91 protein-coding genes and 1 pseudogene are annotated in these 93,506 nt (G+C 72.3%); 48 read left to right on the forward strand and 44 right to left on the reverse strand.

Annotated elements, in window-relative coordinates; translation table 11 throughout:
• Nucleotides 1-2,288: SDR family NAD(P)-dependent oxidoreductase (locus tag ABD811_RS41610; protein WP_344958897.1), on the forward strand; the 2,288-nt coding region annotated here is incomplete at its 5' end.
• 44 nt (nt 2,289-2,332) lie between these two features.
• Nucleotides 2,333-3,667, forward strand: a complete 1,335-nt coding sequence (ccrA, locus tag ABD811_RS41615; protein WP_344958899.1) for a crotonyl-CoA carboxylase/reductase — start codon at nt 2,333-2,335, stop codon at nt 3,665-3,667.
• Nucleotides 3,668-3,671: 4 nt separating this feature from the next.
• Here ccrA and ABD811_RS41620 read toward each other — a convergent pair whose 3' ends face one another.
• The 3 genes from ABD811_RS41620 to ABD811_RS41630 form a co-directional block, all read right to left on the reverse strand.
• Complete coding sequence (locus ABD811_RS41620; protein WP_344958901.1) at nt 3,672-4,424, reverse strand: hypothetical protein; 753 nt, start codon at nt 4,422-4,424, stop codon at nt 3,672-3,674.
• Between the two features lie 114 nt (nt 4,425-4,538).
• Complete coding sequence (locus ABD811_RS41625) at nt 4,539-5,087, reverse strand: alpha-ketoglutarate-dependent dioxygenase AlkB (RefSeq protein WP_344958902.1); 549 nt, start codon at nt 5,085-5,087, stop codon at nt 4,539-4,541.
• Between the two features lie 145 nt (nt 5,088-5,232).
• Nucleotides 5,233-6,129 carry an RNA polymerase sigma-70 factor gene (locus ABD811_RS41630; RefSeq protein WP_344958903.1) on the reverse strand — a complete coding sequence of 299 codons (897 nt, stop codon included), beginning with the start codon at nt 6,127-6,129 and terminating at the stop codon, nt 5,233-5,235.
• Nucleotides 6,130-6,270: 141 nt separating this feature from the next.
• On the opposite strand from ABD811_RS41630, the gene ABD811_RS41635 reads away from it, so the two are divergent.
• The 5 genes from ABD811_RS41635 (at nt 6,271) to ABD811_RS41655 (ending at nt 10,601) form a co-directional block, all read left to right on the forward strand.
• Nucleotides 6,271-6,768 carry a hypothetical protein gene (locus tag ABD811_RS41635; protein WP_344958904.1) on the forward strand — a complete coding sequence of 166 codons (498 nt, stop codon included), beginning with the start codon at nt 6,271-6,273 and terminating at the stop codon, nt 6,766-6,768.
• The gene (locus tag ABD811_RS41640; RefSeq protein ID WP_344958905.1) at nt 6,740-7,609 is read left to right on the forward strand and encodes an alpha/beta fold hydrolase; all 870 of its coding nucleotides are present in this window, start codon (nt 6,740-6,742) and stop codon (nt 7,607-7,609) included. The genes ABD811_RS41635 and ABD811_RS41640 overlap by 29 nt, the downstream gene beginning before the upstream one ends.
• 172 nt (nt 7,610-7,781) lie before the next feature.
• Nucleotides 7,782-8,525 carry an SDR family NAD(P)-dependent oxidoreductase gene (locus tag ABD811_RS41645; RefSeq protein ID WP_344958906.1) on the forward strand — a complete coding sequence of 248 codons (744 nt, stop codon included), beginning with the start codon at nt 7,782-7,784 and terminating at the stop codon, nt 8,523-8,525.
• A 257-nt stretch (nt 8,526-8,782) separates the two neighbouring features.
• A complete protein-coding gene (locus ABD811_RS41650) occupies nt 8,783-9,403 on the forward strand; it encodes a TetR/AcrR family transcriptional regulator (protein ID WP_344958908.1) in 621 nt (206 codons plus the stop codon).
• A gap of 4 nt (nt 9,404-9,407) precedes the next feature.
• Complete coding sequence (locus ABD811_RS41655; RefSeq protein WP_344958910.1) at nt 9,408-10,601, forward strand: GDSL-type esterase/lipase family protein; 1,194 nt, start codon at nt 9,408-9,410, stop codon at nt 10,599-10,601.
• A gap of 55 nt (nt 10,602-10,656) precedes the next feature.
• On the opposite strand, the gene ABD811_RS41660 is transcribed toward ABD811_RS41655, so the two are convergent.
• Nucleotides 10,657-11,019, reverse strand: a complete 363-nt coding sequence (locus ABD811_RS41660; protein ID WP_344958912.1) for a DoxX family protein — start codon at nt 11,017-11,019, stop codon at nt 10,657-10,659.
• A gap of 92 nt (nt 11,020-11,111) precedes the next feature.
• Nucleotides 11,112-11,261: a hypothetical protein gene (locus tag ABD811_RS41665; protein ID WP_344958914.1), complete on the reverse strand. Its 150-nt coding sequence runs from the start codon at nt 11,259-11,261 to the stop codon at nt 11,112-11,114.
• Nucleotides 11,262-11,341: 80 nt separating this feature from the next.
• Between ABD811_RS41665 and ABD811_RS41670 the strand changes: the two genes are divergently transcribed.
• The 5 genes from ABD811_RS41670 to ABD811_RS41690 all read left to right on the forward strand — a co-directional run bounded on the left by ABD811_RS41670 (nt 11,342) and on the right by ABD811_RS41690 (nt 16,119).
• Nucleotides 11,342-12,193 (forward strand): LysR family transcriptional regulator, encoded by an 852-nt coding sequence (locus ABD811_RS41670; RefSeq protein ID WP_344958916.1) that lies wholly within the window; start codon nt 11,342-11,344, stop codon nt 12,191-12,193.
• Nucleotides 12,194-12,424: 231 nt separating this feature from the next.
• Complete coding sequence (locus tag ABD811_RS41675) at nt 12,425-13,312, forward strand: LLM class flavin-dependent oxidoreductase (protein WP_344958918.1); 888 nt, start codon at nt 12,425-12,427, stop codon at nt 13,310-13,312.
• Nucleotides 13,313-13,478: 166 nt separating this feature from the next.
• The gene (locus ABD811_RS41680) at nt 13,479-14,678 is read left to right on the forward strand and encodes a sensor histidine kinase (protein ID WP_344958920.1); all 1,200 of its coding nucleotides are present in this window, start codon (nt 13,479-13,481) and stop codon (nt 14,676-14,678) included.
• A complete protein-coding gene (locus tag ABD811_RS41685; protein WP_344958922.1) occupies nt 14,675-15,328 on the forward strand; it encodes a response regulator in 654 nt (217 codons plus the stop codon). Before ABD811_RS41680 ends, ABD811_RS41685 begins: the two co-directional genes overlap by 4 nt.
• Before the next feature lie 167 nt (nt 15,329-15,495).
• Nucleotides 15,496-16,119 carry a hypothetical protein gene (locus ABD811_RS41690; RefSeq protein WP_344958924.1) on the forward strand — a complete coding sequence of 208 codons (624 nt, stop codon included), beginning with the start codon at nt 15,496-15,498 and terminating at the stop codon, nt 16,117-16,119.
• A 147-nt stretch (nt 16,120-16,266) separates the two neighbouring features.
• On the opposite strand, the gene ABD811_RS41695 is transcribed toward ABD811_RS41690, so the two are convergent.
• Nucleotides 16,267-17,634 (reverse strand): WD40 repeat domain-containing protein, encoded by a 1,368-nt coding sequence (locus ABD811_RS41695; RefSeq protein WP_344958926.1) that lies wholly within the window; start codon nt 17,632-17,634, stop codon nt 16,267-16,269.
• Nucleotides 17,635-17,859: 225 nt separating this feature from the next.
• Between ABD811_RS41695 and ABD811_RS41700 the strand changes: the two genes are divergently transcribed.
• From ABD811_RS41700 to ABD811_RS41720, 5 genes are all read left to right on the forward strand, one after another.
• Nucleotides 17,860-19,110, forward strand: a complete 1,251-nt coding sequence (locus ABD811_RS41700; RefSeq protein ID WP_344958928.1) for a helix-turn-helix domain-containing protein — start codon at nt 17,860-17,862, stop codon at nt 19,108-19,110.
• Nucleotides 19,111-19,172: 62 nt separating this feature from the next.
• Nucleotides 19,173-19,424, forward strand: a complete 252-nt coding sequence (locus ABD811_RS41705) for a hypothetical protein (RefSeq protein ID WP_344958930.1) — start codon at nt 19,173-19,175, stop codon at nt 19,422-19,424.
• Nucleotides 19,421-19,846 (forward strand): hypothetical protein, encoded by a 426-nt coding sequence (locus tag ABD811_RS41710; protein ID WP_344958932.1) that lies wholly within the window; start codon nt 19,421-19,423, stop codon nt 19,844-19,846. The genes ABD811_RS41705 and ABD811_RS41710 overlap by 4 nt, the downstream gene beginning before the upstream one ends.
• A complete protein-coding gene (locus tag ABD811_RS41715; protein ID WP_344958934.1) occupies nt 19,825-20,454 on the forward strand; it encodes a hypothetical protein in 630 nt (209 codons plus the stop codon). Before ABD811_RS41710 ends, ABD811_RS41715 begins: the two co-directional genes overlap by 22 nt.
• Before the next feature lie 169 nt (nt 20,455-20,623).
• Nucleotides 20,624-21,793: a methyltransferase domain-containing protein gene (locus tag ABD811_RS41720; RefSeq protein ID WP_344959097.1), complete on the forward strand. Its 1,170-nt coding sequence runs from the start codon at nt 20,624-20,626 to the stop codon at nt 21,791-21,793.
• On the opposite strand, the gene ABD811_RS41725 is transcribed toward ABD811_RS41720, so the two are convergent.
• The 3 genes from ABD811_RS41725 to ABD811_RS41735 all read right to left on the reverse strand — a co-directional run bounded on the left by ABD811_RS41725 (nt 21,787) and on the right by ABD811_RS41735 (nt 25,028).
• On the reverse strand, nt 21,787-22,884 hold the full coding sequence (locus ABD811_RS41725) for a winged helix DNA-binding domain-containing protein (RefSeq protein ID WP_344958936.1): 1,098 nt from the start codon (nt 22,882-22,884) through the stop codon (nt 21,787-21,789). The genes ABD811_RS41720 and ABD811_RS41725 overlap by 7 nt on opposite strands.
• Nucleotides 22,885-23,090: 206 nt before the next feature.
• Entirely contained in the window at nt 23,091-24,089 is a 999-nt protein-coding gene (locus ABD811_RS41730) for a TIGR04222 domain-containing membrane protein (protein WP_344958938.1), read from the reverse strand.
• Nucleotides 24,090-24,179: 90 nt separating this feature from the next.
• A complete protein-coding gene (locus ABD811_RS41735) occupies nt 24,180-25,028 on the reverse strand; it encodes a helix-turn-helix transcriptional regulator (RefSeq protein WP_344958940.1) in 849 nt (282 codons plus the stop codon).
• A gap of 167 nt (nt 25,029-25,195) precedes the next feature.
• Between ABD811_RS41735 and ABD811_RS41740 the strand changes: the two genes are divergently transcribed.
• Nucleotides 25,196-26,209, forward strand: coding sequence for an aldo/keto reductase (locus ABD811_RS41740; protein ID WP_344959099.1), 1,014 nt, complete (start codon nt 25,196-25,198; stop codon nt 26,207-26,209).
• A 70-nt stretch (nt 26,210-26,279) separates the two neighbouring features.
• Nucleotides 26,280-26,888, forward strand: a complete 609-nt coding sequence (locus tag ABD811_RS41745) for a hypothetical protein (RefSeq protein ID WP_344958941.1) — start codon at nt 26,280-26,282, stop codon at nt 26,886-26,888.
• 16 nt (nt 26,889-26,904) lie between these two features.
• On the opposite strand, the gene qcrB is transcribed toward ABD811_RS41745, so the two are convergent.
• Entirely contained in the window at nt 26,905-28,551 is a 1,647-nt protein-coding gene (qcrB, locus tag ABD811_RS41750) for a cytochrome bc1 complex cytochrome b subunit (protein WP_344958943.1), read from the reverse strand.
• A 339-nt stretch (nt 28,552-28,890) separates the two neighbouring features.
• On the opposite strand from qcrB, the gene ABD811_RS41755 reads away from it, so the two are divergent.
• A complete protein-coding gene (locus tag ABD811_RS41755; protein ID WP_344958945.1) occupies nt 28,891-30,165 on the forward strand; it encodes a PucR family transcriptional regulator in 1,275 nt (424 codons plus the stop codon).
• 54 nt (nt 30,166-30,219) lie between these two features.
• On the opposite strand, the gene ABD811_RS41760 is transcribed toward ABD811_RS41755, so the two are convergent.
• The 3 genes from ABD811_RS41760 to ABD811_RS41770 form a co-directional block, all read right to left on the reverse strand.
• Nucleotides 30,220-31,290, reverse strand: coding sequence for a sensor histidine kinase (locus ABD811_RS41760; RefSeq protein ID WP_344958947.1), 1,071 nt, complete (start codon nt 31,288-31,290; stop codon nt 30,220-30,222).
• Entirely contained in the window at nt 31,287-31,982 is a 696-nt protein-coding gene (locus ABD811_RS41765; RefSeq protein ID WP_344958949.1) for a response regulator transcription factor, read from the reverse strand. Before ABD811_RS41765 ends, ABD811_RS41760 begins: the two co-directional genes overlap by 4 nt.
• 70 nt (nt 31,983-32,052) lie before the next feature.
• Complete coding sequence (locus ABD811_RS41770; RefSeq protein ID WP_344958951.1) at nt 32,053-33,534, reverse strand: glutamate-cysteine ligase family protein; 1,482 nt, start codon at nt 33,532-33,534, stop codon at nt 32,053-32,055.
• Nucleotides 33,535-33,868: 334 nt separating this feature from the next.
• Between ABD811_RS41770 and ABD811_RS41775 the strand changes: the two genes are divergently transcribed.
• Complete coding sequence (locus ABD811_RS41775) at nt 33,869-35,227, forward strand: sensor histidine kinase (RefSeq protein ID WP_344958953.1); 1,359 nt, start codon at nt 33,869-33,871, stop codon at nt 35,225-35,227.
• A gap of 59 nt (nt 35,228-35,286) precedes the next feature.
• Here ABD811_RS41775 and ABD811_RS41780 read toward each other — a convergent pair whose 3' ends face one another.
• Complete coding sequence (locus tag ABD811_RS41780; protein WP_344958955.1) at nt 35,287-35,838, reverse strand: YceI family protein; 552 nt, start codon at nt 35,836-35,838, stop codon at nt 35,287-35,289.
• A gap of 255 nt (nt 35,839-36,093) precedes the next feature.
• Complete coding sequence (sigE, locus tag ABD811_RS41785; protein ID WP_344959101.1) at nt 36,094-36,639, reverse strand: RNA polymerase sigma factor SigE; 546 nt, start codon at nt 36,637-36,639, stop codon at nt 36,094-36,096.
• A gap of 309 nt (nt 36,640-36,948) precedes the next feature.
• Between sigE and ABD811_RS41790 the strand changes: the two genes are divergently transcribed.
• On the forward strand, nt 36,949-38,532 hold the full coding sequence (locus tag ABD811_RS41790) for an acyl-CoA synthetase (protein ID WP_344958957.1): 1,584 nt from the start codon (nt 36,949-36,951) through the stop codon (nt 38,530-38,532).
• Between the two features lie 164 nt (nt 38,533-38,696).
• A complete protein-coding gene (locus ABD811_RS41795; protein WP_344958959.1) occupies nt 38,697-40,205 on the forward strand; it encodes a serine/threonine-protein kinase in 1,509 nt (502 codons plus the stop codon).
• Nucleotides 40,206-40,215: 10 nt separating this feature from the next.
• Here ABD811_RS41795 and rho read toward each other — a convergent pair.
• The 3 genes and pseudogenes from rho to ABD811_RS41810 form a co-directional block, all read right to left on the reverse strand.
• Nucleotides 40,216-41,394, reverse strand: a pseudogene (rho, locus tag ABD811_RS41800) (transcription termination factor Rho); the annotation flags it as partial.
• A 367-nt stretch (nt 41,395-41,761) separates the two neighbouring features.
• Nucleotides 41,762-42,064, reverse strand: coding sequence for a hypothetical protein (locus ABD811_RS41805; protein ID WP_344958963.1), 303 nt, complete (start codon nt 42,062-42,064; stop codon nt 41,762-41,764).
• A 94-nt stretch (nt 42,065-42,158) separates the two neighbouring features.
• On the reverse strand, nt 42,159-42,899 hold the full coding sequence (locus tag ABD811_RS41810) for a hypothetical protein (protein WP_344958965.1): 741 nt from the start codon (nt 42,897-42,899) through the stop codon (nt 42,159-42,161).
• Nucleotides 42,900-43,085: 186 nt separating this feature from the next.
• Between ABD811_RS41810 and ABD811_RS41815 the strand changes: the two genes are divergently transcribed.
• Complete coding sequence (locus tag ABD811_RS41815; protein ID WP_344958967.1) at nt 43,086-43,847, forward strand: enoyl-CoA hydratase/isomerase family protein; 762 nt, start codon at nt 43,086-43,088, stop codon at nt 43,845-43,847.
• Between the two features lie 158 nt (nt 43,848-44,005).
• Here ABD811_RS41815 and ABD811_RS41820 read toward each other — a convergent pair whose 3' ends face one another.
• The 5 genes from ABD811_RS41820 to ABD811_RS41840 all read right to left on the reverse strand — a co-directional run bounded on the left by ABD811_RS41820 (nt 44,006) and on the right by ABD811_RS41840 (nt 48,001).
• Nucleotides 44,006-44,968: a hypothetical protein gene (locus ABD811_RS41820; protein WP_344958969.1), complete on the reverse strand. Its 963-nt coding sequence runs from the start codon at nt 44,966-44,968 to the stop codon at nt 44,006-44,008.
• A gap of 115 nt (nt 44,969-45,083) precedes the next feature.
• Nucleotides 45,084-45,392 carry a winged helix-turn-helix domain-containing protein gene (locus tag ABD811_RS41825; protein WP_344958971.1) on the reverse strand — a complete coding sequence of 103 codons (309 nt, stop codon included), beginning with the start codon at nt 45,390-45,392 and terminating at the stop codon, nt 45,084-45,086.
• The gene (locus tag ABD811_RS41830) at nt 45,389-45,826 is read right to left on the reverse strand and encodes a hypothetical protein (protein WP_344958973.1); all 438 of its coding nucleotides are present in this window, start codon (nt 45,824-45,826) and stop codon (nt 45,389-45,391) included. The genes ABD811_RS41825 and ABD811_RS41830 overlap by 4 nt, the downstream gene beginning before the upstream one ends.
• A gap of 221 nt (nt 45,827-46,047) precedes the next feature.
• Nucleotides 46,048-46,695, reverse strand: a complete 648-nt coding sequence (locus ABD811_RS41835; protein WP_344958975.1) for a LuxR C-terminal-related transcriptional regulator — start codon at nt 46,693-46,695, stop codon at nt 46,048-46,050.
• Nucleotides 46,696-46,708: 13 nt separating this feature from the next.
• Nucleotides 46,709-48,001, reverse strand: a complete 1,293-nt coding sequence (locus ABD811_RS41840; RefSeq protein WP_344958977.1) for a sensor histidine kinase — start codon at nt 47,999-48,001, stop codon at nt 46,709-46,711.
• Nucleotides 48,002-48,206: 205 nt separating this feature from the next.
• Here ABD811_RS41840 and ABD811_RS41845 point away from each other — a divergent pair, with 205 nt between their 5' ends.
• A complete protein-coding gene (locus ABD811_RS41845) occupies nt 48,207-49,034 on the forward strand; it encodes an alpha/beta fold hydrolase (protein WP_344958979.1) in 828 nt (275 codons plus the stop codon).
• On the opposite strand, the gene ABD811_RS41850 is transcribed toward ABD811_RS41845, so the two are convergent.
• The gene (locus ABD811_RS41850) at nt 49,004-50,290 is read right to left on the reverse strand and encodes an MFS transporter (protein ID WP_344958981.1); all 1,287 of its coding nucleotides are present in this window, start codon (nt 50,288-50,290) and stop codon (nt 49,004-49,006) included. The two genes, ABD811_RS41845 and ABD811_RS41850, sit on opposite strands and share 31 nt — an antisense overlap.
• An 89-nt stretch (nt 50,291-50,379) precedes the next feature.
• On the opposite strand from ABD811_RS41850, the gene ABD811_RS41855 reads away from it, so the two are divergent.
• The 3 genes from ABD811_RS41855 to ABD811_RS41865 all read left to right on the forward strand — a co-directional run bounded on the left by ABD811_RS41855 (nt 50,380) and on the right by ABD811_RS41865 (nt 52,066).
• Nucleotides 50,380-50,757 (forward strand): ArsR/SmtB family transcription factor, encoded by a 378-nt coding sequence (locus ABD811_RS41855; protein ID WP_344958983.1) that lies wholly within the window; start codon nt 50,380-50,382, stop codon nt 50,755-50,757.
• Between the two features lie 283 nt (nt 50,758-51,040).
• Nucleotides 51,041-51,607, forward strand: a complete 567-nt coding sequence (locus ABD811_RS41860; RefSeq protein WP_344958985.1) for a hypothetical protein — start codon at nt 51,041-51,043, stop codon at nt 51,605-51,607.
• 3 nt (nt 51,608-51,610) lie between these two features.
• The gene (locus tag ABD811_RS41865; RefSeq protein WP_344958987.1) at nt 51,611-52,066 is read left to right on the forward strand and encodes a hypothetical protein; all 456 of its coding nucleotides are present in this window, start codon (nt 51,611-51,613) and stop codon (nt 52,064-52,066) included.
• A 29-nt stretch (nt 52,067-52,095) separates the two neighbouring features.
• Here ABD811_RS41865 and ABD811_RS41870 read toward each other — a convergent pair whose 3' ends face one another.
• Entirely contained in the window at nt 52,096-52,914 is an 819-nt protein-coding gene (locus tag ABD811_RS41870; RefSeq protein ID WP_344958989.1) for a polysaccharide deacetylase family protein, read from the reverse strand.
• A gap of 139 nt (nt 52,915-53,053) precedes the next feature.
• Here ABD811_RS41870 and ABD811_RS41875 point away from each other — a divergent pair, with 139 nt between their 5' ends.
• Nucleotides 53,054-53,833 (forward strand): ABC transporter permease, encoded by a 780-nt coding sequence (locus ABD811_RS41875; protein WP_344958991.1) that lies wholly within the window; start codon nt 53,054-53,056, stop codon nt 53,831-53,833.
• Here the strand turns inward: ABD811_RS41875 and ABD811_RS41880 are convergent.
• Both ABD811_RS41880 and ABD811_RS41885 read right to left on the reverse strand, forming a co-directional pair.
• Entirely contained in the window at nt 53,830-54,234 is a 405-nt protein-coding gene (locus ABD811_RS41880) for a RidA family protein (protein ID WP_344958993.1), read from the reverse strand. The genes ABD811_RS41875 and ABD811_RS41880 overlap by 4 nt on opposite strands.
• Nucleotides 54,231-54,992, reverse strand: a complete 762-nt coding sequence (locus ABD811_RS41885) for an IclR family transcriptional regulator (protein ID WP_344958995.1) — start codon at nt 54,990-54,992, stop codon at nt 54,231-54,233. Before ABD811_RS41885 ends, ABD811_RS41880 begins: the two co-directional genes overlap by 4 nt.
• Nucleotides 54,993-55,087: 95 nt before the next feature.
• Here ABD811_RS41885 and ABD811_RS41890 point away from each other — a divergent pair, with 95 nt between their 5' ends.
• The 5 genes from ABD811_RS41890 (at nt 55,088) to ABD811_RS41910 (ending at nt 61,309) form a co-directional block, all read left to right on the forward strand.
• Nucleotides 55,088-56,347 (forward strand): alanine racemase, encoded by a 1,260-nt coding sequence (locus ABD811_RS41890; protein ID WP_344958997.1) that lies wholly within the window; start codon nt 55,088-55,090, stop codon nt 56,345-56,347.
• Nucleotides 56,347-57,963: an N-acyl-D-amino-acid deacylase family protein gene (locus ABD811_RS41895; RefSeq protein ID WP_344959103.1), complete on the forward strand. Its 1,617-nt coding sequence runs from the start codon at nt 56,347-56,349 to the stop codon at nt 57,961-57,963. Before ABD811_RS41890 ends, ABD811_RS41895 begins: the two co-directional genes overlap by 1 nt.
• A 54-nt stretch (nt 57,964-58,017) precedes the next feature.
• A complete protein-coding gene (locus tag ABD811_RS41900; protein WP_344958999.1) occupies nt 58,018-59,436 on the forward strand; it encodes a GntP family permease in 1,419 nt (472 codons plus the stop codon).
• Nucleotides 59,437-59,538: 102 nt separating this feature from the next.
• A complete protein-coding gene (locus ABD811_RS41905; RefSeq protein WP_344959001.1) occupies nt 59,539-60,114 on the forward strand; it encodes an RNA polymerase sigma factor in 576 nt (191 codons plus the stop codon).
• Nucleotides 60,107-61,309, forward strand: a complete 1,203-nt coding sequence (locus ABD811_RS41910) for a CU044_5270 family protein (protein ID WP_344959003.1) — start codon at nt 60,107-60,109, stop codon at nt 61,307-61,309. Before ABD811_RS41905 ends, ABD811_RS41910 begins: the two co-directional genes overlap by 8 nt.
• A 282-nt stretch (nt 61,310-61,591) precedes the next feature.
• Here ABD811_RS41910 and ABD811_RS41915 read toward each other — a convergent pair whose 3' ends face one another.
• The 4 genes from ABD811_RS41915 to ABD811_RS41930 form a co-directional block, all read right to left on the reverse strand.
• The gene (locus ABD811_RS41915; protein WP_344959005.1) at nt 61,592-62,440 is read right to left on the reverse strand and encodes a helix-turn-helix transcriptional regulator; all 849 of its coding nucleotides are present in this window, start codon (nt 62,438-62,440) and stop codon (nt 61,592-61,594) included.
• A 41-nt stretch (nt 62,441-62,481) separates the two neighbouring features.
• Complete coding sequence (locus ABD811_RS41920) at nt 62,482-64,173, reverse strand: AMP-binding protein (RefSeq protein WP_344959007.1); 1,692 nt, start codon at nt 64,171-64,173, stop codon at nt 62,482-62,484.
• Entirely contained in the window at nt 64,170-65,855 is a 1,686-nt protein-coding gene (locus ABD811_RS41925) for an AMP-binding protein (protein WP_344959009.1), read from the reverse strand. Before ABD811_RS41925 ends, ABD811_RS41920 begins: the two co-directional genes overlap by 4 nt.
• A gap of 135 nt (nt 65,856-65,990) precedes the next feature.
• On the reverse strand, nt 65,991-66,602 hold the full coding sequence (locus ABD811_RS41930) for a TetR/AcrR family transcriptional regulator (RefSeq protein ID WP_344959011.1): 612 nt from the start codon (nt 66,600-66,602) through the stop codon (nt 65,991-65,993).
• A gap of 94 nt (nt 66,603-66,696) precedes the next feature.
• Between ABD811_RS41930 and ABD811_RS41935 the strand changes: the two genes are divergently transcribed.
• Complete coding sequence (locus ABD811_RS41935) at nt 66,697-68,091, forward strand: MFS transporter (RefSeq protein ID WP_344959013.1); 1,395 nt, start codon at nt 66,697-66,699, stop codon at nt 68,089-68,091.
• On the opposite strand, the gene ABD811_RS41940 is transcribed toward ABD811_RS41935, so the two are convergent.
• The 4 genes from ABD811_RS41940 to ABD811_RS41955 form a co-directional block, all read right to left on the reverse strand.
• The gene (locus ABD811_RS41940; protein WP_344959015.1) at nt 68,088-68,537 is read right to left on the reverse strand and encodes a hypothetical protein; all 450 of its coding nucleotides are present in this window, start codon (nt 68,535-68,537) and stop codon (nt 68,088-68,090) included. The genes ABD811_RS41935 and ABD811_RS41940 overlap by 4 nt on opposite strands.
• 342 nt (nt 68,538-68,879) lie before the next feature.
• Nucleotides 68,880-69,191 (reverse strand): hypothetical protein, encoded by a 312-nt coding sequence (locus tag ABD811_RS41945; RefSeq protein ID WP_344959017.1) that lies wholly within the window; start codon nt 69,189-69,191, stop codon nt 68,880-68,882.
• A 222-nt stretch (nt 69,192-69,413) separates the two neighbouring features.
• Complete coding sequence (locus ABD811_RS41950; RefSeq protein WP_344959020.1) at nt 69,414-70,430, reverse strand: winged helix-turn-helix domain-containing protein; 1,017 nt, start codon at nt 70,428-70,430, stop codon at nt 69,414-69,416.
• Between the two features lie 156 nt (nt 70,431-70,586).
• A complete protein-coding gene (locus ABD811_RS41955) occupies nt 70,587-71,474 on the reverse strand; it encodes a LysR family transcriptional regulator (protein WP_344959022.1) in 888 nt (295 codons plus the stop codon).
• 91 nt (nt 71,475-71,565) lie between these two features.
• On the opposite strand from ABD811_RS41955, the gene ABD811_RS41960 reads away from it, so the two are divergent.
• Both ABD811_RS41960 and ABD811_RS41965 read left to right on the forward strand, forming a co-directional pair.
• A complete protein-coding gene (locus ABD811_RS41960) occupies nt 71,566-72,759 on the forward strand; it encodes an MFS transporter (protein WP_344959024.1) in 1,194 nt (397 codons plus the stop codon).
• Nucleotides 72,760-72,819: 60 nt separating this feature from the next.
• Nucleotides 72,820-73,440 (forward strand): response regulator transcription factor, encoded by a 621-nt coding sequence (locus ABD811_RS41965; RefSeq protein ID WP_344959026.1) that lies wholly within the window; start codon nt 72,820-72,822, stop codon nt 73,438-73,440.
• On the opposite strand, the gene ABD811_RS41970 is transcribed toward ABD811_RS41965, so the two are convergent.
• A complete protein-coding gene (locus ABD811_RS41970; RefSeq protein ID WP_344959027.1) occupies nt 73,381-75,132 on the reverse strand; it encodes a sensor histidine kinase in 1,752 nt (583 codons plus the stop codon). The genes ABD811_RS41965 and ABD811_RS41970 overlap by 60 nt on opposite strands.
• 103 nt (nt 75,133-75,235) lie before the next feature.
• Between ABD811_RS41970 and ABD811_RS41975 the strand changes: the two genes are divergently transcribed.
• The gene (locus ABD811_RS41975) at nt 75,236-77,173 is read left to right on the forward strand and encodes a serine hydrolase domain-containing protein (protein ID WP_344959029.1); all 1,938 of its coding nucleotides are present in this window, start codon (nt 75,236-75,238) and stop codon (nt 77,171-77,173) included.
• Nucleotides 77,174-77,248: 75 nt separating this feature from the next.
• Here the strand turns inward: ABD811_RS41975 and ABD811_RS41980 are convergent, their stop codons facing one another.
• The 3 genes from ABD811_RS41980 to ABD811_RS41990 all read right to left on the reverse strand — a co-directional run bounded on the left by ABD811_RS41980 (nt 77,249) and on the right by ABD811_RS41990 (nt 79,232).
• Nucleotides 77,249-77,818, reverse strand: a complete 570-nt coding sequence (locus ABD811_RS41980; RefSeq protein WP_344959031.1) for a copper resistance CopC family protein — start codon at nt 77,816-77,818, stop codon at nt 77,249-77,251.
• The gene (locus ABD811_RS41985) at nt 77,815-78,528 is read right to left on the reverse strand and encodes a YcnI family copper-binding membrane protein (protein ID WP_344959033.1); all 714 of its coding nucleotides are present in this window, start codon (nt 78,526-78,528) and stop codon (nt 77,815-77,817) included. Before ABD811_RS41985 ends, ABD811_RS41980 begins: the two co-directional genes overlap by 4 nt.
• A 104-nt stretch (nt 78,529-78,632) precedes the next feature.
• On the reverse strand, nt 78,633-79,232 hold the full coding sequence (locus tag ABD811_RS41990; RefSeq protein WP_344959035.1) for a hypothetical protein: 600 nt from the start codon (nt 79,230-79,232) through the stop codon (nt 78,633-78,635).
• A 320-nt stretch (nt 79,233-79,552) separates the two neighbouring features.
• On the opposite strand from ABD811_RS41990, the gene ABD811_RS41995 reads away from it, so the two are divergent.
• The 3 genes from ABD811_RS41995 (at nt 79,553) to ABD811_RS42005 (ending at nt 80,510) form a co-directional block, all read left to right on the forward strand.
• The gene (locus ABD811_RS41995; RefSeq protein WP_344959037.1) at nt 79,553-79,699 is read left to right on the forward strand and encodes a hypothetical protein; all 147 of its coding nucleotides are present in this window, start codon (nt 79,553-79,555) and stop codon (nt 79,697-79,699) included.
• A gap of 112 nt (nt 79,700-79,811) precedes the next feature.
• Nucleotides 79,812-79,970 carry a hypothetical protein gene (locus tag ABD811_RS42000; RefSeq protein WP_344959039.1) on the forward strand — a complete coding sequence of 53 codons (159 nt, stop codon included), beginning with the start codon at nt 79,812-79,814 and terminating at the stop codon, nt 79,968-79,970.
• Nucleotides 79,971-80,093: 123 nt separating this feature from the next.
• The gene (locus tag ABD811_RS42005; RefSeq protein WP_344959041.1) at nt 80,094-80,510 is read left to right on the forward strand and encodes an acyl-CoA thioesterase; all 417 of its coding nucleotides are present in this window, start codon (nt 80,094-80,096) and stop codon (nt 80,508-80,510) included.
• A gap of 19 nt (nt 80,511-80,529) precedes the next feature.
• Here the strand turns inward: ABD811_RS42005 and ABD811_RS42010 are convergent, their stop codons facing one another.
• Both ABD811_RS42010 and ABD811_RS42015 read right to left on the reverse strand, forming a co-directional pair.
• Entirely contained in the window at nt 80,530-81,987 is a 1,458-nt protein-coding gene (locus tag ABD811_RS42010) for an amino acid permease (RefSeq protein WP_344959043.1), read from the reverse strand.
• An 87-nt stretch (nt 81,988-82,074) separates the two neighbouring features.
• A complete protein-coding gene (locus ABD811_RS42015) occupies nt 82,075-82,830 on the reverse strand; it encodes a PaaX family transcriptional regulator C-terminal domain-containing protein (protein ID WP_344959045.1) in 756 nt (251 codons plus the stop codon).
• 123 nt (nt 82,831-82,953) lie between these two features.
• Between ABD811_RS42015 and ABD811_RS42020 the strand changes: the two genes are divergently transcribed.
• From ABD811_RS42020 to ABD811_RS42030, 3 genes are all read left to right on the forward strand, one after another.
• Entirely contained in the window at nt 82,954-83,721 is a 768-nt protein-coding gene (locus tag ABD811_RS42020; protein ID WP_344959047.1) for a crotonase/enoyl-CoA hydratase family protein, read from the forward strand.
• Between the two features lie 73 nt (nt 83,722-83,794).
• Nucleotides 83,795-85,048 (forward strand): cytochrome P450, encoded by a 1,254-nt coding sequence (locus ABD811_RS42025; RefSeq protein ID WP_344959048.1) that lies wholly within the window; start codon nt 83,795-83,797, stop codon nt 85,046-85,048.
• 53 nt (nt 85,049-85,101) lie between these two features.
• Nucleotides 85,102-86,121: a nitronate monooxygenase gene (locus ABD811_RS42030; protein WP_344959050.1), complete on the forward strand. Its 1,020-nt coding sequence runs from the start codon at nt 85,102-85,104 to the stop codon at nt 86,119-86,121.
• An 11-nt stretch (nt 86,122-86,132) separates the two neighbouring features.
• Here the strand turns inward: ABD811_RS42030 and ABD811_RS42035 are convergent, their stop codons facing one another.
• Nucleotides 86,133-87,227: a YihY/virulence factor BrkB family protein gene (locus ABD811_RS42035; protein ID WP_344959051.1), complete on the reverse strand. Its 1,095-nt coding sequence runs from the start codon at nt 87,225-87,227 to the stop codon at nt 86,133-86,135.
• Between the two features lie 186 nt (nt 87,228-87,413).
• Between ABD811_RS42035 and ABD811_RS42040 the strand changes: the two genes are divergently transcribed.
• Nucleotides 87,414-89,543 carry a catalase gene (locus ABD811_RS42040; RefSeq protein WP_344959052.1) on the forward strand — a complete coding sequence of 710 codons (2,130 nt, stop codon included), beginning with the start codon at nt 87,414-87,416 and terminating at the stop codon, nt 89,541-89,543.
• Nucleotides 89,544-89,604: 61 nt separating this feature from the next.
• Here ABD811_RS42040 and ABD811_RS42045 read toward each other — a convergent pair whose 3' ends face one another.
• Nucleotides 89,605-91,068 carry an aminotransferase class I/II-fold pyridoxal phosphate-dependent enzyme gene (locus ABD811_RS42045; RefSeq protein ID WP_344959054.1) on the reverse strand — a complete coding sequence of 488 codons (1,464 nt, stop codon included), beginning with the start codon at nt 91,066-91,068 and terminating at the stop codon, nt 89,605-89,607.
• A 182-nt stretch (nt 91,069-91,250) separates the two neighbouring features.
• Here ABD811_RS42045 and ABD811_RS42050 point away from each other — a divergent pair, with 182 nt between their 5' ends.
• The gene (locus ABD811_RS42050) at nt 91,251-91,610 is read left to right on the forward strand and encodes a DUF3140 domain-containing protein (RefSeq protein WP_344959055.1); all 360 of its coding nucleotides are present in this window, start codon (nt 91,251-91,253) and stop codon (nt 91,608-91,610) included.
• Between the two features lie 23 nt (nt 91,611-91,633).
• The gene (locus tag ABD811_RS42055) at nt 91,634-91,825 is read left to right on the forward strand and encodes a hypothetical protein (protein ID WP_344959057.1); all 192 of its coding nucleotides are present in this window, start codon (nt 91,634-91,636) and stop codon (nt 91,823-91,825) included.
• A 67-nt stretch (nt 91,826-91,892) separates the two neighbouring features.
• On the opposite strand, the gene ABD811_RS42060 is transcribed toward ABD811_RS42055, so the two are convergent.
• A complete protein-coding gene (locus ABD811_RS42060; protein WP_344959059.1) occupies nt 91,893-92,081 on the reverse strand; it encodes a hypothetical protein in 189 nt (62 codons plus the stop codon).
• A gap of 252 nt (nt 92,082-92,333) precedes the next feature.
• Here ABD811_RS42060 and ABD811_RS42065 point away from each other — a divergent pair.
• Nucleotides 92,334-93,506 (forward strand): AAA family ATPase (locus tag ABD811_RS42065; protein WP_344959060.1); only part of this gene is annotated, 1,173 nt, incomplete at its 3' end.

A 93,506-nucleotide genomic window follows, 5' to 3' on the forward strand; every position in this document is an offset into this window, starting at 1 on the left:
CGCTGCCCGCGCCCGAGGGCCGCCCCCGCCGCGTCGTGCGGCGCGGCGGCGCGTATGTCATCACCGGCGGATACGGCGGAATCGGCCTGGTCACCGCCCGGCTGCTGGCCGAGCGCGGCGCCGGACGGCTGGTGCTGTCGGGCCGCTCGGGGCCGGACGCAGACGCCGAGAAGGCCATCACCCGCCTGCGGGAGAGCGGCGTGGACGTGGACGTCGTGCTCGGCGACATCGCCGCGCCCGGCACCGCCGACCGGCTCGTCGCCGCCGCGCGCGACGGGGGCAGGCGCCTGTGCGGCGTCGTGCACGGCGCGGGCGTCCTCGCCGACGGCCTCATCGCCGACCTGCGTCCCGACGACCTGCACCGGGTGTGGGCGGCCAAGGTCGAGGGTGCGCGTGCGCTCAGCTCCGCCACCTGGGACCTGGACCTCGACTGGTTCGTCACGCACTCCTCGGCCGCCGCGCTGCTCGGCTCCCCGGGCCAGGCCGCCTACGCCGCCGCCAACGCCGCGCTCGACGCCCTCGCCGCCTACCGCCGCGCGCACGGCCGTCCCGCCACGACCGTCAACTGGGGCACCTGGTCGCAGGTCGGCGGCGCCGCGCAGCTGTCGGTGTCGGTGCTGGACCCGATCAGCCCGGACGAGGGCGCCGAGGCGCTGGAGGCGCTGCTCGCGGCCGACCGTCCCGCGACCGGCGTGCTGCGCTTCGACCCGGCCGCGGCCGTCGAGCTGTTCCCCGAGATCACGAACATGCCGTACTTCGCGGCGCTCACCGAGGCGGCGGCCGCCGCGACGCGGGGGAGCGGCGCGGACGACTGGCCCGGCATCGACGAGATCCGCCGTCTCGACGCGGCCGGGGCCCGTGCCGCCATCGCCGCGCGCGTCCGCTACCGGATCGCCTCGGTGCTGGGCTTCGACCCCGAACGGCTCGATCCGTCCGTCCCCCTCACTGACCTCGGCCTCGACTCCCTCGTGGCCGTGCGCATCAAGAGCGGCGTCGAACACGACCTCGGCCTGACCGTCCCGCCGTCGGTGCTGCTCAAGGGCGCCAGCGTCAACGTGTTCGAGGAGTGGGCCGCCGGGGAACTCGGCCTGGACGCGCCCGCCGCACCGTCCGCCCCTGCGTCCGCCCCTGCGTCCGCCACGGCGAACGCCGTCAACGGGTACGTCATGCCGCGCGACGCCGCCGAACGCCTCGCCGTGCGGATCTTCGAGGACGTGCTCGGCCTGGACCGCGTCAGCGTCACCGCCGACCTGTTCACCGACCTCGGCGGGAGCGACGACCACGCCGACCGGATCGTCGCGCGCGTCGCCGCAGAGTTCGCCCAGGAGGTCGGTCGGGGCCGGTTGGTCGGGCAAGACAGCGAGGTGACGCGGGGCGAGGTGCTGGCCGTGCCGACCGCCGAGCACGTCGCCGGGTTCCTGCGCGCCGCCGACGAACAGGCCGCGCGGCAGACGATCCGTCCGCTGCGCGCCGCCGGCACCCGCCGTCCGCTGTTCGTCGCGCACCCGGCGGGCGGCACCACCGCCTGTTACCGGCAGCTCGCCGCCCTGCTCGGCGACGACCAGCCCGTCCACGGCCTCGAACGGTTCGAGGACGCCCCGTCGGTGACCGAGCGCGCCGCCCGCTACGCCGAACGCCTGACGGAGGCGCAGCCCGAGGGCGCGTTCCGGCTCGGCGGCTGGTCGTTCGGCGGCGTCCTGGCCTACGAGACCGCGCGGCTGCTCACCGCCGCCGGACGCGACGTCGAACTGGTCGCGCTGTTCGACGCGGGGCTGCCGCTGCCGGTCGACGACGAGTCCGACACCCTGGCCCGCCGCTTCTCCGCGTTCGCCGACTACATCAACCAGACCTACGACCTCGACGTCGTGCTGACCTACGAGGAGCTGTCCGGGCTGTCGGAGGACGAGCAGTTCGCGCTGGTCATGGAGCGCGCCGCCCCCCTGGTCGACCACATCCCCCCGGCCGCCCTCACCCACCAGCTCACCTCCCACCAGGACACCCGCTCCCTGGAGGCGTACCAGCCGCAGCCCTACGACGGCCGCGTCGTCCTCTACCGCGCGCCGGAGAAGACGCCCTGGGCCGTCCAGGACGCCCGCTACGTCCTCGACGGCACCAACGGGTTCGGCCCCCTGTGCCCGAACCTGGAGATCGTGCCCGTCCCCGGGGCGCACCACCTCAACCTGCTCGACCCCCCGGCCGTGCACGTCCTCGCGGCCGACCTGGGTGAACGGCTCGCCGTGGGAGCGACGGACAAGGACGGCCTGCCGGCACCCGCACCGGCCCCCTAGGCTCCCGGGCCATCCCCTACCCCCGCCCATCACGGAGGAGATCCATGGTTCAGCCCGCCTCGTCCGATGCCTTGCTCGACGCCGTCCGCGCCGGAGCCGACGGCCGGCAGCTGCAGGACTGCCCGCTGCCCACCCGGTTCCGCGCCGCCCACCTCCGCAAGGACGAGGTGGGCATCTTCGAGGGCCAGACCGACAAGGACGTGCGCCGCTCCATCCACGTCGGCGAGGTCGAGATGCCCGAGCTGGCGCCCGACGAGTGCGTGGTCGCCGTCATGGCCGCCGCGATCAACTTCAACACCGTCTGGTCGGCCATCTTCGAGCCGGTGCCGACGTTCGCGTTCCTGGAGAAGTTCGGCCGCCAGGGCTGGTACGGCGCCCGCCACGACCTGCCGTACCACATCCTCGGCTCGGACGCCTCCGGCGTCGTCGTGCGCACCGGCGCGGGCGTCAAGAAGTGGAAGCCGGGCGACCGCGTGGTGGTCTCCCCGGCCTACGTCGACGAGGAGGACCACGGCTCCTACGACGACGGCATGATGAGCGAGACCCAGCTCGCCTGGGGCTTCGAGACCAACTTCGGCGCCCTGGCCGAGTACTGCGTCGTCAAGGCCAACCAGCTCATCCGCAAGCCCGGCCACCTCACCTGGGAGGAGGCCGCGTCCAACACCCTGTGCGCGGCCACCGCGTACCGCATGCTCGTCGGCTCCCACGGCGCGCGCATGAAGCAGGGCGACATCGTCCTCGTCTGGGGGGCGACGGGCGGGCTCGGCTCGTACGCGACCCAGCTGGTGAAGAACGGCGGCGGCATCCCGGTGGCCGTGGTGTCGTCCGAGGAGAAGGCCGAACTGGTGCGCGCCCAGGGCTGCGAGCACGTCATCAACCGCACCGAACTCGACCTGGGCGAGCAGGGCATGCGCCACCCGAAGGCGGGCCGCATCCTCGGCGAGGCCATCCGCCGCCGCGTCGGCGAGGACCCGGGCATCGTCTTCGAGTACCTCGGCCGCGAGACGTTCGGCGCGTCCGTCTACGTCGCCAAGCGCGGCGGCAAGGTCGTCACCTGCGGGTCGTCCACCGGCTACCGGCACGAGTACGACAACCGCTTCCTGTGGATGCGCCTCAAGAGCATCATCGGCTCCCACGGCTTCAACTACGCCGAGGCCGTCGAGACCAACCGCCTGATCGCCCTCGGCATGATCCACCCCACGCTCTCGACCGTCTTCCCCCTGGACCAGACGGGCGAGGCCACCCGCGCCGTCCAGACCAACCAGCACGTCGGCAAGGTGGCCGTGCTGTGCGCCGCCGACAAGGAAGGACAGGGCGTGGACGACCCCGCCCTGCGCGAGCGCATCGGCGAGGAGAGGCTCAACCTCTACCGCCGGTGACCCGTCAGGCGTCCCGGCGGACCGTCACACGTACCGCGCCGTAGGCGTACCGGCCGTCGTACCGCACGGCGACGATCAGCGCCGGCCCGGGACGCAGCGGCCCGGCGTGCGAGAACGGCGCGTCGCGGCCGTCGGCCTCCCGGGTCGACCCGACGGCCCCGCGGACGATGTTCTCCGACTGCACGACGGTGTAGCTGGGCGGGACCCCGGTGGCGGATCGCATCCGCGGCCGGGGGCCCACCACGGCGCGAGACGCCGGTTCCTGGATCCGCACGGTGGCGGGCACGTCCGGGTCGATCCGCCCGTCAGGTGTGCCGTCCGCCCGGGAGTGGACGATCACCGCGCGCACCGGCCGCAGCGACTCGTCCTCCACGAGCAGGTAGAAGAACCGGCTGGGCGTGCCGCGCCCCTGCGTGTAGGAGTTGGTCAGCCACCAGGTCGCCGCCGCGCGGGACGACGGCCTGAGATCGTCCAGCGCCGCTTCCAGGCCGTGCTGCGAGCCGTACCGCCGCTGCGCCTCGGGGGTGAGCATTCCCCACGCCGCCGGGACGTCGCCGTCCGCGACCGCCGCCTGCCACCGTTCCGGCACGTCCTCGATCGCGCTGGTGTCCGGCGGCAACGCGCAGCAGACGTGATCCGAGTGCGCCGACCACGGCTTCGTCACGACGACCCCGAGCACGACCGCCGCGCCCAGCACGAGCCCGCCCCACACCAGCGCCCACCGCTTCGCACCCCGGACCGCCACAGGCACCCCCACGTCTCGTCTCCGATATGGATGCCCGCCACCCGCCCACGGTTCCGCCTACTGCTCGTCCAGCCCATAAGTGCACATTCCGCCACGGACGCGACACTCGGGGGACATGCCGGGAGCTCATACCGAGGTCGCCGCGGATCCTTGCGTCTCGAAGCGGCGGAAGGTGAGGCTGATGCGGCGACCTGCGGAGGCGGTGCGGGGGACGCCGTGGGTCCAGGAGCGCTGGGTCGCGTGCGTCATCAGCAACAGCGACCCGTGCTCAAGGGCGAGTTCGGTGCGATGCGTCCGGTCGATGGTGCGGAACACCAGGGTGCGGGTCGCGCCGAGCGACACGATGGCGATCGCGCTGCCCGGGACGAGGCCCTCGTAGGAGTCCTGGTGGAAGCCCATGGTGTTGTCGCCGGTGTCGTACCGGTTCGCCAGGCAGTTGTTGAAGGGGTGGCCGGCGTGCTTGGCGGCGCGGGCCGCGATCGCGGCGATCCGCGGCGGCATCTCCACGGGGTCGTAGCGCTGGTCGGAGTAGTTGTACGGCACGCCGAAACTCGCGGTCCGGCGTGCGCGCATGCGGTCGTCCCAGGCCACTTCGGTGAGGAGGAAGGCGAGGGCGTCGTCGGCGTCAGGCAGCGCGTCCGGGACGTAGCGGACGTCGAGGGGCGGCGCGGTCATCGTTCTCCTTCGCGAAACTGGGGCCCACCCGGCGGAACGGCGTGGACCCCCGTTGTCGCTCGCGACGATGAGACGGCATGGGCGCGACCCTACGCAGAAGCACACCCAGAGACCACCGAATAAGACGCCGTCCGGCTGTCGGCGTTCAGCGGAGGGTGAGCGGGGTTTCGGATTCCACGTGGGTCAGCTTCTCGGGATTGCGGACGTAGTAGAGGCCGGTGATGCGGCTGTCCTCGACACGGGTCGTGATGATGCCTTCGAGTTCGCCGTCCAGGTGCAGGACCAGTGCCGGGTTGCCGTTGACCACCGTGTGGTCGAGGGTGAGCGTGCCTTCGGCCTTGCCGGTGCCGCCGATGATGTAGCGGCCGACCTTGTCGGCGCCGACGATCGGCCGCCGCGCGGCCTGCTTGACGCCGCCGCCGTCGGTCATCAGGACGACCTCGGGGGCGAGCAGGTCGAGGAGGCCCTGCAGGTCCCCGGTGTGGACCGCGTGCTGGAACGACTCCAGAACCGCGCGGGTCTCGCCGGCGGAGACCGCCTCGCGGGGGCGGCGGGCGTCGACGTGCCGGCGGGCGCGGGACGCGATCTGACGGACGGCCGCCGGGCTCTTGTCGACCGCGGCCGCGATCTCCTCGTAGCCGAAATCGAAGACCTCGCGCAGCACGAAGACGGCGCGCTCGGTCGGCGACAGCGTCTCCAGGACGAGCATCAGCGCCATCGACATGCTCTCGGCGAGATCGACGTCCTCGGCCACGTCCGGCGCGGTGAGCAGCGGCTCGGGCAGCCAGGGCCCGACATACGCCTCCTTGCGGCGACTCATCGTGCGCAACCGGTTCAGCGACTGCCGGGTGGTGATCCGCACCAGGTAGGCGCGCTGGTCGCGCACCTGCCCCTGGTCGACCTTCACCCACCGCAGCCAGGTCTCCTGCAGGACGTCCTCGGCGTCGGCCGCCGACCCGAGCATCTCGTAGGCGACGGTGAACAGCAGATTGCGGTGGGCGACGAAGGCTTCGGTCGCCTGGTCAGTGGCCTGATCGCTCATGTCCTGCTCCCTTTTCTCCAGCCGTATTGCATCAGGCGGGCGCAGCACGGCCCGCACTGGTCCACCGGCAGAGGCGCGGACCCCGCGTACGGAACGCCGCTACTTGACGGCAAGGAGCAAGTACTTGCTAGAGTCTGTCAAGTGACGACCACGGACGACCATGTCGAGCTGGTGGCCGAGCTGGTCCGGGTGCTGGAGACGCGTCTCCTCGACCCGCTGGAGATCCTGCTGGCCTCCGACGAGCCGCTCGTCCCGATCAGGGAGCGGCTGCGTGTGGAGGCCGAGGTCTGGGCCGCCCAGCTCCTCGGCGCCGACCGGGAGCGGGCCACCCTGACCGCGGCCCGGCTCATCGGGGCGCTGTTCCCCGGCGACGCGCCCTTCGACCCGCCCACCTCGTGGTGGCGGACCGCGCTGGGGCGGGCCGTGGCCCGCGCGACCGGCCACCCCGCGGCGGCGGCCGTGTCGTACGCCACGGCGGGGGCGATGCTCGGCATCACCCGGCAGGGCGTCCACGACCTGGTCAAACGCGGCAAGCTCGACCGGCATCCCGACGGCGGCGTCACCACCTCCTCCATCCGCGACCGGCTCAACCGCCCCCAGGAGAGCACCCGTGCCACCACAAGACCTGATCATCAATGACCGACCGGTCCACCTGGCCGTCCGCGACCACGGGGGCACCGGAGCTCCCGTGCTGCTGCTCCACGGTCTGGGCGGCACCCTCCTGCACTGGGACACGGTCGCGCCGCTGCTGACGAGCGCACACCGTGTCGTCGCGATGGACCTGCGCGGCCACGGGCTGTCCGGCGACGGGCCGTGGGAGTGGGAGGGGGTGCTCGACGACGTGCAGGCGGTCATCGACCACCTCGGCCTTGACACCCCCCTGCTGGTGGGCCACTCCCTCGGCGGCATGGTCGCGGTGCGGTGGGCGCTGCGCCACCCCGACGGCCCCGGGATCGTCAACCTCGACGGCCTGCGCTCGGCCGAGACCGCCCCGCAGCACTACGCAGGCATCGGGCAGGACGAACGGAACGCGCTCCTGGCCGAGTTGAAGGCCGTCTTCGACGCCCAGGCCGAGGCGATGGCCCGGCCACTGCCGGAGGAGCACGCCGCGATGTATCCCCAGCGGACGCTGCGCACCACCGACGAGGGCGTCTTCGTACGGCCGGACGCCGCACTGGCCAGGCAGATCAGATACGACCCGTACTTCCAGGACAGCGTCGCGGCCGTGGCCGACATCCGCTGCCCCGCGTTGTTCGTCCTGGCGACCAGGGACCTCCCCGGCCTGCCGGGCCGCGTCGGCGAGCTCATGCCGGCGCTGCGCGCGGGAATCCGCCGCGACCTGCTGCCCCTCACCGCCGACCGGCCGCACCTGCGCGTGCTCGAACTGGACGCCAGCCACAACATGGTCGCCGAACAGCCCGAGCGGATCGCCCAAGCCGTGCTGGACCACCGGACGGAGACCACAGGACAAGGCGCCTGACAGCGCCGGGACGTTCCTGGTCGGTGCGCGCCGCGGTTCGGGCGGTGGCCGCCAGCCTGTGGTGCACGTCATACGACCGGGCTGTCACAGAGACCGCGGCACCGGTGCCTTGTGTTCGTCAGGACGCCGCGCGAACGATCCGTGCGGCACGCGACTCCACTGGTGAGGACCAATGACGAACGCGGCACAGACCTCGGTGCTGATCACCGGAGGCAACAAGGGCCTCGGTTTCGAGACGGCCCGGCGGCTCGGCGAACGGGGTTGGACGATCTTCCTCGGCTCGCGTGACGAAGGCCGGGGGCGGGCGGCCGCCGACAGGCTGACCGACGGTGGCGCCAGCGTGGTCATGGTCCCGCTGGACGTGACCTCGGACGAGTCGGTGACCGACGCCGTACGGCTCGTCCGGAAGCACACCGACAAGCTGGACGTCCTGGTCAACAACGCCGGCGCGCCGGGGAACGTCGTCGCGCCCGCGGACGCGACGGCCGAGGAGATCCACGCCGTGTACGACACCAACGTGTACGGACCGGTCAGGGTGACGCACGCGTTCCTCCCCCTGCTGCAGGCGGCGGAGAATCCGCGTGTGGTGATGGTGTCCAGCGCCGCCGGTTCCTTCGCGGTCGTGACCGACCCCGACCAGCCCGTCTCCAAGATGCACGAGCTCGCCTACACCTCCTCCAAGGCGGCGCTCAACATGATCACCGTCCGGTACGCCCAGGCGCTGCCGCACATCAAGTTCAACGCCCTCACGCCCGGAGAGGTCGCCAATCACACGTTCACCGCCACCGACATGAACAATCACACCGGCCAGCTGACGGTCACCGAGGGCACCGACCCGATCATCGAACTCGCGACGCTGGACGCCGACGGGCCGACCGGGACCTTCATCGACCGCCTCGGCCCCGTCGCATGGTGACCGCCGCGCAACCGACGCGCGGTCGCCACCGCGCCCCCGGCGAAAGCCCGAAGTGAAAGCGGCCAGGATGCCTGAAGAATCTTCGGCTGACCGTCAGGCCCTGTCCCTGCCCTGCGCCCCGTGCCGGCGAACGCGGTGCGGATCTGTGCTCGGTCAGCGGTTTCATAGCGGTAGGCTGATTTGCCTAAAGCTATTAGGTAAACGCCTAATGCTTGTCGGCTTCTGGGGTGCGGATCTCGGCGGCTGGGAGGGGGATCATGGGGCGAGTGGGGCTGACCCCGGAACGCCTGACCCGGGCAGGGGCGGAACTGGCCGACGAGGTCGGCTTCGACCAGGTGACCGTTTCGGCGCTCGCGCGGCGCTTCGACGTCAAGGTCGCGAGTCTGTACTCGCACGTGAAGAGCTCCCAGGACCTCAAGACCAGGATCGCCCTGTTCGCCTTGGAGGAACTCGCCGACCGGGTCGCCGACGCCGTGGCCGGGCGCGCCGGCAAGGACGCCCTGGCCGCCTTCGCGGACGCCTACCGCGACTACGCCCGGGAGCATCCCGGCCGCTACGACGCCGCGCGGTTCAGGCTCGACCCGGAGACGGCGGCCGCCAGTGCCGGCGTCCGGCACGCACAGATGACGCGGGCGATCCTGCGCGCCTACGACATGGCCGAGCCGGACCAGACGCACGCGGTCCGGATGCTGGGCAGCGTCTTCCACGGCTACGTCAGCCTGGAACTGGCCGGAGGCTTCGCCCACACCGCCGTCGACCCGCAGGAATCCTGGTCCTGGATCGTGGATTCCCTCGACGCCCTGCTGCGCAACCGGACCACCCACCGGCCGTCGGATGGGGCGCGCCCCGCCCCCGACCGATCCGGATCAACAGGCTGAGGCGATGAACACCGACCACGACCTGATCACCACACCCGTCACCACCGACATGCTGCGCGGCGCTCTCGACGTGGAGCGCACGGCGCGCGGGCTGCTGCCGCACCGGTTGCCCGCGTGGGCCCGCCTTCAGATCCCGGACGATCGACTGGCCGTGGCCGAGGCCCAGCCGTCCGGCGTGCGGCTGGCCTTCCGCACCCGGGCCACCACCATCGAGCTGCAAACGCTCCCCACCAAGCGGGTCTACCGGGGTCTCCCGGCCCCGGCGGACGGCGTGTACGACCTGCTGGTCGACGGCCGTCTCACCGCCCAGGCCACGGTGACCGGCGGCAATCTCCACACGATCACCGACATGGTGACCCAGACCGCCGAACTGCGCGAAGGGCCTCCCGGCACCGCCCGGTTCACCGATCTGCCCGCGCGTGACAAGGACATCGAGATCTGGCTTCCGCACACGGAGATCACCGAGGTGATCGCCCTGCGCACCGACGCCCCGGTCGAGCCGGCGCCGGACAACGGGCGCAGGGTGTGGCTGCACCACGGCAGTTCCATCAGCCACGGCTCGAACGCGGCCCACCCGACCGGCATCTGGCCGGCCCTGGCCGCCGCTCAGGGTGGGGTGGAACTGGTCAACCTGGGCTTCGGCGGCAGCGCGCTGCTCGACCCGTTCACCGCCCGCGCGATGCGGGACACCCCCGCGGACCTGATCAGCATCAAGATCGGCATCAACATCGTCAACGCCGACGCGATGCGCCTGCGCGCCTTCACCCCCGCGGTGCACGGCTTCCTCGACACCATCCGCGAGGGGCATCCGGCCACGCCCCTGCTGGTCGTGTCCCCCATCCTGTGCCCGGTCCAGGAGGACACCCCCGGCCCCCTCATGCCCGACTTCAACGGCGGGACCCTGCGGTTCAAGGCCACGGGCGACCCGGCCGAACGCGCCGCCGGGCGCCTGACGCTCAACGTCATCCGCGACGAACTCGCCCGGATCGTCCAACAGCGGGCGGTCGGCGACCCGAACCTGCACTATCTGGACGGCCGCGACCTTTACGGCGAGAAGGACTACGCCGAACTGCCGCTCCCCGACGAGGTCCACCCCGACCCGGCAGGACACCGACGCATCGCCGAGAACTTCGCGCGGCTCGTGTTCGGCGGCGAGGGGCTGTTCGGGCCTCGTCTGCGGATGCCGCCGGCGCCCTGACCGGCACGGACGGTTGCGTCGGCACGGGAAGGTGACCGTCCCGCTCTGCCGGGAGTCACAGCCAGGTCGTCGCCAGCCAGACGGTCACGGCCGCAGTGAGGACGAGCGTGAGGTTGAGGGCGATCTGGCGGTCTCCGCGGCTCAGATGAACCCTGATCGCACCGAACTGCAGGACGACGAACCCGACGGCCGCGGCCAGGGCCAGCCCTGGCGCGATGCCGGTCAGCGGCGGGAGGATCAGCCCGATCGCGCCGAGCACTTCGATCACCCCGATGGCCCGGACGGCCCGCATCGGCATGCCGTCCACCCAGGCCATCATCGGCCGGAGCTGCTCACGGCTCTGGACCACCTTCTTCCCGCCCGCGTAGAGGTAGAACAGAGCGAGCAGGCCGGCGACGATCCAATAGGCGACGTTCACGATTCCCTTCCACGGGTGTAGAAACCCCATTGGCACCTGGGGCACAAGAAAGGCACAGGCGGGTGCGCCAGTGCGTGAAGCGGTTCTGGTATTCACAGGGCGAGAGCGCCTGTGGCTTGTTCGGTGTCTTCGAGGACGCGCATTCGCGTGGTGCCCAGGAAAATTGTCTCGCCGTCGTCCGGGCCGACCACCGACACGGCGGGCTCGGCGCGCGGCTCACTGGCGTTGGGTTCGCGGGTCATGCCCCGATTTCACTGCCAGGGCCTTGCGACTGTCCAAGTCCCTTTCTGTGACGCCGATACCGTACGGGTATCGTTGCGGCATGGAGCTACGCACGCTGCGCTATTTCGTGGCGGTCGCCGAGGAGCTCCATTTCGGCCGGGCCGCCGCCCGGCTGCACATGAGCCAGCCGCCGCTGAGCCGGGCCATCAAGCAGCTGGAGACCGAGGTCGGCGCCTCGCTGCTCGACCGGTCCTCGGCCGGGGTCGCCCTCACTCCGGTGGGCGCGGTGCTGCTCGACGAGGCGCGCGCCCTGCTCGCCCAGGCCGACCGGATGCGCGTACGTGTGGCCGCGGCGGCCGGCGCCGCGGCCATCACCGTCGGCATCCTGGGGGACAGCACCGACCCGGGCGCGGCGCGGCTGGCCGACGCCTACCACCGGCGGCACCCGCGCGTCGAGGTGCGCGTCCGCGAGACCGACCTGACCGATCCCACCTGCGGGCTGCGCGCCGGATCGGTCGACGTCGCCCTGACCCGCGGGCCGTTCGACCAGACCGGCCTGGTCGTGCGCGAGCTTCGCGCCGACCCGGTGGGCGCGCTGCTGCGCGCCGACGATCCGCTGGCCCGCCGCGACAGCCTGAAGCTGGCGGACCTGGCCGACCGTCGCTGGTTCCTGTTCCCGGAGGGCACCGACCCTCTCTGGCAGGCGTACTGGAACGGCGGGGAGCGTCGTGAGGGTCCGGTGGTCCGCGCCGTCCAGGAATGCCGCCAAGCCGTCCTCTGGAACGGCACGGTCGGCATGACCCTGCTGGATCACGAACCGGCGGAGGGGCTCACCGTGGTGCCGCTGGTCGACATGCCGCCGAGCCGCGCGGTGGTGGCATGGAAGCAGGGCGACACCAATCCACTGATCCGCTCGTTCGTCCACATCGCGATCGCCGCCTACCGCAACTGACCGCGTCAACGCCCCCGGCATGGGCGCCCGCCATGCCGGGTGGTTGGCGGCGGACCTCGACGCCGAGGCACGCCCGCGTCCGGGATCATCGCGGCCGGGTCGCAGGCGCGCTCCCTGCCTCGCCCTCGACCAGGTGATGGCCGAGGTCCGGAAAAACTCTGGCGAGCGACGGCAATATCCCGCAGGTCGCTCCGACTCATCTCCGGACACTGACTCTGGAGGTCATTCACCATGAGGACACCGCGCATCGGCGTCGCCCTGCCGATCATCGCCCCGTACGCCGGTCCCGAGGCCGTTGTGACCATCGCCCAGGCCACCGAGCGGCTGGGATTCCACGCCGTGTCGGCCGCCGACCGGCTCCTCATCCCGGTCGGACCGCACTGGAACAACGACGCGGGCCTGCCCGAGACGCACGTCTGGGAGTCGCTGGAGATGCTCACCTGGGCGGCGGCCTGCACCCGGCGCATCCGGGTGACCACGGGCATCGTCAACTCGATCTTCCAGCCGCCGATCGTGCTCGCCCGCCGCCTGGCCACGCTCGACCAGTTGTCGAAGGGCCGGCTGGACGTCGGCGTCGGGCAGGGCGGCGGCACTCGGTTGCCGCCGTTCTACATCCCCGAGGAGTTCACCGCTTCGGGTGTCCCGCCCGCGCGCCGGGGCGCCGGATTCGTCGAGCACGTCGCGGCGATGCGGGCCTGCTGGGCCCCCGACCCCGTGAAATTCGAGGGCGAGTACTACCGGATCCCCCCGTCCAAGGTTGGGCCGAAGCCCTGGGGGACGACGATCCCGCTGCTCTTCGGCGCGATCACCCGTCGCACCATCGAACGGGCGGCCCGCATCGGGGACGGCTTCATCACCACCGCGGTGAACTGGGACGACACCCGCACCCAGGTCGGCTGGTACCGGGACGCGGGCGGGACCGGCACCGTGGTGGTGAACACGATCCCGATCCCGCCCGGAGCCGAGATCTCGGAGGCGGCCTTCGTCGACGCCGCGCTCGCCGACCTTGAACGGGCCCGGGAGCTGGAGGCCGACGAGGTGCACATCGTGCTCAACCTCCTGCCCCTCACCGCCGACGAGCAGGTCGAACTGCTGGAGGCCCTCGCCGCCCGCCTCTAACGGGGCCAGGACGGCCGCCAATGCGGCTCGGGGCGGCGGCGCGCCGACTGCCGCCGCCCCGAGCCGCCGCTGCCGAACGCCCGAAACGACGTCCAACGCTCCGCCCACCCCCAGACCCCTCGTACGACCGAGGTGAAACCATGGCACTCCCCTCGATACTGGGCAGATGCCAGATCGGTTTCAGTTCCAGTTCCGCGGACTCGCCGCGCACCTCGGTCTTCGTCGTGGCGACGGCCGTCTGGTGGACGTGCTGGTCGCCGCGGCGGTCGCGGTCCCGGTGTTCGTCCCGTTCGCCACCGCGCCCGAGGTGACGCCGCTCGGCGTGGTGGTGAACCTCGGCACGGTCGTGCCGCTGATCTGGCGCCGCCGTGCGCCGTTCGCGGTCGCGGTGATCATTGCGATCTTCGCCATGGGCGTCTCCCTGCACCACCGGCCCGGGCAGATGCTCCAGTACGGCGCGCTGGTCGCGATCTACACGCTGGCCGACCTGGGCCGCCACCGCTGGCAACGCTGGGGGTACATCGGCGCGCTCACGGCCTCGATCCCGCCCGGCGCCCTGTTGATCAAGGGGAACGACGCGGGCGAGTTCATGTTCACCCTGCTCCTGCCCATGACGGCGTTCCTGCTGGGCACGCTGGCCCGCACGGGCCGCGAGCGGTCGGACGCGCTGATGGAACGCTCCGTCCGGCTGGAACGCGAGGCCGCGGCCGAGGCGGCACGGGCGGCCGCCGAGGAACGGGCACGGATCGCCCGCGACATGCACGACGTGCTGGCGCACGCGGTCAGCATCATGGTCGTCCAGGCCGAGGCCGGTCCCGTGGTGGTCCGCGCCGATCCCGACCAGGCCGAACGTGCCTTCGACGCGATCGCGGACGCCGGCCGGGACGCGATGGCGCAACTGCGCCGCATGCTGGGCGTCCTCAAGGAGGACCAGGACGTCGGAGTACGCGCGCCGCAGCCGACCGTCGACACGCTCCCTCAGTTGATCGAGCACGTCGACCGGACGCAGGTGCACGTGCGCCTGACCGTCGAGGGGACCCGCCGCGACCTGCCCGCCGACGCCGACCTGGCCGCGTACCGCATCGTCCAGGAGGCCCTCACCAACACCGTCAAGCATGCCGACGCACAGGCGGCCGAGGTACGGCTGCGCTGGACCGACGACGAACTGGAGATCACCGTGACCGACGACGGCAGGGGAACCGACGGCGACGCCACGGGCTGGCGGCGCGGCGGCGACGGCCTGATCGGTATCCGCGAACGTGCCGTCGCCTGCGGCGGAACGGCCGAGGCCGGTCCCCTGCCCGAGGGCGGGTTCCGCGTGCGGGCCCGTCTCCCGCACGCCTCGGCCACGGCGGTGGCGTCGTGATCCGGGTGGTGCTGGCCGACGACCAGGAACTGGTGCGCAGCGGCTTCGCGATGATCCTCGACGCCCAGCCCGACATCGAGGTGGTGGGCGAGGCCGGGGACGGCGCGGCCGCCATCGCCGCCGTCCGCGAGCACGCCCCCGACGTCGTGCTCCTCGACATCCGCATGCCCGGCCTGGACGGCATCGAGGCCGCGAAGGTCGTGTGCGCCGAGACCTCGGCCCGCGCGATCATGCTGACCACGTTCGACCAGGACGACTACGTCTACGACGCGCTCTACGCCGGGGCCAGCGGCTTCCTGCTCAAGGACGTACGACGCGACGACCTCGTGCACGCGGTCCGGGTGGTCGCGGCGGGGGAGTCGCTGCTCGCTCCCGCCATCACCCGGCGCCTCATCTCCGACATCACCCGCAACCGCCCGCGCGCCGGCGCGACCGCCTCCGACCGCCTCGCGGTGCTGACCGAGCGCGAACGCGAGACCCTGCGCCTGCTGGGCCGCGGCCTGTCCAACGCGGAGATCGCCGCGGCCATGGTCGTCAGCGAACACACGGTCAAGACCCACGTGAGCAACGTGCTGTCCAAGCTCGGCATCCGCGACCGCGTCCAAGCCGTCATCGCCGCGTACGAGACCCGCCTGATCGAGCCGTCCTGACCTCCGTCGCGCGGGGGAGCGCGGACCTCGTTCTCCCCCGCGCCACCGATGCCCGAAGACCGCCCGCGACGGCGATCCCCTCAGGCCGCCCGTCTCCCGAGAATCGAGGCAATGAGAACGCAGGGTCCGAGCCTGCCGCCTCTCTCGAAGCTCTGGAGACACATTTCATGACCAGGATCGCCTTCCATCTGGCCCCCGCCCTGATGCTCGCGTACGGCGTGGTCCGGCTCATCGACGGCCGCGACGGCCAGCACGGACCCGGCCCTGCCTGGACGATCGGCCACCTGCTCTTCCTGGGGTCACTCGTCCTGTACGGCCTGGTGATCGTGGGACTGCGGCGCCGCATGCCGGTCGCGCAGGGCCGTCGCGGACGCCGGATCGCCGCTGACGTCACAGCCGCCGTGGCCGGTGTCGGGCTGGTCACGTTCGTCCGCGTCGCCGTCATCGACATCGTCGTCGGCCTGAAGGCGGCGGACGCCGCGGAGAAGAGCGCGCTCGCCGACCGGTACGCCGACGTCCCCGCCGTACTCCCTCAGGCGTTCTACGAGATCGGCCCGGTGTTCTTCATGCTGGGGCTGCTCGTGCTGCTCGTCCAGTTCGCGGTTCTCACCACTGACCGCAAGCCGGTTGCCGCCGCCGGCCCGGTCCTCGTCGCACTCGGCTTCGTGGCCATCACCGTCAACCTGGACCTCCTCCCGGTCGGCGCCGCCCTGATCTGGCTGGCCCTCGCCCCGTTCACGCGCACGAAGACCGTGGCTCCGAAGCACAAGCCCGCTCAAGTCCCCGCCTGACCAGGCCGCCTCGGGGGCGACACCCCCCGACGCACACGGCCCGTTCACCACCGCACAGCGATGGTGAACGGGCCGCTCTACGTTTCGCCCCCGCCCTAGGCCGAACATGCCGTCAACGAGGAGAGGACCGAGGCGCCGGCCCGGAGGTCAGGGGTCGCGGCGCGGGTCCATGCGGTAGATCGCGAGCTGGGACTGACCTTTGACGGAACTGTCGGCATCCACGGGGTCCAGGATGGCCGCGAGCCACCGGCCGTCGGGCGACCAGGCGAGCGCGTCGACGTAGGTCGTCAGCTGCCCGCCCATGATGATCTTCATGTCGCTCGTCCGCCACACGCACAGCTCGTGGGGTCGTTGGTCGCCGCCCAGGAGCAGGTACGGCAGCTTCCGGCTGAAGCTGCCCACCGCCAGGTAGGAGCCGTCCGGGTTCGAGGCGAGCGCGAAAAGCCGCTGGGAGGCGTTCACGACCTTGTCGACGACCTCACCCGTCGCCGGGTCGACGACATAGAGGTTTTCCTGCGAGCCGAGGAACAGCCGGGAGCCGTCTGCGGCGAACGACTCGCACTGGATCGGGTCCCACTCACCGCCGGCGACCGACGTCGGCCGAGGCGGACGGCCCGGGGCGTGGATGTCGTACCCGCCGTCCTCGTTGTTGTAGTTGCCGGTCCAGTAGCCGCCGGTGCGGGAACGGATACGGCCCGGTTGGAAGGGCGCATCGACCTCGGTGCGGGCGTCCACGTCGAACGCCCACTGGGCACCGTCGTCCTCGTCGGGCTTCGAGCGGTAGCTCTTGACGGTGACGACGTGCTCTCCCGGCACCCACATCAGCAGGGGCACGAGCCAGCCGTCACCGAGGGAGACATGGGCGACCTCGGACCAGTCCGCCGTGTCGTACACCCAGATCCGGGCATTGCTGACCAGGGCCAGATAGCGCCCGTCGTCGGAGAACTCCAGCCCGCTGAGGTGGTCGTACGCGGTGTCCCCGGACGCCGAGTCGAACGGGTTGATCGTGACCACCGGTCCGGCCAGGTCCGGGATGTGCGGGGCGTCGTCATCCGTCCACGTGTCGGCGTTGCACGGGAAGAACGTGGTGCCCCACGCCTCGCCCGCCTCGATCCCCTCGATCCAGCGGCGCTCCGTGACGTACACGTCGTAGTCCCACTGGACCAGCAGATCCTCGTCTTTCCAGCCGCCGTGGCGCTCGTAGTAGAAGTCGTACAGGCGTTCCCACTGTTCCGGCGTCGGCGGATGGTTGCGGCCGGCGATCCGTTCGACCCGTGACACGTAGCGGCGGGTGTTGGCGTCGACCCATTGACCGTCGAGCGCCGTGTCGACGTCGATCAGCTCCCGCAGCCGCCCTTTCGTCCAGAGCATGTAGAAGAAGAAGCTGGGGTCGTCGGGTACGGGGGCGTGCGTCTGGCCGGCGGTGTCGTAGTAGACGACGAAGACCCGGAAGCTGATCCGCAGTTTGTCGGGGTCGACGTCGAGAACGCGCACGCCGTAGATATCGGTCGACATCGTTGTCTTTCTCGGCAGCGGGACGATGGACGCCCCACACGCTGACACATGCCTCCGACACTCCGCGGCGAAATCGACGGCGTTACCTCGTTCTCCCGAAACGCGACGTCCAGACGCGTCGTTTCGTCCGGCACCCAAAAGCACACATTCCGTCCGGTCCCATGACGTGCGGGAATCCGCGTTTTAGCCTGAGGGTGTCGCGATGCTCGGGAGGTGCCGGGTCGGATGCATGAGGAGACCACCATCGGGGCCCGGCTGCGGGCCCTGCGCCGTTGGCGGGGGATGACCCAATCTCAGCTCGCGGACCAGGCGGGCTTGTCGACCTCGTTCATATCGATGGTCGAGCACGGTCACCGAATGCTCGACCGGCGGTCGCACATCTCCGCGGTCGCCGCCGCGCTGCGGGTGTCGGAGGCCGACCTGACCGGCCAGCCCTACATGACCGCCGACGATGGAGAGAACGGACCGCACGCCAAGATCGCCGCCATGAGGAGGGCGCTCGCGACGAACGAGGTCGGTGACGCCGTCGTCGACCGGGCGCGGCCTCTGGCGCAACTGGAAGACATTTTTTACGGGCGCGCCACGGTCGATCTCGGCGACGGCCGTGCCACCACGGTGCCCCAACTGCGCCAGGGGTCCAGCCTCGCAGCCCTGGGCGGCGTCCTCCCCGACATGATCGATGAGATCCATTACCGCGTCGCGACGGCCCCTGACGAGCGGCGGCGCGCGGACGCGCTCAAGCTTCTCATCGACGTGGCGCACCCGGCGGCCTTCGTATGCGCCATACTCGGCTACCCCGATCTGGCGCGGCTCGCGGCGGGTCAGGCGGCGGAGGCGGCCCGCTATCTGGACGATCCGACCTACCAGGGCGTCGCCGACTTCATGCGGGCGATGACCGCACCGCGGGCCGGATCATGGGACCGCATCCTGAAGATCAGCGAAGACGCGGTGGACAGGCTCGAACCCCACATCACCGACGAAGCCGGCATCCAGGTGTACGGCATGCTCCACCTGACGGCAGCCTTCGCCGCGTCCGCCAACTCCTACCGCATGAGCTCTGCGAACGCCCATCTGGAAGAGGCCGCGGACCTGGCCGGGCGCCTCTCCCAGGGCAGGAATGCGTTCGGGCTGTCCTTCAACTCCGCCAATGTCGGCGTGTGGCAGGTCATGGTCGCCGCCGAATACGGGGATTACCCGACGGCTGTCGGACTGGCGCGCGACGTCGACCCGTCGCCGCTGCCCGCGAACCGGCAATGCCAGTTCCACCTTGAGGTCGGGCGTTCCCTGGCGCATCAGCGCGGCAAGGAACGCCAGGCGGTCATGTCGTTGAAGCAGGCCGAGAACACCGCCCCTCAGCGGATGCACAACAGTACGGCCGCCCGCGAGACCGTGACCTATCTGCTGGGCAGAGTCAGGGCCACGGGACTGGCGCGCGAGCTTCGGGGCATGGCGTCGCGGATGGGCATCCCGCACTGAGGCTTCGAGTGACTTCACAGCTGTGAAGTTTCGCTGTATTCGATTGCCTACTGTCCGTAGTCATGGACGCAACGGCCCACCTTGAGGGACTACGCCACGAACTGATCAGTCGTGGCTGGAAGGCAGACATCCGCCGGACCGACCGCCGTGTCGCGCTGCGCGTGAGGAACCCGACGCAACCCAGGCTTACCGACGACATCGTTTGCGACGGTGAGGTGTTTCGGTGGCCTTGGGGGCAGGGCATCGGGCCGGTCGGTGAGGTGACGGGTGTCGCGGAGCGCGTCATGTACGTGCTGCGTGAGGTCGGCGAGTGAACGGCGTGGACACCGACGTGGCCTCGCTGCGCCGGGACTTCCCCGGGTGGCTGATCGCGCGTGGTGACGACGGATGGTCCGCTGCCAGGGCTGACGATGACCTGCGGCTTTCCGTGCTGGCGGTCACGGATGTGCGGGCCGGGACCGTCGAGGCGCTGCGGGCGGCTCTGGAGGTCATCGCCGGCACCGACGCCGAGATCCTGCTGCGGCGCCTCGCGCGGGCGTTGGGCAAGCGCGGACGCCGGGCTCGGTGGTGCGGCGGATCTCTCGCGGTCCGTGGGCCGGACGGGGACGAGAAGGTCGTCACCTGTAGCGGCGGCCGGTTCCGCTGGGACGGCGGCTGGCCGGTCGGCTCGGTCACCGATGTGGAGGAGACGGCCGCTCTCATCGATCGGGCGATGTGGAAGGCGCGCTCGCGGTGAATCGCGACGCGGTGTCGGGCAGGCTGCCCGCCCCGGTGTGCCGTGCGCTGGCGGAGGACATCCAGAGGAGGTTCGCGGGCACCGGTGTGCTCACCTGGTACGGGAATGCCACCGGCAGATATTGGGCCTATTTGCCGCCGCCGCTGTATCGGCTGCTGGAGGCCGACGATCCGGAAGAACTCGCCGCCTGGATCGCTCATATCCAGAGAATGGCCGGACTGTCAAAGGGTTCTCCGCCGGTGCGACGGGGAGGTGCGGGAATGAGACGGCGGATCACCTCGGGTGAATGCGGTGGAATCCACGTCCATCCCATGCGCGTGCGTGCCCTGAAACTGCATTGGAGCCGGGTGTGGGCGCCGGAGCGGGCACGGGTGGTGGAGTCCACCTGCTCGCTCTGCGGCCCGGTGTCGTACGAGCTGGTCACGGTCGGTGGCGCGTATGCGATCAGGCGCGTCGAGGTCAGGTCCGGCGAGGTCGGGGTGTGGACGACGCCGCGCGGTGTGCGGCGCAGGACCGTCCTGAAATGGTGGCGGGCACTGGTGGACGGCGCCTCAGGCTTCGGCGCGGAAAAACACGAGGGGCGGCGTTCGGTCGCCGGTGGCAGGTAAAAGCCACCAGGTACCGGTGGCGAGGACGGGCGGCAGCGAGGAGGATGACGGCAGCGATGGGAAAACACGAGGACGAGAACCAGAAGGAGATCGAGGGCGACGGTCAGCAGAAGGGCCGTCCGATTCCACCGGAGGACACCGGTAAAGGCGGCGGGAAACGAGGTAAATGATGGACGTGGCCGCACGAATCGACGCGTTGGTGGATCAGCTCGTCGCCCGGGGCGACCTGGCCGACGACTCATGGCGTGCCGTGCTTCGCGCGGTTCCCCGCCACCTGTTCGCTCCACCGGTGGCGTGGGCCGCGCCCTCCGGCGGCCACCGCCACAAGATCGACTCTCGTGGGGACCCCGCTCGCTGGTGGCAGGCGGTGTACGAGCCCGGCACGGCCGTCCTCACCCAGTTCGGCGACGGCGCGAGCGAGGACGAGCCGCGCGACCCCACGTCGTCGCTGTCGGCGCCGGACGTCGTGCTGCCCTTCCTGGAACTGCTGCACCCGCTCGGCGGCCAACGGACGTTGGACGTCGGAACGGGCACGGGATGGACCGCCGCCCTGTTGAGCGAACGCGTCGGCGAACGCCACGTGGTGTCGGTGGAGATCGACGAGCACGTCGCCCGGCAGGCGGCGGCGAACCTGGAGTCTCTCGGCGTCCGCCCGACGCTGATGACCGGAGATGCCGTCACCTGCGTCCCCGAGGGCGAAGCGTTCGATCTGGTGCATGTGACGTGCGGCGTCACCACACTTCCCTATTCGTGGGTGCGGCGGACCCGCCCGGGCGGCGCCATCGTGTTCCCGTGGATGCCGGACTTCTCCTACGGGTATCGGGTCCGGCTGGACGTGCTTCCCGACGGGGTGGCGACCGGGCGTCTCGCCGGGGCGGCCGGGTACATGATGCTGCGGTCGCAACGGGGCCACCGCACCACTCCCGTAGGCGAGTGGGTCGACGCCGTGGAGGACTTCGCGGCCTCGACCACGCGGCTGGACCCGCGGTTGCTCTGGCACACTCCCGGCGGCGGGTTGGAGGCCGCCATGACCGGCCTCGTCCCGGGCGTGCGCGCCGACTTGATCCACGACCCCGAACCCACGGGCGAGGCCACCCTGTGGCTGCTGGAGGCCGGCGGCCCCGGCGGTTCCTGGGCCTCGGTGGACTACGTCCCCGGCAAGGACGAGTTCGCCGTGGAGCAGGCCGGTGACCGGCGTCTCTGGGACGAAGCCGAGGCCGCCTACTTCCAATGGATCCGCTGGGGCCGCCCCGCCCTCGAACGCTTCGGCCTCACGGTGACTCCGGACGGGCAGCGGGTGTGGCTCGACGAGCCCGGCAACCCCATCGGCGCTCACTGAGACGCGGCGATCTCCACGCGGTCGCTGTCGTCGTCGGAGAGGAAGGCCGCCAGTTCGCTTCCGTGCTCGGCGACGGCGGTGCGCTCGGCTCGGGTGAGGCGGCGCAGCGGCGTGACGGTCACGGTGCCGGCCTTGACGGTCCAGGTGGCGGCGACCCGGCCGTCGACCAGGACGACGCGGGCTCCGGTGACCGACAGGCCGCGGTGGGCGTCCTCGATGATCCGGCCGCGGTCGTGGTAGCCGAGGATCGCGTTGTCGAACGCCGGCAGGAACCGCACCGGGGCGGGTGTGCCGGGGTCGGGACGCGGCGCGTCGGGCAGGTCCAGCAGTTCCCGGCCGCGCTCGTCGCGGAAGGCGACCAGCTCGTGCCGTATCGCGGCCACCGCGCCCGGTAGTCCGGCCAGGCCGCACCAGGCGCGCAGGTCGGCCGTGGCGGCGGGGCCGTACGCGGCCAGGTAGCGCCGTACCAGCGCCTGGCCGACCGGGTCGGCGCCGTCCGGGGCCGGCGGGTCGATCTCCCGCCCCAGCCAGGAGGAGAGCAGCACGTTGCGCACTCCCGCCTTCGTGCGCCACAGCCCGCGCGGCGGCATCTGCGCCGTCGGGAGGAGGGCGGCGATCAGCATTTCGCCCAGTGCCCGCGGTGGCGGCGTGGGCCAGCGGTCGGCGAGCGTCCGCGTGAGCTCGGCCATCGTGCGGGGCTCGCCGTCGGCCATCACCGCCCGTCCCGCCGCCGCGAGTTCGTCGAGATCGATCCCGTCGAGTTCGCGGCGGTAGGTCGCGAGCACCCGCTGGCGCAGCATGGGGTCGTGCCGCGCCCGCCAGGCCAGCACGTCGTCGGCGGTGACCAGATGGACGGTGCGGCGCATGAGGTGGGTCCGCACCACGCGCCGCCCGGTCAGCAGGTCCGAGAGCGCCGCCGGGTCGAACGCGCGCAGCCGCGACCAGAGCCCGACGAACGGTTCCTGCGGTTCCTGCGCCTGGAGGCCGCACAGGTGCGCGACGGCGTCCAGCACCGGCATGTCGGCGCGGTCGAGCAGCAGTTGCCGGGCCAGCGTCGCGCGGTTGAGCGCCCGGGTGTCCAGGACGGTCATCACCACGCGTTGTCTTCGCTGACGCCCAGCGGTCGAAGGGCGGACATGGCGGCTCCTTGGTTTCTCGGTTCACCTCGGCCGGGCGGTCGTGCGGATCCCGCGCGGATCGGCTGCCCCCGGCCCATCGGTGACCACCGTCGCAGGAGAAGCGGTCAGGAAGTGACCGCCTCTCGGCGCGAGATGAGGTTTTCGGTCTGGCCGGGGCGTCAGCCGCCCCCGCAGCCGCCGCAGGAGGAGCCACCGCCGCCGCCGCAGGAGGAGCCTCCGCCGCCGTCCCCGCCGGAGCCGCCGCTGCAGCCGCTGGACGAGCAGACCGACGCGGTGGACGAGCAGGACGAGCCCGAGTAGCCGATGCCGCCCGACGACGACGCCGAGCCCGCCATCTGCAGGAGCCGTCCCAGGCCCGCGGCCTGCGAGAACGTCGGATCGATGCTCATCAGGGCCGCCGTGCCGAACAGGGCCACGCCCATGGCGGACGCGGGGATTCCGTACGTGGGCCAGGCGGGGAACACGCGCGGGTCCAGGTGGCCGTGTCGCTGCCGGGTGTCCTTCAGGGCGGCCTTGACGGCGCGGGTCTTCTCGGCGTGGCCGGACGTCATGGCGTACAGGAACAGCAGCGCCACGACCATCGGGATGATCAGGATCCCGGTGAACGGGACGTCCGGGCCGTCGAAGAGCTTGCTGTCGGCCAGGTACCAGGCCAGGCGGACCCCGCTGACGACGATCACCAGCCACAGCGGCCAGGCGGCGCGCCTGGCCAGACGGCGGCGGCGCTCGTCCAGCACCATGCCCTGGGCGGCCAGGCCGTCGCGCAGGGACTTGATCGCCTCCTGGACGGTCTCGTGCGCGGTCACCGCCGCCACCGTCCGGGCCTGGCGGCTGCGGACGGCCTCGTGTACGACCTCGTCCAGCGGCGTGTCCGCGGACCGCCGCTCGCCGGAGACGTGCAGGTCGCCGCCGGGCTGGTCGGCGCGGATGGCGCCGTCCAGGCGCAGGGACAGCAGGACCGCCGCGATGGTGTGGCGCCCGCCGCCGGTGAGGTAGGCGACCTCGTACGGGTGCAGTTCCCGCGTCGGTGGATGGCCGCGCCGCAGCCGGAAGCTCACGACGGCCGCGATCACCACGGACAGCACGCCCAGGATCGCGGCGCCCTTCAGGAAGGCGACGTCGGGGACACCCCACAGGTCCCCTTGCGGCAGCGGCATGGCACCCTCCCGTCAGGCGTACGCATCTGGGTAGACGCGTCGGCGCCGCGGCGGGTTCAGGCCGCTCCCGGCCACGCCGCCGGTCGGGCCCTAGCCCCGTACCGCGCGCAGGGCGCCGGGGCGGCGGTGGTCGAGATGGTCCAGGGCGGCGGAGGTGGCGTCGTCGGCGGGGAGGTGGACGACCAGGCGCTGGCCCTCGGAGTCGAGCGTCTCGTAGGCCAGCCGAAGTTCCCCCGCCTCGGGGTGGACGAGGCGTTCGACCCCGGTGCGGCGCGGCGCGGCCGGCGGCGCCTGCAACCGCCGGGTGAACGGCGCGCCGGCCAGGACGGTCAGTTCGTCGACGAGGTGAGCGAGGTGCGGGTCGTTCGGGGAGGACTCGGCCCGCAGGGCGGCGACCCGCTCGTCGGCGACGCGGTCCCAGTCGGGGTAGGCGGCGCGGGCCCGTTCGTCGGTGAACACGAACCGGGCCTGGTTCGGCGGCCCGCCGTCCAGCAGGCCGATGGGCCCGGCGAGGCGTTCGTAGGAGGACGTGTGGGCCAGGATGTCGCCGAGCCGGTTGAGCAGCACCGCCGGGGTGGAGTCCAGCCGGTCCAGCAGCGCCCGCATCGTGGGACGCACCTGCCGTTCGGGCGGTGCGGACCCAGGGCACAGGACGTCGGCGCCCGAAGCCGCCTTGGCCAGGTTGCGGAGGTGGACGCGCTCGTCCGGGGACAACCGCAGCGCGTCGGCGAGCGCGGCCAGGATCTGCGGCGAGGGGTGCCGGTCGCGCCCTTGTTCCAGCCGCGTCAGGTACTCGACGCTCATCCCGGAGATGGTGGCCAGCTCGGCGCGCCGGAGTCCGGGCGTGCGGCGGCGCGGCCCGGCAGGCAGCCCCACCTCGCCCGGGGTGACGGCCTCCCGGCGGCTGCGCAGGAACGCCCCCAGCTCGCTGTCGCTCACGAGCCGAGTGTACGGACCGCGCCGCCGCCGGATCATGGCCCCGTCAGGGCCAGCCTCGTCCCGGCCTCCCCGGCGCCGGCCCGGCCGCACACAGTGGACGCATGACCTTCACCGTCAACGAGATCGACACGGGCTCCGCCGAGCCGTCCGCGGGGGGACGCGGCGTGATGCGCGACCGGCTGTTCGGGCCGACCGGGCTGCGCGTCTCGGAGCTGTTCCTGGGCGCCATGACCTTCGCCGGGCCGGACGAGGCGGACGAGATGATCGGGCTGTACGCGGACGCGGGCGGCAACGTCATCGACACCGCCTCGGCGTACGGCGACAGCGAGGAGGTCCTCGGGCGCCTCCTCCGGCACCGCCGCGACCGGTTCGTCCTGGCCACCAAGTTCACGCTGACCCGCGACGCCCGGGACCCCAACGCGGGCGGGAGCCACCGCAAGAACCTCACCCTGTCCCTCGAAGCGAGCCTGCGGCGGCTGCGCACCGACTACATCGACCTGTTCTGGGTGCACACCCGGGACGAGCACACGCCGATCGAGGAGAGCATGCGGGCGCTGGACGACGCCGTCCGCGCCGGGAAGGTGCTGTACGTCGGCGCGTCCAACCTTCCCGCGTGGCTCGTCTCGCGTGCGAACACCCTCGCCGAATGGCGCGACTGGAACCCGTTCGCGGGCATCCAGGTTCCCTACAGCCTGCTGAAACGCGACATCGAACGGGAACTGCTGCCGATGGCCGAGGCGTACGGCATGAACGTCGCCACCTATGGCGCGCTGGCCGGCGGTGTGCTGTCGGGCAAGTACACCGGACCCGGCGGCGCCCCGTCCGGCACCAGGTTCGATCCCGCGTCCCTCACCGCGCGGGACCATCGGGCCGCGCGCGCCGTCCGGCAGGTGGCCGAGGAGCTGGGCGTGACCGCGTCCCAGGTCGCGATCGCCTGGACCCGCACCCGCTCTCCCGCCGTGCACCCGATCATCGGCTCCCGCGACGTCGCGCAGCTCCGCGACAACCTGGGCGCCCTCGACGTCGCCCTGCCGGCGGACGCCGTGGACCGCCTGGATTCGGCGGTGGAGTTCGACCCGGGCTACCCGACCGACTTCACCACCGGCCCCCGCCCGTGGCTCTTCGGGGACCGCGAACCCCTCCTGGACGGCCGGGCCCACCAGACGCGGCGGCGACGTTGAGGAGCGCTGTCCCCCGGGGTGAGAGGATGCCGTCGCACACGATCTTCGACGACGGCAGAGGTCCTTCCCGATGGACGAGGAGCGCGGCAGAAGGCTGACCGCGATCAGGTCGAAGCTGGAACTGCTGAAGCGGGTGGAGGCCGAGCACGGCTTCGGCGCCATCATCGAGGAGCCGGGGGAGGCGGAACCCGTCCCCGGGCTGCCCGCGGGGGTGACCGAGGTGTTCGGCCTCTTCCGCCGGCTGGGCGGAGACTACTTCCGCTTCGCGCAGCCCCCTGAGACGGCGAGCCGCCGGGCCTGGGCCGACCGCCATGTCGATCCGCACTGCCCCCTGGGCAACCCGCTGTCCATCGGCTGTGAACGCTACGGCGCTCCCGGGGACATCGAGTGCGGCAGCGGCATCTACCTGGACCTCCGGGACGGTGACGTCTACTTCTGCGACGGGGACGACTACGTCTTCGCCTACAAGCACGTGGACGTGGAGGTCGTCGAGACAACGGAGCTGGCACCCGACATCGTCACGTTCTTCGACGTCCACGTCCTCGGCGAGGGTTATCCGCAGCTCATCGAGTCCGTCATCGGAAGGCACGCCGTCAACCGCCGCGACCGCAAGGGCCGGCACCGGGACAGCTGGATGCGGCTGCTGGAGAAGAGCGGCCTGGCGTCGGCGGACGCGTAAGGACGGTCGGGCGAGGCTACTCCTCCTTGTGTTCCTTGAGGGCCCTGCGCAGGCTGGGGGCGCCTTCCTCGGGTTCGCGGGTCGGGACGGCGGCGAGGTCGTGCATGAAGCGGCGGTTGAGGGCGATGCGGACCCGGTCCAGGCGGCCGCGGGCCTCGGGGGGCACGACGCCGTCGCCTTCCGGGCGGGCGATGGCGCGGGCGGCGGCCGGGCGCGGGTCGGTGATGGCGGGGATGTCCTCGTCGCCGAGCCTCTGCTCGACCTCGGTGTACTCGCCGGTCGTCGAACGGCAGATGATGCCGGTCTCCAGGCCGTGCTCGGCGAGGGCGCGGTCGCGGCGCTGCAGCCCCAGGCAGATCCGGTAGGTGATCAGGAACCCCAGGATCGGGCCGAGGATGAAGGCGAACCGGAAGAACCAGGTCGTCCAGAACAGCGGGATGTTGAAGGTCTTGGCGATGATGTCGTTGGCGCCGGCCGCCCACAGGGAGCCGTAGGCCACGACGCCGGCCACGCCGATGCCGGTGCGCGCCGGGACGTCGCGGGGGCGGTCCAGCAGGTGGTGGATCTGGTGGTCGCCGGTGACCCAGCGTTCCAGCCACGGGTAGACCGCCAGGCCCACGAACAGCAGGCCGGGCACGGCGAGCGCGGGGATCAGGACGTTCATCGGCAGCGTGTGGCCCCACGCGTTGATCTCCCACGAGGGCATGATCCGCAGCGAGCCCTCCAGGAAGCCCATGTACCAGTCGGGCTGCGAGCCGGCGCTGATCGCGCCCGGATCGTACGGGCCGAACAGCCAGATCGGGTTGATCTGGAAGAACGTGGCCATCAGCGCCGTGATCGCGAACACCCACAGGAAGAACGCGGTGGTCTTGGCGATGAACACCGGGTAGAACGGGCCGCCCTGCACGGTGGTGTTGGTGCTGCCCTTGCCCGGGAACTGGGTGTGGGTCTGCCGCCAGGTCAGGATGACGGCGTGCAGCGGGATGAGCGCCAGCAGGATGCCCGGAATGAGCAGGATGTGCGTCACGTACAGCCGGGGGATGATCTCCGTGCCGGGGAACTCGCCGCCGAACACGAACATCAGCAGGTAGGAGCCGACGATCGGGATCGACTCGATCACGCCCTCCAGGATGCGGATGCCGGTGCCCGACAGCAGGTCGTCGGGCAGCGAGTAGCCGAACAGCCCGTTCAGCAGGACGAGCATGAACAGGATCACGCCGATGACCCAGTTCAGCTCGCGGGGCTTGCGGAACGAGCCGGTGAAGAAGTTGCGCAGCAGGTGGATGACGATCGCGCCGAGGAAGATGATCGTCGACCAGTGGTGGATCTGCCGCATGAGCAGCCCGCCGCGCACCTCGAAGCTGATGTTCAGGGTGGAGGCGTACGCCTCGCTCATCCGCACGCCGCGCAGCGGCCCGTAGGTGCCGTTGTAGACGACCTCGGTCATGCTGGGCTTGAAGAAGAAGGTCAGGTAGACCCCGGTGAGCACGACGATCGCGAACGAGTACATCGCGATCTCGCCCAGCAGGAAGCTCCAGTGGTCGGGGAACGCCTTGCGCATCGCCTTGCGGCCGAACCCGGCGGCGCCGAAGCGATCGTCGATGGCCCGGCCCGTCGCGGCCAGCGCCTTTTCGGTCCCCGTGGGCCTCGATGGCGTGGGCACAGCCGACCTCCCGCACCGGCGGCCCCGGCGGGCCACGGCCGCCTGTCGCGTACGACCGGAGACGCGTCCTCGTCCGGACGGCACGCCCCCGTTCTGACCAACGTGGCAACTACCCCTGGAGGCGGACGGAACGCCTCCGTTGGGACAGCATGCGCCCGAACCCGGCGTCCATGTAACAAATCCATATTTCGCATGGCCGAAATTGGTCGAGTCCTGACCGGAGCTTGGCGGACGGGTGTCCAACGGGACATGATTTGCACCACACGGGTCGCGTAAGTGAGTAATTGCCCCTTGTGTCCGGAAGGTAACTGAGGGGCGCGGACGACGGGGAGGCACACAGTGGCCGACGACGGGTCCACCGCTGCTCACGGACGCCCCTGGGCCGACCTGCCTCGGGAGCTCGCCGTGCACATGCGGCCCCATCTGGACGAGGTCGCCGACGACATGATCGAGGAGATCCGGACCAGGGTGCGCGAGTACGACCGGCCCGGCGACGGGGCCTATTCGGGCACCCTGCGGCTGGCGGTCGAGCGGGTCCTGCACTACTTCGTGGACCGGGTGGCCGATCCGGGACACGAGGCCGGGCCGGTCACCGACTTCTTCCGCGCCATCGGCCGCGGCGAGGCCGGGGAGGGCCGCAGCCTGGACGCCATGCAGACCGCGATGCGGGTCGGCGGGGTGGTGGCCTGGCGGCGCCTGGCCGAGGGCGCGGCGCACCTGGGCGTGTCCTCGCGCACGCTCGGCGCGGTCGGCGAGGCCATGATGATGTTCCAGGACGAGCTGGCCGCGGCCGCCGCCGAGGGCTACGCGCAGGCCCGCGCGGCGGTGGCCGGGGAGATGCAGCGGCGCCGCAAGCGCCTGGTCGACCTGCTGTTCGCCGACCCGTCCGCCACCCTGGAGGCGATCGCCGACCTGGCCGCCGCCGCGCACTGGCCGGTGCCGCGCACCGTCGCCGCGGTGGCGCTCGGCCGGCACGGCAAGGACGCGCGGCAGCCGGCGTTCCCGCCCGACATCCTGGCCGACCTGGAGCGCCGCACGCCCAGCCTGATCATTCCCGACCCGGACGGGCCGGGCCGGGCCAAGCTGGTCGACCGGGCGCTCAGCGGCTCCCTGGCCGTGGTGGGCCCGACCGTGCCGGTGACCGAGGCGGCCCGCTCGTTCCAGTGGGCCCGCAAGACGCTCGGCCTGGTGGAACGCGGCGTGATCGAGGCCGACGGCGTGGTGCGCAGCGTCGAGCACATGTCCACGCTGATCCTGTTCCAGGACGAGGATCTGATCGTCTCGCTGGCCCGGCTGCGGCTGGCGCCGCTGGCGCACCTGCGCGCCGGCCAGCAGGACCGGCTGGCCGAGACGCTGCTGGCGTGGCTGCAGTCGGGCCGCAACGCCAACGAGGTCGCGATGCGGCTGCACGTCCACCCGCAGACGGTGCGCTACCGGCTGCGGCAGCTTGAGGAGCTGTTCGGCGACCAGCTCCTCGACCCGGACCTGCGGTTCGACCTGGAGATCGTGCTGCGGGCGCGGGCGCTGCTGGCGGACGGGTCGGGCGGGCCGGTGCTCCCGGCGGCCCGGGAGGCGGTCGGCGACGCCGCCGAGGTCGTCACCTTCCGCCGCTAGCCGCGACCGCCGTGGCCGCGTGGGGCCGCCGCGGCCGCCGCCGCCCGCGTGGCGTCATCCTCCGCCGCTGAACACGGCCCCCGCGGCGGGGTCGGCGGGGATCGTCACGCGGATGCGGCAGCCCCGCGCGGTGTCGACGACGTGGATGCCGCCGCCGTGCAGCTCGACCGCCCAGCGGGCGATGGCCAGGCCCAGGCCGGTGCCGCCGTCCCGGGCGCCGACGCGCGGCCCGTAGGAGCCGGCGCCGCGCGAGAAGCGCTCGAAGACGCGGGCGCGCTCGCTGGGCGGGATGCCCGGCCCCTCGTCCGCCACCTCCAGCACCAGCCCGCCGTCACCGCCCGGCCGCGCGGTGACCGTGACGGGCCGTCCGGGCGGGCCGTGCCGGGCGGCGTTGTCCAGCAGGTTGGCCAGCACCTGGTGCAGCCGGTCCCGGTCGGCCAGCGCCCGCAGGGCGGACGGCACGTCGGTCTCGACGCGCACGCCCGGGTGGCCCGCCTCCGCCTCGGCCGCCACGTCGTCCACGAACGCGGCGACCTCGAACCTGGTGAGGTCCAGGGCGGCCGCTCCCGCATCCACCCGCGACAGGTCGAGCAGCTGGGTGACCAGGCGGCCCAGCCGTTCGGTCTGCTCCAGCGCCGACTCCAGCACCTCCGGGGTGGCGGGGGTGACGCCGTCGGCGACGTTCTCCAGCACCGCGTGCAGGGCGCTGATCGGCGTGCGCAGCTCGTGCGAGACGTTGGCGACGAACTCGCGCCGCTGCCGGTCCACCTCGGCCAGGTCGGCGGCCATCGTGTTGAACGCGGTGGCCAGCTCGCCCACCTCGTCCCGCGACGTGGCCCGCACCCGGCGGCTGTAGTCGCCGCGCGCCATCGCCCGCGCCGCCGCCGTCATCTCGCGCAGCGGAGAGGTCATGCCGTGCGCAATGAGCTGGGTGACGCCGAGCGAGATCAGCATGCCGACCGGCAGGGTGTGCCGGGTGCGGAAGCCCAGCGCGTACCCCCACACCACGATCATGATGGCGGTGCACGCGGTCACCACCGCCACCACCCCGAATTTGATCTTGATGGAGCGCAGCGGGTCGAGGGGACGCGGCAGCCTCGCCCGCAGCCCGTCGAGCGCGCTCACGGCCGCCTCTCCGCGGGCGCCTCCAGCGCGTAGCCGACGCCGTGCACCGTGCGGATGAGCCCCGCGCCCAGCTTGCGGCGCAGCGCCTTGACGTGCCCGTCGACGACGCGGGTGCCGCCCGCGCCCGCCCAGTCCCACACCTGTTCCAGCAGGACGGCGCGGGTCAGCACCGTCCGCTCGTTGCGGGCCAGGCACACCAGCAGGTCGAACTCGGTGGGCGTCAGGTGCACCTCGCGGCCGTCCACCCGGACGCGCCGCGACCGCTGGTCCACCTCCAGCGGGCCGACGCGCAGGGTGCCGTGCCGCGCCGGGTCGTCCCCCGACCGGCCGACCCGGCGCAGCACGGCCCGGATGCGCGCCACCAGCACCCGCATGCTGAACGGCTTGGTGATGTAGTCGTCGGCGCCCACGCCCAGCCCGACGAGCAGGTCCGTCTCGTCGTCGCGGGCGGTCAGCATGAGCACCGGCACCGGCCGTTCCGCCTGCACGCGGCGGCACACCTCCAGGCCGTCGAACCCGGGCAGCATGACGTCCAGGACGATCAGGTCGGGCTCGCCGGCGCGGGCCCGCTCGACCGCCGACGGGCCGTCCACCGCGACGTCCACGGCGAACCCCTCGGCGGCCAGCCGGTCCGCGACGGCCCGCGCGATCGTGGGCTCGTCCTCGACGACGAGGATCCGCTGTCGGTTCACGCTCCGACTCTAGGAGCGGGCCCGGTGTGCGGTCGCGGATGAATTGTGCGGATTGTGTGTCGATCGCGGGTCACGCCGCGACGGGCCAGGTGTGGACGGGCTCGTTGGAACGCATCCCGTCCACATAGCCGCGGACCATCTCGCGCAGCGCCTCGGGCCGCGCGACGCCGTTCTTCTCCTCCAGCGCGCGGACGGTCTCGACCTGCCAGCGCGCGCCCGTGCGCCTGGTGAGGCAGCGCTGCTCGATGATGCCGAGCAGGCGGTCGCGGCGGGACGGGTCGACGCCCCACCGGTCCAGCCCCTCGTACGCCAGCGGCAGCAGCCTGCGCAGCACCAGGTCGCTCACGTGGACGTCGCCCATGCCGGGCCAGTACAGGCGGGCGTCCATGCCGTTGCGGGCGGCCCGGTGCAGGTTCTCCTCGGCCGTGCCGAACGACATGCGCGTCCAGACGGGACGTTCGTCCTCGGCCAGCATCCGCACCAGGCCGTAGTAGAACGCGCCGTTGGCGATCACGTCCGCGACCGTGGGACCGGCGGGCAGCACCCGGTTCTCCACCCGCAGGTGCGGCCTGCCCTCGACCACCGCGTACACCGGACGGTTCCAGCGGTAGACCGTCCCGTTGTGCAGCATCAGCTCACCGAGCTGGGGGATGCCGCCGTGCTCCAGGACGTCCAGCGGGTCCTCCTCGTCGCACAGCGGCAGCAGCGCGGGGAAGTAGCGGGTGTTCTCCTCGAACAGGTCGAACACCGAGGTGATCCAGCGCTCGCCGAACCACACCCGCGGCCGCACGCCCTGCGCCTTCAACTCCTCCGGCCGGGTGTCGGTGGCCTGCTCGAACAGCGTGATGCGGGTCTCGTCCCACAGCCGGTGCCCGAACAGGAAGGGGGAGTTGGCCGCCAGCGCCACCTGCGGGCCGGCGATCGCCTGTGCCGCGTTCCAGTAGGCGCCGAACTCGTCCGGGCTGACCTGCAGGTGGAACTGCACGCTGGTGCACGCCGCCTCCGGCAGGATGCAGTCGGCGTGCATGCGCAGCGGCTCGGGCCCGTCGATGTCGATGCGCATCTCCTCGCCCCGGGCGGCGAAGATCTGGTCGTTGAGCATCTTGTAGCGGTCGTTGGCCGACATCGACTCCTCGCCGATGTCCGAGCGGCGCAGGGTGGGCAGGATGCCGATCATCACCAGCCCGGCGCCGACCTCGCGGGCGCGCGCGTCGGCGTGCTCCAGATGGCCGAGCACCTCGTGTTCCAGCTCGCCGGTGCCCGCGCCGCCCAGCGTCCGCGGCGGAATGTTGATCTCCAGGTTGAACTGGCCCAGCTCGGTGGCCCAGGCGGGATCGGCGATCGCCTTGAGCACGTCGGCGTTGCGCATCTGCGGATCGCCGTAGCCGTCGATCAGGTTGAGCTCGATCTCCATTCCGATGTGCGGGCGTTCGAACTCGAACTGCGACTCGCCCAGCATGCGCGCCAGCACGTCCAGACAGCGCCGCACCTTCTCCCGGTACCGGCGCCGGTCCTCGCCGCTGATCCTGGCCGCTGCCACGTCCCTGCCCATGTGTGTCCGCCCTAGATGTCGCTCGGCGTGTCCATCATGCGGATGTCCGATATAACCGCTCGTGAAACCATCTGAACCGGAATCAGGCGTATCGGTTGGAAAGTGCTCGCTGTGGCGGACCGGTCGCGCCCGACGGATCGGTTTTCCTCGTCCTGTGGGTATTTACCCTGGTCAGTGCCATGGCGTGTGGGTCCGGCCCGTCGGGTCCGCCGGGACCCGCGGCGGTACGTTGGGTCGAGAGCCGGACGCGGATCCGGAGGTTCGTGACACTCTGTAGTGGGACGCGTCCGCAGGAGGACGGGCCGTCCGCGGTGCGGTGATCAAGGGGAGCTTCATGCGGCTGCGGCCCAGGTCCATTCGGGCACGCGACACGCTCGTCGCCGCCGTGCTCGCCGCCGTGGCATTCGGCCTCGTCGCCGCCGGCATGGACCTGGTGCTGCGCGCCTCCACCAAGAACCGGCTGCTGCAGGAGACCCAGCTGGCCGGGCGCCGCATCAGCGCCATGGTCCGCGACGGGGCGCTGTCCGGCCAGATCCCGGACGAGACCGGCGGCCGGGTGCTGATCCAGGTGGTCGGGCCCGGCGGCCACATCCTGGACTCCACCCGGGCGGCCGCCCATTACCCCCGGCTGAGCCGCACATGGCCGACCCCCGACCAGCGCGTCCAGGACATGGTGGAGTGCCCGGGCGACCCCCGGCTGCCGCGGTGCATGGTCATCGAGGCGATCCGGGTCGACACCGCGCCCGAGTCGGTGGTGGTGTACGCGGCCCGGCCGCTGCCCGGCTACCTGGTCAACGGGCTGCTGGAGGCGGCGCTCACCGCCGTCGTGCTGGCGCTGACCGCGGCGTCCGCCTGGATCACCTGGCGGATCGTCGGCCGCACCCTGCGCCCGGTCGAGCAGATCCGCACCCAGCTCGCCGAGATCAGCGCCACCGACCTGAGCCGCCGCGTGCCGCAGCCCACCGGCGAGGACGAGATCGCCGAGCTGGCCCGTACCGCCAACGAGACGCTCGACCGGCTGGAGCGCGCGGTCGGCCGGCAGCGCCAGTTCGCCTCCGACGCCTCGCACGAGCTGCGCACCCCCATCGCCGGCCTGCGGGCCAACCTGGAGGACGCGGCGATGCACCCCGACGACACCGACCTGCGGGCGGCGATCCGGTCGGCGCTGCGCGACATCGACCGGCTCCAGACGATCGTGACCGACCTGCTGCTGCTCGCCCGGATCGGCACCGGCGGCGCCGTCCAGGAGACCATCGACCTGGCCGACCTGACCACCGCCGAGCTGGCCCGGCGCTCCTCGCGGCTGCAGGTGACCACCGACCTGGCGCGGGACGTGCGGGTGCGCGGGGTGCGCCTGCAGCTGGAACGGCTGCTGGGCAACCTGCTGGACAACGCCGAGCGCTACGCCGCGTCCCGCGTGCACGTGGAGGTGGCCCGCCAGGGGACGACGGCGCTGCTGCGCGTCACCGACGACGGCTCGGGCATCCCCGACGTCGACCGCGAACGGATCTTCGAGCGGTTCACCCGGCTGGACAGCGCCCGCAGCCGCGGCGCCGGCGGCACCGGCCTCGGCCTGGCGATCGCCCGTGAGATCGCCCAGGCGCACGGCGGGTCGCTGCGCGTGGAGGACTGGCCCCGCGGCGCCCGCTTCGCCCTCCGCATGCCGCTGGAGCAGGGCCGGCCCCCGGAATGAGTTCAGGGCCGCCCACGGATCGTGGACGGCCCTGAACGCGTCGCGGTGACGAGCGGGGTTCAGGCGCGGACGGCCTGCACCTCCAGCTGGATGTCGACCTTGTCGCCGAGCAGCGCGCCCTCGCCCTTGAGCGGCACGTTGAACTCGATGCCCCAGTCCTTGCGGTTGATCGTGGTGGTGGCGGAGAACCCGGCGCGGGTGCCGCCCCAGGGGTCCTCGCCGACGCCGTGGAACTCGACGGTCAGGGTGACGGGACGGGTGACGCCCCGGATGGTCAGGTCGCCGTCGAGCAGGTACTCGCCGCCCTCGGCCCGCACACCCTTGGTGGCGAACGTCATCGTCGGGTGGTTCTCGACGTCCAGCACGTCGGAGGAGCGCACGTGCGCGTCGCGGTCGGCGTTGCGGGTGTCCAGCGAGGCCATCTTGATCTCGGCGGTCGCGGTGGACTCGGCCAGCTCCTCGGCGATCTGGACGGCGCCGGAGAACTCGGTGAAGCTGCCGCGCACCTTGGTCATCAGGTGCCGGATGCTGAAGGTGACCTCGGAGTGGGCGGGGTCGATGTTCCAGGTCCCGGCGGTCAGGCCCGGGGCGACGGTCGCGGTGCTGCTCATGGCGGACTCCCAAGTGCTTGAAGATTCAACGATGTGGCCGACATTAGTTGAGCCTTCAAGCGCTGTCAAACGACCACGCCGCTCGGCATGACGCTGGAGGTCACCCTGCGCGACGATCTCGCCCGGGGGCTGGCGGGGCTCGCGCACATCCTGCCGCGCCACGGCTCGCCCGCGCCGAACACGACGACACCCGTACGGCGCGATCTCCCTCTCGCCGGCCGAGCGCTGACACGCGCGCCGTGGCCGGGGGACGGGTCAGGAAGAGGTGACGGCGGGGACGGTGGCGTCGGCGGGGCGGCGGTGCTCCAGGGCGGCGCGCAGCTGGGCGCGGCCCCGGTGGATGCGGCTGCGGACGGTGCCGAGCTTCACGCCCAGGGTGACGGCGATCTCCTCGTACGTCAGGCCCTCGATGTCGCAGAGCACCACGGCGGCGCGGTACTCGGGGGGCAGCGCGTCCAGCGCCTTCTGGATGTCGGCGTCCAGGTGCCGCTCGTCGTAGGACTGGGCGGGGCTCGGCTCGCGGCCCTGCAGGCGCTCGGCCGCGTCGTCGCCGAGGGAGTCGAAGCGGATGCGCTGCTTGCGGCGGGCGCGGTCGAGGAACAGGTTGGTGGTGATGCGGTGCAGCCAGCCCTCGAACGTGCCGGGGCTGTAGGAGGACAGCGACCGGAAGACCCGCAGGAACACGTCCTGGGTCAGGTCCTCGGCGTCGTGCCGGTTGCCGGTCAGCCGGTACGCCAGCCGGAACACCCGCGTGGAGTGCTCGTTGACGATCTCCTCCCACGTCGGAGGCGTCCACGCCATCGCGCCTGCGCTCACCACTACCCCCGTCTGATGCCAAATCGTTACGGTCAAGAATGCCGGTGCCCAGATAAGAGCCGCGTAAGGACGCCGGGGGTGGCCGGATGTGGCAGCGCCCGTACAGACCGGGTGAACGGGGCGTTGACGAGGCATGATGCGGATCGCCGCGAACGCCGGTGTGACGGATCGTACATCCCGGCCCTGTGACCGATCTCATTGGACGAAATGTCAGTAACTGTTGAGCGTCCGGCCGCCGCCAAGGATGATCGAGACACAGGAGCTCGTTCATCCCCGAGTCCGCGAGGTAGTGCCATGGCGCGCAGCTACAACCTGGCCGATCTGCTCGAAATCCTGGCCCAGGCGGGGCCGGACCGCCCGGCCCTGGTGGCGGGACGGGCCCGCCGGACCTACGGTGAGCTGGACGAACGTGCGTCCCGCGTCGGCCTGCACCTGGCGGCGGCGGGGGTGCGGCCGGGCGAGCACGTGGCGATCCTGGCCTACAACCGGGCCGAGTGGCTCGAGAGCATGTTCGGCGCCTACAAGATCCGGGCCGTGCCGATCCCGGTGAACTACCGGTACGTCGCGGCCGAGCTGCGGCACGTGCTCGGCGACTCCCGGTCCGTCGCGCTGATCGGGGAGCGCTCGCTGCTGGCCCGCGTCGAGGAGATCCGCGCCGACCTGCCCGACCTGCGGCACGTGGTGGTGCTGGAGGACGGCTCCACCGGCGAGGTCTCCGGCGCCGTGGAGTACGAGAAGGCGCTGGCGGACGCGCCCGAAGGCACGTTCCCCGAACGGTCCGGCGACGACCGTTACATCATGTACACGGGCGGCACCACCGGGTACCCCAAGGGCGTCGAGTGGCGCTGCGAGGACATCTTCTTCGGCGCGCTCGGCGGCGGCAACGTCCTGGGCGACCCCGTCGGCAGCCCCGAGGAGCTCGCCGCCAACGCCGAGCAGCCGCCCATGGCCGTGCTGGACTGCGCGCCCGTCATGCACGGCGCCGGGCAGTGGGTGGCGCTCATGGGGCTGTTCAGCGGCGCCAAGGTCGTGCTCTACACCGACCACGCGTTCGACGCGGGACGGGCGCTGGAGCTGCTGGCCGAGGAGCAGGCCAACGTGCTGATGCTCGTCGGCGACGTCATGGCGCGTCCCGTCGCGCGCGAGCTGGCCACCGGCCGTCACGACACCTCGTCGCTGTTCGCGATCGCCTCTGGCGGCGCGCCCCTGACCGAGGCCGCCCGGCAGGAACTGACCACGCACCTGCCGAACATCGTGTTCCTCGACAACTACGGCGCGTCCGAGACCGGCGCGTGCGGGCCGTCGGTCGGGTCCAAGGAGGGCACGGCCCGTTTCCAGATGAAGCCGGGGATCACCGTGCTCGGCGACGACATGAAGCCCGTGCGGCCCGGCGAGATCGGCAGGCTGGCGCGCAGCGGCCACATTCCGCTCGGCTACTACAACGACCCGAAGAAGACGGCGGAGACGTTCCACACCGACGCCGACGGCGTGCGCTGGTCGGTGCCGGGCGACTTCGCGGTGCTGGAGGAGGACGGCACCATCACGCTGCTCGGCCGCGGCTCGCTCGTCATCAACACCGGCGGCGAGAAGGTGTACCCGGAGGAGGTCGAGGTCGCGCTCAAGGACCACCCCGACGTGTACGACGCGGTGGTGGTGGGGGTGCCGGACGAGCGGTTCGGGCAGCGGGTGGCGGCGGTCGTCTCGCCGCGTCCGGGCACGTCGCCCACGCTGGAGGAACTGGTCGAGCACTGCCGGGGCCGCCTGGCCGGGTACAAGCTGCCGCGCAGCCTCACGCTGGTGGACGAGGTGCGGCGCACCGCCGTCGGCAAATCCGACTACAAGTGGGCGCGGAGCGTACTCGCCGACAAGGCTTCCTAGCCTTTCGAACGGCCGCCTTGTAAGTCACATTTGCGTGGATCGTCCATTGCGCGGGACGGCAATGATAACGGCAATGGAGGCGGTTCTCCGGGTAGGACACCGGTCAAAAAATCCTTCCGGCGCAGGGGGAATGCCTTGGTGCGGTTCGCGCGCATAACCACCCCATGGGGGGAGATCGGTGGATTCCGCTCGCGCAGCGGTATCACCTGCTCTCGGTGGTGGGCCGGGGCGGCATGGGCACGGTGTGGCGTGCGTACGACGAGATGCTCGACCGGGACGTGGCCGTCAAGGAGGTGCGGCTGCCCGAGGGACTGACGCTCGGCGAACGCCGGGTGATGTGCCGGCGGCTCATCGACGAGGCGCGCGCCACGGCGGCGCTGCGGCATCCCGGGGTGGTCGTGGTGCACGACGTCGTCATCGAGGACGGCCGTCCCTGGATCATCATGGAGTACCTGCGGGCCCGGTCGCTGCACCACGTCATCGCCGAGGACGGGCCGCTCAGCCCGCGCCGCGCCGCCGACATCGGCTACGCCGTGCTGTCGGTGCTGCGCGCCGCGCACGACGCCGGGATCCTGCACTGCGACGTCAAGCCCAGCAACGTGCTGCTGTGCGACGACGGCCGGGTCCTGCTCGCCGACTTCGGCCTGGCCGTGTACCTGCACGGGGGCCGGGACGCCGACACGCTGGTGTCGGGCATCCAGGGGTCGCCCGCGTACCTGTCGCCCGAGCGGGTGCGGGGGGACCGGGGCAGCGAGGCGTCGGACATGTGGTCGCTGGGCGCGACGCTGTACGCGGCGGTCGAGGGCGATTCGCCGTTCCTGCGCTGCCACGCGCTGGCGTCCATGGTGGCGGTCCTGCTGGGCGAGTATGAGCCGCCCAGGCGCGCCGGTCCGCTGGCGCCCGTCATCGAAGGACTGTTGCGTCAGAACCCGGAGGAACGTCTCTCCCCGGCTGAGACGGCATGGATGCTGCGATGCGCGCGCAGCCCGGACGGAAACGCGGTGACATTGCGCGTGGGAAGAAACCTGTGGGCCGCCCTGCGAGGGGCGTTGCCCGCACGAAGCGCCGCCGCCATCTTCGGCACCCGGCCACGTGTCGGGCTCGTGACGGCGTGCGCGGTCACGATGGTGACGATGGGGGCGATGGCGGCCCGGTGGCACACCGTGGAGAAGACCGACGCCGCCGTGATGGCCGGACACGACACCGCCGCATTGCCCGCAGCGCCCGCGGCGCCTTTCCAGGGATCAGCGTCGGCCGCGACCCTGCCGCGCACCGTCCGCTACCACGAGAGCGACGGATACAGCCTCGCGGTGCCAAAGGACTGGACGCGCCAACGCAACGGGGCCGTCGTGCAGTGGATCGACCCGCTCGCCCAACGCGGCCTGAGCATCATGCCCGTTTCCGGGGAGCCGCTGAGCGGCCTGCGCGCCGCGGAACGACTGGCCCTGGCGACGGACGAGTTCCCCGGCTACCGGAGGATTCGCCTGGAAGCGGCACCCGACGTCGTCAGGCGTGCCGCGGAATGGGAGTTCACCTGGGGGGAGACGGCTGCGATGCACGTGTTGCGCACCCGCACGGCCGGTTTCGAGTTCTCCTTCTTCGCCCCCGGCTCACGCTGGACGCCGAGCCAACGCCTCTACGGAGACATCCTCAGAACATTCCAGACGGAGTGAATGCCGGCGCTCAGGCGGCGACGTCGCCCTGCCGCATGCGCAGAAGGAACTCGGCGTTGGACGAGGTGCCCTTCATCCTCTCCATGAGCACCTCGACGGCCTGCTGCCGATCGAGCCCCTGCAGGGCCCGGCGCAGCCGCCAGGACAGCTCCAGCTCCTCGGGGGACATCAGCAGCTCCTCACGCCGCGTACCGGACGCCTCCACGTCGACGGCGGGGAACACGCGCTTGTCGGCCAGGCCCCGGTCGAGCTTGAGCTCCATGTTGCCGGTGCCCTTGTACTCCTCGAAGAACACCTCGTCCATACGGGAACCGGTCTCGACCAGCGCCGTGGCGAGGATCGTCAGGGAGCCGCCGTTCTCGATGTTGCGTGCGGCCCCGAAGAACTTCTTGGGCGGGTACAGGGCGCTCGTCGCCACACCGCCCGCCAGAACGCGCCCGTTGGACGGCGCCAGCAGGTTGTAGGCGCGCCCCAGGCGCGTGATGGAGTCCAGCATCACCACCACGTCGAGACCCTGCTCGACGAGCCGCTTGGCCCGTTCGACGGCCAGCTCCGCCAGGTTCACGTGCTCCTCGACGGGACTGTCGAACGTGGAGTGCAGCACCTCGCCGCGGATGGACCGCCGCATGTCGGTGACCTCTTCGGGCCGCTCGTCGATGAGCAGCACCATGAGGTGGCACTCGGGGTTGTTGACGGAGATGGCGTGGGCCAGCGCCTGAAGGATCATCGTCTTGCCGACCTTGGGCGGCGACACGATGAGGCCGCGCTGCCCCTTGCCGATCGGCGCGACCAGGTCGATGACGCGCGTGGCCATGGCGCCGGTGTCCAGGCGCAGCCGTTCGTTCGGGAACAGCGGCGTCAGCTCGGAGAACTTGGGCCGCCGCGCCGCCTCCTGGAGGGAGACGCCGTTGACGCTGTGCACCTCGACCAGGGACGGGTGCTTGTCGCGGCCCTCCTGCCGGGGCGGCCGCGCCGTCCCGGACACGATGTCGCCGGGACGCAGGTGGTGGGCCTTGACCTGCGCGAGCTGGACGTGCACGTCGTCGGGGCCGGGCGTGTAGCCGGTGGTCCGCACGAACGCGTGCTTGTCGCGCACGTCCAGGACGCCCTGGAACGAGACGCCCGGCTGGTCTTCTGTCTGCCTGGGGGCGCGCGTCCGCCTCGCCGTGCGGGGCGTCGCCGGACGCCGCTCGGCGACGGACGTGCGCTCGGTAGTGATCGTCGCGGTGGAGGGCATGAAGTTCCCTTCTGGGTGCGCGCCGGCACACAGGCCGCGTCACCCGGAGACGGCTCCCGTCATCTCGGTCCTACGCACCTACGGGAGCGGAAGGAGGAACCGGCCCGTCGGATCGGGCCGCTGAACACGAACACCGGACACTCAGAAGGCCCGGGCGGGGAAGATCGCTGGTGCCGCCGAATGAACCTCAGGCGGACAACGCAAGTCGTGTCACTCATTAAAGCACACGCCGCCCCGCCCGCATTCCCTTGAAGCAGCCCGCCAAGCCACGACGGCGCCCATCTCTCCCCGTGCCCCTAGGAACCGACCAGAACGAAGATCACCCACCCGCCCCCTCCAGCCCCACACCCGCTTCCGCCGCCGAGCGTGCCAGGGGCGTTCCGGCGGTTGGTGGCTCCCGCGCCGAAAGTCGCTCGATCGTCTCGGCGAGGCCCCGCTCTATCCGCGCCAGCCGCCGAGCCCCCGCGACCGCGACGAACAACATCAGGGTGACCAGCAGCAACTCCGCCGCCATCAGCGCCCACTGCCACTTCCAGCGCACCAGGTCGACCACCACGTATCCGCCCGTGGCGGTCACCATCAGGCCAAGGCCCGCGTAGACGCCCGTCCGCAGCCCCCTCACGCCACCGATTCCTCTCCAGCGAGGCGCTCGGGCACGGGGGACAGGGCTTCGAGGCGGCCGGTGTCGCCGTCCCGGTCCAGGGCGCCGCGCAGGGTCACCGTGGGCACGCCCGTCTCGCGGGCGAGGATCGCCAGGTGCGACAGGGGGCTGCCAGCTCGGCCACGACCCCCGTCAAGGAGGGCAGGTACGCGGTCGGGGACGGCTTGAGCGCGTCCACCCTCAGCACCGATCCGGAGGGGGGAGTGCCCGGGCCGGCATGCGCCGGCCCGGTCCCCCGGCCGCCGCCCGCGGGACGCGCGCCGTCTCGCGAGGGGGCGGCCTCCGCCACGATCCGCTCCCCTGCCAGCCGGAACACGGCCGGCAGGGGAGCGGTGCCCGGCGGGAAGGGGAGACGCTCCAGGTCGGCGGGGAGTGGACCGCCCTGGAGCGCCGCCGTGAGCTCGTCGAACCGCAGCGCGCGCACGAGTCTGGGGCGTGCCATCGCGCCCGCGACCGTCAGCCGCCGCCTGGCCGTCCACGCCAGCCGCGCGTCGAGCTTTTGCGCCCAGCGGGTTCGCAGCCGCGGCGGTTCACGCGGCGGCAGCTCGCCCGGGGCGCGGGTCGGTGGGGCCGACGCAGACGCGGGCGGGGTGAGCGTCGGCGCCGCCGGTTCGGCGGCCGCGATGTGCGGGGCGTCCTGGCCTCGTGTCCGGCCCCGGTGCAGCGCGGCCGGGCGCCGCGCGGCCGCCGTCGCGGCTTGGGGGAGGTTGGTCGCCTTGGCGCCGGTTTGGTTGGGAGCCGCGGTCAGGGGGGCGTCCAGCGGGATCGTCGAGAAGACGCGTGTGCTGTGAGGCACCACGAACTCCGTTCCTTGGGCCGCCCGTCCTTCAAGGATCCGCCTCGGCGCCGGTCCGGTCCTCCCTCGTAAGGGGTGTCTTACGACTCCCCCTCAGGTGGACGACGGGAGAACGGGCCTCGTCCCGGAGGCGGAGCCGAACCCCGGGATCCGTACGATTGCCCGGGGCGACACGGAAGGGGAGGGATGGGACTGCGCCATGCCGTCGACGCCGCCGCGGGCGTCGGCACGATCACTATCGACCGTCCGGACAAGCGCAACGCCATGACGCGCGCCATGTGGCTGGAGCTGCCCCGCCTGCTGGACGGGCTGGCCGCCGACCCTGCCGTCCGCGCCGTCGTGGTCACCGGCGCGGGCGGCGACTTCTGCGCGGGCGCCGACATCTCCGAGCTGACCGACGCCCGCCACCGCGGCCACCCGTCCACGGTGGCCGAAACGGCATTGGCCGCCTTTCCGAAGCCCACGATCGCCGCGATCGAAGGTTTCTGCGTCGGCGGCGGCTGCCAGCTCGCCGCCGCCTGCGACCTGCGCTTCGCCGCCTCGTCCGCCCGGTTCGGCATCACCCCGGCCCGGCTCGGTCTGGTCTACCCGGCCTCGGCCACGGCCCGCCTCGTCCGCCTGATCGGCCCGTCCGCCGCCAAGTACCTCCTCTACTCGGCGGACCTGGTCGACGCCGCCCACGCCCTGCGCATCGGCTTCCTCAACGAGGTCGTCACAGGCGACGTGCACGCCCGCGTGGCCGAGTTCGCCGCGACCCTGACGTCCCGTTCCCTGCTGACCCAGCACGCCGCCAAGCAGGTCGTCGACGCCGCCGCCATCGGCGACCCCGTCGACGACCTGACGCGAACCTGGCAGGCGGAAGCCGCCACCTCCGGCGAAGCCGACGAAGGCGTCACCGCCTTCCTCGAGAACCGCTCCCCTCAGTTCACCTGGACCCCGCCCTCCTGAAGCACAACACCGACGCCGAATCGCGGCCGAGCCCCTGAAGCCGGCGGCACGGGCGCAGAACAGCCGACCCCCCGTGCCCCTCAGCCAACCCACGCCCACCCGGAACGCACCTGGCGTGGTGGGTGGTCGTCTCGGTAGGCGGTGTTGGGGTGTCCTGTTCAGGGGGTGGGGAGGTGGCAGGAGCGTCCCTGGGGGAGTTGCCGGAGTTGGGCCGCTGCTGTGGGGAGGTCGTGCAGCGTGTCGACAACCGTGCCTTGGCGCAATTCGGCTAGCGAGAGGACACCGCACAGGAGGCCGTCTCGATCTCGCACGACGACCAGCGGCCCCAGTTGCATGCCCCCGGGCTCCAACGAGCCCAGGCAGGTCAGCATGTCACGGGCGGCTTGCAGCGATGGCTTCGGAGAACGTCTGTCGTCCGCGGCGGCTTCCAGCGGCTCTCGATTTCCGTCCCGGGCCGTTTGCCTGCCGTCATGTTGTCCAGGCGAGGTCTTGTCGGCGGCCTGCAGCGCATGGCGGTCGAAAGGGGTGGTGCGGAGGGTGTGGAGGAGGTCGAAGAAGTCGCGTTCCAAGGCGCGAGGGCTGCGGCCTGACAGGTAGTAGCGGGTGCCGTCGTCCAGGGGAGTGCGCAGTTCGACACGCAGGCCGAGGTGGTGGGCGAAGCGTTCGTAGGCGTCGGCGAGGTCGGGGCGCGACGGGGTGAGGGTGCCCGCGACGGTGTCCACCGGGTCGGCGCCCAGGGAGGCGGCCACCGCCTGGTCGAGTCGGGTCACCAGGTGGCCGCGTAGGCGGGCGACTTCGCCGGCGAGCTGGTCGACGGTCTCGCGCTGTTCCGTCAGGCGGGCGGTGACCTCGGGCAGCATGCGGTCGTTGATCTGCGCGATGAGGGAGCGGATGCGCGCGTCGGTGTCCTGCAGCGCCTGGTCGTGGGTCGTGTGGCCGTCGGTGAGCCGGTCGACGTCGGTGCGCAGGCGTGTCAGGTCGTCGCGGGTGTGCTTGAGCGCCGACAGCTGGGTGCGGATGTCGGCGATCTCTGGTGCGGACGACGGACGCCTGCGTTCGAAGGCCAGATACAGCTCGCGGCCGGCGATCGCCAGGCAGAGCAGGACGAGGATCGCGGTCATGGCGGCCCCCCAAAGGGCTTATCTCGCCTGCAAGATAGTGCACCATCTGCCGGCCGCGACAGCCCGAAACCGCGGCGGGGCCCGTTCTGCCTGGCAAAATTTACGGTCCGGGCGGTCAGGCGGACGCGCGTGCGCTTTCGGAGATGGCCTGCAGTGCCGCGCAGTGCGCGGCGAACGCCTCGCGTCCGCGTGCGGTCAGCGACAGCCAGGTGCGGGGGCGCTTGCCCACGAATCCCTTGGTGACCTTGATGTAGCCCGCCTTCTCCAGCGTCGCGGCCTGCTTGGACAACACCGAGTCGCTGACCTCGACGGTGTCGCGCACGTACGCGAACTCGGCCTTGTCGGCCGCCGCCAGCACCGCCACGATGGAGAACCGCACCGGCGCGTGGATGACCTCGTCCAGGTCGTGGCGCGGATGGTTCACGACGCCTCCGCGATGCGCTTGTGCGTCAGGTAGGCCGACACCAGTCCGGGCGACGCGACCACCACCGCCCCCGGCAGCCACCAGGCGAGCCGCCCGTCGAACCACGTGACACCCACGGAGAGCACCAGGCCGTAGAGCGCCGCCCAGGTAGCGATCATCAAGCTGTGCGCCCGGGCCATGCCGCGGTGCGCGACGGGTTGCCGTGCGGCGTAGACGCTGAGGAGGGTGATGACGACGCCCCACACGCCCACGCTGACGCCGATGCCGATCGGCCCGTCGATCACCCCGAGCATCAGGACCACCAGGAAGGAGGCCACCCCGTAGCCGAGCTGGTACCGCACCAGCCAGCGGCCGTGCCGCCGCACCGCCGTGCCGAGCCGCTCGGCCTGCTCCAGCGCGGCCGCCGCGCCCGCCGGGTTCATCTCGCCGATCATCGTGCCTCCCCGTCTTGTCGACTGGTCTCAGTATGGCAAGTACTTTCCAGAGTGGCAAGTAGATGCTCGGGTGGAAACAGGCTGGACGGGTTCGGTTCACCGGGGACGGTCGCTGCGATCGGGCGCAGCCCAGCAGCCCAGCAGCCCAGCAGGTCAGCAGGTCAGCAGGTCAGCAGGTCAGCAGGGTCTTCGTGGACGGCTGGTGGGGGTGACGCGACAGGTCAGCGGCTGTCGAGGTAGGTGAGGACGGCCAGGACGCGGCGGTTGTCGTCGTCGGACACCGTCAGGCCGAGCTTGCCGAAGATGTTGGCGGTGTGCTTGACGACCGCGCGTTCGGTGACGACGAGCCGTTGGGCGATCGCGGCGTTGGAGCGGCCCTGCGCCATCAGCTCCAGCACCTCCACCTCGCGGGGGGTCAGCCGGGCCAGCGGGTCGTCGTCGGCGCCGCGGGCGACCAGGCGCGAGATGACCTCGGGGTCCATCGCGGTGCCGCCGGCCGCCACCCGCCGTACCGCGTCCACGAACTGGGCGGCGTCGAACACCCGGTCCTTCAGCAGGTAGCCGATGCCGCCCGTCCCGTCGGCCAGCAGCTCGCGCGCGTACAGCCGTTCGACGTACTGCGACAGGACGAGCACCGGCAGGCCGGAGACGTGGCGGCGTGCCTCCAGCGCGACCCGCAGTCCCTCGTCGGTGAAGGAGGGCGGCAGCCGCACGTCCACGACGGCCACGTCGGGACGGTGCTCCAGCAGCGCCTTGAGCAGCGACGGGCCGTTGTCGACCGCGGCGGCGATCTCCAGGCCGCCGGCCTCCAGCAGACTGACCAGGCCCTCCCGCAGGAGAGCCTGGTCCTCGGCGAGCACCACCCGCATCAGCGGGCCACGCTCACGTCAACGTGCACGGCAGCTCCATCGTCACGATCGTCGGGCCGCCCACGGGCGAGCTGAGGGCGAGGACGCCGTCGAATGTACCGAGTCGGCGCTCGATGCCGCGCAGTCCCGAGCCGTTCTCCGGGGACGCGCCGCCCCGCCCGTCGTCGGTGATCGTGACGCGCAGCATGCCGCCGTCGTGCCGCATGTCCACCCAGACCTGGCGGGCGCCCGAGTGCTTGACCGCGTTGGCGAGGATCTCCGAGACGGCGAAGTACGCGGCCGACTCCACCGGCGGTTCGGGACGTCCCGCCAGCTCGATGTCGGTCTCCACCTTCAGCGGCAGGTCCAGGGCGAGGGCGCGCACCGCGTCGGCCAGGCCCCGGTCGGCCAGCACGGGCGGGTGGATGCCGCGCACCAGGTCGCGCAGCTCGCGCAGCGCCGTCGCCGACGACTCGCGCGCCTCGGCCAAAAGAACGCGGGCCTTCTCCGGGTCCTTGTCGAGCAGGTGCTCGATCGCGCCGAGGCTCATGCCCATGGCGACGAGCCTGGCCTGCGCGCCGTCGTGCAGGTCGCGTTCGATGCGGCGCAGTTCGGCGGCGGAGGTGTCCACGGCGTCCGACCGGGTCTCGGTGAGGTGCCGGACGCGCAGCTTGAGCCGCGACGCCTCGGTGGGGCCGAGCAGCACCCGCCCCCACCGCCCGTAGACGTTGAGCAGCTTCGGGCCGGTCAGGAAGCCGACGACGATGAAGACCGTGCCGAGGACCGCGGTGGCCACCTCCACGGAACCGTCGACGGCACGCGAGCCGCCGATATGGACGAAGCCGTACCAGTCCTCGCCGCCGTGGACGGCGATGACGTCGGCCATGCCCCCCGCGAGCATCCAGCCCCACACCCCGTACAGGATGAGCAGGCCGGGAAGCGCCGCGGTGAACGCCCCCACGAGCGGGTCGGCGGCCAGCCACAGCAGGTCACGCCACGTGGCCGGATCGGACACCAGCGCCCAGAGCCGCCGCAGCTGCCCCATGACGCCCGGCTCCGGCTCGGGCTCGGGCAGGTAGGGGCGCTCGATCCGCGTGTCCGTCCATTTGTTGATTTCTCTGCGGTAGACGTCGGTCAGCGACCGGGCCATCGCCAGCAGCGGCGTCATCAGCAGCAGTCCCACGCCGACGGGGATGAGCGACAACGCGCTGTTGAGCACCACCAGCAACGCTATGCCGGGCACCCACAGCAGCCACGTCCACAGCCCACGCCATGGCGCCATGGCCCACTGGGCCCACCGGGTGCCTCGCATCAGTTCGCCGTCCACCGGAATCCCTCCGCATCGCCGTCTGGACTCAAGTGTCCGGCAGGACGGCCGTCGGCACAGTGTCTCCGAGCCCCGAACAGGGGGTGTACCTAGGTGCACCGCGCGCCACGCCACCGACCGCAAAGGTATCTAGACCTCCGCTTTCGTCTGGTGGGTGCCGTGCCGGGGTATCGGTCGCGGGCGTCGGAACTTGGGAGGCGGCACGATGGCGCATGTGAGGACCCGCGACGGCGAGGAGATCTTCTACAAGGACTGGGGGTCGGGACGCCCGGTGCTGTTCATCCACGGGTGGCCGTTGAACGCCGACGCCTGGGACGACCAGATGAAGCTGGTGGCCGACAACGGTTTTCGCGGCATCGCCCACGACCGGCGCGGGCACGGCCGGTCCAGCCAGCCGTTCGACGGCTATGACTTCGACACGTTCGCCGACGACCTCAACGACCTGGTCAACGCCCTGGACCTGCGCGACGTCACGCTCGTGGGGCACTCGATGGGCGGCGGTGAGCTGGCCCGTTACGTCGGGCGCCACGGCACCGGGCGGGTCGCCAGGGCGGTGCTGCTGTCGGCGATCCCGCCGCTGATGATCCAGGGGCCGGACAACCCGGAGGGGGTCCCCGAGCAGGTCTTCGAGGACATCAAGAACGGCATCCTCACCGAACGCTCGCAGTTCTGGAGGGAGACGGCGGAAACGTTCGTCGGCGCGAACCGTCCCGGCACCAGGGCCACCCAGGGCAACCAGGACGCGTTCTGGTTCATGGCCATGCACCAGAACGTCCAGGCCGGGGTGAAGTGCGTGGACGCGTTCGCCCGCACCGACTTCACCGAGGATCTGCGCAAGTTCGACGTCCCGACGCTGGTGGTGCACGGGGACGACGACCAGATCGTCCCCGTGGAAGCCACCGGCCGCAAGGCCGCCGAGATCATCCCCAACGCCACCCTGAAGGTGTACGAGGGCGGCTCGCACGGCATCGCGTTGGTGCCGGGCGACAAGGAGAAGTTCAATCAGGACCTGCTGGCCTTCCTGGGGGACTGACCGCCGCCCCGCACGCCGGTGTTCCTCCGTGATGAGGCGGCTGCGGGCAACGTGACCGCACGGCGCAGGAGCACGCAGATTCCGCCGGCGACGGCGAGCGCCGCGAGGACGGCGGCGAAGACGGTCGCGCCGGTGGTCAGCCCCACGGCGTCGCTGAGGTAGCCGGACGCGACCGGCAGCAGCCCGGCGGGGACGTAGCCGCCGACGTTGAACGCCGCGTTCGCCTCGGCCAGGCGGCGCGGCGGGACGCTGGAGTTCAGCAGCGACAGCCCGCCGAGCTGCCCCATGCCCTGGCCCGCTCCCGCCAGAAGCGCGGCGGTGACCAGCGCGGCGACCGACGCGGCGTGCACGGCGACGGCCAGCGACACCATGCCGAGCGTCGTGCTCACCGCTCCGGCCGCCAGCACCACGTGCCCGCGCAGGCCGCGCACCGCGAACTGCACGCCGGTCGCGGCGGCGAACATCACGAACGCGGTCAGTCCGGCGACGATCCGGCTCGTCGTGCCGAGCAGGCCGGCCAGCAGGGACGGGCCGAGCGACAGCACGAACGACGTCGCGGTGATGCCCGGCGCGAACACCGCGACGCCGAGCGCGAGCCGCCACCCGTCGCCGCGCGGCACCCTCGGCACGCGCACCCAGGAGCCGCCGGCCGCGGACGCGGCGTCACGTGGCAGCGGCATGCGCCACACGACCAGGATCGCCGTCACCAGGAGCACCGCCTCCACGGCGAACACGGTGACGGTGGGCGCGGGGAGCGTCTCGGACAGCACGCCGGCCAGCAGCGGGCCGAGCCCGGCGCCGAGCACCATCGCGCACGAGGCGAGCAGCGCCGCCAGCCGGTGGCGGTTCGGCCCCGCCACGTCCGTCACCGCCGCCATGCCCGCGGACACGACCGCGCCCACGGCGATGCCCGTGCACAGCCGCGCGACGACCAGCGCGGCCACCGACGACGCGGTCGCGAAGACCAGGCAGGCCGTCACCGCGAGGGCGAGCGCGGGCAGCAGCACCGGACGGCGTCCCAGCCGGTCCGCGGCCACGCCGGAGACCAGCAGCGATCCCAGCAGCCCGGCGATGTAGCAGGCGAAGACCACCGTCAGCGTGCCGCGCGAGAAGCCGATGTCGCGCTGCCACAGCACGTACAGCGGCGTGGCCGCGTTCGACAGCACGAACACCGCCGTCACCGGCCAGGCCGCCAGCCACACCCACCGCGTGGGCGCCGCCCCGGCGCGTCCCCGGGCGAGCGTCGTCTCGGCCATGAGGAACCTCCCTTGTACGACTTTTCTCGAACTTAGCATGTAGTACGATAGAACTCGTACAAGGGTTGAGTCGTGCCGAGGAGGGCCGCATGCGGTCGGTCGTGTCACCGGGCCCGTTCGTCGACGTCCCGGCACCGCCGGACCTGCCGGACCCGCTGCCCGAACCGGACGTCGCCGATCTGCGCCTCGACCGCGTCATGGCGGCGCTCAGCGATCCGCTGCGCCTGGAGATCGTGCGCAGGCTGCTGCTCGAACGCGAGGAGTTCGACCACCCGTGCGGCTGGTTCGGCTTCGACCGCCCCAAGTCCTCGCTCACGCACCACTTCCGGGCGCTGCGCGAGGCGGGGCTGATCCGCCAGCGCCAGTACGGCCTCGAACGCCGCAGCCACGTCCGTGTCGACGACATCGACGCCCGTTTCCCCGGCCTGCTCGCCCTCGTGGCCGCCTGGACCCCGCCCGACGCCTGACCCTCTCCTTCCAGTAACGCGCCCCTTCCACTGACGCGACACGGACGTGGCGCTCGCCGGTCGTCGCGGCGGGCGCGGCTCTTTTGCGGACGAGCCGATATGGCGTCACGGGGCGCGGTTATTGCGCGGGATCAGTGAAATCCGGCCGTGCGCGTTCTATGAAAAGAGCAGGCCGGCGGTGAAGTAAGGCACAGGTGCGCACGAAGGAAGTAGCCAGCCCGCCGACGCCGCCTTTGGATGGAACGCGTATGTCGGATTATCGACCGTGCACGGAGGTCCAAGCATGGCGGTGGGCACGGCCCCGGCCAGTCGTTTCCAGACCGGCCTCGGCCCTCTCAACAGGCGCTACCATCGGGGCGCGCTGAGCCTGTTCATGGTGGTCGTGATCGCGCACTGGGCCGAGCACATCGCCCAGGCCATCCAGCTCTACGCGCTCGGCTGGCCGTTGAAGGAGGCGCGGGGAGTTCTGGGCCTGCCGTTCCCGTGGCTCGTCACGTCCGAATGGATGCACTACGGTTACGCGCTCGTCATGCTCATCGGCCTGATACTGCTGCGGCCCGGTTTCACCGGCAGGTCGAGGACGTGGTGGAACATCTCGCTGGGCATCCAGGTCTGGCACCACTTCGAACACCTGCTGCTGCTCATCCAGGCGATCACCGGCTCCTACCTGGCGGGACGCGCCGCCCCGACGAGCATCATCCAGCTCCTGATCCCCCGCGTCGAGCTGCATCTCTTCTACAACGCGATCGTGTTCGCGCCCATGGTGGTCGCGATGTACCTGCACCGGAAGCCGAACTCCGCCGAACGCGCGCGCATGCGCTGCGCTTGCGCGGTCGAAGCGGGACGGTAAAGGATGGCCCGTCGGCGGCCGTCCCACCTGGGCACCGTGCTGTTGCTGCTGGCGGGGGCGTATCTGCTCTACCTGAGCGTGCCGAATGTCGCCCCCGCCGTCCGGGCCGCGAAAGCCGACGGCACCCCGGGGATGTTCACGGCGCAGCGGCTGCAGTGCATAAGTCATCCCGGGCACGAAAGCTGCAGTTGGACGGGTGAATTCCGCTCCGACGACGGGACGATCCGACGAGCGGACGTCTCCCTTTACGGCAGCGGACGGAATTCGCTTCACGAGGGCGAGCGGACCAGGGCCTTCGACATCGGCCGGGAAAGCCGCGTCTACGGCCCGGACGGGTCGCGTGAATGGATCTCCATCGCGCTCATGATCCTGGTCGGCGCGGCGTTCTTCGTCTTCGCTCTCGTCCGGGTGCGCCGCCGAATCAGGACGCCCGCCCGAGAAAGCGTGCCCGTCCCCTGAAACACCGCGCCTGCACTCTGCGCGGACGGTCAGAGGGCGACGAACGTCAGGCCGCGCTTCTTCAGGGCGGGAATGGCCTTGCGGAGCGCCGCCACGGTCTGTGAGCGGTCGCCGCCGCCGTCGTGGCACAGCATGATGTTCCCCGCCTTGGAGCCGACGAGCGTCCTGCGGATGCGGGCCACGCCGGGACGGGTCCAGTCGCGGGGGTCGACGGCCCAGTCCACCGGCAGCATGTCGTGTTCGGCGGTGATGTCCAGGACGCGCTGTGACCAGGCGCCGCCGGGGGAGCGGAAGAACGTCGGCACGATGCCGGTCACCTGGGCGATGCGGTCGTGCGCCTCGCCGATCTCCTTGCGCAGCCGCTTGGACGACAGGCTCGTCATCGACAGCGGATGCGTCATGGTGTGGTTGCACACCTGGTGGCCGGCGTCGGCGATGCGGCGGGCCAGGCGGGGGAACTCCTTGACCTGCTCGCCGATGATGAAGAACGTCGCGGTGACCTGGTGCTCGGCGAGCACGTCGAGCACCTTCGGCGTGTACACGGGGTGCGGGCCGTCGTCGATGGTGAGCGCGATCGTGTTCGGCGGCGGCGCCGGGGACAGGTCGGTCAGCTCGCGGATCGGGGTCTTGACCGCGGTGAGCGGGGACTGCGTCCAGGCGGGCGGGCGGGGGGTAGGGGTCGGCGTCGGGGTAGGAGTGGCATGGACGACCGGCCGGCCCTGGGCGACCTGGTCGGGCGGTGGGGCGGCCTTCCGGGTGGATGCCGCGCCTTGCCGGACGCCGTCGGCGCTGAGGGCCGCGAGACCGGCCGCGCCCAACAGCCACAGTGCCCTACGCCGAGAAGTCATGTTGAGTTGGAATTGCCCCACAAGCTCCACGTTAGCGGTGACCCCATGGGTCACGCCGGTGTAATCGGATCACAATGGTTTCGCCGACAGATGATCTCCTGGTGACGGGCGCGTGGCGGTGTGCGGGAGGGGGAGCGGGATGAGCGCGGCACCCTCGGTCGGCCCGCTGCTGGGGCTGGTGCTGGTGGCGCTGACGGCCGTCGCGGCGCTGCTGGTGCGGCTCGGCCGCCTCGGTCTCAGCCGGGAGGTCGCGGTCGCCGCGGTGCGCGCGGCGCTGCAGCTGGCGGCGGTGTCGCTGCTGATCGCGGCGGTGCTCGGCAACGCCGGATGGACGGGCCTGTTCATCGCCGGGATGGTGGTGGTCGCGACGGCCACGGCGGGCCGCCGCGTGACCGGGTCGGTGCGCGGCCGCGCCTGGTGGGCGGCGGTGCCGATCGTGGCGGGGGTGGCGCCGGTGCTGGCGCTGCTGCTGGCCTCCACCGTGGTCCCGCCGCGTCCGGTGGCGGTGCTGCCGATCGCGGGGATCTTCGTTGGCGGCGCGATGACCGCGACCGCGCTGACCGGGCGCCGCGCCGTGGACGAGCTGCGCACCAGACACGGCGAGTACGAGGCCGGGCTGTCGCTCGGGATGATGCCCCGGGACGCGGCGCTGGAGGTGTGCCGGTCGGCCGGGGCGCTGGCGCTCGTCCCGGCGCTGGACCAGACCCGGACGGTCGGCCTGGTCACGCTGCCGGGCGCGTTCGTCGGCGTGCTGCTCGGCGGCGCCGACCCGATCGAGGCGGGCGCCACACAGCTGCTGGTGCTGGTCGGCCTGTTGGCGATCGAGGCGGTCGCCGTGCTGATCACCCTGGAGCTGGTGGCCACCGGCCGCCTGCGCGACCACCGCTCCGACCACCGCCCCGACGGGCGGCCGGGTTAGGCCACGCAGGCGAGCGCGTCGATCTCGACGAGCATCGACTCGTGCGGCAGGTCGACGAAGACGGTGGTGCGGCAGGGCAGGACACCGCTCGGGCAGTTGGCCTTGACGAACTCGCCGTACGCCTCGTTCATCGCGGCGAAGTCCTCGCGCTTGGTGAGGTAGACGCGGAACATCAGCACGTCCTCGACGCTCGCGCCGCCCGCGTCCAGGATCGCCCTGACGTTCTCCAGCACGCGCCGCGTCTGCGCCTTCACGTCGCCCGGGTGCAGGTACTCGCCGGTGGACGGGTCCTGCGGGCCCTGCCCGGAGACCTGCAGCAACGGCCCCTTGCGCACCCCCTGGGAGAAGACCCAGGCGGGGGCGGGCGCGCCGTCGGTGCGGATCTCGGTCTTGTCGCTCATGGCGTTGTCGTCCCTTCCGTACGGTGTCCGCAGTCGGCGGAGATGGCGCGGGTGGTGGCGAGCAGCTCGGGCAGCAGGTCCAGGACCCGCTCGCGGGTCAGCACGACGTCCGGCACCGAGATGGACGCGGCGGCGACCACCCGCCCGGTGACGTCGTGGACCGGCGCGGCGACGCACCGGATGAACGTCTCGTGCTCGGCGTCGTCGACGGCGTAGCCCTGCGCGGCCACGCGCGCCAGCTCGGCGAGCAGCGCGTCCGGGCCGGTGATGGTGTTGGGCGTGTACCGGACGAACTCGATCTCGCGGACGACGCGTTCGCGGCGCGCCTCGGGCAGGTCGGCCAGCAGCACCTTGGCGATGGCGGTGGCGTGCAGCGGCATCCGCAACCCGATGCGCGAGTACATGCGGATGGCGTGCCGGGAGTCGTACTTGTCCAGGTAGACGACCTCGCCGCCCTCGTACACGCCCAGGTGGACGGTCTGCCCGGTCGACTCGTTCAGCCGCGCCAGGTGCGGGGCGGCGACCCCGCGGATCTCGCGCCGCTCCAGCGCGGCGGCCGACAGCGCGAACATGCGCCGGCCGAGGTGGAAGCGGTGGTCGCCGTCGCGGTAGACGAACCGCTCGTCCTCCAGCGTGCGCAGCAGCCGCAGCACGGTCGTCTTGTGCACGCCGACGGTGGCGGCCAGATCGTCGAGCCCGCGCGGGCCGTCACCCAGCTCGATCAGGATCCGCAGCGCCCGCCCCAGGCTCTGGCTCATCGGCCTCTCCATTGACCCCTGTCGCAGGGGATGCTACAACCGCAGCAGCATATTGTGCAATCAACGTTGCGCTATATGCAACCGAGGAGGTCAGATTGGGGAAGGCAATCGACGAGCGGGCCGTCGACGCGCTCGGGGCCGAGCGGCTCGACTGGCGGTTCAAGGCGATCCCGGCCGCGGCGGACGGCGCGACCGTCGAGGAGTACCTGCGCACCCGGCCGACACTGGACGACTTCGGCACGCCGCTGCTGACGCTGGACGCCAGGGCCCTGGACCACAACGTCCGCCTGATGGCGTCCTGGACCGAGGAGGCGGGCGTCCACCTGGCCCCGCACGGCAAGACGACCATGGCGCCCGCCCTGTGGCGCCGCCAGCTCGACGCCGGAGCGTGGGGCATCACCCTGGCCAACCTTCCCCAGCTGCGCGTCGGCCGCGCGTTCGGCGTGCGGAACGTGCTGCTGGCCAACGCGCTGCTCGACCCCGCCGGGCTGGCGTGGCTGTCACGCGAGCTGGACGGCGACCCCGGCTTCACGTTCCTGTCGTGGGTGGACGCCGTCCGCTCCGTGGAGCTGATGGACCAGGCGCTGCGCGCGGCCGGCGCGTCCCGTCCCGTGGACGTGTGCGTCGAGCTGGGCGGGCCCGGCGGCCGGACGGGCGTGCGCGACGACGACGAGGCGGCGGCCGTCGCCGAGGCCGTGCGCAGGGCGCCGACCCTGCGGCTGGCGGGCGTCGCCGGATACGAGGGCGCCCTCGCCCACGACGCCTCCGACGAGGGACGCGCCGCCGTCGAGACCTACCTGCGCAGGATGGCCGCCCTGCACGAGCGCCTCGCCTACGAGGTGGACGAGCCGGTCGTCTCGGCGGGCGGCAGCGCGTTCTTCGACCAGGTGGTGGACGTGCTCGCCGGGCTCGACGCGCGGGTGGTGCTGCGTTCGGGCGCGTACGTCGTCCACGACGACGGGTTCTACCGTTCCATCTCGCCGTTCGCGCGCGGCACCGGGCACGGCGAGCGGCTGCGGTCGGCGATGCACGCGTGGGCGCGCGTGGTGTCGCGGCCCGAACCCGCACTGGCGCTGCTGGACGCCGGACGGCGCGACCTGTCGTTCGACGAGGGCCTTCCCGAGCCGCAGCTCGTCCGCGGCGCGGGCACGGCGCCCGTCGCGGACGCCCGCGTGACCGCCCTCAACGACCAGCACGCCTTCCTCCGCGACGCGGACGTGCGGGTGGGCGACGTGGTGCGGCTCGGCCTGTCGCACCCGTGCACGGTGCTGGACAAGTGGACGCTCATCCCCGTCGTGGACGACGCCGACGCGGACACCCCCGCCGTGGTCGACCTCATCCGGACGTGGTTCTGATGTCCGGCCTGCTCATCCGCGGCGCCACCGTCGTGGACGGCACGGGCGCGCCCGGCCGCGTCGCCGACGTCGCCGTCACCGACGGGCGCGTCGAGGCCGTGGACGACCGGCTGCCGCGCGGCGCCCGCCGGGAGATCGACGCGTCCGGCCTGGTGCTCGCGCCCGGCTTCATCGACATGCACGCCCACTCCGACCTGCGCCTACTGGTCGAACGCGACCACACGGCCAAGGTGAGCCAGGGCGTCACGACGGAGGTGCTCGGGCAGGACGGCCTGTCGTACGCGCCCGTCGACGACGAGACGCTGCCCGCGATCCGGCAGACCATCGCGGGCTGGAACGGCGACCCCGCCGGCTTCGACTGGAACTGGCGGAGCGTCGGCGAGTACCTCGACCGCCTGGACGAGGGCATCGCCGTCAACGCCTGCTACCTCGTCCCGCAGGGCACGGTGCGCGTGCTCGCCATGGGGTGGGACGACCGCCCGCCCACCGAGGCCGAACTCGACCGGCAACGCGACCTCGTCGCCACCGGCATGCGCGAGGGCGCGGTCGGCATGTCGAGCGGGCTGACGTACGTGCCCGGCATGTACGCCCGCGATGACGAGCTGGTCGAGCTGTGCCGCGTCGTGGCGTCACTCGGCGGCTTCTACGCCCCGCACCACCGCTCGTACGGGGCGGGGGCGCTGGCGGCGTACGCGGAGATGGTGGAGGTGTCGCGGCGGTCCGGCTGCCCGCTGCACCTGGCCCACGCCACCATGAACTTCGGCGTCAACGCCGGACGCGCCCCCGACCTGCTGCGCCTGCTCGACGACGCCATCGCGGGCGGCTGCGACATCACCCTCGACACCTACCCCTACCTGCCCGGCTCCACGACGCTCGCCGCGCTGCTGCCGAGCTGGGCGTCCGAGGGCGGGCCCGCCGCGACCCTGGCGCGGCTCGCCGACGCGGGGACCCGCGAACGCATCCGGCACGTCATGGAGGTGGACGGCTCGGACGGCTGCCACGGCGTCCCCATGGACTGGGACACCATCGAGATCTCCGGCTCCCGCGACCCGTCGGCGGTCGGCCGGACGGTCGCCGAGCTGTCCGCCGCGTCCGGCCGTCCCCCGTTCGAGGTGTTCTGCGAACGCCTGGTGGCCGACGAGCTGGGGACGACGATCCTGCAGCACGTCGGGCACGAGGACAACGTCCAGACGATCATGCGCCATCCCGCGCACACCGGCGGCAGCGACGGGATCCTGCCCCTGGTCACCGAAGCCGGCGCAGCCGCGAAGCCGCACCCGCGCGGGTGGGGCACCTTCCCGCGCTACCTGGGCCGGTACGTGCGCGAGCTGGGCGTGCTGTCGCTGGAGGAGTGCGTGGCGCACCTGACCGGACGCGCCGCCCGCCGCCTCAGGCTCGCCGACCGCGGCCTGGTCCGTCCCGGCTTCCACGCCGACCTCGTGCTGTTCGACCCCGAGACCGTCCGCGACACCGCCACCTTCGACGCGCCCCGGCGGCGTCCCGAGGGCATCCCGTACGTCTTCGTCGGCGGCGTCGCGGTCATCGACGACGGCTCCCACACCGGCGCCCTGCCCGGCCGCTCCCTCCGCCGCGGCCCCGACACCCTCACCCGCTGACCCCGCAGCTTCCGACCCCGCTTTCTGGCCGCCCCCCACCAGAAGGACCCCCACATGATCGATTGGCTGCACCACGACACGGGCGGCCTGCTGCTGCTCTGCGCGGCGGCGATCGCGCTGCTGCTGTTCCTCATCATCAGGGTGCGGCTGGAGCCGTTCATCTCCCTGCTGCTGTCCGGCCTGGCGCTGGCGCTGGCCGCCGGGCTCAGCGTCGAGCAGATCGTCGGCACCGCGCTCAGCTCCAAGAACTCCCTGCTGGAGACCGGCTTCGGCGGCATCCTCGGGCACATCGCCCCGATCATCGGGCTCGGCACCATCCTCGGCGCGATCCTGGAGGCCTCCGGCGGCGCCGACGTCCTCACCCGCCGCCTGCTGCGCGTCTTCGGCGAACGCGGCGCCCCCCTCGCGATGGGCCTGGCCGGACTGATCTTCGGCATCCCGGTCTTCTTCGACATCGGGATCTTCGTGCTCGCGCCGCTGGTCTACATCACCGCGCGGCGGGGCGGGCGGTCGCTGGTGCTGTACGCGATGCCGCTGCTGGCGGGGCTGTCGATGACGCACGCGTTCCTGCCCCCGCACCCCGGGCCGGTGGCCGCCGCCGGGCTGCTCGGCGTGTCCCTCGGCTGGATCATCGTCATGGGCGTGGTGTGCGGCGTCCCGGCGTTCCTGGTGGCGGGCGTGGCGTGGGGCGCGTGGATCGGCAAGCGCGTGCACGTCACCGTGCCCGAGGACTACGTGGTGGGCGAGGAGAAGGCGGGCGAGGAGAAGGCGGGCGGGGAGAAGGGCCGCGCCGCCGAGCGGCCCGAGCCGTCTCTCGGCCTGGTCCTGCTGGTCATCGCGGTGCCGCTGGTGCTGATCCTGCTCGCCACGTTCGGCACCGTCTGGTGGAAGGACAGCGCCGCGCTGCCCACGCTGACCTTCCTCGGCAACCCGGCCGTCGCGCTCACCATCGCGGTGCTGCTGGCCATGTGGCTGCTGGGCGTGCGGCGCGGCATCCCGGCCGCCGAGCTGTCGGAGCTGGCCACCCGGTCGCTGCGCCCGGTCGGCATGATCCTGCTGGTGGTCGGCGCGGGCGCGTTCTTCGGCGCGGTCATCTCCGCCACCGGCGTCGGCAAGGCGCTGGCCGGGACGCTGTCGGACGCGGGCCTGCCGGTGATCGTGCTGGCCTACCTGATCAGCTGCGGGATGCGGCTGGCGCAGGGCTCGGCCACCGTCGCGATCGTCACCACCGGCGGCATCGTGGCGCCGCTGCTGCAGGGCGAGCACCACGGCCAGGCCCACCTGGCGCTGATCGTCATCGCCATCTCCGCGGGCTCGATCATCGCCTCGCACGTCAACGACGGCGGCTTCTGGATCGTCTCCCGCTACTTCAACATGTCCGTGCGGGACACCCTGAAGACCTGGACGGTGCTGGAGACGATCCTGTCCGTCGTGGGCTTCGCCGTCGCCGCGACCCTCAGCGTCTTCATCTGACCGCTCCTCGCGGAGGCAACCGGGCCGGGGGCTTCGGGATAGAGGAGGTGTCAGCACTCCCGAGACGCGGAGGACACCCCCGATGAAGGGACTTCCCGGCCCATGGCCATGGTGAGTCATGCCAGGGACGAACGCGACGATTCGCGAATAGTCGCGGCCTCCCTCGAAACCCCCGAGGTGTTCGGCGAGCTGTTCCACCGCCATGCGCCCAGGCTCCACGCCTACGTCAAGCGACGGCTCGGCCTCCCGCTCGCCGACGACCTCGTGGCCGAGACGTTCACCACGGCGTTCCGGCAGCGCGGGAAGTTCGACGGACGGGCCGAGTTCGGCGCGTGGCTGTGGGGCATCGCGAGCAATCTGATCGCCAAGCACCACCGGCAGGAGACCCGCATGTACCGGGCGTTCGCCCGGACCGGCGTGGACCCGGCCGAGGACGGCGTCGCCGACCTGGCCAGCGACCGTGCGTCGGCCGCGGCGCTCGGCCCGCACCTGGCCAGGGCGCTGGCGTCGCTGAGCGCCCAGGAGCGTCATCTCGTCCTGCTGCTCGCCTGGGGCGACATGTCGTACGCCGAGATCGCGGCGACGCTCGGCCTGCCCCTCGGCACCGTCAAGGCCAAGATCCACCGGGCCCGGACCAAGCTCCGCAAGGCCCTCCCCCAGGAGAACAACGATGGATGAACTCGACGCCCTGCGACAGATGCGCACCGCACTGGCCGAGGAGGAGCCCCCCGAGCGGATCGCCCTGCGCACCGGCTGGCGGCCCGACGCCGCACCGCGCCGCCGCCGTCGCAACTGGCGGATCCCGCTGGTGAGCGTGATCGCCGCAGGCGCGGCCACCGTCACCGCCGTCTCCCTGATCTCGTCCGGCGGATCGTCGGGCCGAACCAGTGGGCCGGGCGGCCAGGGCACCGTCCCCCTGTCGGGAAACGTGTTGCTGGTGGCCGCGTCCAACGCGGAGAAGGCCCCGACCGGCCGGTACTGGCACACCGAGACCGTCATGGGGCAGATCTACGGGGTCGGCAAGAGCGCGGCCGACCATTACAAGGTCGATTCGCGGCAGCGGAACGTCGTGTGGGTCGGCCCGGACGGCTCGGCGAACTGGGCGCACGTTGACCTGGCGGGCCGTCCGTTGACGGCCGAGGACATGCGCAGGTGGCGGCAGGCCGGGTCCCCGCAGACGGTGGAGGTGCCCAATCCCGAGGGGCCCGAGCAGGCGGTCGTGTTCATGAACGCGCCCGCCCCGGGGAACCGGCTGCCCATGCGGCCGACCGACGCCGAGTACTTCGGCATGTCGGTCAAGCAGGTGGCCGGCCTGCCCACCGACCCCGAGGCGCTGGAGAAGGCCCTGCTGAAACTCAGGGGCAACTGGCACGCGTCCTCCTCCAGTAACAGGCAGGAGCCCATCAGCGCCCTGCGCGGTGAGGAACGCACCCGTGCGCTGAGCGAGGTCGCCGGGACGCTGCTGTCCAGGGCCCCCGCTCCGCCGCGCGTACGGGCGGCGGCGTTCCGGATGCTCGCCGCCCTGCCCGGCGTCAAGGCCGAGGGCACGGCGGCCGACCCGATGGGCCGCCCCGGAACGGTGATCTCCCTGCCGCTGGAGACGACCGTCCCGCTCGGCCTCTACACCGCGCCCAAGCAGCTCGGCACGTACCGGCGGCAGTGGATCGTCGATCCCGCCGGCGGGAGGCTGCTGGCCATCCGCGACGTCGTCGCCACGCCGCCGCGAGGCAGCCGCCCGCTCCCGCCCGGGGACAACGGCCGGCCCCGCGCGCTGAAGGCCGAGAACATGCCCGACCGTTTCCACCGGCCGGGGGAGCTGGCCTCCTACGAGTTGTTCGAGGTCGCCGAGTGGACCGACACCCCGCCGAAGTGACCACCCGGCGGTGAGGCGCGGCGGCGGGTCCTCCGACCCGCCGCCGTGTGTCGGGTCTTACGAACACAGGTGTTCGTAAAAGTGTTAGCTTCGTGGACGTACGATGGCGGGCGCCATGGGGGCACCCATGGCGTCGCCGAGCGATCGAGGCCCGGCGCGGGCTTGGCGACCGCAGGCCGGCAGCACGCCGCGGGGGCCGAGCTGTTCGGTCGCCGTGGACGCCGTCACCCCGCAGCGCGTCGCCGGGCCGCTCGATCTCACGGACCTGACGGCCCGGCGCGGTCAGGGAAGCAGACCCGCGCGGCGGGCCGCGGCGACGGCCTGCATGCGGGTGTGGGCGTCCAGCTTGCGCATGGCCGAACGCAGATAGCTCTTGACGGTCTCGGGCAGCAGCCCGAGGCGCCGCGCCGCCTCGGCGTTGGTGCAGCCGATCGCCACGTACGACAGCACGTCCAGCTCGCGCGGCGACAGCGCCGGACGCGGCGGGCCGCCGGACGCGCGGGTGTCGGAACCGGCGGCGGCGAGCCGGGTGGACGCGGCCAGCAGCCGGTCGCGCAGCGCCGGGTCGGCGATCTGGTCGGCCAGGCCGCGCAGCTCGGCGTGGACGGCGCGGACCTCCTCCCAGCGGGCCGCCGTGACGCGCGGTTCGTCGGCGGTGGCCTCGCGCTGCACGCGGGCCAGCGCCTCGTCGGCCGCGTCCCGTACCGCGAGGTCCTGCTCCAGGTCGCGGGCGGTCTGCACGGCGGACGCCACGACCCGGTCGGCCAGGCCGAGCGGCTCGCGCAACGCCCCGTACAGCACACCGCGCACCCGCCGCCGCACCACGATCGGGATCGCCATGACCGTCAGCAGGCCCTCGTGCGTCACCGGTTTGTCGTAGTCGTGGGTGATGGACGGCGCGTGCGGATAGTCGCTGACCCACATCGGCCGTCCCGTGGCCATCGCCTTGCCGCCCAGCCCGGACCCCTGCCGCACGACCAGGCCGGACAGGGACTCGGTGGTGTTGCCGACCAGTTCGCTGATGCGCAGCCGTTCGGGGCCGCTCAGCGCGCCGCCGAACACCACCGGCAACCCCGTCACCCGGTGCAGCGACAGGACGGAGGAGCGGAACGCCCCCGCGTCGTCTCCCATGTCCGCCAGCATGCCCCGACCCGCGCCGTGACCGCCAGGGTTCAGGCGTGTTCGGTGGCCGCCACGTCGTGCAGGCCGAGGATGTCGAGGGCCTCCTCGCGCATCTGCACCTTGCGGACCTTGCCGGTGACGGTCATCGGGAACTCGTCCACGACGTGCACGTACCGGGGGATCTTGAAGTGCGCCAGGCGGCCGGTGCAGAACTCGCGCAGCGACTCGGCGGTCAGCGGCTCGGCGCCGGGGCGCAGCCGGACCCAGGCCATCAGCTCCTCCCCGTACTTGGCGTCCGGCACGCCGATGACCTGCGCGTCCACGATGTCGGGATGGGTGTAGAGGAACTCCTCCACCTCGCGCGGGTAGATGTTCTCGCCGCCCCGGATCACCATGTCCTTGATCCGGCCGGTGATGTTGACGTAGCCCTCGGCGTCCATGACCGCCAGGTCGCCGGTGTGCATCCAGCGGGCCGCGTCGATGGCCTCGGCGGTCTGCTCCGGGTCGTCCCAGTAGCCGAGCATCACCGAGTAGCCGCGGGTGCACAGCTCGCCGGGCGTGCCGCGCGGCACCGTCGCCCCGGTCTGCGGGTCGACGATCTTGACCTCCAGGTGCGGGTGGACGGTGCCGACCGTGGACACGCGCCGGTCGAGCGAGTCGTCGGCGCGGGTCTGGGTGGAGACGGGCGAGGTCTCGGTCATGCCGTAGCAGATCGCCACCTCTCCCATGCCCATCCGCTCGATGACCTGCTTCATCACCTCGACCGGGCAGGGCGACCCGGCCATGATGCCGGTGCGCAGCGACGACAGGTCGTGGGCGGGGAAGGACGGGTCGTTCAGCTCGGCGATGAACATCGTCGGCACCCCGTACAGGGAGGTGCAGCGCTCGGCGGCGACCGCCTCCAGCGTGGCGCGCGGCTCGAACGACGGCGCCGGGATGACGATGCCCGCGCCGTGGCTGGTGGCCGCCAGGTTGCACATCACCATGCCGAAGCAGTGGTAGAAGGGCACGGGCACGCAGATGCGGTCCTCCTCGTCGTAGCCGCACAGCTCGCCGACGAAGAAGCCGTTGTTGAGGATGTTGTGGTGCGACAGCGTCGCGCCCTTGGGGAACCCGGTCGTCCCGCTGGTGTACTGGATGTTGATCGGGTCGTCCGCGCCGAGCGTGGCGGCGATCTCGGCCAGGCGCGCCGGGTCGGCGTCGCGTCCGGACTCGGCCAGCGCCCGCCAGGCGTCGCCGCCGAGCAGCAGCACGTCGCGCAGGTCCGGGCAGTTCGGCCGCACCTGCTCGATCATGGCGGCGTAGTCGGAGGTCTTGAATGCGGGCGCGGCCACCAGCGTGCGCACGCCCGCCTGCTTGAGCACGTACTCCAGCTCGTGCACCCGGTAGGCGGGGTTGATGTTGACCAGCACCGCGCCGATCTTGGCCGTGGCGTACTGGACGATCACCCACTCGGCGCAGTTGGGCGCCCAGATGCCGACCCGGTCGCCCTTGCGCACTCCCAGCCGGTCCAGGCCCAGCGCGACGGTGTCGACCTCGGCGGCGAGCTGCTGGTACGTCCAGCGGCGCCAGGTCGGGCGGTCGACGAGCGCGTCCCGGTCGGGGAAGCGCGCCACGGTGCGGTCGAAGTTGGCGCCGATCGTGTCGCCCAGCAGCGGCGTGGCCGACGTGCCGGACGCGTACGAGAGCTCGGTCGTGTCGGCTGCGGAGGGACGACCCCCCACACTCCCCGGTGTCTTCATCGCAGCTCCTCCTCCCGGAACTCGCCGGCCGGGCGGGCGTCGGCGTCGGGATGCTTGTCGAGTTCGTCGCCCCGCAGCTGGACGCGGCGGATCTTGCCGGAGATGGTCTTGGGCAGGTCGTCGGTGAACTCCAGCAGCCGGATGCGCTTGTACGGCGACAGCTGCGCCCGGCTGTGCGCGAAGATCGCGGCGGCGGTCTCGGCGGTCGGCTCCCAGCCCGCCGCCAGCGTCACGTACGCCTTGGGCACCGCCAGCCGCACCGGGTCGGGCGACGGCACGACGGCGGCCTCGGCGACGGCCTCGTGCTCGATCAGCACGCTCTCCAGCTCGAACGGGGAGATCTTGTAGTCGGACGCCTTGAACACGTCGTCGGCGCGGCCCACGTAGGTGATGTAGCCGTCGGCGTCGCGGGCGCCGATGTCGCCGGTGTGGTAGCGGCCCCCGGCCATCGCCTCGTCGGTGCGCTCGGCGTCGCCGTGGTAGCCGACCATCAGGCCGAGCGGCCGTTCGTCCAGGTCGAGGCAGATCTCGCCCTCCTCGCCGGGCTCGCCGGTCACCGGGTCGACGAGCGTGACGCGGTAGCCGGGCACCGGGCGGCCCATCGACCCGGGCCGCACCTGCTGGCCGGGGGTGTTGGCGATCTGGACGGTGGTCTCGGTCTGCCCGAAGCCGTCGCGGATCGTCACGCCCCACGCCGCGCGGACCCGTTCGATCACCTCGGGGTTGAGCGGCTCGCCCGCCGCGACCACCTCGCGCGGCGGAGTCCGGAGCTTGGTCAGGTCGGCCTGGATCAGCATGCGCCACACGGTGGGCGGGGCGCAGAAGCTCGTCACGCCGCAGCGGTCCATCTCGCGCAGCAGCCGTTCGGCGTCGAAGCGCGTGTAGTTGAAGATGAACACGCATGCCTCGGCGTTCCACGGCGCGAACACGTTGCTCCAGGCGTGCTTGGCCCAGCCCGGCGAGGAGATGTTGAGGTGGACGTCACCGGGCCGCAGCCCGATCCAGTACATCGTCGACAGGTGCCCGGCCGGGTACGAGGCGTGCGTGTGCTCCACCAGCTTGGGCTGGGCGGTCGTGCCCGAGGTGAAGTACAGGAGCAGCGTGTCGCTCGCGCGGGTGGCGCCGTACGGGGCGAAGGTGTCGTCGGCCTGGTAGGCGACGTCGTACGGCAGCCAGCCGTCGACCGGCTCGCCGACCGCGACGCGCGTGTAGTCGCCCTCGATGCCGTCGAACTTGGCGGTGTCGGAGGAGCGCACGACGACGTGCCGGGCCTTGCCGCGCGCCAGCCGGTCACGCAGGTCGGCGGGGCCGAGCAGCGGCGTCGCCGGGATGATCACCGCGCCGAGCTTCATGGCGGCCAGCAGCGTCTCCCACAGCTCCACCTGGTTGCCGAGCATGACGATGATCCGGTCGCCGCGCCGCACCCCGGCCGCGCGCAGCCGGTTGGCCACCTGGTTGGAGCGCCGCGACAGCTCGGCGAACGAGTACTTCGCCTCCGAGCCGTCCTCCTCGACGATCCACAGGGCGGGCCGGTCGTTGTCCTCGGCGATCTTGTCGAACCAGTCCAGGGCCCAGTTGAACCCCGTCAGGACCGGCCAGCGGAACTTCTCGTACGCCGTCGCGTAGTCGTCACGATGGGCGAGCAAGAAGTCGCGAGCCGCCCGGAACTCCACTGCCGCCATGCACATCCTCCTCGGTACCCGGGCCGTCACACGCCGCCCTGGTTAGGAGGATGGTTGGGCATGACTGTGACACGCGCCACCCCCGAACGGGGGTAGTCACCGGGGTGCGCGGGCGGGCGCCGCCGCGGGCCGCCGTCAGCGCGCGACGAACGTCGAACGCAGGACGCGGGCCATGTGCTCGCCGACCTGCTCGGTGCTCCAGCCGCGTTCGTCCAGCAGCGTGTGGGTGACCCCGTTGGAGATGAGGGCCAGCAGCATGTCGGTGGCGGTGTCGACCGTCCACCCGGGCGCCAGGACGCCCTCGTCGTGCAGGCGCCGCATGAGGGCCTTGTTGGTCTCGTAGCGCCAGAACAGCGTCGTCTCCCAGTGCCGGGCGGCGTCCGGGTCGGTGTGCGCGACCCGCTCGACGGCCCGCGAGACCGGCAGGACGCGCGCCATGAACTCGGCGTGCGCCCGCGCGAACCGGTCCAGCGCGGTGACGGCGTCGGGCGCGTCGCCGATCACGGCGAACCGGCCTTCGAGGTCCTCGGTCTCGTTGATGTGCCCGAACAGCTCGGTGATCAGCTCGCCGCGCGAGCGGAAGTGCAGGTAGACGGCGCGGCGGGTGACGCCCGCGCGTTCGGCGACCGCCGCCATGGTGACCGCCTCGACGCCCCGCTCCTCGATCAGCTCGCGCGCGGCGCGCAGCAGCGCCGCCCGGGACCGGCGGCTGCGCGCGTTCCGGGGTGCGTCGATCTCCCGAGCCATGGCGGCCATGCTCCCAGGTCTCCCCACTCTTGCTGGAATTACACGATATGTGTACTTTTTTCTGCACATGCTGTGTAGTTCTCGGGAGGACGATGTGTCGGAACCCGCCCGCGACCGCTGGCCGCTGGTCGCCGCGATGGGCCTGGTGGTGTTCATGGCGACCCTGGACACCAGCGTCGTCGCGGTGGCGCTGCCCGCCATGGAGCGCGACTTCGGCGTCCGCACGGCCGCCACCGAATGGGTCGTCCTCGGTTACCTGCTGCCGCTGGTCGCCGTCACGCTGCCCGCCGGCCGCTGGCTCGACCGGGTGGGCGCGCGGCCCGCCCTGGTCGCGCTGGTCGGCGGCTTCACCCTCGCCAGCCTCGCCGCCGGGGCGGCCCCCGGGCTCGCCTGGCTGGTCGCGGCCCGCGTCGTGCAGGGCGCCTTCGCCGGGACCCTGTTCGCCCTCATCCCCATGGTCGCCACGCGAGCCGTCCGGCCCGGGCAGGTGGCGCGGGCGACGTCGCTGGTGATGACGCTCGGCCCGCTCGGAGCCGTCAGCGGCCCCGCGCTCGGCGGCCTGATCGTCCAGGCGTGGGGCTGGCCGTGGATCTTCTACGTGAACAGCCCTCTGGGCGTCCTCGTCATCGCGGTGGCGCTCGCCCAGATGGCCCCCGACGGCCCCCTGCGGCCTCCCACCCGCGACCTGCTCGCCGAGTGCGCGGTGCTGACCCTGGCCATGGCCGCGATCCTGCTCGGCTTCTCCCTCGCGGCGGGCCACGGCCCCGGCTGGCTCGCCCTGTCCCTCGCCGCCGCGCCGCCCCTGCTGCTGTGGAGGCGCATGGACGCGAGCCGTCCGGCACGCGCCCTCGTCCGCACGCCGGGCGTGAACGGCCCTCTGCTGCTCGTGCTGCTGAACGCGGTGGTCGTCGCGCTGGTGGAGTTCCTGGCCCCGTTCTACCTGCAACGCGAACTCGGCCTGTCGGCCGCCGCCGCGGGCACCGCGATCCTGGCCTTCCCCGCGGGCATGGTGCTGGCGGGCCCGCTCGGCGGCTTCCTCGCCGACCGCTGGAACGCGTCCCGCACCGCCGGGCTGGGCGTGCTGGTCGGCGGCGTGGGCGCCGCGCTGATGATCCCGCTCGACTCCGCCTGGAGCCCCGCCGACCTGAGCTGGCGCCTGGCCGTCGCCGGGGCGGGCACCGGCCTGTTCGCGGGCCCCAACTTCGCGATGCTGATGCTGAACGCGCCCGACGAGGCACGCGGCACGGTCGGCGCCGCCCAGAGCCTGGCCCGGCAGCTCGGCTTCTCCCTGGGCCCCGCCCTGGCCACCATCGCCTGGGCGTTGTCCGGCTACGCCCTGTCAGGCATGCGCGCGGGCATGGCCCTGGCCACTGCGGTCAGCGTCTCGGCCCTGCTCATCCACTGGCGCACCGGCCACGCCTCACCGCCCGCGACGGCCTCGGCGGACAGCCGCGTCCGGCGCCCGCCCGTCTCCCCGGAGCGGCGCTAGCCCGGCGAGCCGTACGAGGTCGCCATCAACGCGATCACCGTTACCAGGAGCACCGCGGACAGGAAACCGACGATCCAGACCGTGATGAGCCGGTCGGGCTTGACCTCGGTGCCGGGGTTCTGCCGCTGGGCCACGTAGTACTTGAGCAGCCGGCCGCGGATGGGGTAGATGGCGAACGGGATGGAGGCGAACGCGACGCTGTACAGGAACAGGATCTGCGGTGCCGGTTCGGGCCGGAGCAGGTTCACCAGCAGGACGACGGCCGCGATCATCGGCGTCACGATGTAGAACACCCACCGCCCCCGCCTGGCCTGCTCCTCCAGCGTGCTTCGCAGTTCTTCGGGAAGATCCAGGCCGGCGGACAGCCTCCCCATGGTGACCATGAAGAACACCGTCACCCCGATCGCGATCACCCACCACCCGGACTCAGAGATCGAAAACAGCATCGCCCTCAACTTTCGCCGCTCTGGCGGGGGTACCCTATCCGCCCCCGACACCGCCCCGGCCTGGGCGTTGCCCGGCCACCACCTGACAGGCATGCGCGCCGGAACGGCGCCGGCCGCAGCGGCCAGCGCCCTGTCTGCCCTCATCCACTACCGCACCGCCCACGCCGCATCCAGCACGACGGCCCCGGCGGAGCCCCGCGTCCAGCGCCCGCCCTTCCTGGAAACAGCGCCGGCCCCACATGCCGCAGGACGTTCCCATCAGCGCGAGAACGGCCGCAACGAGCGCCGTGGACAGAGTCCGCCGAGGCTTCGTGCCCTTTCTCAGCCCGTCACCGGAGGCTGTCAGTAATAGATGTAGAGGTGGTATTTCATTTTCCCGTCGGTGCCCTTCGCGTGGACGCAGTTGGCGGCGCGGTAGCGGGGGTTGGAGTCGAGGACCCGGGCACCGGCCGCGAAGCACTCGTCGAAGGTCCAGTAGCTGGCCCAGAAGTGCCAGCTCGCCTGGATGGCGACCCGGCCCTCCTCGTGCCGCGTGGCGCCGGACACCGTGGCGGCGGCCTGGGCCGGCGCGGCCAGGGCGCCCAGCGCGAGCGCGTTGCCCACGGCGACGGCCGCGAGGACGTGACGAATGCGCACGAATTTCTGCAGGCGCATGGAACGATCCCTTCATGGGTCGAGAACAGATGTCATGAGATTAGGCGGCCTGGGAGATTCGCCACAAAGCTTTGCGGCAGGATGAAAAGGTGCCGAAAAGATCAGGTTCACCGTCGTATTGGAGCCTGACGAGAGATGATCGCCGCATGGGCGCCCGCACCAGGTCGACGCGCTTTTCCGTAGATCTTTATGTGCTGGGGCGGCAGGGGAGGCGCCGCGGTTTCAGTTCGCCCGCTCGGACGGCTGGTCGTGGTCCAGGTCTCCCTGGAGCAGAGCCGTCCCCAGAGGCGTGATCGAGTGTTCGACCCGCTTGCCGGCGCGCTGCGTCCTGATGAGCCCGGCGTCGCGCAGGACGGCGGCCTGGCGGCTGACGGTGGGCGGCGGAGCCTGGACGCGGCCGGCGAGCTGGGTGGTGCTGCAGGCGCCGTCGGCGATCGCCTTGAGGACGTTCGCGCGGGTGTCGCCGAGCAGAGCCGTCAAGGCCCGGGAGCGTGACCCGTCTTCGGCATCGGTCGCGGCCCAGCCGAAGGCGGGAGTGACGGGGTAGGCCAGCACCGGCGGCAGGGCGGGGTCGAGCAGCGTGACCGGCGGGCCCCAGCAGAAGAAGGAAGGCTGGAGGACCAGCCCGCGTCCGTCCAGGGCGATGTCGTGGTCGGCCGGGTAGTCCAGCTCCAGGACCGGGTAGCTCCAGCGCGCCGTGGGGTGAATCGTGCTGAGCACCCGTGGCCAGCCGCCCTCGTCCAGCTGCTGACGTCGGCGGTGACGGTCGCGGTCGACCTGCGCCCGGACCCGCGGCCAGTAGGGGGCCAGGCAGTGGGCGAAGTAGTCCGCGAGGGAGGCGGTGACCTGCTGGACCACCTGCGGCCGGCCGTCGGCCAGGGAACGCCCCCACGACGGGATGGAGCGGTGCGGATGGCGCGTCGCCAGCTCCGTCAGGTCGGTGCGCAGGCGGGCACGCGGAGTCGCCCGGACGGCGGCCAGGCCGTCCCGCAGGGTGCCGGTGGAGGTCGTCGGGGTGAGGAAGTCGGCGGCGTAGCCGCTGGGCGGCGCCAGGGCCGTCAGCATCCCGATCGACGCGGGCAGCTGCGAGGTGACCTGCCGTTTCCATTGGCCGAACACCGCCTCGCCCTGCGGGCGGCGCAGGCGGCACAGGCTCAGCAGGATCTCCCACAGCGCGTCCGGGCCGGGCGCGAGCTGGACGCGCTGAAGGTCGTCAGCGGTGAAGTGAACGCGCAGCATCGCTTCCCCCGAAGTGCCCCCCGGACTGCAACGACACTCCGACTATAAGTTGACACGCTGCGTCATTTCGGCTGCGGGACAGCGCCCTGTGACCCCCAGGTGAGGCCGACATGGGAGCCCGGCCGCGCTCGCCGCCGCGGCCGGCCGGGTGTCCACTCAGAGCTCGCCGATGGTGCGGGTGAAGGCGCGGAGGCGTTCGGTTTCGGCGTCGCGGTGCCAGACGAGCGCGAGGGACGAGTCGGGCAGGCCCTCGACCGGGACGAACACGATGTCGTTGCGGGCGTGGTGGTGCGAGGTCGGGGTGCAGAACAGCATCCCGCCGCGGTCGGCGGCGATCACCGCCAGCGCCTCCTGCATGGTGCGCACCGCCGGGCCGCGCGGGATCGGACGGCCGTCCGGGGTGACGGTCGGGGCGCTGATCTCCCGCCAGTAGGCGGGGGCCGGGCCGGTGATGTCGAGCAGGCGGCACCGGGCCAGTTCCTCGACGCGGACGGAGGCGCGGCGCGCGAACGGGTGCCGGGCGGACAGCGCGATGTTCTGCCGCTCCTTGGAGAACGCCGGGCCGACGACGAGGTCGGGTTCGTCGATGGGCAGCAGCAGGATCGCCGCGTCCACCTCGCCGGCGCGCAGGGCGCCGAACGGGTCCGACAGCGGAATCTCCACCAGCGTGACGTCGCTGCCGGGATGTGACCGCCGGAACGCCTCCACCGCGTCGATCACGCACTCGTGCGCCGATCCCGACAGGAACCCGACGCGCAGCACGCCCTCCACGCCCCGGGCGGCGGCCCGCGCCCCGGCCACCGCCTCCTGCATCGCCTCGTACGCCGGACGCAGCTCGGCCAGCAGCCGTTCACCGAGGGGCGTCGGCCGGACGCGGCGGCTGGTGCGCTCGAACAGCCGGGCGCCGATCCGCCGCTCCAGCGAGCGCAGCAGCTGGCTGACCCGGCCCTGCGACAGGTACAGCCGCTCGGCGGTCCGCCCGAAGTGCAGTTCCTCGCCGAGCACCAGCAAGCACTCCAGCTCCCGCATGTCCAGCCCGGTCACCGTGGCCGCCCCTTCGATCGATGAGCCTGGCTAATCCAAGGATGCGCGGCTCGCCGTTGTTCCGGACGGGACGTCGCCGCAGGCTGGAGGCATGATCGTCAAGACCGGAGAGACCGCCGCGCGGGCGGCCGGACGGTCCGCGGCGCGGACCTGGCTCGGGGTGGGCGCGGTCGCCGCGGGCACGTTCACCGTGATCACCACCGAGATGCTGCCGGTGGGACTGCTGACCTCGGTCGCCGCCACGCTGGGGGTGTCGGAGGGGACGGCGGGCCTGACCGTGATGCTGCCCGGCGTCGTCGCGGCGCTGGCGGCGCCCGTGCTGGCGTCGGCCACCGCGCGGGTGGACCGCAGGATCGTGCTGTGCGGGCTGATGGCGCTGCTCGCCGTGGCCAACACCGTCTCGGCGCTCGCGCCGTCGCTGGCCGTGCTGCTGCTCGCCCGCGTGCTGGTGGGGCTGGTCATCGGCGGGTTCTGGGCGGTGGCGGCGGGCCTGGCGGTGCGGCTGGTGCCCGAGCGCTCGGTCGCCACCGCCACATCGGTGATCTTCAGCGGGGTGGCGATCGCGTCCGTCGTGGGCGTGCCCGCCGGGACGTTCCTGGGCGAGGCGGCCGGATGGCGCACGGCGTTCGCGGTCATGACGGTGCCCGCCCTCGTCGTGCTGGCGGCGCTCGTGCTGCTGCTGCCGGCGATGCCGCCGGTCGGGGTGGCGCGGCTGCGCGACGTGCCGGGCGTGCTGCTGCGCAACGTCCGGGTGCGCGTGGGGCTCGCCCTCACGCTGCTGCTGGTCACCGGCCACTTCGCCGCGTACACGTATGTGCGTCCCGTGCTGGAGGAGGTCGGGGGCATCGGGGCCGGCGCGGTCGGCGGGCTGCTGCTCGTCTACGGGACCGCCGGGATCATCGGCAACTTCACGGCCGGTGCCGCGGCCGGACGCGACGTGCGCCGCACCCTGGTGACGGTGTCGAGCGTGCTCGCGGCCGCCGTCCTGGCCATGCCCCTCCTGGGGACGTCCCCGGCCGGCGCGGTCGCGCTGCTGGTGGTGTGGGGCCTGGCGTACGGGGGCGTGTCCGTCAGCGTCCAGACCTGGTTCCTGCGTTCGGGGACGTCGGCGCCGGAGGCCGCGTCGGCGGTGTTCGTGTCGGGCTTCAACGGCGCGATCGCGCTGGGCGCCCTGCTCGGCGGCCGGATCGTCGACTCGGTCGCCGTGCCGGGCGTGCTGTGGACGGGCGGCGCCCTGGCCGCCCTCGCCGCCGCGACCGTCCTGGTGTTCGGGCGACGCTCCTGAGGCCGGCCCTGGAGAATCGTCGGAGACGGTTCGCTGGGGCAGTGGAGTTGGGGGGAGACCGTGGAGGACGGCGGCGTCATCGCGGTGCTGGTGGCCGAGGACATGAACATCCTGCGTGGCGCGTTGGTCGCGTTGCTGGGCCTGGACCCGGGGATGCGCGTGGTCGCGGAGGTGTCGCGGGGGGACGAGGTCGTGGCCGCGGCGCGGGAGCACCGCCCGGACGTGGCGGTGCTCGACGTCGACATGCCCGGCCTCGACGGCGTGACGGCGGCGGCCGAGCTGGCGGTCCGGGTCCCCGAGTGCCGGGTCCTGATCCTCACGGCCCTGGGCCGTCCGGAACTGCTGCGCCGGGCGCTGGACGCCGGTGTGTACGGGTTCATGCTCAAGGACGCGCCGCCCGACCGGCTCGCCGACGCGATCCGCCGGGTGGCCGCCGGTGAGCGGGTGATCGATCCGCAGCTCGCCGCGGCCGCGATCAGCGGACGGCGCAACCCGCTCAGCCCGCGCGAGGTCGAGGTGCTGCGCATGGCCGCCGAGGGCGCCGACCCGGCGGAGATCGCCGCCAGGCTCTACCTGTCGAAGGGCACCGTGCGCAACTACCTGGGGGCGATCGTCACCAAGCTAGACGCGCGGAACCGCCTCGACGCCGTCCGCATCGCCACCGAGGCCGGCTGGTTGTAGGACGCGAAGCTCGTACCGGCCGTCGCCGGCCGGTCCCGCGTCCAGCCGGCCCCCTGCGGCCGAGACCCGGGCGGTGAGGTTGCCGAGCCCCTGCCCCCCGCCCGTGTCCCCATTCGTGTCCCCGTCTGTGTCCCCGTCTGCGGGCGCGCCGTCGTTGACGACGCGCAGGCGCACGTACTCGTCCACGCGGTCGGCGGTGATGGCGCAGCGGCTCGGCCTGCTGTGCCGCAGGACGTTGGTGACGGCCTCGCGGAGCACCGTCGCGAGCAGCGCGTCGGTGGTACGCGGCAGCGGCGGCCCGAGGCGCGCCTCGACCGTGACCTCCATTCCCGCGGCGGCGAGGACGTCCCGCGCGGACTCCAGTTCCGCCTCCAGCGACAGGTCGTGGTCGTCCGCGCCCGGGATGGCGCGCAGGTCCGCCAGGGCGCGGCGGGCGATCCGCGCGATGTCGGCGAGCTCCCGTTCGGCGCGGTCGGGCGCCCGCGCGGCCAGCTCGCCCTTGACGGCGATGGCCGACAGGCCGTACCCGAGCAGGTCGTGCACGTCCCGGGCGATCCGCCGCCGTTCCCGGGCGACCGCGATCTCCGCCAGCGCCAGGCGGGCCTCCCGCACCTGGTAGACCAGGCCGGTGAGCAGCGCCAGCCCGTAGAACATCGCCGCGATCGCCGCCGCGTTGAACGTCCAGTAGGCGTTGAGGGCGAGCGGCTCCCCGCGGACCGCGAGCACGGCGAAGACGCCCAGCAGGACCGCTCCGAACGCCGGCCAGGCGACCCGCCCGCCGCGGCCGTACAGGACGATCAGGATCGACCCGGCCGCGAATCCGGCCAGCTGCGGATAGGGCCGTCCCGGGGCGAACAGCGGCAGGCAGGCCAGGACGATCTGGCTCGGCAGGGTCCACGCGGCGTGGCGGGGCAGGGCGCCGGGCGGGCGGGGCAGCGAGTGGTAGAGCTGGAGTCCGCAGACCGCCAGGACGGCGGCCACGCTCGCGGCCAGCAGCGGCGCCGGGGGCCGGACCGACCGCAGGTAGATCACCGAGACGACCAGGAACCCGGCGTGCGCGGCGATCAGGATGGGCAGGGCCAGCCGGGGCGTGAGGTCGCCGGGCGGCGGTTCCTCCGGGGGGTTCGGCGTGGCGCGGGCCCGCGCGGCGGCCTCCCGCGCGAGCGCGGGAATGCCGGCCGTCTCGCCCCTGGTGGCCGCGCCGATGATGGTCGACAGGGCGGTGCCGAGCGCGGCGTCCAGGGACCGGGACGCCCGGTCGCGTTCCCGCGCGACCGACTCGGCGGCCGGCTCGCCTCGCGTGGCGTGCAGCTCGGCGCGCAGATCGCTGAGCCGGGTCACCCCGAAGATGATCAGCCCTTGGGCCAGCGCGTTGACCACCGCGTTGGCACAGGTGTAGGCGTCGTCGCGGTTCAGCAGCCCGGCCGCGGCCAGCACCCCCGCGAACGCCGCCCAGCGGACCGGGCGTGCGATGAGCAGCAGCACCGAGGACGCCAGCATGCCCGCAGCTCCCGGCCCGGCCCAGGGGAACAGCACCGCCTGGGCGGCGAGGGTCCAGGGCCCGCGCAACCGCCGCAGCCGCGGCAGGCAGTGCACGAGCTGCAGGACGAGCATCGCGATCCCCGGCACGCCCGGCAGCGGGTGCAGCGGGTCGAAGGCCACACCGGCCAGGACCGCCAGGACGATCACCACAGCGGGAATCATATGAACGTTTGTCCGGATCGTGCGTTGTGCATGCCCGGTCGGTGTGCACGGCACTGGTGGCGGCCCGGCCCCGGTCGGCACCGTGGAATCCATGAAGATCGCGTTCAGGAGAGCAGCACTCGGGGCACTGCTCGCGGCCGTGCTGACCGGGCTGACCGCTCCGTCCGCCGTGGCCGAGCCGACCCCCGCGGCGCAGCCCGACCTGCGGGACGTCGGATCGCTCGTCGACCGGGTCGTCCCCGCGCAGCTGGCCGAAGACAAGATCCCCGGCGCCGCGGTCGTCGTGGTCGCGGGCGGCAAGGCCGTGTTCGCCAAGGGCTACGGCGTCGCCGACGTGGACGCCCGCACGCCCGTCGACCCGGACCGGACGGCCTTCTTCACCGGGTCGCTGGCCAAGCCGTTCACCGCCACGGCCGTGCTGCAGCTCGTCCGGCAGGGCAAGCTCGACCTGAACGCCGACGTCAACCGCTACCTCACCACCTTCAAGATCAAGGACACCTATCCCGGACGTCCCGTCACTCTGCGGCACCTGCTGACCTACACCGGCGGCTTCGACGACGACATCGTGGGGCTCGGCGAGGCCGACCCCAAGGACGTGGGATCGCTCGGCCGCAGCCTGGCCGAACGGCAGCCGCGGCGGGTCCGTCCCCCGGGCACCCGCGTGGCCTACGACAACTACGGGATCGCGCTGGCCGGATACCTCGTCGAGGTCGTCTCAGGGCAGCCGTTCGCCGAGTACGTCCGGCAGCACGTGTTCGAGCCGCTGGGGATGCGCTCCACCACGATGGCCGTCCCGCACCCCGCCGCGATCGACTCGGCGCTGGCCGCCGGTTACCGCCCCAGCGGGGACGGATACACCAGGGTGAAGGGCCAGTACGGCCCGCGGACCCCGACCGGCACCGGCCCCGCCGCCACGCCCGCCGACATGGGCCGTTTCATGCTCGCCCAGCTCGGCAACGACCCCCGGCTCGGCCAGGACGTCGCCCGCCTGATGCAGCAGCAGCACTACACCCAGGACAGGCGGATGCCCGGCATGGGCTACACGTTCGAGCAGCGCCCCCGTAACGGCCGGCGGCTGCTCTACAAGGACGGCGACGTGCCCGGCTTCCACAACGTCATGGCGCTCCTGCCCGACCAGGGCGTCGGCGTCTACGTCGTCTACAACGGCGACGGCGTGGACACGGTGGCCGGATGGGACGGCGCGAGCCTGGTCAACCAGATCGTCGACCGCTACCTGCCCGCCACCGCGCGTACGGTGAGCACGTCCGGCGGCACGGTGACGGGAAGCCCGGTGTCCAAGTACGCGGGGACGTACCGTTCGGCCCGGGTCAGCCACACGACCCTTACCAAGGTCACCTCGCTGTTCTCGGCCGTGACGGTGACGGCCGGCCCCGGCGGCACCCTGACGACCACGGGCCTGTCGGTGGACCCGGAAAAGGAGACCCAGCACTGGGTCCAGACCCAGCCCGGGCTCTTCACCGAACGCGGCGGGCAGGCCCGGATCGCCTTCGACGGCAAGGGCACGCTGACCAGTTCGGCCAACCCCTCCGAAGCCCTGGAGAAGCTGGCCTGGTACGACTCTCCGGGGCTGAACGTGGGCCTGCTCGGCGGCGCGTCCCTGGTGATGCTGCTGGCCTTCGTGGGCTTCCCCGTCCTCGCCCTCGTCCGGGTGCTGCGGCGCCGTTCCCGCCATCCGGCCGGGGCGCGCGCCGCACGGCTCCTCGCCTGGGCCACCACGGCGGTGGTCACCGTCTTCCTCACCGGGCTGGCCGTCACCATGGCCGACCCCAACGCCGTCATGGAGACCGTGGCGCTGAACCCGCCGGCCTTCGCCGCCCTGCCGATCGTCGCGACCGTGGGACTCGTCCTGGCGATCCTGGTCGTCGGTGCGACCGGCGCCGCCTGGTGGAAGGCGTGGTGGAGCTGGGCCGGACGACTGTCCTGCACGCTGCTGGCGCTGTCCGGGGTGGTGTTCTTCAAGGTCCTGATGACCTACAACCTCGTGGCCCTGCCGTTCCCCACGAACTGAACGCCGCCGCCCGCCCCACCGCAATCCGGTGGGGCGGGCGACGGCGTTCGCTTCCGGCGATTCAGTCCCGGCGGGTCAGTTCTGGCGGGGGCGGCGAGCCCAGGCCACGCCGCCCACCACGGCGGCGACGACCACCGCGGCCAGGCCGATCCACAACCAGCCGGAGGACCCGCCGTCCTCGGACTGGCTGCTCGCGCCCCGCGTCGACGGCGTCGCCGGGGCGGACGCGGCGGGGGCCGGCGCGGCCGAGGACGGGGCCGTGGCCGACGAGGTGGGCGCGGCGGACGAGCCCTCCACCGTGAACTTGTAGGTGCCCTTGATCGGGTGGCCGTCGCTGGAGACCACCCGCCACGCCACGGTGTACTCGCCGTTGGGCAGCGTCCCGTTCAACGCCTGGGTGACCTTGTTGTCGGACGCCTCGGGCGCCCCCGACTGCACCGCCGTGCCCTTGTCGTCCGTCACCACCACCTGCGGCAGCCGCGCGGTGTTGGTGAACGTCAGGACGATCTCCGACGGCGGCTCGACCGTGGCGCCGGACGCCGGCGTGGCCTCCTTCAGCGCGTCGTGCGCGGACGCCGGCGGCGCCGCCACCCCGACGGCGACCGCCGCGATCATTCCCGCCAGCAGGACCCGCAGCCCTCTCATGACCGGCTCCTTCCTCGTGCCAGGCCGAACCCGCCGACGCCGACTCCGATCACGCCGGCGGCCAGCCCCAGGCCGCCGAGCAGCCGCGCCGTCCCGTCGGACGCCGAGTCGGCGTCGTCGGAGGCGACCTTGGCGGTGACCGTGTCGGTGGCCTGCGCGGTGGCCGCCTTCGGGGTCAGCTTAAGTTCGGGTGCCGGGTGTTCCGGCTCGTCGGCGCCGGTGCCCGGGTCCTGGTCCCACGTGACGACCTCGCCGTTGGAGTACTTCTGCTCGGCCTTGAACAGCACCCGGTCGACGCCGGTGGGCAGCGGCCCCATCGAGACGTCGAACTCCTCGAACTGGCCGGGATCGATCTTGCCGCCGGTCCAGGTGATCCGGGAGACCACCTCCGACAGCTCACCGCCCTCGATCTTCACGGGCGTGCTCAGCTTGGTCTTGTCGACCGTGACCTTCCACCCCGGGGCGGGCCGGACGGACACGTGCGCGATCGGACGGTCGGTCGGCAGGTCGACGCGCACCTCGGTGGTCGAGGCGTTGTCGCGCTCGTTCGGCACGCGGAACGACACCTTGGTGAACGACCCCTGCTCGGCTGACTGGGGGTTGGCGGTGACGTGCGCGGACGCGGCGGTGGCCAGAGCGGCGACCGAGACGGCCGCCAGCCCTCCCACCGCGGCGGCCCGCCACGCGTGCCGGAAAGTGCGTACGGACATCGGGATAACTCCGTTCGAGACGTACGGAAACGCACCGGAGACGCCGTGAAGACAGACGGCGCCCGGTGAAACGGCTCGTACGGCGCCCGGCCCGGCCCCGGCGTTCAGCCGGTGGCGGCGAGCGCCCTCGAACGGTGGGGAGGCCCCCGTCGCACCACGGGGAACCGCAGCACCCGGTCGGTGGACGGCGTCTCGACGGCCACGGGCGCCGGACGCGTCCGGACGGGCGGTGTGGCGGGCTCGACGTGCAGCAGGGCCAGCAGCAGCCGGACCGGCCGGTCGGCCACGGCCCGGACCCGCCGGGCCAGGGCCCACGCCGCGCGTTCGCCGCGCCGCAGCCACCACGCCGAGACGACGGCGGCGATCACGTGCGCGAGCGTCATGCCCGCACCCGAGCCGTGCGCGGCGTCCTGCGGCATCACGGCCGGGTGGTGCTGCATGGGCGCCGTGGCGTCCACGTACAGGCTGTGCAGCACGAACTGCCCGCCCAGCAGGCCGCCGAGGATCGTGGCCAGGGAACGCTCGTGCCCCGCCAGCGCCAGCGTCACCGCCAGCACGCCGCCGAAGCCGGTGAGCACCGCCCACAGGGGGATCACCAGCTGTGACGTCGCCGTGTGCCCGAGCGCCGACAGCGACACGCACACGGTGGCGAACACCACCGCGCGCGAGACGCGGAAGAACGGGCTCGGCGGATGCGCGGTCATTGCGGGGCTATCGTCCCATCCTCGTACCGGCATCTCCAAGAGGCCCCTGGTGAACGGCAATCTCCGCGAAATGCCCAACATCTGGGGTTGGTACGTCGTGCGACATCAACATGTAGGGTGAGGATCCCGTGCTGGTGACGCCCCCGCCCGCCCCGGCGGGGGCGTCGCGCGAGCGCGGGCGGGCACGCGCCCGCGCCGCCCCCGGTCGTCCTGACGTGATCCGAGGTCACGTGCGCCGCCGTCACCCTGCGCAGCGGAACCGTTCGCGTCCGCGATCCGTTGGACAGGATGACGCGCCCGCTCGGCGGCAGGAGGAAACCGTGGCTTCTCTCAGCGACCGGCTCAAGAAGCTTGCCGACAGCCCGCAGGGCCGCAAGGCCAAGGAGAAGGCCGAACAGCTGGCCCGCGACCCCAAGAAGCAGGAGAAGGTGCGCGGCCTTCTCAAGAAGGTGAACAAGAAGCATTGACCGGGATACGGCGGGCAGGACCCGGAGGGTTCGGGCGGCGCCCGCCGTGACCACCCGCCGCCCCGGCGGCCATCGGGGCGGCGACCTCCCGGACCCGACCCGAGGAGGACACATGCCCACGCTCATCGACCGGATCAAGCGGTACGCCAGCGGTCCGCAGGGACGGCGCATGCGCGCGAAGGCCGAGCGCTACGCGCGCGATCCCCGCACCCAGGCGAAGGTGCGTCAGTTGCTGGCCCGCCTCCGCGGCGGCGGCCACCGCCGCCACTGATCACCCGCATCGCGCCCGCGCCCCCCACCCACGGGGACGCGGGCGCTTTCCTGCTTTTCCGTTGCACCGACGTGGCCGCACCCGCGCGGGGCGGGTGTGGCGGCCGCTCCTACACTGGCCGCCGTGGACCGGGATGAGTACGCGCACTGGGAGACCGTCCCCACACGGTGGAAGGACAACGACCTCTACGGGCACGTCAACAACGTCGTCCACTACGCGCTGATGGACACCGTCATCAACGAGTGGATGATCAGGACGGCCGGGTTCGACCCCGTGACCAGCCCGGCGATCGCGCTGTGCGTGGAGTCGCACTGCGTCTACAAGGCCGAGGTGTCGTTCCCCGACACCATCAGCGTGGGCGCGCGCGTCGGGAAGCTGGGCCGGTCGAGCGTGCGCTGGGAGATCGGCATGTACCGGTCGGACGGCACGCTGGTCGCCGAGGGGCACTTCGTGCACGTGTTCGTCGACCGGGACGCCCGCCGTCCCGTGGAGATCCCCGAGGCGGTCCGCGTCGAGATGGACCGGCTCGTCGTCGCCTGACCGCCCCGGGGAACGGCGGCTACTCGCCGGCGGTCTTCCCGGCCGGGGCGTCGCCGCGGGCCAGCAGCGAGTGACGGCGGCCGTAGGCGAAGTAGACCACGCAGCCGAGCGCGAACCACGCGGCGAAGCGCAGCCAGGTCTCCTGCTTGAGGAAGGTGATCAGCCACACCGAGAACACCACGCCGACGATCGGCACCACCGGCATGCCCGGGGTGCGGAACTGCCGGGGCAGGTCGGGACGCCGGTAGCGCAGCACGACCACCGCGACGCACACCACGATGAACGCCAGCAGGATGCCGATGTTGGTCAGCTCCGCGGCCTCCGCGATGGGCAGGAACCCGGCGATCAGCGCCGAGCCCGCGCCGAGGATCCAGGTGATGCGGGTCGGCACCTTGCGGGTGGGGTGGGTGCGGGCGAACCAGCCCGGCAGCAGCCCGTCGCGGCTCATCGAGAACCACACCCGGGCCGCCCCCATCATGAACGTGAACAGCACGGTCAGGACGCCGAGGATCGCGCCGACCGCGATGACGAACCCGACCGTCTCCAGGCCCGCGTCGTCGAACGCCGAGGAGAACGCGGCGTTCGGGTCGATCTGGCGGTAGTCGACCATGCCGGTGAGCACCAGGCAGGCCAGCACGTACAGCACCATCGAGATCGCCAGCGAGTAGATGATCGCCTTGGGCATGTGCCGCCGGGCGTCGTGCGACTCCTCGGCGGCGGTCGACATCGCGTCGTAGCCGAAGACGGCGAAGAAGACCGTGGCGGCGCCGGTGAACGCGCCGTCCAGCCCGTACGGCAGGAACGGCGAGTAGTTCCCCGACTTGATCTTGAACGCGCCGACCACGATGACCAGCAGCACGATGCCGACCTTCAGGTACACCAGCGCGGTCTCGAACCGGGCGGCGCTCTTCATGCCCAGGTTGAGCACGTAGGCGATGAGCAGGCACAGCAGCATCGCGAACAGGTTGACCTTGTAGCTGCCGTCCGCCACGTTCTTGGGCTCGGTGCCGGGCGCGCCCATCATCCACAGCGGCAGGTCGATGTTCAGGAAGCCGAGCAGGTCGTTGAAGTAGCCGGAGATGCCGATGGCCACCACCGCCACGATCGCGGTGTACTCCAGCAGCAGGTCCCAGCCGATGGCCCAGCCCGCGAACTCGCCGAGCACCGCGTAGCCGTAGGTGTAGGCCGATCCGGCGCGGGGGATCAGCCCGGCGAACTCGGCGTAGGAGAACGCGGCGGCGGCGCTGGCCACGCCCGCGATCAGGAATGAGATCAGCACCCCGGGGCCGGCGGTCTCGTTGGCGACGGCGCCGGCCAGCGAGAAGATGCCCGCGCCGATGATGCCGCCCACGCCGATCGCGGTGAGCTGCCAGAGTCCGAGGGTGCGCCGCAGGCCGGTCGATCCGGCCTCGTCGTCGATCTGCTCGATCGGTTTGCGGCGGAGCATCGCGCCCAGGGCCTTGTGGGCCACGGCCATGTCTACCTCCTTCGCGTGACCGGCTCGTTCCCAGCGGTCACGGGAGGAGGGTGACGCCAAGATCCGCCCAAGGCAATGCCCGTGAGATCACGATTTCGCAAGCCGCCCGCCGGCCGGCACGTACTCGGTGAGCAGCCGTTCGAGCTGCGCCTCGCACCGGGCGTACCGGGCGCGCAGCTCGGGCCCCGGCCAGTCGGCGGGCAGCAGCTCGTCCGGCAGCAGCGGATCGCGCAGCAGGTGGCCCAGCACCGCCGCGGACACGGTGAACCGGTCGGCCAGGCACTCGGCGCGGCCGAGCGCGGCCAGCAGGGCGGTGGCGTCGGCGGCCCAGCCGGTCAGGTCCCACAGCGCCGCGGCCAGCCCCGCCGGGTCGCGCTCGGGACGGCCGCGCAGGAACGTGCACTGCCGCAGGACGACGTCGGGCCGGGGCCGCGCCAGGTTGGCGGGCCGCAGCCAGGTGCCCTCGCGCAGCTCCGCCAGCCGCAGCGCCGACATGGCCTGGCGCAGCGCGGCCCGGTCGGCGGCGGGACGCCGTTCGGCGGTGACGAGGGCGATCTCCCAGGCGCCGTCCCACGGCAGGGTGCGGGGGGAGCGGGCCTCGTCCAGCCGGGCCTGGCGGCGCAGCAGCCGTTCGGTCAGCTCGTACGCGCCGTCGACGTGCACCAGGTCGCCGGCGGCCACCATGCGTGACAACGCGACGCGGACGGTGCCCTCGGCGATGCCGAACAGCGCCCCGACGCGCACCAGGTGCCGGGCGCGCAGCCGGGGCGGGTGCAGGCCCAGCAGGGTGCTGAGGACGACCGAACGGGCGGTCAGCGGTCGCAGGCCCAGGGTGTTCGTCATGTCGGCGAGGACATTACCCGCCGTGACCGTGCCATGACGGCCGCTTGACCGTGCGGGGCAGGCAGTTCTCACCGTCCGGAAACGCCTTCTCTCCCGTCCCGCCGCCCCGTAGTGTCGGTCGGCATGACGGCTGTGCGGGTGGAGCGGGACGGGCCGGTCACCACGGTGATCCTGTCGCGTCCGGAGGTGCGCAACGCGGTGGACGGCCCGACCGCGGCCGACCTCGCCGACGCGTTCCGCGAGTTCGACGCCGACCCGGACGCGTCGGTCGCCGTGCTGTGGGGCGAGGGCGGCACGTTCTGCGCGGGCGCCGACCTCAAGGCGGTCGGCACGCCGCGCGGCAACCGCGTCGAGGCGGACGGCGACGGGCCCATGGGTCCCACCCGGATGCGGCTGGGCAAGCCTGTCGTCGCGGCGGTCGCCGGGCACGCCGTCGCGGGCGGCCTGGAGCTGGCGCTGTGGTGCGACCTGCGGGTGGTGGAGTCGGACGCCGTGTTCGGGGTGTTCTGCCGCCGGTGGGGCGTGCCGCTGATCGACGGCGGCACGTTCCGGCTGTCGCGGCTGATCGGCCGCAGCCGGGCGATGGACCTCATCCTCACCGGGCGTCCGGTGCCGGCCCAGGAGGCGTACGACATCGGGCTGGCCAACCGGCTCGTCCCGCCGGGCACCGCACGGCAGGCCGCCGAGGACCTGGCCGCCGAGATCGCCCGCTTCCCGCAGACCTGCCTGCGCGGCGACCGCATGTCGGCGCTGGAGAGCGAGGATCTGGACGAGGCGCAGGCGCTGGCGGTGGAGTACGGGCACGGCGTGCGGTCGCTGGCGGACGCCGCCGAGGGCGTCGCCCGGTTCACCGCCGGACACGGCCGCCACGGCACGTTCACCGACCTGTGAAGATCATCGATCGCATGGCGTTCGGCAGTGCTAGCGTCCCTGGAGGGCGGCCTCACGGACATGAAGGGGACTCATGACTCCGAGCGTTGACGAGGCGGGCCGGGCCCTCGCCGATCCCACCGCGTACGCCGACGACGACCGTCTGCACGCCGCGCTGGCCGTGCTGCGCCGCGAGGCGCCGGTGCACTGGGTCGAGGCGCCGGACTACAACCCGTTCTGGGCCGTCACCCGGCACGCCGACATCATGGAGATCGAGCGCGACCACCGCCTGTTCCTGAACGCGCCGCGTCCGCTGCTGGCCACCGCCGAGATGGACGCGATCAACCGGCAGCGCGCGGAGCAGGGCATCGGGCTGCGCACCCTCGTCCACATCGACGACCCCGACCACCGTGTGCTGCGCGCCATCGGCGCCGACTGGTTCCGGCCGCGCGCCATGCGCGCCCTGGAGCCCCGCGTCAGGGAACTGGCGCGCCGCTACGTCGACCGGATGGTCGAGCTGGGCGGGGAGTGCGACTTCGTCCAGCAGGTCGCGGTGCACTACCCGCTGTACGTGATCCTGTCGCTGCTCGGGCTGCCCGAGTCCGACTTCGACCGGATGCTCAAGCTCACCCAGGAGCTGTTCGGCAACGCCGACCCCGACCTGCAGCGCGGCGCCTCCCCGGAGGAGGGGCTCGCGGTCCTGCTGGACTTCTTCGCCTACTTCAAGGAGCTCACCGAGGCCCGCCGCGCGAACCCCACCGACGACCTGGCCTCGGCGATCGCCAACGCCCGCGTCGACGGTGAGCCGCTGAACGACTTCGACACCGCCTCCTACTACGTGATCATCGCGACCGCCGGGCACGACACCACCAGCTCGACGATCTCCGGCGGGCTGCGCGCGCTGATCGAGCACCCGGACCAGCTCGACCGGCTGCGCGCGGACCGCGACCTGATGCCGCTGGCGGTGGAGGAGATGATCCGCTGGGTCACCCCGGTCAAGGAGTTCATGCGCACCGCCGCCGAGGACTGCGAGGTGGGCGGCGTCCGCGTCCGCGCGGGCGAGGCGCTGCTGCTGTCCTACCCGTCGGCCAACCGGGACGAGGAGATCTTCGACGACCCGTTCCGCTTCGACGTCGGCCGCGACCCCAACAAGCACCTGGCCTTCGGCTTCGGCGTCCACTACTGCCTGGGCGCCGCGCTGGCCCGCATGGAGGTGCGCGCCTTCTTCGACGAGCTGATCCCCCGCCTGACCTCCATCGAGCTGGCGGGCGAACCCGAGAACGTCGTCACCACGTTCGTGGGCGGCCCCAAGCACCTCCCCATCCGCTACAAGCTCACCCCCGCCTGACCCCACCCCCGCCAGCCGCCGCCCACGACGCGCGGAGTTATCGTGCGCGTGTGGTGAGCGTGCGTGGGGGCGGGGCCTCCTGGGTGCCGGAGACGGCGGTCGTGCAGGCGCCGATGGCGGGCGGGGCCTCGCGGCCGGAGCTGGCGGTGGCGGTGGCCGAGGCGGGGGCGCTGGGCTTCCTCGCCGCCGGGTACAAGACCGCGGCCGCGATGCGGGACGAGATCGAGCGGACGCGTGCGGCGACGTCGCGGCCGTTCGGCGTGAACGTCTTCATGCCGTCCCGTGACGCCGTGGACCGGGCGGCCTTCGACGCGTACGCCGAGCGGCTGGCGCCCGAGGCCGAGCGGCTCGGCGTGGGGCTGGGGACGCCGGGGGACCGGGCCGACGACTGGGACGCCAAGATCGAAGATCTGCTGGCCGACCCGCCCGCGATCGTGAGCTTCACGTTCGGATGCCCCGACGAGGCGCTGATCCGCGAGTTCCGGCGGCGGGGCGTCGTGGTGATCGTGACGGTGACGTCCGTGGCGGAGGCCCGTGCCGCCGGCGCCGCCGACGGGTTGTGCGTGCAGGGCGTGGAGGCGGGCGCGCACCAGGGGTCGTGGACCAACACCGACGGCGGGACGCCGCTGCGCGAGCTGCTGCCCGCCGTGCGGGAGGTCACCGCGCAGCCGCTGATCGCAGCCGGGGGCCTGGGCACGGCCGCGGACGTCGCCGAGGTGCTCGCGCTCGGGGCGGACGCGGCGCAGTTCGGCACCGCCTTCCTGCGCTGCCCGGAGAGCGGCGCCAGTGCCGTGCACAAGGCGGCGCTGGCCGATCCGCGCTTCACCGAGACCGCCCTCACCCGGGCGTTCAGCGGACGTCCCGCCCGGGGGCTGGTCAACCGGTTCCTGGCCGAGCACTCGGCGCACGCGCCCGCCGCGTACCCGGACGTGCACTACCTGACGACGCCGTTGCGCAGGGCGGCCGCCGCCCAGGGGGCCGCGGACGCGTTGCACCTGTGGGCGGGCACCTCCTACCGGCTGGCGTCCACCGCGCCCGCGGCCGAGATCGTCGCCGCTCTGGCGAAGGGGTAACGCGCGAGGGGTCAGCGTGCGGGCTTGCCGCCGGCGTGCGCGCCGTGCGGCCGCCCGTCGCGGGAGTGCGCGTCCTGGGGGTGCCCGTCGCGGGAGTGTTCGGGGCTGGAGTGTTCGGCGTCGGCGTACTCCTCGCGGTCCTCGTCGGAGAACTTGCGGGTGTCGCGGGGTTCGGCGAAGGGCTCGACCGTCTCGGGGGCGCCCTCGGCGATCCTCCGGGCGCGGATGAGCTCGGCGTCCAGCTCGGCGCCGAGCAGAATGGCCAGGTTGGAGATCCACAACCAGACCAGGAAGATCACGACACCGGCCAGCGCGCCGTAGGTGGCGTTGTAGGAGCCGAAGTTCGCCACGTAGACCGCGAACCCGGCGGACGCGACGATCCACAGGACGATCGCCAGCGCGCTGCCCGGGGTGATCCACCGCCAGCCCGCCTGGCGGACGTTCGGCGCGGCCCAGTACAGGGTGGCCACCGCGATGATCACCACCAGCAGGATCACCGGCCACTTGGCGTAGTTCCAGCCGGTGACGAACGCCGAGCCGAGGCCCAGCATCCGCCCGGCCTGCTCGGCGAGGCGTCCGGTGAACGTCACCGCGAGCGCGCTGGCGCCCAGCAGGACGACCATGAGCAGGGTCAGCCCCACCCGCAGCGGCGCCAGCTTCCACATGGGGCGGCCTTCGGGGACGTCGTAGACCGCGTTGACGGCGCGGATGAACGCCGCCACGTACTTGGACGCCGACCACAGCGCCACCAGCAGCGCCACGATCGCCAGCACGCCGGCGGTGGGCGCGGTGCCGCGCAGCCCCTCCACCATGCTGATCAGCACGTCGCGCAGCTGGCCCGGGGCGAGCTGCCGGATGTTGTCGGTCAGCGTCCGCGTGCCGGACTGGCCCGACAGGCCCACCAGCGACACCGCCACGATCAGCGCGGGGAAGACCGAGAGCACGCCGTAGTAGGTGAGCGCGGCGGCCCAGTCGACCAGGTTGTCGTCGCGGAACTCCCGGGCGGTGCGCTTGGCGACGCCCCACCAAGCGTCCCGTCCGAGCCGGGTGGGCCGGTCCGGTGCCTTCCGCGAGGGGCCGTCGCCGGTCGCGGTGTTCTTCGCCATGTCGCCACCTTCTCGCCTGGCCGGGAGGGTCGGTCGGATGCGGGGCCTTTTACCCGATGAGGCCGGGGCGATGCGCCGGGTGACTGACGCATTCATTTGATAGATGGCGACTTGCGGTATATCAGGCGGTTTGTCGGGTACGGCGCGCGACATCCGACCGATACCGACGAGCGGAGGACGACGATCATGTCGAGCTCCGGTGACCACGCCGACAAGCAGCGGCAACTCGACGAGTTCCGGGTGGACCCGCGCGACTCCGAGCTGACCACCGACCAGGGCGTCAAGGTCGACGACACCGACAACTCGCTCAGCGTGGGGGAACGCGGCCCCACGATCATGGACGACTTCCACTTCCGCGAGAAGATCACCCACTTCGACCACGAGCGCATCCCCGAGCGGGTGGTGCACGCGCGCGGCTCCGGCGCCTACGGGCACTTCCGCGTGTACGACGACTCGCTCGCCGAGTACACCGTCGCGGAGTTCCTGCGCGACCCCTCCGTGGAGACCCCGGTGTTCGTCCGGTTCTCCACCGTCGCCGGGTCCCGCGGGTCGGCCGACACCGTACGCGACGTGCGCGGCTTCGCCACCAAGTTCTACACGCGGCAGGGCAACTTCGACCTGGTCGGCAACAACATGCCGGTCTTCTTCATCCAGGACGGCATCAAGTTCCCCGACTTCGTGCACGCGGTGAAGCCCGAGCCGCACAACGAGATCCCGCAGGCATCGTCCGCCCACGACACCCTGTGGGACTTCGTGCAGCTGCAGCCCGAGACCATGCACATGATGATGTGGCTGATGTCCGACCGGGCGCTGCCGCGCAGCTTCGCCATGATGCAGGGCTTCGGCGTGCACACCTTCCGGCTCGTCAACGCCGAGGGCCGGGGCACGTTCGTGAAGTTCCACTGGAAGCCGATGCTCGGCACCCACTCCCTGGACTGGGACGAGACCCAGAAGATCGCCGGGAAGGATCCCGACTTCAACCGGCGCGACCTGTGGGACGCCATCGAGGCGGGCAACTTCCCCGAGTACGAGCTGTGCGTGCAGCTGGTGCCCGAGGCCGACGAGCACCGCTTCGACTTCGACCTGCTCGACGCCACCAAGATCATTCCGGAGGAGGAGGTCCCGGCGCGTCCGGTGGGCCGGCTGGTGCTGGACCGCAACCCGGAGAACTTCTTCGCCGAGACCGAGCAGGTGGCCTTCTGCCTGGGCAACGTCGTCCCGGGCATCGACTTCACCAACGACCCGCTGCTGCAGGCGCGGCTGTTCTCCTACCTGGACACCCAGCTGATCCGGCTCGGCGGGCCCAACTTCACGCAGCTCCCGGTGAACCGCTCGGTGGCCCCGGTGCGCAACCACCACCGCGACGCCTACCACCAGACGCAGATTCACCAGGGGCGGGCCGCCTACCACAAGAACTCGCTGTCGGGCGGCTGCCCGGCGATCGGCACGGGCGTCGACGGCGACGCGGTGTACCGGCACTACCAGGAGCGGGTGGACGGCGCCAAGATCCGCAAGCGCAGCGAGAGCTTCGCCGACCACTACAGCCAGGCCACGCTGTTCTGGAACAGCATGTCCGACTGGGAGAAGGAGCACATCGTCTCGGCGTTCCGCTTCGAGCTGGGCAAGGTCGAGCACAAGCACATCCGGGAGGGCGTCGTGGAGCAGCTCAACCACGTCGACCACGACCTGGCGACGCAGGTCGCCGAGGGCATCGGGGTGGAGCCGCCCAAGGCCCCGGTCACCGAGAACCACGGCCGCAGCTCGCCCGCGCTCAGCCAGGCCAACTCCCCGGCCGACACGGTCAAGGCGCGCAAGGTCGCGGTGCTGGTGGCCGACGGGGTGGAGGCGGCCGACGTCACCGCGGTCGGCGAGGCGCTGACCGAGCAGGGCGCGATCTGCGAGGTGCTCGCCGCCCACGACGGCGCCGTGCGGAGCGCCGACGGCGACCAGGTGGAGGTGACCCGCGCGCTGCCCACCGTGGCGTCGGTGCTGTACGACGCGGTGGTGATCCCCGGCGGCGAGCAGAGCGTGCGCGCCCTGGCCGAGGACGGCGACGCGCTGCACTTCGTCGCCGAGGCCTACAAGCACTGCAAGGCCATCGGCGCCCTGGACGCGGGCGTCGAGCTGCTCGGCCGCGCCGGCGTGTCGAGCCTGCAGATCGCCACCGAGGGCCTGGTCGAGGTCGACCAGGGCGTGGTCACCCGGCGCGGCGGGGGCGCTCCCGGCGGGCCCGACGACAACTTCAAGCGCGAGCTGATCAACGCCATCGCCGCGCACCGGCACTGGACGCGCAACAAGGCCCACGTCCCGGCCTGACCGCCGCCCGTGCCGCCCTGCCCACGGCCCGGAACGTGCGGCTCGGCGTCCGAGACGGACCTCAGCGTTCGATGTGGACGCGGATGCTGTTCAGTTCCGGGTCGGCGGCGTCGGGGACGACCATCCCGGCCGCCACGCCCGTGCGCAGGTAGTCGACGACCGGGGCGGTGAGCCGCTCGCCCGGCAGCGCCGCGGGGATGCCCGGCGGGTACGGGGTGAGCATCTCGGCGACGACGCGTCCGGTGGCCTGGTCGGCGGGGACCTGCTCGGCCGGGCCGAAGAACGCGTCGCGCGGCAGCACCACCAGTTCCAGCCGCAGGTCCCCCGGGTCGGGGATGTAGATCGGCGGGGCGCCGCGCAGCGCGGGCGCGTGCCGCGAGAGGTCCCGCAGGGCGGTCAGCAGCGCATCGGTGGTCTCCTTGTCGTCGGCGAAGGTGAGCTGGGCGCTGATCCGCCGGTGGTCGGCCACGTGCATGTTGATCCGGTGCGTCTCGCGCAGCCAGTCGGCGGCGCGGTAACCGCTGATGCCCAGCTCGGTCAGGTCCATCACGAGCTGCAGGGGGTCCAGGTCGTGGGCGCGGTCGGGCCCGACGAACTCCGGCCCGGCCACGTGCAGCCCGGGGATCTGGACGATCTCGTCGCGTATCTCGGCGGCCAGGTCGACGGCGTGCTGCAGCAGCTCGTGGCCGTGTTCGACCATCTGGCGGCGCCAGCCGTCCAGGCCCGCGTACACCAGCACGGACGGGCTGGTGGTGCCCAGCAGGTCCTCGCGGGCCTTGAGCACCGCCGGGTCCACCAGGTCGCCCTGCTGGTGGAACACCGACCCCTGCTCCAGCCCGGCGCCCATCTTGTGGACGCTGGTGACGCACACGTCGGCGCCCGCGTCCATCGCCCACGTCGGCAGGCTCGGGTGGAACGGCAGGTGCGCCCCCCACGCCTCGTCCACGATCACCGGGCGCCCGTACCGGTGGCACACCTCGGTGATCGCCCTCAGGTCGGCACAGGTGCCGTACGGGGTGGGGCTGGTCACCAGGGCGCCGCGCGCGTCGGGGTGCTCGGCGAACCGCCGCGCGTACGCCTCGGCCGACGGCGGGTGCGCCAGATGCCGTTCGGGGTCCCACTGCGGCTCCACCCAGATCGGCTCGACCCCGCTGAGGATGAGCCCGGACACCACGGACTTGTGGGCGTCCCGGCCGACCAGCAGCTTCTCGCCGGGCCCGGCGACCGACAGCATCGCGCTCTTGACCGACAGCGAGCTGCCGCAGGTGGAGAAGAACGCGTTCTCGGCGTGCACGGCGTCGGCCATCAGCTCCTGCGCCTTCTGCAGGATGCCCTGGGACGAGCGGCGGTCGTCCAGGCCGGAGACGGCCAGCACGTCGGAGCGGAACACCGCGTCGCCGAGGACCTGCCGCACACGCGGATCGGTGCCCCGGCCCTGCTTGTGCCCGGGCGGCGTGAAGGGCAGCTCCCGCCGGCGGTGGTATTCGACGAGCGCGTCGAGCACTGGGGTTTCCGAGTGGTTCATGCGACGGCGTGTTCCCCCCTGACCACGGTCGTAACGTGCGCGGCCCCCGTCACGCGCGGGACGCGCGGCCCGGCCGGTCGCATGGCTCGGGCCGCTTCGGGTAGGGCGCGCTGGGAGATGACGGAGAGACACCCGAGCCGACACCCGAGCCGATCTCGCGTCCGATCCGAAAGGAGGTGGCGATGACCAAGGACCGCATCCCGGCGGACGTGGAGCTTCTGTGGGACGACTTCCACCAGACGGTCAACATGACCTCCGACGAGCTGCGCACCTGGCTGCTCACCGCGGCGTCGGGCGAGGAGGCGTTCCCGGCCGACCCCGACATGAAGCTCCCCGAGCTCGGCGCGCGCGTGGTGGAGGTGCTGCGCAAGCGCAAGGTGGACCTCACCGACGGCGACGCCGACACCATGCGGCGCGTCGTGGAGTACGTGGAGGACCGCCTGGAGAACCGTCCGCCGCACGCCGAGCAGAAGGAGGAGTGGCGGCGGTCGCTGATGACCGTCGGCCACGACCCGCTCAAGCCCCCGGAGATCCGCCCCTAGCGGCACGCGAAGGAGGGGACGACATGCCCAACCCGCAGCAACCGGAGATCCGCCGGTCCGAGCGCACGGCGGTGACCGAGGAACCGGCGCCCGAGGCGACCGATCCCAAGGCGACGAGGTCGAAGGGCCGCCCGCACGGCACCGACAAGGGCGCCAAGGGCGGCGGCAAGGGCGGCGGTGTTCCGCCCGACCAGCAGCCGCCGCACCCGTCCTGACGACGGAAAGGCCCCGGCCGGGAATCCCCGGCCGGGGCCTTTCTCGTGGTCGCGGTGTCCTGCGGGTCTACGGGACTTCGGTCTGCGGGCTGTAGCCCTCGTCCTCGCCGCCGGGGGTCTCGGCCTCGGCGATCGGGGGCTTGGTCGGGCCGGTGGTGTGCTCGTCGCCGAAGTCGTGGTCCTCTTCCTGCGGGGCTCCGGCCTCGGCCCGCCGGTCCGCCAGTGGCCTGGAGTCCTCGTGTCGGCGTTCGCTCATGAATGAGCCGGTACCCGGCAGCAGGAATTCAACCCTGCCGGGTGCGGAGGACGGGGCCTCGCCGTTGGGGGGGAGCGGCGAGGCCCCTGGGACGTCCACGCCCCGGGCTGCACTACCGGGCCGTGTGGCAGGACGATAACCCAGCACGCTCGAAGATGGAAGATTTGTCATTTTTTGCCGCGTAGGCCGTGGGAATTCCCGTCGCCACCCGGGTGACATTCCGGACACGTCCCGGCTGAGTAGTGTGGCGGCATGCTGTACGGGCGGGGGGAGGAGACGGCCGAGGTCGAACGGCTGCTGCGGCGGGCGCGCGAGGGACGCAGCGGCGTCCTGGTCGTGCGCGGGGAGGCCGGGATCGGCAAGTCGGCGCTGCTCGACCACGCGGCGGCGCTCGCCGCGTCCGAGGCCGCCGGACGACCCGCCATGCGGGTGCTGCGCGCCACCGGCGTGGAGGCCGAGGCCGCGATGCCCTACGCGGCGCTGCACCTGCTGCTCGGACGGCATCTCGACCGCGTCGACGCCCTTCCGCAGGCCCAGGCGGCGGCGCTCAAGGCCGCCCTCGGCCTGACCGCCGACGCCGGCGCCGGGCAGGGCCGCACCGGGGACCGGTTCCTGGTCGGGCTGGCGGTGCTGACCCTGCTCGCCGACCTGGCCGAGGAGCGGCCGCTGCTGTGCCTGGCCGACGACGCCCACTGGTTCGACCGCGCGTCCGCCGACGCGCTGCTGTTCGCCGCGCGGCGCCTGGACGCCGAACCGATCGCGCTGCTGTTCGCGGCGCGCGACCTGGACGCCCCCGAGTTCCCCGCCCCGGGGCTGCCCGAGCTGCGGCTGACCGGGCTGGACGACGAGGCCGCGGCGGCGCTGCTGGACGGCCACGCCGCCGAGCTGCCCCGGCACGTCCGGCACGAGATCCTCACGGAGGCCAAGGGCAACCCGCTGGCGCTGCTGGAACTGCCCTCCTCGCGCCGTTCCCCGTCCGCGCCGGCCGCCCCGTCCACGTCCACCCACGGGCGGCTGCGCCGCGCCTACGCCGAGCGGATCGCGGCGCTGCCCGCGGCGACCCGCACGGCGCTGCTGGTCGCCGCGGCCGACGGCACCGGGGACGTGGCCGTGGTCGTCCCGACGCTGGCACGGCTCGGGGTGTCGGTCGCCGACCTGGAACCGGCCGAGCGCGACCGGCTGGTGCGGTCGGCCGAGGGAGGGCTGGAGTTCCGCCATCCGCTGATCCGCACCGCCGTGTACGAGGGCGCCGCGCTGGGCCGCCGCATCGACGTCCACCGCGCCCTGGCCCGCACGCACGCCGACCGCGGCGACGTCTGCCACCGCGCCTGGCACCTGGCGCACGCCGCCGCCGGTCCGGACGAGGAGACGGCCGCCGCGCTGGAGGCGGCCGCGACCGGAGGGGCGCCCGTGCGCGCCGCCGGC

Source organism: Actinomadura miaoliensis (assembly GCF_039536785.1).
Lineage (GTDB): Bacteria > Actinomycetota > Actinomycetes > Streptosporangiales > Streptosporangiaceae > Spirillospora > Spirillospora miaoliensis.

Coding starts and splice junctions, on each gene's coding strand:
- ccrA (WP_344958899.1), top strand. CDS start 2,333: ATGGTTCAGCCCGCCTCGTCCGATGCCTTGCTCGACGCCGTCCGCGCC.
- ABD811_RS41625 (WP_344958902.1), bottom strand. CDS start 5,087: ATGACCGCGCCGCCCCTCGACGTCCGCTACGTCCCGGACGCGCTGCCT.
- ABD811_RS41630 (WP_344958903.1), bottom strand. CDS start 6,129: ATGAGCGATCAGGCCACTGACCAGGCGACCGAAGCCTTCGTCGCCCAC.
- ABD811_RS41645 (WP_344958906.1), top strand. CDS start 7,782: ATGACGAACGCGGCACAGACCTCGGTGCTGATCACCGGAGGCAACAAG.
- ABD811_RS41650 (WP_344958908.1), top strand. CDS start 8,783: ATGGGGCGAGTGGGGCTGACCCCGGAACGCCTGACCCGGGCAGGGGCG.
- ABD811_RS41655 (WP_344958910.1), top strand. CDS start 9,408: ATGAACACCGACCACGACCTGATCACCACACCCGTCACCACCGACATG.
- ABD811_RS41665 (WP_344958914.1), bottom strand. CDS start 11,261: ATGACCCGCGAACCCAACGCCAGTGAGCCGCGCGCCGAGCCCGCCGTG.
- ABD811_RS41670 (WP_344958916.1), top strand. CDS start 11,342: ATGGAGCTACGCACGCTGCGCTATTTCGTGGCGGTCGCCGAGGAGCTC.
- ABD811_RS41675 (WP_344958918.1), top strand. CDS start 12,425: ATGAGGACACCGCGCATCGGCGTCGCCCTGCCGATCATCGCCCCGTAC.
- ABD811_RS41680 (WP_344958920.1), top strand. CDS start 13,479: ATGCCAGATCGGTTTCAGTTCCAGTTCCGCGGACTCGCCGCGCACCTC.
- ABD811_RS41690 (WP_344958924.1), top strand. CDS start 15,496: ATGACCAGGATCGCCTTCCATCTGGCCCCCGCCCTGATGCTCGCGTAC.
- ABD811_RS41695 (WP_344958926.1), bottom strand. CDS start 17,634: ATGTCGACCGATATCTACGGCGTGCGCGTTCTCGACGTCGACCCCGAC.
- ABD811_RS41700 (WP_344958928.1), top strand. CDS start 17,860: ATGCATGAGGAGACCACCATCGGGGCCCGGCTGCGGGCCCTGCGCCGT.
- ABD811_RS41705 (WP_344958930.1), top strand. CDS start 19,173: ATGGACGCAACGGCCCACCTTGAGGGACTACGCCACGAACTGATCAGT.
- ABD811_RS41720 (WP_344959097.1), top strand. CDS start 20,624: ATGGACGTGGCCGCACGAATCGACGCGTTGGTGGATCAGCTCGTCGCC.
- ABD811_RS41725 (WP_344958936.1), bottom strand. CDS start 22,884: ATGACCGTCCTGGACACCCGGGCGCTCAACCGCGCGACGCTGGCCCGG.
- ABD811_RS41730 (WP_344958938.1), bottom strand. CDS start 24,089: ATGCCGCTGCCGCAAGGGGACCTGTGGGGTGTCCCCGACGTCGCCTTC.
- ABD811_RS41740 (WP_344959099.1), top strand. CDS start 25,196: ATGCGCGACCGGCTGTTCGGGCCGACCGGGCTGCGCGTCTCGGAGCTG.
- ABD811_RS41745 (WP_344958941.1), top strand. CDS start 26,280: ATGGACGAGGAGCGCGGCAGAAGGCTGACCGCGATCAGGTCGAAGCTG.
- ABD811_RS41770 (WP_344958951.1), bottom strand. CDS start 33,534: ATGGGCAGGGACGTGGCAGCGGCCAGGATCAGCGGCGAGGACCGGCGC.
- ABD811_RS41775 (WP_344958953.1), top strand. CDS start 33,869: ATGCGGCTGCGGCCCAGGTCCATTCGGGCACGCGACACGCTCGTCGCC.
- ABD811_RS41780 (WP_344958955.1), bottom strand. CDS start 35,838: ATGAGCAGCACCGCGACCGTCGCCCCGGGCCTGACCGCCGGGACCTGG.
- sigE (WP_344959101.1), bottom strand. CDS start 36,639: ATGGCGTGGACGCCTCCGACGTGGGAGGAGATCGTCAACGAGCACTCC.
- ABD811_RS41790 (WP_344958957.1), top strand. CDS start 36,949: ATGGCGCGCAGCTACAACCTGGCCGATCTGCTCGAAATCCTGGCCCAG.
- ABD811_RS41795 (WP_344958959.1), top strand. CDS start 38,697: ATGGGGGGAGATCGGTGGATTCCGCTCGCGCAGCGGTATCACCTGCTC.
- ABD811_RS41815 (WP_344958967.1), top strand. CDS start 43,086: ATGGGACTGCGCCATGCCGTCGACGCCGCCGCGGGCGTCGGCACGATC.
- ABD811_RS41820 (WP_344958969.1), bottom strand. CDS start 44,968: ATGACCGCGATCCTCGTCCTGCTCTGCCTGGCGATCGCCGGCCGCGAG.
- ABD811_RS41830 (WP_344958973.1), bottom strand. CDS start 45,826: ATGATCGGCGAGATGAACCCGGCGGGCGCGGCGGCCGCGCTGGAGCAG.
- ABD811_RS41835 (WP_344958975.1), bottom strand. CDS start 46,695: ATGCGGGTGGTGCTCGCCGAGGACCAGGCTCTCCTGCGGGAGGGCCTG.
- ABD811_RS41845 (WP_344958979.1), top strand. CDS start 48,207: ATGGCGCATGTGAGGACCCGCGACGGCGAGGAGATCTTCTACAAGGAC.
- ABD811_RS41850 (WP_344958981.1), bottom strand. CDS start 50,290: ATGGCCGAGACGACGCTCGCCCGGGGACGCGCCGGGGCGGCGCCCACG.
- ABD811_RS41855 (WP_344958983.1), top strand. CDS start 50,380: ATGCGGTCGGTCGTGTCACCGGGCCCGTTCGTCGACGTCCCGGCACCG.
- ABD811_RS41860 (WP_344958985.1), top strand. CDS start 51,041: ATGGCGGTGGGCACGGCCCCGGCCAGTCGTTTCCAGACCGGCCTCGGC.
- ABD811_RS41865 (WP_344958987.1), top strand. CDS start 51,611: ATGGCCCGTCGGCGGCCGTCCCACCTGGGCACCGTGCTGTTGCTGCTG.
- ABD811_RS41870 (WP_344958989.1), bottom strand. CDS start 52,914: ATGACTTCTCGGCGTAGGGCACTGTGGCTGTTGGGCGCGGCCGGTCTC.
- ABD811_RS41875 (WP_344958991.1), top strand. CDS start 53,054: ATGAGCGCGGCACCCTCGGTCGGCCCGCTGCTGGGGCTGGTGCTGGTG.
- ABD811_RS41880 (WP_344958993.1), bottom strand. CDS start 54,234: ATGAGCGACAAGACCGAGATCCGCACCGACGGCGCGCCCGCCCCCGCC.
- ABD811_RS41885 (WP_344958995.1), bottom strand. CDS start 54,992: ATGAGCCAGAGCCTGGGGCGGGCGCTGCGGATCCTGATCGAGCTGGGT.
- ABD811_RS41895 (WP_344959103.1), top strand. CDS start 56,347: ATGTCCGGCCTGCTCATCCGCGGCGCCACCGTCGTGGACGGCACGGGC.
- ABD811_RS41900 (WP_344958999.1), top strand. CDS start 58,018: ATGATCGATTGGCTGCACCACGACACGGGCGGCCTGCTGCTGCTCTGC.
- ABD811_RS41905 (WP_344959001.1), top strand. CDS start 59,539: ATGGCCATGGTGAGTCATGCCAGGGACGAACGCGACGATTCGCGAATA.
- ABD811_RS41910 (WP_344959003.1), top strand. CDS start 60,107: ATGGATGAACTCGACGCCCTGCGACAGATGCGCACCGCACTGGCCGAG.
- ABD811_RS41915 (WP_344959005.1), bottom strand. CDS start 62,440: ATGGGAGACGACGCGGGGGCGTTCCGCTCCTCCGTCCTGTCGCTGCAC.
- ABD811_RS41920 (WP_344959007.1), bottom strand. CDS start 64,173: ATGAAGACACCGGGGAGTGTGGGGGGTCGTCCCTCCGCAGCCGACACG.
- ABD811_RS41925 (WP_344959009.1), bottom strand. CDS start 65,855: ATGGCGGCAGTGGAGTTCCGGGCGGCTCGCGACTTCTTGCTCGCCCAT.
- ABD811_RS41930 (WP_344959011.1), bottom strand. CDS start 66,602: ATGGCTCGGGAGATCGACGCACCCCGGAACGCGCGCAGCCGCCGGTCC.
- ABD811_RS41940 (WP_344959015.1), bottom strand. CDS start 68,537: ATGCTGTTTTCGATCTCTGAGTCCGGGTGGTGGGTGATCGCGATCGGG.
- ABD811_RS41945 (WP_344959017.1), bottom strand. CDS start 69,191: ATGCGCCTGCAGAAATTCGTGCGCATTCGTCACGTCCTCGCGGCCGTC.
- ABD811_RS41950 (WP_344959020.1), bottom strand. CDS start 70,430: ATGCTGCGCGTTCACTTCACCGCTGACGACCTTCAGCGCGTCCAGCTC.
- ABD811_RS41960 (WP_344959024.1), top strand. CDS start 71,566: ATGATCGTCAAGACCGGAGAGACCGCCGCGCGGGCGGCCGGACGGTCC.
- ABD811_RS41975 (WP_344959029.1), top strand. CDS start 75,236: ATGAAGATCGCGTTCAGGAGAGCAGCACTCGGGGCACTGCTCGCGGCC.
- ABD811_RS41980 (WP_344959031.1), bottom strand. CDS start 77,818: ATGAGAGGGCTGCGGGTCCTGCTGGCGGGAATGATCGCGGCGGTCGCC.
- ABD811_RS41985 (WP_344959033.1), bottom strand. CDS start 78,528: ATGTCCGTACGCACTTTCCGGCACGCGTGGCGGGCCGCCGCGGTGGGA.
- ABD811_RS41990 (WP_344959035.1), bottom strand. CDS start 79,232: ATGACCGCGCATCCGCCGAGCCCGTTCTTCCGCGTCTCGCGCGCGGTG.
- ABD811_RS42000 (WP_344959039.1), top strand. CDS start 79,812: ATGCCCACGCTCATCGACCGGATCAAGCGGTACGCCAGCGGTCCGCAG.
- ABD811_RS42010 (WP_344959043.1), bottom strand. CDS start 81,987: ATGGCCGTGGCCCACAAGGCCCTGGGCGCGATGCTCCGCCGCAAACCG.
- ABD811_RS42015 (WP_344959045.1), bottom strand. CDS start 82,830: ATGACGAACACCCTGGGCCTGCGACCGCTGACCGCCCGTTCGGTCGTC.
- ABD811_RS42020 (WP_344959047.1), top strand. CDS start 82,954: ATGACGGCTGTGCGGGTGGAGCGGGACGGGCCGGTCACCACGGTGATC.
- ABD811_RS42025 (WP_344959048.1), top strand. CDS start 83,795: ATGACTCCGAGCGTTGACGAGGCGGGCCGGGCCCTCGCCGATCCCACC.
- ABD811_RS42035 (WP_344959051.1), bottom strand. CDS start 87,227: ATGGCGAAGAACACCGCGACCGGCGACGGCCCCTCGCGGAAGGCACCG.
- ABD811_RS42040 (WP_344959052.1), top strand. CDS start 87,414: ATGTCGAGCTCCGGTGACCACGCCGACAAGCAGCGGCAACTCGACGAG.
- ABD811_RS42045 (WP_344959054.1), bottom strand. CDS start 91,068: ATGAACCACTCGGAAACCCCAGTGCTCGACGCGCTCGTCGAATACCAC.
- ABD811_RS42050 (WP_344959055.1), top strand. CDS start 91,251: ATGACCAAGGACCGCATCCCGGCGGACGTGGAGCTTCTGTGGGACGAC.
- ABD811_RS42055 (WP_344959057.1), top strand. CDS start 91,634: ATGCCCAACCCGCAGCAACCGGAGATCCGCCGGTCCGAGCGCACGGCG.
- ABD811_RS42060 (WP_344959059.1), bottom strand. CDS start 92,081: ATGAGCGAACGCCGACACGAGGACTCCAGGCCACTGGCGGACCGGCGG.